General features: G+C 71.9%; 109 protein-coding genes and 3 pseudogenes (1 of these 112 only partly in view). 85 read left to right on the plus strand and 27 right to left on the minus strand.

Translation table 11 applies throughout. From position 1 onward, the window contains the following. Positions 1-127: 127 nt before the first annotated feature. Positions 128-673, minus strand: coding sequence for a helix-turn-helix domain-containing protein (locus tag ACIP67_RS13370; protein WP_401691386.1), 546 nt, complete (start codon positions 671-673; stop codon positions 128-130). A 384-nt stretch (positions 674-1,057) separates the two neighbouring features. On the opposite strand from ACIP67_RS13370, the gene ACIP67_RS13375 reads away from it, so the two are divergent. The 4 genes from ACIP67_RS13375 (at position 1,058) to ACIP67_RS13390 (ending at position 3,397) form a co-directional block, all read left to right on the plus strand. Continuing rightward, positions 1,058-1,465: a hypothetical protein gene (locus ACIP67_RS13375; RefSeq protein WP_401691388.1), complete on the plus strand. Its 408-nt coding sequence runs from the start codon at positions 1,058-1,060 to the stop codon at positions 1,463-1,465. Next, positions 1,458-2,477 carry a hypothetical protein gene (locus tag ACIP67_RS13380; protein WP_401691390.1) on the plus strand — a complete coding sequence of 340 codons (1,020 nt, stop codon included), beginning with the start codon at positions 1,458-1,460 and terminating at the stop codon, positions 2,475-2,477. The genes ACIP67_RS13375 and ACIP67_RS13380 overlap by 8 nt, the downstream gene beginning before the upstream one ends. Continuing rightward, the gene (locus tag ACIP67_RS13385; RefSeq protein ID WP_401691392.1) at positions 2,474-2,701 is read left to right on the plus strand and encodes a hypothetical protein; all 228 of its coding nucleotides are present in this window, start codon (positions 2,474-2,476) and stop codon (positions 2,699-2,701) included. Before ACIP67_RS13380 ends, ACIP67_RS13385 begins: the two co-directional genes overlap by 4 nt. A gap of 141 nt (positions 2,702-2,842) precedes the next feature. Then, positions 2,843-3,397, plus strand: coding sequence for a DUF1707 and DUF4190 domain-containing protein (locus tag ACIP67_RS13390; protein ID WP_401691394.1), 555 nt, complete (start codon positions 2,843-2,845; stop codon positions 3,395-3,397). Between the two features lie 71 nt (positions 3,398-3,468). On the opposite strand, the gene ACIP67_RS13395 is transcribed toward ACIP67_RS13390, so the two are convergent. Continuing rightward, on the minus strand, positions 3,469-4,746 hold the full coding sequence (locus ACIP67_RS13395) for a hypothetical protein (RefSeq protein WP_401691396.1): 1,278 nt from the start codon (positions 4,744-4,746) through the stop codon (positions 3,469-3,471). A gap of 128 nt (positions 4,747-4,874) precedes the next feature. On the opposite strand from ACIP67_RS13395, the gene ACIP67_RS13400 reads away from it, so the two are divergent. The 5 genes from ACIP67_RS13400 (at position 4,875) to tuf (ending at position 10,777) form a co-directional block, all read left to right on the plus strand. Next, positions 4,875-6,008: a glycosyltransferase family 2 protein gene (locus tag ACIP67_RS13400; RefSeq protein WP_401691398.1), complete on the plus strand. Its 1,134-nt coding sequence runs from the start codon at positions 4,875-4,877 to the stop codon at positions 6,006-6,008. A gap of 408 nt (positions 6,009-6,416) precedes the next feature. Further along, on the plus strand, positions 6,417-6,788 hold the full coding sequence (gene rpsL, locus ACIP67_RS13405; RefSeq protein ID WP_003948652.1) for a 30S ribosomal protein S12: 372 nt from the start codon (positions 6,417-6,419) through the stop codon (positions 6,786-6,788). A 2-nt stretch (positions 6,789-6,790) separates the two neighbouring features. After that, positions 6,791-7,261, plus strand: coding sequence for a 30S ribosomal protein S7 (gene rpsG, locus ACIP67_RS13410; protein ID WP_030788318.1), 471 nt, complete (start codon positions 6,791-6,793; stop codon positions 7,259-7,261). Positions 7,262-7,300: 39 nt separating this feature from the next. Beyond that, positions 7,301-9,427, plus strand: a complete 2,127-nt coding sequence (gene fusA, locus ACIP67_RS13415; RefSeq protein ID WP_385066672.1) for an elongation factor G — start codon at positions 7,301-7,303, stop codon at positions 9,425-9,427. 156 nt (positions 9,428-9,583) lie between these two features. Next, positions 9,584-10,777, plus strand: a complete 1,194-nt coding sequence (gene tuf, locus ACIP67_RS13420; protein ID WP_389513285.1) for an elongation factor Tu — start codon at positions 9,584-9,586, stop codon at positions 10,775-10,777. Positions 10,778-10,953: 176 nt separating this feature from the next. On the opposite strand, the gene ACIP67_RS13425 is transcribed toward tuf, so the two are convergent. Next, the gene (locus ACIP67_RS13425; protein ID WP_401691401.1) at positions 10,954-11,349 is read right to left on the minus strand and encodes a hypothetical protein; all 396 of its coding nucleotides are present in this window, start codon (positions 11,347-11,349) and stop codon (positions 10,954-10,956) included. A 155-nt stretch (positions 11,350-11,504) separates the two neighbouring features. Here ACIP67_RS13425 and ACIP67_RS13430 point away from each other — a divergent pair, with 155 nt between their 5' ends. From ACIP67_RS13430 to ACIP67_RS13440, 3 genes are all read left to right on the plus strand, one after another. Further along, positions 11,505-12,638 (plus strand): acyltransferase family protein, encoded by a 1,134-nt coding sequence (locus tag ACIP67_RS13430; RefSeq protein ID WP_401691403.1) that lies wholly within the window; start codon positions 11,505-11,507, stop codon positions 12,636-12,638. Positions 12,639-12,712: 74 nt separating this feature from the next. Further along, on the plus strand, positions 12,713-12,901 hold the full coding sequence (locus ACIP67_RS13435) for a hypothetical protein (protein WP_401691405.1): 189 nt from the start codon (positions 12,713-12,715) through the stop codon (positions 12,899-12,901). A 350-nt stretch (positions 12,902-13,251) separates the two neighbouring features. Continuing rightward, positions 13,252-13,992 carry a hypothetical protein gene (locus tag ACIP67_RS13440; RefSeq protein WP_401691407.1) on the plus strand — a complete coding sequence of 247 codons (741 nt, stop codon included), beginning with the start codon at positions 13,252-13,254 and terminating at the stop codon, positions 13,990-13,992. Here the strand turns inward: ACIP67_RS13440 and ACIP67_RS13445 are convergent. The 5 genes and pseudogenes from ACIP67_RS13445 to ACIP67_RS13465 form a co-directional block, all read right to left on the minus strand. Beyond that, positions 13,952-14,197 carry a hypothetical protein gene (locus ACIP67_RS13445; RefSeq protein WP_401691409.1) on the minus strand — a complete coding sequence of 82 codons (246 nt, stop codon included), beginning with the start codon at positions 14,195-14,197 and terminating at the stop codon, positions 13,952-13,954. The two genes, ACIP67_RS13440 and ACIP67_RS13445, sit on opposite strands and share 41 nt — an antisense overlap. A 110-nt stretch (positions 14,198-14,307) precedes the next feature. Continuing rightward, complete coding sequence (locus tag ACIP67_RS13450; protein WP_401691411.1) at positions 14,308-15,180, minus strand: hypothetical protein; 873 nt, start codon at positions 15,178-15,180, stop codon at positions 14,308-14,310. Between the two features lie 235 nt (positions 15,181-15,415). Further along, complete coding sequence (locus ACIP67_RS13455) at positions 15,416-18,298, minus strand: poly(A) polymerase (RefSeq protein WP_401691413.1); 2,883 nt, start codon at positions 18,296-18,298, stop codon at positions 15,416-15,418. Positions 18,299-18,407: 109 nt separating this feature from the next. Beyond that, positions 18,408-20,069, minus strand: coding sequence for an RNA ligase family protein (locus tag ACIP67_RS13460; protein ID WP_401691415.1), 1,662 nt, complete (start codon positions 20,067-20,069; stop codon positions 18,408-18,410). 148 nt (positions 20,070-20,217) lie between these two features. Then, a pseudogene (locus ACIP67_RS13465) lies at positions 20,218-20,889 on the minus strand (hypothetical protein). Positions 20,890-21,585: 696 nt separating this feature from the next. Here ACIP67_RS13465 and rpsJ point away from each other — a divergent pair. The 31 genes from rpsJ (at position 21,586) to truA (ending at position 39,224) form a co-directional block, all read left to right on the plus strand. After that, a complete protein-coding gene (rpsJ, locus tag ACIP67_RS13470) occupies positions 21,586-21,894 on the plus strand; it encodes a 30S ribosomal protein S10 (RefSeq protein ID WP_003948644.1) in 309 nt (102 codons plus the stop codon). A 17-nt stretch (positions 21,895-21,911) separates the two neighbouring features. Continuing rightward, positions 21,912-22,556, plus strand: coding sequence for a 50S ribosomal protein L3 (rplC, locus tag ACIP67_RS13475; RefSeq protein WP_356249902.1), 645 nt, complete (start codon positions 21,912-21,914; stop codon positions 22,554-22,556). Positions 22,557-22,564: 8 nt separating this feature from the next. After that, a complete protein-coding gene (rplD, locus tag ACIP67_RS13480; protein ID WP_079660415.1) occupies positions 22,565-23,221 on the plus strand; it encodes a 50S ribosomal protein L4 in 657 nt (218 codons plus the stop codon). Next, the gene (rplW, locus tag ACIP67_RS13485) at positions 23,221-23,640 is read left to right on the plus strand and encodes a 50S ribosomal protein L23 (RefSeq protein ID WP_401691418.1); all 420 of its coding nucleotides are present in this window, start codon (positions 23,221-23,223) and stop codon (positions 23,638-23,640) included. The genes rplD and rplW overlap by 1 nt, the downstream gene beginning before the upstream one ends. Positions 23,641-23,680: 40 nt before the next feature. Then, complete coding sequence (rplB, locus tag ACIP67_RS13490; protein WP_030788280.1) at positions 23,681-24,517, plus strand: 50S ribosomal protein L2; 837 nt, start codon at positions 23,681-23,683, stop codon at positions 24,515-24,517. A 12-nt stretch (positions 24,518-24,529) separates the two neighbouring features. Further along, positions 24,530-24,811 carry a 30S ribosomal protein S19 gene (gene rpsS, locus ACIP67_RS13495; protein ID WP_384829932.1) on the plus strand — a complete coding sequence of 94 codons (282 nt, stop codon included), beginning with the start codon at positions 24,530-24,532 and terminating at the stop codon, positions 24,809-24,811. A 42-nt stretch (positions 24,812-24,853) separates the two neighbouring features. Continuing rightward, positions 24,854-25,201 carry a 50S ribosomal protein L22 gene (gene rplV, locus ACIP67_RS13500; RefSeq protein ID WP_019329637.1) on the plus strand — a complete coding sequence of 116 codons (348 nt, stop codon included), beginning with the start codon at positions 24,854-24,856 and terminating at the stop codon, positions 25,199-25,201. Continuing rightward, positions 25,201-26,025, plus strand: coding sequence for a 30S ribosomal protein S3 (gene rpsC, locus ACIP67_RS13505; RefSeq protein ID WP_389513308.1), 825 nt, complete (start codon positions 25,201-25,203; stop codon positions 26,023-26,025). The genes rplV and rpsC overlap by 1 nt, the downstream gene beginning before the upstream one ends. A gap of 5 nt (positions 26,026-26,030) precedes the next feature. Beyond that, on the plus strand, positions 26,031-26,450 hold the full coding sequence (gene rplP / locus ACIP67_RS13510) for a 50S ribosomal protein L16 (protein ID WP_004927269.1): 420 nt from the start codon (positions 26,031-26,033) through the stop codon (positions 26,448-26,450). Then, entirely contained in the window at positions 26,450-26,674 is a 225-nt protein-coding gene (gene rpmC / locus ACIP67_RS13515; RefSeq protein ID WP_003998824.1) for a 50S ribosomal protein L29, read from the plus strand. Before rplP ends, rpmC begins: the two co-directional genes overlap by 1 nt. Beyond that, the gene (rpsQ, locus tag ACIP67_RS13520) at positions 26,674-26,961 is read left to right on the plus strand and encodes a 30S ribosomal protein S17 (protein ID WP_007384073.1); all 288 of its coding nucleotides are present in this window, start codon (positions 26,674-26,676) and stop codon (positions 26,959-26,961) included. Before rpmC ends, rpsQ begins: the two co-directional genes overlap by 1 nt. A 104-nt stretch (positions 26,962-27,065) precedes the next feature. Then, entirely contained in the window at positions 27,066-27,434 is a 369-nt protein-coding gene (gene rplN / locus ACIP67_RS13525) for a 50S ribosomal protein L14 (protein ID WP_003998823.1), read from the plus strand. A 2-nt stretch (positions 27,435-27,436) separates the two neighbouring features. Continuing rightward, a complete protein-coding gene (gene rplX / locus ACIP67_RS13530; protein WP_030039760.1) occupies positions 27,437-27,760 on the plus strand; it encodes a 50S ribosomal protein L24 in 324 nt (107 codons plus the stop codon). Then, a complete protein-coding gene (gene rplE, locus ACIP67_RS13535) occupies positions 27,760-28,317 on the plus strand; it encodes a 50S ribosomal protein L5 (RefSeq protein ID WP_016434630.1) in 558 nt (185 codons plus the stop codon). Before rplX ends, rplE begins: the two co-directional genes overlap by 1 nt. A gap of 5 nt (positions 28,318-28,322) precedes the next feature. Then, positions 28,323-28,508, plus strand: a complete 186-nt coding sequence (locus ACIP67_RS13540) for a type Z 30S ribosomal protein S14 (RefSeq protein ID WP_003948630.1) — start codon at positions 28,323-28,325, stop codon at positions 28,506-28,508. Between the two features lie 209 nt (positions 28,509-28,717). Next, on the plus strand, positions 28,718-29,116 hold the full coding sequence (rpsH, locus tag ACIP67_RS13545; protein WP_007384075.1) for a 30S ribosomal protein S8: 399 nt from the start codon (positions 28,718-28,720) through the stop codon (positions 29,114-29,116). 24 nt (positions 29,117-29,140) lie between these two features. Further along, positions 29,141-29,680 (plus strand): 50S ribosomal protein L6, encoded by a 540-nt coding sequence (gene rplF, locus ACIP67_RS13550; RefSeq protein ID WP_099969705.1) that lies wholly within the window; start codon positions 29,141-29,143, stop codon positions 29,678-29,680. Positions 29,681-29,683: 3 nt separating this feature from the next. Continuing rightward, positions 29,684-30,067 carry a 50S ribosomal protein L18 gene (rplR, locus tag ACIP67_RS13555; protein ID WP_389513310.1) on the plus strand — a complete coding sequence of 128 codons (384 nt, stop codon included), beginning with the start codon at positions 29,684-29,686 and terminating at the stop codon, positions 30,065-30,067. 43 nt (positions 30,068-30,110) lie between these two features. Then, complete coding sequence (gene rpsE / locus ACIP67_RS13560; RefSeq protein ID WP_009190144.1) at positions 30,111-30,716, plus strand: 30S ribosomal protein S5; 606 nt, start codon at positions 30,111-30,113, stop codon at positions 30,714-30,716. A gap of 2 nt (positions 30,717-30,718) precedes the next feature. Continuing rightward, on the plus strand, positions 30,719-30,901 hold the full coding sequence (rpmD, locus tag ACIP67_RS13565; protein WP_361381371.1) for a 50S ribosomal protein L30: 183 nt from the start codon (positions 30,719-30,721) through the stop codon (positions 30,899-30,901). A gap of 2 nt (positions 30,902-30,903) precedes the next feature. Next, the gene (gene rplO, locus ACIP67_RS13570; RefSeq protein ID WP_003974249.1) at positions 30,904-31,359 is read left to right on the plus strand and encodes a 50S ribosomal protein L15; all 456 of its coding nucleotides are present in this window, start codon (positions 30,904-30,906) and stop codon (positions 31,357-31,359) included. A gap of 241 nt (positions 31,360-31,600) precedes the next feature. Further along, positions 31,601-32,914, plus strand: a complete 1,314-nt coding sequence (secY, locus tag ACIP67_RS13575; protein ID WP_401691423.1) for a preprotein translocase subunit SecY — start codon at positions 31,601-31,603, stop codon at positions 32,912-32,914. Next, the gene (locus ACIP67_RS13580; RefSeq protein ID WP_401691425.1) at positions 32,914-33,576 is read left to right on the plus strand and encodes an adenylate kinase; all 663 of its coding nucleotides are present in this window, start codon (positions 32,914-32,916) and stop codon (positions 33,574-33,576) included. The genes secY and ACIP67_RS13580 overlap by 1 nt, the downstream gene beginning before the upstream one ends. Positions 33,577-33,706: 130 nt before the next feature. Further along, entirely contained in the window at positions 33,707-34,543 is an 837-nt protein-coding gene (map, locus tag ACIP67_RS13585; protein WP_389513315.1) for a type I methionyl aminopeptidase, read from the plus strand. A 317-nt stretch (positions 34,544-34,860) separates the two neighbouring features. Beyond that, complete coding sequence (infA, locus tag ACIP67_RS13590) at positions 34,861-35,082, plus strand: translation initiation factor IF-1 (protein WP_004927214.1); 222 nt, start codon at positions 34,861-34,863, stop codon at positions 35,080-35,082. Between the two features lie 66 nt (positions 35,083-35,148). Continuing rightward, the gene (gene rpmJ / locus ACIP67_RS13595; RefSeq protein WP_003948619.1) at positions 35,149-35,262 is read left to right on the plus strand and encodes a 50S ribosomal protein L36; all 114 of its coding nucleotides are present in this window, start codon (positions 35,149-35,151) and stop codon (positions 35,260-35,262) included. Between the two features lie 198 nt (positions 35,263-35,460). Continuing rightward, complete coding sequence (gene rpsM / locus ACIP67_RS13600) at positions 35,461-35,841, plus strand: 30S ribosomal protein S13 (RefSeq protein ID WP_401691428.1); 381 nt, start codon at positions 35,461-35,463, stop codon at positions 35,839-35,841. Between the two features lie 66 nt (positions 35,842-35,907). Next, positions 35,908-36,312, plus strand: coding sequence for a 30S ribosomal protein S11 (gene rpsK, locus ACIP67_RS13605; protein ID WP_010354218.1), 405 nt, complete (start codon positions 35,908-35,910; stop codon positions 36,310-36,312). 247 nt (positions 36,313-36,559) lie between these two features. Then, a complete protein-coding gene (locus ACIP67_RS13610) occupies positions 36,560-37,582 on the plus strand; it encodes a DNA-directed RNA polymerase subunit alpha (protein WP_003966937.1) in 1,023 nt (340 codons plus the stop codon). 188 nt (positions 37,583-37,770) lie between these two features. Continuing rightward, positions 37,771-38,286 (plus strand): 50S ribosomal protein L17, encoded by a 516-nt coding sequence (gene rplQ / locus ACIP67_RS13615; protein WP_401691430.1) that lies wholly within the window; start codon positions 37,771-37,773, stop codon positions 38,284-38,286. Between the two features lie 77 nt (positions 38,287-38,363). Then, complete coding sequence (truA, locus tag ACIP67_RS13620; RefSeq protein ID WP_401691432.1) at positions 38,364-39,224, plus strand: tRNA pseudouridine(38-40) synthase TruA; 861 nt, start codon at positions 38,364-38,366, stop codon at positions 39,222-39,224. A 25-nt stretch (positions 39,225-39,249) separates the two neighbouring features. Here truA and ACIP67_RS13625 read toward each other — a convergent pair whose 3' ends face one another. Then, the gene (locus tag ACIP67_RS13625; protein ID WP_401691434.1) at positions 39,250-40,125 is read right to left on the minus strand and encodes a hypothetical protein; all 876 of its coding nucleotides are present in this window, start codon (positions 40,123-40,125) and stop codon (positions 39,250-39,252) included. 74 nt (positions 40,126-40,199) lie between these two features. On the opposite strand from ACIP67_RS13625, the gene ACIP67_RS13630 reads away from it, so the two are divergent. The 4 genes from ACIP67_RS13630 to glmM all read left to right on the plus strand — a co-directional run bounded on the left by ACIP67_RS13630 (position 40,200) and on the right by glmM (position 44,221). Next, a complete protein-coding gene (locus ACIP67_RS13630) occupies positions 40,200-41,408 on the plus strand; it encodes a glycosyltransferase 87 family protein (RefSeq protein ID WP_401691436.1) in 1,209 nt (402 codons plus the stop codon). Positions 41,409-41,610: 202 nt separating this feature from the next. Further along, on the plus strand, positions 41,611-42,054 hold the full coding sequence (rplM, locus tag ACIP67_RS13635; protein WP_033308956.1) for a 50S ribosomal protein L13: 444 nt from the start codon (positions 41,611-41,613) through the stop codon (positions 42,052-42,054). 45 nt (positions 42,055-42,099) lie between these two features. Beyond that, positions 42,100-42,612 carry a 30S ribosomal protein S9 gene (rpsI, locus tag ACIP67_RS13640; protein ID WP_019754544.1) on the plus strand — a complete coding sequence of 171 codons (513 nt, stop codon included), beginning with the start codon at positions 42,100-42,102 and terminating at the stop codon, positions 42,610-42,612. A gap of 250 nt (positions 42,613-42,862) precedes the next feature. Beyond that, positions 42,863-44,221, plus strand: a complete 1,359-nt coding sequence (gene glmM, locus ACIP67_RS13645) for a phosphoglucosamine mutase (protein WP_401691439.1) — start codon at positions 42,863-42,865, stop codon at positions 44,219-44,221. A gap of 139 nt (positions 44,222-44,360) precedes the next feature. Here glmM and ACIP67_RS13650 read toward each other — a convergent pair whose 3' ends face one another. Continuing rightward, positions 44,361-45,296, minus strand: a complete 936-nt coding sequence (locus tag ACIP67_RS13650) for a DUF389 domain-containing protein (RefSeq protein ID WP_401691441.1) — start codon at positions 45,294-45,296, stop codon at positions 44,361-44,363. 94 nt (positions 45,297-45,390) lie between these two features. Then, the gene (coaA, locus tag ACIP67_RS13655; RefSeq protein WP_401691443.1) at positions 45,391-46,359 is read right to left on the minus strand and encodes a type I pantothenate kinase; all 969 of its coding nucleotides are present in this window, start codon (positions 46,357-46,359) and stop codon (positions 45,391-45,393) included. Positions 46,360-46,558: 199 nt separating this feature from the next. Between coaA and glmS the strand changes: the two genes are divergently transcribed. The 7 genes from glmS (at position 46,559) to ACIP67_RS13690 (ending at position 54,807) form a co-directional block, all read left to right on the plus strand. Beyond that, positions 46,559-48,406: a glutamine--fructose-6-phosphate transaminase (isomerizing) gene (glmS, locus tag ACIP67_RS13660; RefSeq protein ID WP_401691445.1), complete on the plus strand. Its 1,848-nt coding sequence runs from the start codon at positions 46,559-46,561 to the stop codon at positions 48,404-48,406. A gap of 312 nt (positions 48,407-48,718) precedes the next feature. Further along, complete coding sequence (locus tag ACIP67_RS13665) at positions 48,719-49,090, plus strand: holo-ACP synthase (protein ID WP_401691447.1); 372 nt, start codon at positions 48,719-48,721, stop codon at positions 49,088-49,090. A 106-nt stretch (positions 49,091-49,196) separates the two neighbouring features. Then, the gene (locus ACIP67_RS13670) at positions 49,197-50,630 is read left to right on the plus strand and encodes an NAD(P)H-hydrate dehydratase (protein WP_401691449.1); all 1,434 of its coding nucleotides are present in this window, start codon (positions 49,197-49,199) and stop codon (positions 50,628-50,630) included. 472 nt (positions 50,631-51,102) lie between these two features. Next, positions 51,103-52,278 (plus strand): alanine racemase, encoded by a 1,176-nt coding sequence (gene alr / locus ACIP67_RS13675; RefSeq protein ID WP_401691451.1) that lies wholly within the window; start codon positions 51,103-51,105, stop codon positions 52,276-52,278. A 226-nt stretch (positions 52,279-52,504) separates the two neighbouring features. After that, entirely contained in the window at positions 52,505-53,758 is a 1,254-nt protein-coding gene (locus tag ACIP67_RS13680) for an alpha/beta fold hydrolase (RefSeq protein ID WP_401691585.1), read from the plus strand. Next, positions 53,724-54,236 carry a tRNA (adenosine(37)-N6)-threonylcarbamoyltransferase complex ATPase subunit type 1 TsaE gene (gene tsaE / locus ACIP67_RS13685; RefSeq protein ID WP_389513344.1) on the plus strand — a complete coding sequence of 171 codons (513 nt, stop codon included), beginning with the start codon at positions 53,724-53,726 and terminating at the stop codon, positions 54,234-54,236. Before ACIP67_RS13680 ends, tsaE begins: the two co-directional genes overlap by 35 nt. Before the next feature lie 328 nt (positions 54,237-54,564). Next, the gene (locus ACIP67_RS13690) at positions 54,565-54,807 is read left to right on the plus strand and encodes a hypothetical protein (protein ID WP_401691453.1); all 243 of its coding nucleotides are present in this window, start codon (positions 54,565-54,567) and stop codon (positions 54,805-54,807) included. Positions 54,808-54,879: 72 nt separating this feature from the next. Here ACIP67_RS13690 and ACIP67_RS13695 read toward each other — a convergent pair whose 3' ends face one another. Next, on the minus strand, positions 54,880-55,428 hold the full coding sequence (locus tag ACIP67_RS13695; protein WP_401691455.1) for a hypothetical protein: 549 nt from the start codon (positions 55,426-55,428) through the stop codon (positions 54,880-54,882). Between the two features lie 116 nt (positions 55,429-55,544). Here ACIP67_RS13695 and tsaB point away from each other — a divergent pair, with 116 nt between their 5' ends. From tsaB to ACIP67_RS13715, 4 genes are all read left to right on the plus strand, one after another. Then, positions 55,545-56,198: a tRNA (adenosine(37)-N6)-threonylcarbamoyltransferase complex dimerization subunit type 1 TsaB gene (tsaB, locus tag ACIP67_RS13700; RefSeq protein ID WP_401691457.1), complete on the plus strand. Its 654-nt coding sequence runs from the start codon at positions 55,545-55,547 to the stop codon at positions 56,196-56,198. Positions 56,199-56,683: 485 nt separating this feature from the next. Further along, complete coding sequence (locus ACIP67_RS13705; RefSeq protein WP_401691587.1) at positions 56,684-57,307, plus strand: GNAT family N-acetyltransferase; 624 nt, start codon at positions 56,684-56,686, stop codon at positions 57,305-57,307. Continuing rightward, entirely contained in the window at positions 57,300-58,421 is a 1,122-nt protein-coding gene (gene tsaD, locus ACIP67_RS13710) for a tRNA (adenosine(37)-N6)-threonylcarbamoyltransferase complex transferase subunit TsaD (RefSeq protein WP_401691459.1), read from the plus strand. The genes ACIP67_RS13705 and tsaD overlap by 8 nt, the downstream gene beginning before the upstream one ends. Before the next feature lie 10 nt (positions 58,422-58,431). Continuing rightward, a complete protein-coding gene (locus ACIP67_RS13715; RefSeq protein ID WP_401691461.1) occupies positions 58,432-58,686 on the plus strand; it encodes a hypothetical protein in 255 nt (84 codons plus the stop codon). 126 nt (positions 58,687-58,812) lie between these two features. Here the strand turns inward: ACIP67_RS13715 and ACIP67_RS13720 are convergent, their stop codons facing one another. Then, positions 58,813-61,155: a glycoside hydrolase family 3 N-terminal domain-containing protein gene (locus ACIP67_RS13720; RefSeq protein ID WP_401691463.1), complete on the minus strand. Its 2,343-nt coding sequence runs from the start codon at positions 61,153-61,155 to the stop codon at positions 58,813-58,815. 139 nt (positions 61,156-61,294) lie between these two features. On the opposite strand from ACIP67_RS13720, the gene ACIP67_RS13725 reads away from it, so the two are divergent. The 3 genes from ACIP67_RS13725 to ACIP67_RS13735 all read left to right on the plus strand — a co-directional run bounded on the left by ACIP67_RS13725 (position 61,295) and on the right by ACIP67_RS13735 (position 64,975). Then, positions 61,295-62,362 carry a LacI family DNA-binding transcriptional regulator gene (locus tag ACIP67_RS13725; RefSeq protein WP_401691465.1) on the plus strand — a complete coding sequence of 356 codons (1,068 nt, stop codon included), beginning with the start codon at positions 61,295-61,297 and terminating at the stop codon, positions 62,360-62,362. A gap of 86 nt (positions 62,363-62,448) precedes the next feature. After that, on the plus strand, positions 62,449-63,813 hold the full coding sequence (locus tag ACIP67_RS13730) for an endo-1,4-beta-xylanase (protein WP_401691467.1): 1,365 nt from the start codon (positions 62,449-62,451) through the stop codon (positions 63,811-63,813). A 100-nt stretch (positions 63,814-63,913) separates the two neighbouring features. Beyond that, positions 63,914-64,975, plus strand: a complete 1,062-nt coding sequence (locus ACIP67_RS13735) for an LCP family protein (protein WP_401691469.1) — start codon at positions 63,914-63,916, stop codon at positions 64,973-64,975. Positions 64,976-65,224: 249 nt separating this feature from the next. Here the strand turns inward: ACIP67_RS13735 and ACIP67_RS13740 are convergent, their stop codons facing one another. Further along, positions 65,225-66,421, minus strand: coding sequence for a methyltransferase domain-containing protein (locus ACIP67_RS13740; RefSeq protein ID WP_401691471.1), 1,197 nt, complete (start codon positions 66,419-66,421; stop codon positions 65,225-65,227). Between the two features lie 156 nt (positions 66,422-66,577). Between ACIP67_RS13740 and ACIP67_RS13745 the strand changes: the two genes are divergently transcribed. Next, entirely contained in the window at positions 66,578-67,468 is an 891-nt protein-coding gene (locus tag ACIP67_RS13745; protein ID WP_401691473.1) for a polysaccharide deacetylase family protein, read from the plus strand. Then, the gene (locus tag ACIP67_RS13750) at positions 67,465-68,283 is read left to right on the plus strand and encodes a polysaccharide deacetylase family protein (protein WP_401691475.1); all 819 of its coding nucleotides are present in this window, start codon (positions 67,465-67,467) and stop codon (positions 68,281-68,283) included. Before ACIP67_RS13745 ends, ACIP67_RS13750 begins: the two co-directional genes overlap by 4 nt. A gap of 40 nt (positions 68,284-68,323) precedes the next feature. Here ACIP67_RS13750 and ACIP67_RS13755 read toward each other — a convergent pair whose 3' ends face one another. Continuing rightward, the gene (locus tag ACIP67_RS13755) at positions 68,324-68,590 is read right to left on the minus strand and encodes a hypothetical protein (protein ID WP_401691477.1); all 267 of its coding nucleotides are present in this window, start codon (positions 68,588-68,590) and stop codon (positions 68,324-68,326) included. 404 nt (positions 68,591-68,994) lie between these two features. Between ACIP67_RS13755 and groES the strand changes: the two genes are divergently transcribed. Together groES and groL are read left to right on the plus strand one after the other, a co-directional pair. Then, on the plus strand, positions 68,995-69,303 hold the full coding sequence (gene groES / locus ACIP67_RS13760; protein ID WP_385066786.1) for a co-chaperone GroES: 309 nt from the start codon (positions 68,995-68,997) through the stop codon (positions 69,301-69,303). A gap of 122 nt (positions 69,304-69,425) precedes the next feature. Then, positions 69,426-71,051, plus strand: coding sequence for a chaperonin GroEL (groL, locus tag ACIP67_RS13765; RefSeq protein ID WP_389513373.1), 1,626 nt, complete (start codon positions 69,426-69,428; stop codon positions 71,049-71,051). A 208-nt stretch (positions 71,052-71,259) separates the two neighbouring features. On the opposite strand, the gene ACIP67_RS13770 is transcribed toward groL, so the two are convergent. The 3 genes from ACIP67_RS13770 to ACIP67_RS13780 all read right to left on the minus strand — a co-directional run bounded on the left by ACIP67_RS13770 (position 71,260) and on the right by ACIP67_RS13780 (position 74,097). Next, positions 71,260-71,949, minus strand: a complete 690-nt coding sequence (locus tag ACIP67_RS13770) for an ester cyclase (protein WP_401691479.1) — start codon at positions 71,947-71,949, stop codon at positions 71,260-71,262. A 99-nt stretch (positions 71,950-72,048) separates the two neighbouring features. Beyond that, the gene (locus tag ACIP67_RS13775; RefSeq protein ID WP_389513377.1) at positions 72,049-72,822 is read right to left on the minus strand and encodes an SDR family NAD(P)-dependent oxidoreductase; all 774 of its coding nucleotides are present in this window, start codon (positions 72,820-72,822) and stop codon (positions 72,049-72,051) included. A 606-nt stretch (positions 72,823-73,428) separates the two neighbouring features. Then, positions 73,429-74,097: an MOSC domain-containing protein gene (locus tag ACIP67_RS13780; RefSeq protein WP_401691482.1), complete on the minus strand. Its 669-nt coding sequence runs from the start codon at positions 74,095-74,097 to the stop codon at positions 73,429-73,431. 92 nt (positions 74,098-74,189) lie between these two features. On the opposite strand from ACIP67_RS13780, the gene ACIP67_RS13785 reads away from it, so the two are divergent. Next, positions 74,190-75,098 (plus strand): LysR family transcriptional regulator, encoded by a 909-nt coding sequence (locus ACIP67_RS13785; RefSeq protein WP_401691484.1) that lies wholly within the window; start codon positions 74,190-74,192, stop codon positions 75,096-75,098. Positions 75,099-75,337: 239 nt separating this feature from the next. Here the strand turns inward: ACIP67_RS13785 and ACIP67_RS13790 are convergent, their stop codons facing one another. After that, positions 75,338-75,664: a WhiB family transcriptional regulator gene (locus ACIP67_RS13790; protein WP_385079366.1), complete on the minus strand. Its 327-nt coding sequence runs from the start codon at positions 75,662-75,664 to the stop codon at positions 75,338-75,340. Between the two features lie 379 nt (positions 75,665-76,043). On the opposite strand from ACIP67_RS13790, the gene ACIP67_RS13795 reads away from it, so the two are divergent. The 4 genes and pseudogenes from ACIP67_RS13795 to ACIP67_RS13810 form a co-directional block, all read left to right on the plus strand. Next, positions 76,044-76,655 carry a response regulator transcription factor gene (locus tag ACIP67_RS13795; protein ID WP_003948568.1) on the plus strand — a complete coding sequence of 204 codons (612 nt, stop codon included), beginning with the start codon at positions 76,044-76,046 and terminating at the stop codon, positions 76,653-76,655. Between the two features lie 947 nt (positions 76,656-77,602). Further along, the gene (locus ACIP67_RS13800) at positions 77,603-78,190 is read left to right on the plus strand and encodes a sigma-70 family RNA polymerase sigma factor (protein WP_385079369.1); all 588 of its coding nucleotides are present in this window, start codon (positions 77,603-77,605) and stop codon (positions 78,188-78,190) included. 188 nt (positions 78,191-78,378) lie between these two features. Next, complete coding sequence (guaB, locus tag ACIP67_RS13805) at positions 78,379-79,887, plus strand: IMP dehydrogenase (RefSeq protein WP_389513388.1); 1,509 nt, start codon at positions 78,379-78,381, stop codon at positions 79,885-79,887. Positions 79,888-80,012: 125 nt separating this feature from the next. After that, a pseudogene (locus ACIP67_RS13810) lies at positions 80,013-81,044 on the plus strand (GuaB3 family IMP dehydrogenase-related protein); the annotation flags it as partial. Positions 81,045-81,606: 562 nt separating this feature from the next. On the opposite strand, the gene ACIP67_RS13815 reads toward ACIP67_RS13810, so the two are convergent. Beyond that, positions 81,607-82,818, minus strand: coding sequence for a nucleotide sugar dehydrogenase (locus ACIP67_RS13815; RefSeq protein WP_401691487.1), 1,212 nt, complete (start codon positions 82,816-82,818; stop codon positions 81,607-81,609). A gap of 294 nt (positions 82,819-83,112) precedes the next feature. Here ACIP67_RS13815 and ACIP67_RS13820 point away from each other — a divergent pair, with 294 nt between their 5' ends. Continuing rightward, the gene (locus ACIP67_RS13820) at positions 83,113-84,819 is read left to right on the plus strand and encodes a glycerol-3-phosphate dehydrogenase/oxidase (RefSeq protein WP_401691489.1); all 1,707 of its coding nucleotides are present in this window, start codon (positions 83,113-83,115) and stop codon (positions 84,817-84,819) included. A 253-nt stretch (positions 84,820-85,072) separates the two neighbouring features. On the opposite strand, the gene ACIP67_RS13825 is transcribed toward ACIP67_RS13820, so the two are convergent. Then, entirely contained in the window at positions 85,073-86,083 is a 1,011-nt protein-coding gene (locus ACIP67_RS13825; protein WP_401691589.1) for a serine hydrolase domain-containing protein, read from the minus strand. A gap of 356 nt (positions 86,084-86,439) precedes the next feature. Here ACIP67_RS13825 and ACIP67_RS13830 point away from each other — a divergent pair, with 356 nt between their 5' ends. From ACIP67_RS13830 to ACIP67_RS13870, 9 genes and pseudogenes are all read left to right on the plus strand, one after another. Continuing rightward, positions 86,440-88,509, plus strand: coding sequence for a serine/threonine-protein kinase (locus ACIP67_RS13830; RefSeq protein ID WP_401691591.1), 2,070 nt, complete (start codon positions 86,440-86,442; stop codon positions 88,507-88,509). A 220-nt stretch (positions 88,510-88,729) separates the two neighbouring features. Beyond that, positions 88,730-91,447, plus strand: coding sequence for a protein kinase (locus ACIP67_RS13835; protein WP_401691491.1), 2,718 nt, complete (start codon positions 88,730-88,732; stop codon positions 91,445-91,447). 258 nt (positions 91,448-91,705) lie between these two features. Further along, complete coding sequence (locus ACIP67_RS13840; RefSeq protein ID WP_401691593.1) at positions 91,706-93,463, plus strand: serine/threonine-protein kinase; 1,758 nt, start codon at positions 91,706-91,708, stop codon at positions 93,461-93,463. 89 nt (positions 93,464-93,552) lie between these two features. Beyond that, positions 93,553-95,175: a serine/threonine-protein kinase gene (locus tag ACIP67_RS13845; RefSeq protein WP_401691493.1), complete on the plus strand. Its 1,623-nt coding sequence runs from the start codon at positions 93,553-93,555 to the stop codon at positions 95,173-95,175. Between the two features lie 92 nt (positions 95,176-95,267). Continuing rightward, a complete protein-coding gene (locus ACIP67_RS13850) occupies positions 95,268-97,139 on the plus strand; it encodes a serine/threonine-protein kinase (RefSeq protein WP_401691495.1) in 1,872 nt (623 codons plus the stop codon). A 113-nt stretch (positions 97,140-97,252) separates the two neighbouring features. Beyond that, positions 97,253-97,420 (plus strand): annotated as a pseudogene (locus ACIP67_RS13855) (serine/threonine protein kinase); the annotation flags it as partial. Next, the gene (locus ACIP67_RS13860) at positions 97,406-98,362 is read left to right on the plus strand and encodes a serine/threonine-protein kinase (protein WP_401691595.1); all 957 of its coding nucleotides are present in this window, start codon (positions 97,406-97,408) and stop codon (positions 98,360-98,362) included. The pseudogene ACIP67_RS13855 and the gene ACIP67_RS13860, both read left to right, overlap by 15 nt. A 192-nt stretch (positions 98,363-98,554) precedes the next feature. Continuing rightward, the gene (locus ACIP67_RS13865; protein ID WP_401691497.1) at positions 98,555-100,186 is read left to right on the plus strand and encodes a succinic semialdehyde dehydrogenase; all 1,632 of its coding nucleotides are present in this window, start codon (positions 98,555-98,557) and stop codon (positions 100,184-100,186) included. Positions 100,187-100,325: 139 nt separating this feature from the next. Continuing rightward, positions 100,326-102,131, plus strand: coding sequence for a GMC oxidoreductase (locus ACIP67_RS13870; RefSeq protein ID WP_401691499.1), 1,806 nt, complete (start codon positions 100,326-100,328; stop codon positions 102,129-102,131). Between the two features lie 122 nt (positions 102,132-102,253). On the opposite strand, the gene ACIP67_RS13875 is transcribed toward ACIP67_RS13870, so the two are convergent. Next, on the minus strand, positions 102,254-103,237 hold the full coding sequence (locus tag ACIP67_RS13875) for an LAETG motif-containing sortase-dependent surface protein (RefSeq protein ID WP_401691501.1): 984 nt from the start codon (positions 103,235-103,237) through the stop codon (positions 102,254-102,256). A gap of 756 nt (positions 103,238-103,993) precedes the next feature. After that, positions 103,994-104,275, minus strand: coding sequence for a chorismate mutase (locus ACIP67_RS13880; RefSeq protein WP_401691503.1), 282 nt, complete (start codon positions 104,273-104,275; stop codon positions 103,994-103,996). 437 nt (positions 104,276-104,712) lie between these two features. Between ACIP67_RS13880 and guaA the strand changes: the two genes are divergently transcribed. Next, positions 104,713-106,293 carry a glutamine-hydrolyzing GMP synthase gene (gene guaA / locus ACIP67_RS13885; protein ID WP_401691505.1) on the plus strand — a complete coding sequence of 527 codons (1,581 nt, stop codon included), beginning with the start codon at positions 104,713-104,715 and terminating at the stop codon, positions 106,291-106,293. Between the two features lie 25 nt (positions 106,294-106,318). Here the strand turns inward: guaA and ACIP67_RS13890 are convergent, their stop codons facing one another. Beyond that, complete coding sequence (locus tag ACIP67_RS13890) at positions 106,319-106,846, minus strand: pyridoxamine 5'-phosphate oxidase family protein (RefSeq protein ID WP_401691506.1); 528 nt, start codon at positions 106,844-106,846, stop codon at positions 106,319-106,321. Continuing rightward, complete coding sequence (locus ACIP67_RS13895) at positions 106,843-106,974, minus strand: hypothetical protein (protein ID WP_401691508.1); 132 nt, start codon at positions 106,972-106,974, stop codon at positions 106,843-106,845. The genes ACIP67_RS13890 and ACIP67_RS13895 overlap by 4 nt, the downstream gene beginning before the upstream one ends. A gap of 98 nt (positions 106,975-107,072) precedes the next feature. Here ACIP67_RS13895 and ACIP67_RS13900 point away from each other — a divergent pair, with 98 nt between their 5' ends. The 3 genes from ACIP67_RS13900 (at position 107,073) to ACIP67_RS13910 (ending at position 110,056) form a co-directional block, all read left to right on the plus strand. Continuing rightward, positions 107,073-107,867: a class II aldolase/adducin family protein gene (locus ACIP67_RS13900; protein ID WP_401691510.1), complete on the plus strand. Its 795-nt coding sequence runs from the start codon at positions 107,073-107,075 to the stop codon at positions 107,865-107,867. Between the two features lie 198 nt (positions 107,868-108,065). Next, entirely contained in the window at positions 108,066-109,343 is a 1,278-nt protein-coding gene (locus ACIP67_RS13905) for a hypothetical protein (RefSeq protein WP_401691512.1), read from the plus strand. A gap of 185 nt (positions 109,344-109,528) precedes the next feature. Further along, on the plus strand, positions 109,529-110,056 hold the full coding sequence (locus tag ACIP67_RS13910; protein ID WP_401691514.1) for a DoxX family membrane protein: 528 nt from the start codon (positions 109,529-109,531) through the stop codon (positions 110,054-110,056). Between the two features lie 153 nt (positions 110,057-110,209). On the opposite strand, the gene ACIP67_RS13915 is transcribed toward ACIP67_RS13910, so the two are convergent. Both ACIP67_RS13915 and ACIP67_RS13920 read right to left on the minus strand, forming a co-directional pair. Next, positions 110,210-110,452: a hypothetical protein gene (locus ACIP67_RS13915; RefSeq protein ID WP_401691516.1), complete on the minus strand. Its 243-nt coding sequence runs from the start codon at positions 110,450-110,452 to the stop codon at positions 110,210-110,212. Next, a complete protein-coding gene (locus tag ACIP67_RS13920; RefSeq protein ID WP_401691517.1) occupies positions 110,439-111,968 on the minus strand; it encodes a PspC domain-containing protein in 1,530 nt (509 codons plus the stop codon). Before ACIP67_RS13920 ends, ACIP67_RS13915 begins: the two co-directional genes overlap by 14 nt. 180 nt (positions 111,969-112,148) lie before the next feature. Here ACIP67_RS13920 and ACIP67_RS13925 point away from each other — a divergent pair, with 180 nt between their 5' ends. Further along, on the plus strand, positions 112,149-112,815 hold the 5' portion of the coding sequence (locus ACIP67_RS13925) for a PspC domain-containing protein (protein WP_401691519.1). The gene runs 626 nt beyond the window's last position; 667 of the gene's 1,293 nt are visible here — the first part of the coding sequence; it begins with the start codon at positions 112,149-112,151; its stop codon lies beyond the right edge, outside the window.

Consider the following 112,815-nt stretch of genomic DNA (forward strand, 5'->3'; position numbering starts at 1 on the left):
GTGGTGCCGTGCTGCCGGCGTCGGGCTTGTGGCCGCTGTTCCGGCTGTCGCGTGGTCTGTCGTGGCCGTCGAACGGGCCCCCGTCGGCCCACGGGTGCTCGTCGATCGGGCCGTCCGCCGGGTCGGGTCAGTCGGTGGCGGGGGAGGTGCCCGTTGCCGCCGCCTCCATCAGCACCCGCCCGTCATGCGCGCCGGCCGCGGCCGCAGCTGCGGCCGCGGCCGGCGTCACGGCTTCGGTTGCCGTCCCCGCCTCCGCCTCCGCCTCGCTCGGGAGGAACTGCTCCACGACTCTGACGAACATCTCCCGCCGGTCGGCGGGGACGCCCAGCAGGTCGGCGACCTCCTCCAGGGTCGGCCGTCGGCCGAACTCCGCGCTCGGGGTGGGAGACGCCAAGTAGTCGTGGGGATCGGCGAGTTCCTCGGCGGTCAGCCGGCCGGAGCGGATGAGCATGTCGCGGACCGGCACGCCCAGCACGCGGGCGAGCCGGCGGGTGGTCTCGAGGTCCGGCATGCTCTGGCGCTGCAACAGGCGGGTGACGGCGGCGCGGTGGACGCCCGCCTCGTCCGCGATCCGGGACTTCCCGCCGCCGCGCGGGCTGTCGATGTCGTAGCCGCGGTCGCGCATCAGGTCTTCGACCCAAGCCGCGAACGCGTCCAGATCCTGGCTGGTCATCTGTGTGCTCGCTTCCTTCGGAGGCGACAAAGTTTAGCTTGCTTGCGCGCACGGAATTACGTGCTCTCGTGCAAGCACTTAGGAAAAGTAGTGCGATTTGCGGAGGTCTGGTGGGGGCGGGTGCGCGGTTGGCGCGAAGGGTGCGGCTCGGACGCGGTAGGTGATCCAAAGTTATTGCGAGCGCGCACGCAATCTGTACTCTGGGGGGCGTTGTCCGCAGCACGGCTCGTTCTTCGACCCCGTCAGGGAGGCTCCATGTCCGTTCCCGACTCCTCGTGCCCACCGGCTCGCCCACGTCCTTCCCAGCCCCGTACACCGGGAGCGCGCGTCTCCGACACCGTGGCCTGGCGGTCCGCGGCCGCCTGCGCCGGACTGCCCCCGCGCGTGATTTTTTCCAAGAAGGCCAAGGAGGCCGCCCCCGCGCTGCGCGCCTGCGCCGGCTGCACGGTGCGCCGCGCCTGTGAGGAGGCGGTGGCACCGGCGGAGAACTGGTTCGACGGCGTCTGCGGAGGCCGCCTGTGGCGCTCCGGCCGCCCGGTCGCCGTACCGTCCCAGCCCGTGCCCGTGCCCGTGCCCGTGCCCGTGCCCGTGCCCTCGTCCCGCCCCGCGCCCCCGCTCCTGCCGACGTCCGCGACCTCCTCCGCCCTGCCGTCCGCGACTTCTTCTGTCCGGCCGTTGTCGACGTCCTCCGCCCGGCCGTTGTCGGTGTCCGTGACGCCGGCCGTCCCGGCGTTTCCGACGCCCGCGGCCCCGGCCGCCGCGCCCGCACTCAGGGGAGGCCTCCTTGGCTGACAACCGCCCGGCCGCCGGTGGAACGCCCCCGAGGCACCCCGCCGACGCCGACCACGCCAAGGACCACCCGCACGATCCACGCCTCACGGACTCCCGTCCCGGCCTCCCGGATGCCTTTTCCGGCCTCCCGGATTCCTCTCCCGGTCTCCCGGATTCCTCTCCCGGTCTCGCGGACTCCCGTCCTGGCTTTCCGGCCCCCCGATCCCGCCACCCGGAACGGCACCCCGCCGATGCCCGCCCCCACCCGGACCCGCGCCCGGCCGACGCCCGCGGTACTCGTCCGAGCCCCGTCGACGCCCGCGGTACTCGTCCGAGCCCCGCCGAGGCCCGCGCCGCCCATCCGCGCCCCGCCGATCCCCACCCCGCCGCCACCACCCAGACCGCCCTCTGGATCACCCAGCTCCTCCAGCAACTCCCCGAACTCGCCGCCGAGCTCGTCCCCGGCCGTACCGCTCCCGCCCACCGCCCGGCGACGGCGCCGGCCCCCGCCGACCTCGCCGACCGTCTCCGCGCGGAGCGCGAGGAGGCGCTGCTCCTCCAGCAGCAGCACGGACTCGTCGCCCCCGGCCACAGCGCGGCGCCCCTCCGGCTGCACATCTCGGACGCCCTCCGTGACATCTCCGACGGCGTGGTGGAACTGGAGGAAGCCGTACGGGACCGCCTCGGCCTGCCTCGCGCACGCCGCGCACCCGTGCCGGAGCGGCTGCGACGGATCGCCGCCCTCCTCGACGGCATCGGCGCCGACCCCGTCCTGGCCGCGCACGTGCGCGACGAGACCCGGCGGATGGCGCGCCGCTGCGCCCGTGCGCTGGGGGACACCGAGACCGTCGTCCGGGTGTCCGGGCGGTGCCCCTGGTGCGACTCGGTGTCGCTGCGGGCCTTCCCCGACCGCGGCGCCGTCCTGTGCATCAACCCGGCCTGCCGCTGCCCCGAGCCGGACTGCGGTTGTCACGACGATCCCGCCTACCGGCACACCTGGGACGAGAACGAGTGGGAGGCGGCGGCCCGGTGAGCGGCACGCGGAACAAAAACCCTGAACGGTCCGGACAGCCCACCCTGATCCCCGGCCCCCTGGCCGCCCAGGAGGTCGGCGTCGCCCCCGCCACCATCCGCAAGTGGGTGCAACTGGGCCACCTGAGACCGGCCGGCAAGGTGGGCCGGGCGCAGCTCTTCCGGCTGGAGGACGTCTTCGCCGCCGAACGCGCGGCCCGGGGCACGGCGAGACGCGTGCGGTGAGACGCGTGCGGTGAGAACGCCCGAGTGCCCGAACGCCCGTTCGTGCCGGAGCGGAATCGGTGGTTCGCGCGGGGGAACCATCGCGAGGCCCGGAGCGTAGGGGAATGATGGAGGCATTCAAGCCGTCCGGGGGAGGTGCCCGTGTCGTACCCGTCGCCATGGCAGCCGTGGCAGCCGTGGCAGCAGGCGCAGAGCAGTCCGGTCATGCTCGCGTCCCACGCGGATCGCGAGCGCGCCGTCGACGTGCTCAGAGCGGGGTTCGCCGAGGGGCGCCTCCAGCAGGCCGAGTTCGACCGGCGGGTGGCGCGGGCGTACGAGGCACGCACGGTCGGCGAGCTGTCCCTGCTGGTCGCCGACCTGCCGCAGGGTCCGGTGGCGATACAGCCCGCCGCCCCGCCGGTCCAGGCGTACCAGGCGTACCCCCCGGTGCCGCGGACGTTCCTGCCCGCACCGCCCCCGCCCACCAACGGCAAGGCGGTCGGCGCCATGGTCTGCGGTGTCCTCACCACGATGACGATGGGCGTCACCGGCATCCCCGCGGTGATCCTCGGGCACTCCGCCCGCGCCGAGATCCGCCGGACCGGCGAGGGCGGTGACGGCTTCGCCCTGGCCGGCCTCGTCCTGGGCTGGCTGTCGATCGCGGGCTGGGCGGTGTTCCTGGTGATCCTGTTCCTGGCGGCGGTCACCTCCCCCTGACCGCCGCACGCACCCCACGGCCCCGCCGGCCCGTACCTCACCGCCCGGCGCCGGCCCGCGGGCCGCCCGCCCTACGGAATCCCCAACTCGAACATCACGTAGTGCGCGTACCACCCCGACGCCACCGCCGCCGTCGAGAAGAACACGGCCAGGCTCGGCCACTTCAGCCGGCCCATCGCCGCCGCCGGGGCCAGCAGCAACGGGAAGCAGGGCAGCAGGTAGCGCGGGGTGTTGCCGAACATCTGCTGGGTGCCCAGCACGGTGACGATGCTCGCCAGCGTGTACGCGACCAGCACCAGCGGCGGCTTCCTGCGCAGCATCAGCGCGACCAGGAAGGGCAGCGCCAGCACCACCTGTACGGCGATGAGGTCGGGGACGGAGAAGGCGAACAGGTAGTCGTGCCGGCCGACGGCCGTGTCGCCCAGGACGTCGAGCGTGTAGGCGCCGAAGTCGAAGTAGTGCGCCCACCCCTCGCGCTGGAGCGTGAAGTACGCGGTCAGGTCCCCCATGCTCAGGCCGACCCAGGCGACGTAGGTGAGCAGGCCGAGCGGCGCGACGACCATGGCGTACACCGGCCCCACCACCCCGTGCTCGCGTCTGCCCTCCCGCCGGGCCAGCGTCACCAGCGCGGCGAGCCCGACCGCGCCGATGAGCGCGGCGGAGGTGGGCCGGTTCAGGCCGGCGACCAAGGCGAGCAGGCCGGCCGTCTCCCAGCGGTGCCGCATCACGCAGTAGCAGCACCAGGCCGCTATCGCCACGAACAGGGACTCCGAGTACACCGCCCACTCGACGCCCGCACCGGGCGCCACGGCCCACAGCCCGGCGGCGATCGTCCCCGCGCGGGCGCCCGCGAGGAGCGAGACGACGGCGTAGATCCCGGCGGCCGCGACGAACGAGGCGATGACGGAGACCAGGATCCCGGACCCGAACAGGCCGAGCCCCGTCACCTCCGACACCCCCCGTATCAGGCCCGGGTAGAGCGGGAAGAACGCGACGGAGTTCTGCTTGACGGTGAACAGGCCGCCGGGGTCGAGCGGCTCCAGCGGGCGCGGGTCGTAGCCCTTCTCGGCGACCTGGAGGTACCACCAGCCGTCCCAGGTGGAGAGGACGTCCCACCAGTGGGCGCCGCCGCCGAACCGCGGCTCCTTCTTCCGGTAGTCCCCGGCGGCCTCCAGCAGGACCGCGAAGACGGTCAGCCCGACGAGCTTGGTGACGCCGTAGAGGACCAGCGGGGCGAGGTACGGTCGTACACCGGCCGGCAGGGTGGGGCGGCGTACGTTCCGCGGCCGCGTCTTCCGCTCGTCGGGCACGGCGGGGTCCGCCGCGGCGCCGCTGGAAGCCGTGCTCATGAGTGTGGACCCCCCTCGGCCCCGGTCACCGGACCCCCGAGGAGGGGCGTTGTCCGGATGATCGCGACGTGTCAGTCATAAGATCGCAACAGACTCGCACATGCGCGCCACAGGTTGGGGGAGGGGCGGTGGCTGAAGCAGTGGATTCCCCGGACAGGACGGCCGGACCGACCGTCTTGTCGGTCGTCATACCCGTGTACAACGAGGAAGAGGTCCTTCCCGCGCTGGTCAGCCGGTTGCGCCCGGTCCTCGCCGACCTCGGTGTCGACTACGAGGTGGTCGCCGTCGACGACGGCAGCACCGACCGCACCGCCGAACTGCTCGCGGCCTTCCGGCTCGGCTGGCCGCAACTGCGCGTGATCGGCCTGCGCCGCAACTCCGGCCACCAGGCCGCCCTCACCGCCGGTCTGGACCGCGCGCTCGGCGCGTACGTGGTCAGTCTCGACGCCGATCTCCAGGACCCGCCCGAGAAGATCCCCGACATGCTCGCCCTGGCCCGCGGCGAGGGCCTCGACATCGTCTACGGCATCCGGACCGACCGCACCAGCGACACCGGGTTCAAGCGGTGGACGGCCGGCCTGTACTACCGCCTCGTCCGCCGCCTCGCCGGGCCCTCGGTCCCCGCCCAGGCGGGCGACTTCCGGCTGCTCAGCCGGGCCGCCGTCGACGCGCTGAAGTCCCTGCCGGACCAGCAGCGCGTCTACCGCCTGCTGGTGCCGTGGCTCGGCTTCCCCAGCGGCCGCGTCACCTACGAACGCGCCCCGCGCCCGGCGGGCCGCAGCAAGTACCCCCTGGGCCGGATGATCCGGCTCGCGCTCGACAGCGTCACCGGCTTCTCGGCGGCCCCCCTGCGCCTCGCCACCTGGCTGGGCGGCTTCGCCTTCCTGGTCTGCCTGGGGCTGATGGTCTACACCCTCGGCGCCCACGCCTTCGACCACACCGTCCCCGGCTGGACCTCCCTCTTCACCGGGGTCCTGTTCATCGGCGCCGTCCAGCTGATCTGCGTGGGCCTGCTCGGCGAGTACGTCGGCCGCATCTACACCGCCGTACAGAACCGACCGACGTACTTCGTGGGCCACGACACGGCGATGCCCTCCGCCGGCGAAAGGGAGACACTGCCGACGCCGACGCTGCCGACGCCAGCGGCACAGGCGGCACAGGCGGCATCGGCGGCACGGGCGGCATCGGCGTCATCGGCGTCATCTGTGCCATCCGTGGCACAGGCGGCATCGGCGGCGCATGAAAGCACACTCGGCGGCTGACGTCCCTCCCGACACGCGCCCGACCCGCCGTGAAACGGCGCTCGGCCGGTCGGCGGACCTTCCGTCCGCCGTCCGTCCGCCGTCCGTCCGCCGGTCCGCCGTGCTCGGGGCGGTCACCGGCGCCTCCGAGAACCCGCAGCTCACGCGGCCCGCCGCGCACGGTCCGCCGGGGGCGTCGCTTTTGTTTTGACCGGAGAGATTGCGCTGGGTACGCTCAGACCTTGTGCCTGGGGTGTGCCCTGGCCCTCGTGCGTGCCTTCGACCGCACCGGGGCCGCGAGTGGCCACTGTGATCCGCGCCTCTTTCTGCCTCGCGGCGGAAGTCCGCGGGATTCGACACACCCGACCGCGTGGGTCGGCGAAGTTCCAGGTTAGCTGTACAAATCGGCACACAGAAACCGGAGAAGTAGTGCCTACGATCCAGCAGCTGGTCCGTAAGGGCCGGCAGGACAAGGTCGAGAAGAACAAGACGCCCGCACTCGAGGGCTCCCCTCAGCGCCGCGGCGTCTGCACGCGTGTGTTCACGACCACCCCGAAGAAGCCGAACTCGGCCCTGCGTAAGGTCGCGCGTGTGCGTCTGACCAGCGGGATCGAGGTCACCGCTTACATTCCGGGTGAGGGACACAACCTGCAGGAGCACTCCATCGTGCTCGTGCGTGGTGGCCGTGTGAAGGACCTGCCGGGTGTTCGCTACAAGATCATCCGCGGTTCGCTTGACACCCAGGGTGTGAAGAACCGCAAGCAGGCCCGCAGCCGCTACGGCGCCAAGAAGGAGAAGTAAGAATGCCTCGTAAGGGCCCCGCCCCGAAGCGCCCGGTCATCATCGACCCGGTCTACGGTTCTCCTCTTGTCACGTCGCTCATCAACAAGGTGCTGCTGAACGGCAAGCGCTCCACCGCCGAGCGCATCGTCTACGGCGCCATGGAGGGCCTGCGCGAGAAGACCGGCAACGACCCGGTCATCACGCTGAAGCGCGCTCTCGAGAACATCAAGCCGACCATCGAGGTCAAGTCCCGCCGTGTCGGTGGCGCGACCTACCAGGTCCCGGTCGAGGTCAAGCCCGGCCGCGCGAGCACCCTGGCGCTGCGCTGGCTCGTCGGCTACTCCCGCGCCCGTCGCGAGAAGACCATGACCGAGCGCCTGCTCAACGAGCTTCTCGACGCGTCCAACGGCCTCGGTGCCGCTGTGAAGAAGCGCGAGGACACGCACAAGATGGCCGAGTCCAACAAGGCCTTCGCGCACTACCGCTGGTAGTCGCTACCCACATCGAGACCGAGAGAAGACTGAAGCCTTATGGCTACCACTTCACTTGACCTGGCCAAGGTCCGCAACATCGGGATCATGGCCCACATCGACGCGGGCAAGACGACCACCACCGAGCGGATCCTGTTCTACACCGGTGTGTCTTACAAGATCGGTGAGGTCCACGACGGCGCTGCCACCATGGACTGGATGGAGCAGGAGCAGGAGCGTGGCATCACGATCACCTCTGCTGCCACCACCTGTCACTGGCCGCTGGCCGACGTCGATCACACGATCAACATCATCGACACCCCGGGTCACGTCGACTTCACCGTCGAGGTGGAGCGTTCCCTGCGGGTGCTCGACGGTGCCGTGACGGTGTTCGACGGCGTAGCCGGCGTCGAGCCCCAGTCCGAGACGGTGTGGCGTCAGGCGGACCGCTACGGCGTCCCGCGTATCTGCTTCGTGAACAAGCTCGACCGCACCGGCGCCGAGTTCCACCGCTGCGTCGACATGATCAGCGACCGCCTGGGCGCGCAGCCGCTCGTCATGCAGCTGCCGATCGGTGCCGAGGCCGACTTCAAGGGCGTCGTCGACCTCGTCACGATGAAGGCGTTCGTCTGGTCCGCCGAGGCGACCAAGGGCGAGATGTACGACATCGTCGACATCCCGGACACCCACACCGAGGCTGCCGAGGAGTACCGCGGCAAGCTGATCGAGGCCGTGGCCGAGAACGACGAAGAGATCATGGAGCTGTACCTGGAGGGCGAGGAGCCCTCCGTGGAGCAGCTGTACGCCGCGATCCGTCGCATCACCATCGCGTCCGGCAAGTCCACGGACACCACGGTCACCCCGGTGTTCTGCGGCACCGCGTTCAAGAACAAGGGCGTCCAGCCCCTGCTCGACGCGGTCGTGCGCTACCTGCCCTCCCCGCTCGACGTCGAGGCCATCGAGGGCCACGACGTCAAGGACCCGGAGACGGTCGTCAAGCGCAAGCCGTCCGACGACGAGCCGCTGTCGGCGCTGGCGTTCAAGATCATGAGCGACCCGCACCTCGGCAAGCTCACCTTCGTCCGCGTGTACTCCGGCCGCCTGGAGTCCGGCACCGCCGTGCTGAACTCCGTCAAGGGCAAGAAGGAGCGCATCGGCAAGATCTACCGCATGCACGCGAACAAGCGTGAGGAGATCGACGCGGTGGGCGCCGGCGACATCGTCGCCGTCATGGGTCTGAAGCAGACCACGACCGGTGAGACGCTGTGCGACGACAAGCAGCCGGTGATCCTGGAGTCCATGGACTTCCCGGCGCCGGTCATCCAGGTCGCCATCGAGCCCAAGTCCAAGGGCGACCAGGAGAAGCTGGGCATCGCGATCCAGCGCCTGGCCGAGGAGGACCCGTCGTTCCAGGTCCACTCGGACGAGGAGACCGGCCAGACCATCATCGGTGGTATGGGCGAGCTGCACCTCGAGGTGCTGGTCGACCGTATGCGCCGTGAGTTCAAGGTCGAGGCCAACGTCGGCAAGCCGCAGGTCGCCTACCGCGAGACCATCCGCAAGGCGGTCGACCGGGTCGACTACACGCACAAGAAGCAGACTGGTGGTACCGGCCAGTTCGCCAAGGTGCAGATCGCGATCGAGCCGATCGAGGGCGGCGACGCCTCGTACGAGTTCGTGAACAAGGTGACCGGTGGCCGTATCCCGAAGGAGTACATCCCTTCGGTGGACGCCGGTGCGCAGGAGGCCATGCAGTTCGGCATCCTCGCCGGTTACGAGATGACCGGTGTGCGCGTCACCCTGCTCGACGGCGCCTACCACGAGGTCGACTCCTCCGAGCTCGCGTTCAAGATCGCCGGTTCGCAGGCCTTCAAGGAGGCCGCGCGCAAGGCCAGCCCCGTGCTGCTCGAGCCGATGATGGCCGTCGAGGTCACCACGCCCGAGGACTACATGGGCGAGGTCATCGGCGACATCAACTCCCGCCGTGGCCAGATCCAGGCCATGGAGGAGCGGGCGGGTGCCCGCGTCGTGAAGGGCCTCGTGCCCCTGTCGGAGATGTTCGGCTACGTCGGCGACCTCCGTAGCAAGACCTCGGGTCGCGCAAGCTACTCGATGCAGTTCGACTCCTACGCCGAGGTTCCGCGGAACGTCGCCGAGGAGATCATCGCGAAGGCCAAGGGCGAGTAACGCACTCCGTGCGCACGCCGTAGGCTTGACACCGGAGCCTCCCGGGCCATTCCTCCGCATTCGTGGCGGCATGGCCCGAGGCCCGGGACCCAACAGCAAAGATCACCTGGCGCCGATGAACCAAGGCGTACAGAACCACTCCACAGGAGGACCCCAGTGGCGAAGGCGAAGTTCGAGCGGACTAAGCCGCACGTCAACATCGGCACCATCGGTCACATCGACCACGGTAAGACGACCCTCACGGCCGCCATTACCAAGGTGCTGCACGACAAGTACCCGGACCTGAACGAGGCCTCGGCCTTCGACCAGATCGACAAGGCTCCTGAGGAGCGTCAGCGCGGTATCACCATCTCCATCGCGCACGTCGAGTACCAGACGGAGGCGCGTCACTACGCCCACGTCGACTGCCCGGGTCACGCGGACTACATCAAGAACATGATCACCGGTGCCGCGCAGATGGACGGCGCGATCCTCGTGGTCGCCGCCACCGACGGCCCGATGCCGCAGACCAAGGAGCACGTGCTCCTGGCCCGCCAGGTCGGCGTTCCGTACATCGTCGTCGCCCTGAACAAGGCCGACATGGTGGACGACGAGGAGATCCTGGAGCTCGTCGAGCTCGAGGTCCGTGAGCTCCTCTCCGAGTACGAGTTCCCGGGCGACGACGTCCCGGTCGTCAAGGTCTCGGCGCTCAAGGCGCTCGAGGGCGACGCCGAGTGGGGCAAGTCCGTCCTGGACCTGATGGACGCCGTCGACTCCGCCATCCCGGAGCCGGAGCGCGACGTCGACAAGCCGTTCCTCATGCCGATCGAGGACGTCTTCACGATCACCGGTCGCGGTACGGTCGTCACCGGCCGTATCGAGCGTGGTGTCCTGAAGGTCAACGAGACCGTCGACATCATCGGCATCAAGACCGAGAAGACCACCACCACGGTCACCGGTATCGAGATGTTCCGCAAGCTGCTCGACGAGGGCCAGGCCGGTGAGAACGTCGGTCTGCTGCTCCGCGGCATCAAGCGCGAGGACGTCGAGCGCGGCCAGGTCATCATCAAGCCGGGCTCGGTCACCCCGCACACCGAGTTCGAGGCGCAGGCCTACATCCTGTCCAAGGACGAGGGTGGCCGCCACACGCCGTTCTTCAACAACTACCGCCCGCAGTTCTACTTCCGTACGACGGACGTGACCGGCGTCGTGACCCTCCCCGAGGGCACCGAGATGGTCATGCCGGGTGACAACACCGAGATGAAGGTGGAGCTCATCCAGCCCATCGCCATGGAAGAGGGCCTGAAGTTCGCCATCCGTGAGGGTGGTCGCACCGTGGGCGCCGGCCAGGTCACCAAGATCAACAAGTAAGTCTGTCGATCTGACCTGGTAGCTCCAGCAGCGAGCTCCTGAGAGGGCCCGTACGACTCCGGTCGTACGGGCCCTTTCGTGTGTCCGCGCCGGACCCGGCCGGCCGGTCGCCCGGTGCTCCCGGGCGAAGGCGTCCCGTCCCCCCTCCTGTCACCGCTCCTGTGTCACCTCCTGTGTCACCGCTCCTGCTCGGCCACCGTCGGCTGCGGGCCGATCGCCATGCACCCGAGGACCACGGCCCGCACGACGAGGCCTCCGAGCAGGGCACTGAGGAAGCCGTCGACATGGACACCGCTGCCGAGTTCGGAGCTGATCCAGGAGACGAGCAGCCAGACCAGGGTGTCCTGGAGGAAGCCGATCACGGCGAGGATCCCCACCATCGCGAGGGAGGCGCCGGGGCCCCGGACGGCGTTGGGGTAGCTGTAGATCAGCTGGTTCACGACGAGGAACACGGCGCCGGGCAGGAGCAGTTCCCAGGGAAGGTCGTCGAGGACGGGCGTGAGGCCGGGGAGGGCGACGGTGGCGACGCCCACGCCGAGGAAGGTGCCGAGAACGCGTCTTCGCTTGTACATGAGCCCGATCATCAGCCCGCGCCGCCGTCAAGTGAAGCCCCGAGAAACGGACTTGGACGCTCCGGCGAGCGTTGCGGCAACTTCGCCGGGCGCCCGAGGGGAATGTCCCTCTGCGTTCCCTGTGCGGTGGTTGTGACCGTCGTAGTCTCCCCGGGATGACTGGCCCGACCCTCCCCCCTCTCGCCGCACGGCCGGAGCGCCGCCCCGCCCCCGCCCGGCGCCGGGAGCGGGCGTCCCGCCTCCACGCCCTCGACGGCATACGCCTGCTCGCCGCGCTGATGGTCGCGCTCCACCACTACGCCGGCACCCGGCGCGCCGACCGGCCGGGCAATCCGATCTGGGGCCGCCCGGTCTCCGAGATCATGCCGACGGTGTTCCACGTCGCCTCCTACGGCTGGATCGGCGTGGAGGTCTTCTTCGTCGTCAGCGGCTTCGTCATCTGCATGTCCTGCTGGGGCCGCACGCCGAGGCAGTTCTTCGTCTCCCGCGTGATCCGCCTCTACCCCGCCTACTGGTTCGCGGTGCTGTTCACGACGGGTGTGCTGGCGGCGTGGCCGGGTGTGTGGGAGCGCGTGCGCTGGCGTGACGTCCTGCTCAACCTGACGATGCTCCAGTCGGGCTCGGGCGTGCGGAACGTGGACGGCGTGTACTGGACCCTCTGGTCCGAGCTCCGCTTCTACCTGCTCTTCCTGGCCGTGGTCGCCACCGGGCTGACGTACCGCAAGGTCGTGCTGTTCTGCTGTGTGTGGGGCGCGGCGGCGATGCTCGCGCCGGCGGCGGACCTGCCGCTGCTGGAACTGGCCGCCGACCCCGACGGCGCCTGGTACTTCATCGCCGGCCTGGCCCTCTACCTGATGCACCGCTTCGGCCCGGACCTGCTGCTGTGGGGCATCCTCGGCATGTCGTGGCTGATGGCCCAGCGGGAACTGGGCCTGCGGATCGACGAGGTCGAGCGGGTGTCCGGGTGGCGGGGCGCGGTGCTGATCTACACCGTGTTCCTGGGGATCATGGTCGCGGTGGCCCTGGGCCGGACGGACCGGATCCGCGGGCGGTGGCTGGTGACGGCGGGTAGCCTGACGTATCCCCTGTACCTGACGCACTACGCGGCCGGTACGACGGTGATCAACCGGCTGCGGGACGAGCTGGACGCACGGCTGCTGGTGGCGCTGGTGCTGGCCGGCTTCCTGGTACTGAGCCTGCTGGTGCACCGGTGCGTGGAGCGCCCGCTGGCGCGGGTGGTGAAGCGGGGGCTGGAGACGTCGTTCGCGCGGACGCGGGGCGCGGAGTAGGGCGTGCGGGAGCGGCGGTTGTCAGCCTGTTCCCTTCGCGAACCGGCGCCGAGAGGGTGGGGGGAGAGGCAGTCATGGCACGACCGGCCGTGCGGCGGCGCCTGTGGGACCGGGTCACCGGCACCGCGCGTCCCGACGGCGGTGTCGTGCGGCTGCCCGCCCGGGAGGTCAAGGCCGCACTGCTCGCGCTCAACGGCCCGGACGCGCCGTTCCGCGTCCGCAACGCCCTCCCCGCCGAGAAGGCGGACCTGGTGGCGGAGTAGCGGGTCCCCGAACTGGACCTGACCCTCAGGACCCGCATGCGCTTCGTCCCCGGTAAGTGTGAGGTCCTCACCCTCGACGAGCGGTGGGACAGGTCGCCCGAGCACGGAGGCGGGCGGTACGGCCGCGGGCCGTCGACCGCGGTGTCCCGCCGGTGGACCTACGAGCGACGGCCGCCGCCGCAGGGTCGAGACGTTCCGCTTCGACTCGCGGGACATGAGGAGGCCCTTGCTGGGGGCGGTGCTCGGCGCGGGGTGGACGTGGCGGGGGGTGCTGGTCAGGTGGTGACTGGGCAGGGCGTAGCCGTGGCAGACGGGCCGGTCCGCGCCTTCTGCGGTCCGCGGGACCGGGCGTGAGCGAGAGTGGGCCGCCGGGCCGGCCCTTCGCGGTCCCGGAGGAGCAGGTGGCGCGCCCGGTGTTCGCGGCGCTCGGCGGGATCGTGGAGATCGGGGCCGTGGTGGCGACCGGCACGTGGAGCGTGACCGCTGCGTCGGTGGGCGATCTGGTCCACGGACGCGGTGATGAGGTGCGGCGGCTGCTGGACCTCGTGCGGGACATCGGCGGGTTCACCCCGGCGGCGATGGGCCTCGCCGACGCGCTGGGGTACCTGCGGGACCACCCGGTGACGGTGGAGTGGCTGCTGCTCTGGTCCCGGGGAATCGAGGGCGTACCGGACCCGGTCGAGGAGCTGGAGCGGCCGGACGTGGTACGGCGGATGTGCCGCGCCGGAGCCGATCTCCAGCTCGCCGAGCTGGTACAGGCGCTGGTCACCGCCGCCCTCGTCAAGGCGGGGGGCGAGGCGGACGTACGACAGGACGCGGAGCGCGTCGCCGAGGTGCTGGCGATCGCCGTGCGGCTCGTGGGGCAGAGCACGCCGGCTGCCGCCTTCCGTACCTGGCGGGTGATGTTCCTGCCGGACATCGTGCGGCCCGGCTCGAACGCGCCCGAGGCCGGGAAGGCGGGCTTCCGGGCGTTCGCCCGCGTGCTCGACGGGGTCCTGGAGCCGGATCAGGCCGCCGGGCCGGTGCCGCTCGGAGCGGAAACCGGTGCGGTCACTCCTCTCCGAAGATCGCTTCGGTCGTCGGAGAGGTGATGGCCCGGGACAGCCACGTGCGGAGGGTATCCGTGTCGTGGCATTCGGTGATGCGGCGGCGGGCGTCGTCGGGGATGTGGAGGCCGCGCTGTTCGAGGATGAGGAGGAGCGCGTCCGCCCGGCCCTCCGCCCGGCCCTCCGCCCGGCCCTCGTCTCGGATTTCTTCGGAGAGGTAGGACTTGTAGAAGGAGAGGTCCACGGCCACCGGATTCTCCAGGGGTGTTCGGCCGGGCGGTCGCCCGGCCCATGCGCGGTGAGTCGACGATGGGGCCGGGCGGCCGGTGGTCTGCGGGTGGGCCGAAGCGGCGATGGGGCCTATTCGTTGCCGAAGACGTCGTCGATGGTCGGGGCGGTGATGGCCCGGGACAGCCACGTGTGGAGGGTATCCGTGTCGTGGCATTCGGTGATGCGGCGGCGGGCGTCGTCGGGGATGTGGAGGCCGCGCTGTTCGAGGATGAGGAGGAGAGCGTCTGCCCGGCCCTCCGTCCGGCCTTCGTCTCGGATTTCTTCGCTGAGGTAGGACTTGTAGAAGGAGAGGTCCACGGCCACCAGATTCCTCCAGAGGTTCTTGGCCGGGCGGTTGCCCAGCCCCTGTGCGGTGAGTTCGACGATGGGGTCCGCGATGTCTTCGGGCATGTCCCTCAGCGCTGTGGACAGGGCTTTCAGTATGGCACCGATGTCCGGGTCACCGGCGTGTGTGATGGCCGAGAGGGTGGCGAGGGCGAGGTCGGCGCGGGCCTCGTCCGGATCGGTGATCACCGGCATGTTGTGGGGACCGGCGACCACGGGGCGCAGTGTGAGGGTGGGCAACTGAGCCGGGCCGCTGCTGAACGGCTGCTCGGCCCAGAGCGCTGTGGCCCGGTCCTGGCACACGACCATGAGGGCGGTGGGCAGCCGGTACTTGGTCCAGAGGTAGGAGGTGTAGTACGCCCAGCTCGCGGGCTTGACGGGGTCCTTCTTCCCCTGGGCCTCGATGGCGAGGAGGAAGGCGTCCCGCTCCGCGGACTCCAGCCGCAGCAGCGTGTCCACGCGGCGCTCGACGGGGCTGGTCTCGGTGAGATCGGTGGGCATGACCGTCACCTTGAGGGGGGCTGGGACGGGGAACCCCAGGACCTGCGAGACCCGGCTGAAGAGCCCGGGGTCGTGCCGGAAGATGTGGTGCATCGCCTCGTGGGACGCGCTGACCATAGGATTCCTCGCTGTTCCAGACGGTGAAGGCTTCCGCTCGGCAGGCGCGGCAGAGGCCAGGCGCCGGGTTCGGGCGAGTGGATCCGGCCGCTGGAGAGGTCTCGCCTTCGGGGAAGCGCGGGGCGAGCATATGGCGGTGAACCGGGGCAAGATCCAGCCGAGTGGGTGATGATCACTCTTCCGGGTGACGGGCCGCGCCGGGGAGGAAGGCAAGGCCGGATCGGTGCTCGCCCCTTCAGCGCAGGGTCGGGACCTCGCCGCCCTCGGCCCTCGTCAGGGTGACCCCGGTCAGGCCGCGCAGGCGGCGTTCGGCGATGGCCGCGAGGTGGTCGGCGGGTGGTGGGGTGGGGCCCAGGCCGATGGCGTAGCGGGTCGGGGCCGTGGTGAAGGGGCGGGGCCAGGCGTGGCAGGTGGGGGCCGTCTCCGCGAGGTCGGTGACCAGGGCCCGCATCCTGCCCCGTACCCGGCCCTCGTCCGCGTCCGGTCCCACCGTCAGGACCGCCCAGGCCGCGTGGCGGCGGTGGAGCGGGGGAGGGGCCAGCAGCTCGGACCAGAGCTCGGGCCAGGGAGGGCACGGGGATCGGCCCGTGGACGTGTCCAGCACCTCCCAGGCGCGGAACAGCTCCTCGGTGACGAGGTCGCGCATGCCCGGCGTGACCTGGTCCGTGCAGGGGCGCACCGGCGCTGACGGCGTCGTGATGGTGACGGGGAGCGCCGTCCGGGCCGTGCCGCCCACGGGAGTGTGCCAGTCCCAGGCCGCCCATGTCGCGAAGAAGTGCCGCAGCAGTTCGTCCGGGGGCAGGTCACCGGACTCGCTCGCCGTGCGGGCGGCCAGCACCGACCAGGCCAGGCCCGGCACGCCCCCGAACGGCGCCGAGTCCAGGCCCCGTGCCTTCGCCCATGCCTTGACCTGTCTGGCCAGTCGGACGAAGGCCGGTCCGTGGGCGCCCGCCGAGGCGAGCACCGCGTCGGCGTCGCTCACCGCGCTCAGCGCGACCGCCGCCGACTCGCCCAGCTCGGCCCGGCGGCCCACCGCCTCGGCCGGGTCCATCGGGCCGGTGGCGACGACGACGAGGTCCACGTCCAGCCCGTCCAGCCGCAACCGCAGGCCGGGGACACGGGCCCCGACCACCTCCCGCACGTCCCTCACGTCGGGGAGCGCCTTCATCAACCCCGCTCGTACGGAGGAGAGTTCGACGACGCCGGGCAGTGCGGACACCAGGTCCAGGTCCGCACCGGGCAGCGCGCAGCCCATGCGCCGGGAGCCGACGACGTGGACGACACCGCGGGGGAGCGCCTCCGCGATCCGGCCGGCGATCCGGCCGGCGGCCGGGTCGGCGATCTGGTCGGTGATCCGGTCGGCCATCGGGGCGGCCGGCAGGTCGGCCGCAAAGGTGTCGGCGGCGCCCGACCCGTACCCCGGCTCCTCCTCCCTCCAGCTCACCTCCCCCGTCCCCAGCCGCACCGTCCCCCGCACCCGCATCGGCTCGTCCCCGCGCCGGGACAGCAGCGCCAGCTCTCCGACCCTGACCGGCATCGGGGTGAGCCGGGCCGCGCAGGCGGCGGCCAGGGTGTTCGGGTCGGTGGTGCGGCCCAGGCTGAGGTGGGGGGTGAAGCCCCCGTGGCGGCCACGGCAGCTGGGGAAGTGGCGCCGGAGGGTGCGGTGGAGCTCCGTCCACGGCTCCTCGCCGGCGGCCGCCGGGTCGAGCCAGACCGTGGCGTCGTCCCGATGGCCGAACCAGTGCACGCCCTCCAGCCGGGCGTCGAAGAAGGGGACCGGGGCGGCCGTGACCGCCGTCGCGAGAACGGAGGCCGCCTGCTCGAAGGCATGCTCCGGGACGAAGCCGAAGAGCAGGTTCACATGCGGGGGCCAGCGGTGGATCTGCGGGTCGTGGTCCCGGCGGATGTCCTGGAGCGGCGGCCACAGCTCCTCGGGCGGGATCCACGCCAGTGCCGTACGGGGCGTCGGCCGGGCGTCGAGACGGTCGAGGGCCTCGGCCGCCGGGGACTTTGGTGCCCGCGTCGTCACCTCGGCCCGCACCCCGTAGTGGTCCGAGAGGTACAGCCCCTCCGCCGTCGGCGCGGCCCCGCACAGTTCCGCCCGCCGCACCCGCAGGCCCTCGCCCCGCAGCAGCACCCGGTCCAGCCGTGACGCCCGGCCGGTCAGGGACGAGACCGCGGCCAGCGGGTTGGTACCCGGGTCGAAGGTCGGGGTCGCGTCGTCGGCGCCGTGCGCCTCGCTCCACGCGTCCCGCATGCCCAGCGTCAGCTGCGGTGTGTGACCGCCGTCGTTGAAGTCGCCCAGCAGGAGCAGATCGGCGTCCGGAGCGGCCAGCCCCTCGGCGAGGGCGGTCAGTTCGGCGGCGCGCCGGCCGGCGCCGTCGTCGGAGTGGTCGCTGCTCAGATGCGTCGCCGCGACGACGAGGGGACGCGGGCCCGCCTCCACGACCAGGGCCGTCACCGCCTTGTGCGGGCCCAGCACGTGGAACGCCGCCTCGCGGACGGGCAGCCGGCTCAGGAGCAGCAGGCCGTACGCGTCCACGTCCCGCCCCCGCGGGTCCGTCGCCAGCGTCCACCCCGCCCGCACCCACGGCTCGCGCAGCAGCGGGCCGAGGAGCTCCGCCTCGACCTCCTGCAACGCGATCACGTCCACGTCGGCGTCGCGCAGCGCCCGCAGCAGCAGCGGCCTGCGCCGGGCGCTGTCGATACGCTCGGCGTCGTACCGGTCCCAGAGGGTGTTCCAGGTCAGCACCCGCACCTCGCCGGAGCCGGGCGCGGCGGTCCCGCGCGGGCGCGGTACGGGCGTCCAGTCCTCGCCGTCCCACGCGTGGGGCGAGCGGGCCGTGAAGAACGGGGCACGCAACAGCCGGGCCTCGCGCACCCGGCCGGCCTCGGTCGCGTCGATCCGGTCCACCCCCGTGGCCCGGTCCCACACCAGCTCGCCGTCCGCCTCGAAGAAGAGCACCCGGTGCCACGGGATCTCACCGCCCGGGACGAACGCGGGCAGCGGCACGCGCTCGGGGGCTGCTCCGCGCTGGAGCACGCCCAGCACGAAGCGGGCCGGGTCGAAACGCGCGTCCCAGCGCACCCGGTGATAGATCTCCTCGCTCGTCCGCACCGTTCCTCGCCCTCTCGCCCGTACCTCTTGTTCAAGCCTCCACCGGAGACCTCCACCGGAGACCTCCGCCCGAGACCTCTTCCTGCGGCCTCTTCCTCAGACCGCTTCCTCAGACCTCTTCCTCCACGGACCCGCTCGCCCCGATGTACCAGGTGCGGTGCGCGTCTCCCGGATACGGCGGGCCGAAGCGGCGCAGCTGGGCGGCGAGCACGTCCGGCGGCACCGGGTGCGCGCGGCGGGCGTTGCGCCGTACCAGCTCGTGCTCGTCGACCAGGACCACGGCGTGGGTGGTCAGGGCGTCACGGCGGCGGGCGACCGCGTGCACGAGCGAGCGCTGCTGCCTGTTCAGGGAGGTGGCGTCCCACACGACGGTCCCGCCGGAGGCCAGCGCGCCGTCCAGCCGGTCGAGCCCCTCGCGCAGCACGTCCGCGTTGGCCCGCTGGTCGGCGCGCGCCCCGCGTGCCTCGCGCAGGTCGTCCAGACAGACGTACGCGTCCACGCCCGGCAGCCGCCGGGCGAAGGTGCTCTTGCCGCTGCCGGCCGGGCCGGCCAGGTGGACCAGCTTCGGGAAGGCGCCGGACCGCAGGCGCCAGGTCGCGGCGACGGCCTCGGCGGGACCGCCGATCCGCCCGTCGGCGTACGCCTCCCGTGCCTCGGCCCGGCACCGGACGGCGACGTCGGCGGGCAGTTCCCGGAACGCCTCCCGCAGCGCGTCCTCGTCCAGGGTGACGACGTCCTCGGCGTGCAGCGCCGACCACTCCGTCTGTTCGCGCGCCTCGTCCGTGTCCGCGGTGGCCCGGGCGACGGCGTGCAGCAGACCGAGGTCGGCGGCGTACGACAGCCGCACCAGACCGGACCGCCGGTCCTCGTCCGGGTACGGCCGGTGCAGCGCCGGGTGCAGCCCCACGAGGTCGGCGACCCGGCGCGCGAGCGGCATGCCCACCACCCCGGCGAGCCGCGCCGCGATCCGTGCCCGCCGGCCACCGTGCAGCAGGGCGGCCAGGACGCCGGCGAGCCGGTCGTCCCCCGACCGCTGGGCCGGGTCGAAGCGGGCGACGGCGTCCGGATCCCCCTCGCCGGGCAGCCCGACGGCCTCCGCCAGCGCCGCCGGCTCGACGGTCGCGCCCGAGCGCACGGCCCACAGCGCGGACCGCTGGCCGAGCCCGTTGGCGACGACGGCCGTGTGCATCCAGTGGGTGTCCGTCCGCACGTGCCCGGCCCGCACCCACTTGGCCACCCGCGCCCCGAACTCCCGCGCGTCGAACCCGTCCGCGACCCGGACGACGTACCCCTCCTGCCGTTCGAGGTCCAGCCGCAGGGCGCGCAGGGCCCGCTCGTCGAACACGCCCCGCCACAGCACCCGCGGCACGGGCACCCCGAGCCCGCCCAGGAAGGCCACCGTCCGGTCCCAGTCCAGGCAGCGGCCGCGGTCGTCCCACACCGAGAAGCCGTAGAAGTAGCCGTCCAGGGCGTCGTACGCGATCGAGTGGCGGGCGTACAGGTTCTCGCCGCACACCCGCCAGCCCTCGGGGACGGCGGGGCCGATGCGGGCCTGGAGCGCCTTGACCCAGGTGCGCGAGGGGTGGTGGGCCGAGTCGAGGGAGCGGGCGTGCAGGCCGTCGGCGTACAGGGTGGTGTTCTCGCCGTCGAGCTTCTCGGTGACGACGACCTCACGGCCGCGCAGACCGGACAGGTCGGTGACCCGCAGGTCGTCGGCGCTCGCACCGGGCGACCAGGGCAGATGCCGGGTCCGCGGATAGTGCGTACGCATGGTGAAACGCTCCCCGTGCCGGCCGACGTACCTGGTCAGCGTAGGAGCGCGAGGCGGGGCCGGGCGAGTGGATTACGCGCGGTCCGGGCGGCCGGGCCGTGCAGCGAGGCCCGACCGGGACGCTCCACGGGTCCGGCTGCCCGGCCGCCTACTCGTCCGCGAAGATCTGGTCGGCGGAGGGGGCGGTCACGGCGCGCCGGAGCCAGCGGCGCAGGATCTCGTGATCGTCGCAGGCGGTGACGCGCTCATGGGCCTCTTCCGGGACGTCGATGCCGCGTACGGCCAGGACGTCCAGGATGTCCTCGGCTGCGCGCCACATCTCGCCTTCGGCTCGGCCCTCGTCCCGGATCTCTTCCGCGATGAACGACTTGTAGAAGGAGAGGTCCACGGCCACCAGGTTCCTCCAGAGTTCCGCGGCCGGGCCCTTGCCCAGGCCTTGTGGGCGCACCGTGAGCAGGGGCCATTGGCGAGGGCCGAAGGAGACCGGGCGCGCGGCCCGTTCCGCGGTGGCGCGGTCCTGGCAGACGACCAGCAGCATCGGTTGCAGCCGGTACTTGGTGAGCAGGTACGAGAGGCGTAGTACGCCCAGCCGGCGGGCTTGTCCGGGTCCTTCCTGTCCTGGGCCTCGACCGCGAGGAGCAACGGCTCGTCGTCCTCCGTCTCCAGCCGGAGCAAGGTGTCGACACGGCGTTCCAGCGGCCGGGCCTCGGTGAGGTCGGTCGGCAGGACGGTGACCGATGTTGGGCGGGGCGAAGTCGACGCCCAGTACCTCGGACACCCGGGAGAACAGTCCCGGGTGGTCCTGGAAGACGCGGTGCATCGCCTCGTGGGACGAGCTGACCGTGGGGTGTTTCCGGGCCTCTCGTCGGTGTGGCGGGAGCGTGGTCCGCGCTCAGGCGGCCTGCGCGGGGACCGCTGTTCAGCAGTCGCGGCAGATGGGCGGTGAGCCTGCGCCGGCCAAGAACGGCTACAGCAGCGTCAACGACGGCAACTCCTGAACGGCAACTCGTGCGTCGAGACCGTGGTCTCCCCAGGCACCGGAAGGCCGGAAGGCTGAATCGGGTGCTGTCCCGGACGCCGGAGCCGGGGCGCCGGGCCCTTGTTTGACCTACATCACCTTCGGGGTATTCTCTCCGGCTCGATTGGCCAGGTCCCTGCCCCGTATGGCAGACTAGCGGGGTTGCTCGGTCGAGTGTTGATGCTGCGCGCCTCCCGCCGGGAGGACCGGAAGCGAGTCCCACAGTACTCGTCGTCCTAACTGCCACACGGCAGCGCTGGGGCGGACGTACGGGAATCTTTCGGGAAGTGTCAGTGCGGCGCCGACCAGGCGCCCGGTGGGCCTTTCGTCCCCGGCTTGCGGTTCCGGAAGGGCCGTGCTTTCCCCGCAGGGATGTTCGAACAAGGGGCATCTGTGTCGGTGAGAGCGCGACACACCCGACCGCGTGGGTCGGCGGAACGAGTCAGAGCGGGACACCGGGTTCCAGAGCGTTAGAAGAGACAGGACTACTGAGTAGCCATGGCGGGACAGAAGATCCGCATCCGGCTCAAGGCCTACGACCACGAGGTCATCGACTCCTCGGCGAAGAAGATCGTCGAGACGGTGACCCGCACTGGTGCGTCGGTCGCGGGCCCGGTGCCGCTGCCCACTGAGAAGAACGTGTACTGCGTCATCAAGTCGCCGCACAAGTACAAGGACTCGCGCGAGCACTTCGAGATGCGCACGCACAAGCGCCTGATCGACATCCTCGACCCGACCCCCAAGACCGTTGACTCTCTGATGCGACTCGACCTCCCGGCCGGTGTCGACATCGAGATCAAGCTCTGAGGCCGGTGATCTGAGAGATGGCAAAGCAGATCAAGGGCATCCTGGGCGAGAAGCTCGGCATGACGCAGGTGTGGGACGAGAACAACCGTGTTGTTCCGGTCACCGTCGTCAAGGCCGGCCCGAACGTCGTGACCCAGGTCCGTACGAACGACAGTGACGGCTACGAGTCGGTCCAGATCGCCTTCGGCGAGATCGACCCGCGCAAGGTGAACAAGCCCCTCAAGGGCCACTTCGCCAAGGCCGACGTCACCCCCCGTCGCCACCTCGTCGAGATCCGCACCGCGGACGCCTCCGAGTACACGCTGGGCCAGGAGATCACCGCTGAGGTGTTCGAGGCCGGCGTGAAGGTCGACGTGACCGGCAAGAGCAAGGGCAAGGGCTTCGCCGGTGTCATGAAGCGTCACAACTTCAAGGGCCTCGGCGCCGGTCACGGCACCCAGCGCAAGCACCGCTCGCCCGGTTCCATCGGTGGCTGCGCCACCCCGGGCCGCGTGTTCAAGGGCCTCCGCATGGCGGGTCGCATGGGCAACGAGCGGGTCACCACCCAGAACCTGACCGTCCACGCCGTTGACGCGGAGAAGGGTCTGCTGCTCATCAAGGGCGCGGTTCCTGGTCCGAACGGCGGCCTCGTCCTGGTCCGCACCGCGGCCAAGGGGGCCTGAGGTAACCGATGAGCACTGTTGACATCCTTTCGCCTGCCGGCGAGAAGACCGGTAGCGTCGAACTCCCCGCGGAGATCTTCGGCGTGGAGAAGGTCAGCATCCCGCTGATCCACCAGGTCGTCGTCGCGCAGAACGCGGCTGCCCGCCAGGGCACGCACAAGACCAAGACCCGCGGTGAAGTCCGTGGTGGCGGCAAGAAGCCGTACCGCCAGAAGGGCACCGGCCGCGCCCGTCAGGGCTCGACCCGCGCGCCGCAGTTCGCCGGTGGTGGCGTCGTGCACGGTCCCGTGCCGCGCGACTACTCGCAGCGGACCCCGAAGAAGATGAAGGCCGCCGCCCTGCGCCACGCCCTCACCGACCGGGCCCGCCACAACCGCATCCACGTCGTCACCGGCGTGATCGAGGGCGAGACCCCCTCCACGAAGGCCGCTCGCACGCTGTTCGGCAAGATCTCGGAGCGCAAGAACCTGCTCCTGGTCGTCGACCGCGCCGACGAGGCCGCGTGGCTGTCCGCCCGCAACCTGCCCCAGGTCCACATCCTGGAGCCGGGCCAGCTGAACACGTACGACGTGATCGTCTCGGACGACGTGGTCTTCACCCAGGCCGCTCTCGAGTCCTTCGTCGCCGGCCCGAAGGCCAACGACACCGAAGGGAGTGACGCCTGATGGCTACGCGTCACCCGAGCATCGCCTCCAAGGCCGCCAAGGTCGCCAAGGCCGCCCGCGTCGCCAAGGCGCGCCGCCACGAGGCCGAGGGTAAGAACACCGTCGTCACCGCGCCCAGCAAGGCGTACACGGACCCCCGTGACGTGCTGCTGAAGCCGGTCGTGTCGGAGAAGAGCTACGCGCTCCTCGACGAGAACAAGTACACGTTCATCGTCGACCCGAACGCCAACAAGACCCAGATCAAGCAGGCCGTCCAGGCGGTCTTCTCGGTCAAGGTCACCGGGGTCAACACGATCAACCGCCAGGGCAAGCGCAAGCGCACCAAGACCGGTTTCGGTCAGCGTGCCGCCACCAAGCGCGCGATCGTGACCCTTGCCGAGGGCGACCGTATCGACATCTTCGGCGGTCCGACCGCCTGAGGGCGGTCCGGATCGTCCGATATCGGACGAGGACTGAGAAATGGGAATCCGCAAGTACAAGCCGACTACGCCGGGCCGTCGTGGCTCCAGCGTCGCCGACTTCGTCGAGGTCACGCGGTCCACGCCGGAGAAGTCGCTGGTCCGTCCCCTGCACAGCAAGGGCGGCCGTAACAATTCCGGTCGTGTGACCGTTCGCCACCAGGGTGGCGGACACAAGCGCGCCTACCGCGTGATCGACTTCCGTCGTCACGACAAGGACGGCGTGCCGGCGAAGGTCGCGCACATCGAGTACGACCCCAACCGCACCGCGCGCATCGCGCTGCTGCACTACGCCGACGGCGAGAAGCGCTACATCCTCGCCCCGCGCAACCTGCAGCAGGGTGACCGCGTCGAGAACGGTCCCGGGGCCGACATCAAGCCGGGCAACAACCTGGCCCTCCGTAACATCCCGGTCGGTACCACGATCCACGCGATCGAGCTCCGTCCCGGTGGCGGTGCCAAGTTCGCCCGCTCCGCCGGTGCCTCCGTGCAGCTGCTCGCGAAGGAGGGCTCGATGGCCCACCTCCGCATGCCGTCCGGTGAGATCCGCCTGGTCGACCAGCGCTGCCGCGCCACGGTCGGCGAGGTCGGCAACGCCGAGCAGAGCAACATCAACTGGGGCAAGGCCGGCCGCAAGCGCTGGCTGGGCGTCCGCCCGACCGTTCGCGGTGTGGCGATGAACCCGGTCGACCACCCGCACGGTGGTGGTGAGGGCAAGACCTCCGGTGGTCGCCACCCGGTCTCCCCGTGGGGTCAGAAGGAGGGTCGTACTCGTTCGCCGAAGAAGGCTTCGAACAAGTACATCGTCCGCCGCCGCAAGACGAACAAGAAGCGCTAGGAGCGGGTTTAGATGCCGCGCAGTCTCAAGAAGGGGCCCTTCGTCGACGACCACCTGATCAAGAAGGTGGACGCACAGAACGAAGCCGGTTCCAAGAACGTCATCAAGACCTGGTCCCGTCGCTCGATGATCATCCCCAGCATGCTGGGCCACACGATCGCGGTGCACAACGGCAAGACCCACATCCCGGTGTTTGTCACCGAGTCGATGGTCGGCCACAAGCTCGGCGAGTTCTCGCCGACGCGCACCTTCCGGGGTCACGTCAAGGACGACCGGAAGTCGAAGCGCCGCTAACAGCGGGGTGGAATGACCATGACAGACACTGGAAGGACAACCATGGAAGCCAGGGCCCAGGCGCGGTACATCCGCGTCACGCCCATGAAGGCCCGCCGCGTGGTGGACCTTATCCGTGGCATGGACGCCACGGAGGCTCAGGCGGTCCTGCGTTTCGCCCCGCAGGCCGCGAGCGTGCCGGTCGGCAAGGTGCTGGACAGCGCCATCGCCAACGCCGCGCACAACTACGACCACACTGACGCCGACAGCCTCTACATCTCCGAGGCGTACGTCGACGAGGGTCCGACCCTGAAGCGGTTCCGGCCGCGCGCCCAGGGCCGTGCCTACCGGATCCGCAAGCGGACCAGCCACATCACCGTGGTCGTCAGCAGCAAGGAAGGAACCCGGTAATGGGCCAGAAGGTTAACCCGCATGGGTTCCGGCTCGGTGTCACGACCGACTTCAAGTCGCGTTGGTACGCCGACAAGCTGTACAAGGACTACGTCAAGGAAGACGTCGCCATCCGTCGGATGATGACGTCCGGCATGGAGCGCGCCGGCATCTCGAAGGTGGAGATCGAGCGCACCCGTGACCGCGTGCGGGTGGACATCCACACCGCCCGTCCGGGCATCGTCATCGGCCGCCGCGGCGCCGAGGCCGACCGCATCCGCGGCGACCTCGAGAAGCTCACGGGCAAGCAGGTCCAGCTGAACATCCTCGAGGTCAAGAACCCCGAGGTCGACGCCCAGCTGGTGGCCCAGGCCGTCGCCGAGCAGCTCTCCTCCCGCGTGTCCTTCCGCCGCGCCATGCGGAAGAGCATGCAGTCGGCCATGAAGGCCGGCGCCAAGGGCATCAAGATCCAGTGCGGTGGCCGCCTCGGCGGCGCCGAGATGTCCCGCTCGGAGTTCTACCGCGAGGGCCGCGTGCCCCTGCACACGCTCCGCGCGAACGTGGACTACGGCTTCTTCGAGGCCAAGACGACCTTCGGCCGCATCGGTGTGAAGGTCTGGATCTACAAGGGCGACGTCAAGAACATCGCCGAGGTCCGCGCCGAGAACGCTGCCGCCCGTGCGGGTAACCGCCCGGCCCGCGGTGGCGCCGACCGCCCGGCCCGTGGTGGCCGTGGTGGCGAGCGGCGCGGTCGTAAGCCGCAGCAGCAGGCTCCCGCCGCCGAGGCCCCCCAGGCCGAGGCTGCCGCCGCCGCTCCGGCTGAGAGCACCGGAACGGAGGCCTGACCGACATGCTGATCCCCCGTAGGGTCAAGCACCGCAAGCAGCACCACCCGAAGCGCCGTGGTCAGGCCAAGGGCGGTACGACGGTCGCGTTCGGCGAGTACGGCATTCAGGCCCTCACGCCGGCGTACGTGACCAACCGCCAGATCGAGGCGGCCCGTATCGCGATGACCCGCCACATCAAGCGTGGTGGCAAGGTCTGGATCAACATCTACCCGGACCGCCCGCTGACGAAGAAGCCTGCCGAGACCCGCATGGGTTCCGGTAAGGGTTCTCCGGAGTGGTGGATCGCGAACGTGCACCCGGGCCGGGTCATGTTCGAGCTGTCCTACCCCAACGAGAAGATCGCCCGTGAGGCCCTGACTCGCGCCGCCCACAAGCTGCCGATGAAGTGCCGGATCGTCAAGCGCGAGGCAGGTGAAGCGTGATGTCGGCCGGTACCAAGGCGTCCGAGCTGCGCGAACTGGGTGACGAGGAGCTTCTGGCGAAGCTCCGCGAAGCCAAGGAAGAGCTGTTCAACCTCCGCTTCCAGGCGGCGACGGGTCAGCTCGAGAACCACGGTCGGCTGAAGGCCGTCCGTAAGGACATCGCGCGGATCTACACCCTGATGCGTGAGCGCGAGCTGGGCATCGAGACGGTGGAGAGCGCCTGATGAGTGAGAGCAACGTGACTGAGCAGACTGCAGAGGCCCGCGGCTTCCGCAAGACCCGCGAGGGTCTCGTCGTCAGCGACAAGATGGACAAGACCGTCGTCGTCGCCGTCGAGGACCGTGTCAAGCACGCGCTGTACGGCAAGGTCATCCGCCGTACGAACAAGCTCAAGGCGCACGACGAGCAGAACGCCGCGGGTGTCGGCGACCGTGTCCTCCTCGCGGAGACCCGGCCGCTGTCCGCGACGAAGCGCTGGCGCGTCGTCGAGATCCTCGAGAAGGCCAAGTAAGCAATTCTCCTGCGGGGCATTCCTCGCAGGACAGTTCCGCCAGGCTCCGGGAGCCGCTCCGCTGAGCGGCTCCCGGGGAACCGGCAGACAAACAGGAGATAGACGTGATCCAGCAGGAGTCGCGACTGCGTGTCGCCGACAACACTGGTGCGAAGGAGATCCTTTGCATCCGTGTGCTCGGTGGCTCCGGTCGCCGCTACGCGGGCATCGGTGACGTCATCGTCGCCACCGTCAAGGACGCGATCCCCGGTGGCAACGTGAAGAAGGGTGACGTCGTCAAGGCGGTCATCGTTCGCACCGTCAAGGAGCGCCGCCGTCCGGACGGCTCGTACATCCGCTTCGACGAGAACGCCGCCGTCATTCTGAAGAACGACGGCGACCCTCGCGGCACCCGCATCTTCGGCCCGGTCGGCCGTGAGCTGCGCGAGAAGAAGTTCATGAAGATCATCTCGCTCGCGCCGGAGGTGCTGTAAGCATGAAGATCAAGAAGGGCGACCTGGTCCAGGTCATCACCGGTAAGGACAAGGGCAAGCAGGGCAAGGTCATCGCGGCCTTCCCCCGCGAGGACCGCGTCCTGGTCGAGGGTGTCAACCGGGTCAAGAAGCACACCAAGGCCGGCCCCACCGCCAAGGGTTCGCAGGCCGGCGGCATCGTCACGACCGAAGCCCCGATTCACGTGAGCAACGTTCAGCTCGTCGTGGAGAAGGACGGCAACAAGGTCGTCACGCGTGTCGGTTACCGCTTCGACGACGAAGGCAACAAGATCCGCGTTGCCAAGCGGACGGGTGAGGACATCTGATGGCTACCACCACGACCCCGCGTCTGAAGCAGAAGTACCGCGAGGAGATCGCGGGCAAGCTGCGTGACGAGTTCAAGTACGAGAACGTCATGCAGATCCCCGGCCTCGTCAAGATCGTGGTCAACATGGGTGTGGGCGACGCCGCCCGCGACTCCAAGCTGATCGAGGGCGCCATCCGCGACCTCACCACGATCACCGGTCAGAAGCCGGCCGTCACCAAGGCCCGCAAGTCCATCGCGCAGTTCAAGCTGCGTGAGGGTCAGCCGATCGGTGCCCACGTCACGCTCCGTGGCGACCGCATGTGGGAGTTCCTGGACCGCACCCTGTCGCTCGCGCTGCCGCGCATCCGCGACTTCCGCGGTCTGTCCCCCAAGCAGTTCGACGGCCGTGGCAACTACACCTTCGGTCTCACGGAGCAGGTCATGTTCCACGAGATCGACCAGGACAAGATCGACCGCGTCCGGGGTATGGACATCACCGTGGTCACCACGGCGACCAACGACGCTGAGGGCCGCGCGCTCCTTCGTCACCTCGGCTTCCCCTTCAAGGAGGCGTGAGCGAGATGGCGAAGAAGGCTCTGATCGCGAAGGCTGCTCGCAAGCCCAAGTTCGGCGTGCGTGGCTACACGCGCTGCCAGCGCTGCGGCCGTCCCCACTCCGTGTACCGCAAGTTCGGCCTCTGCCGTGTGTGCCTTCGTGAGATGGCTCACCGCGGCGAGCTGCCGGGCGTGACCAAGAGCTCCTGGTAATCCCCCTTTTAGGGATTCCTCAGGCTCTCGGTAAGCATCTGGGTCGGCAGAGGCCCACCTCCGCATGCCTTAGGCTTGTGGGGTTGGGCGTCTGCCGCCCGTACGACTTACTACGCCGTAGGTCCACCGCGCCGCACCCGTCCCGTCTCGGATCGGGGAGAGGGATGGCGCACCAGGAAACCCCGGCGAGAGAGGCCACAGGCCAATTCATGACCATGACTGATCCGATCGCAGACATGCTTACGCGTCTGCGGAACGCGAACTCGGCGTACCACGACTCCGTGACGATGCCGGCGTCGAAGATCAAGTCTCACATCGCGGAGATCCTCCAGCAGGAGGGCTTCATCACGGGCTGGAAGGTCGAGGACGCCGAGGTCGGCAAGAACCTCGTCCTCGAGCTGAAGTTCGGCCCGAACCGTGAGCGCTCCATCGCGGGCATCAAGCGGATTTCGAAGCCCGGTCTCCGGGTGTACGCGAAGTCCACCAACCTGCCGAAGGTGCTCGGCGGCCTGGGCGTGGCGATCATCTCCACGTCGCACGGGCTCCTCACCGACAAGCAGGCCGGCAAGAAGGGCGTGGGTGGGGAAGTCCTCGCCTACGTCTGGTAGCGGAAGGGAACGGAGGAAACAGCTATGTCGCGTATTGGCAAGCTCCCCATCACGGTTCCCGCCGGCGTGGACGTCACCATCGACGGCCAGACGGTCTCGGTCAAGGGCCCCAAGGGCTCGCTGACCCACACCGTCGTTGCGCCGATCGAGATCGCCAAGGGTGAGGACGGCGTTCTGAACGTCACCCGCCCCAACGACGAGCGTCAGAGCAAGGCCCTGCACGGCCTGTCCCGCACGCTGGTGGCGAACATGATCACCGGCGTGACCCAGGGTTACGTGAAGAAGCTCGAGATCAGTGGTGTCGGTTACCGCGTGACCGCCAAGGGTTCGAACCTGGAGTTCGCTCTGGGCTACAGCCACCCGATCACCGTCGAAGCGCCCGAGGGCATCACCTTCAAGGTGGAGACCCCGACCCGTTTCCAGGTCGAGGGCATCGACAAGCAGAAGGTCGGCGAGGTTGCGGCCAACATCCGCAAGCTGCGCAAGCCCGACCCGTACAAGGCCAAGGGCGTCAAGTACGAGGGCGAAGTCATCCGCCGCAAGGTCGGAAAGGCGGGTAAGTAAGCCATGGCATACGGGCAGAAGATCCTGAAGGGCGACGCCTACAAGCGCGCCGCGATCAAGCGCCGTCACATCCGGATCCGCAAGCGGATCAACGGTACGGCGGAGCGTCCCCGTCTCGTCGTGACCCGCTCGAACCGCCACATCGTGGCGCAGGTGATCGACGACCTGAAGGGCCACACCGTGGCGTCGGCGTCCACCCTGGACGTGTCGATCCGTGGTGGCGAGGGCGACAAGTCCGCGCAGGCCAAGCAGGTCGGCGCCCTGGTCGCCGAGCGTGCCAAGGCCGCCGGTGTCGAGGCCGTCGTGTTCGACCGTGGTGGTAACCAGTACGCCGGGCGCATCGCCGCCCTGGCGGACGCCGCCCGCGAGGCCGGACTCAAGTTCTGAGTCCTGGTTCCGTAGCTAGCGGAGACAGAGAGAGGTAATTCCAATGGCTGGACCCCAGCGCCGCGGTGGCGGTGCCGGTGGCGGCGAGCGGCGGGACCGGAAGGGCCGTGACGGCGGCGCAGCTGCCGCCGAGAAGACCGCGTACGTTGAGCGCGTCGTCGCGATCAACCGCGTCGCCAAGGTTGTGAAGGGTGGTCGTCGCTTCAGCTTCACCGCGCTGGTCGTGGTGGGCGACGGTGACGGCACCGTGGGTGTCGGTTACGGCAAGGCCAAGGAGGTGCCGGCCGCCATCGCCAAGGGCGTTGAGGAGGCCAAGAAGCACTTCTTCAAGGTCCCCCGTATCCAGGGCACCATCCCGCACCCCATCCAGGGTGAGAAGGCTGCCGGCGTCGTGCTGCTCAAGCCCGCGTCCCCCGGTACCGGTGTGATCGCCGGTGGCCCGGTGCGTGCCGTGCTCGAGTGCGCCGGTATCCACGACGTGCTGTCGAAGTCGCTCGGCTCCGACAACGCGATCAACATCGTGCACGCGACCGTGGAGGCCCTGAAGGGTCTGCAGCGTCCCGAGGAGATCGCGGCCCGCCGTGGTCTGCCGCTCGAGGACGTCGCCCCCGCGGCTCTGCTTCGTGCGCGTGCCGGGGCGGGTGCGTAATCATGGCGCAGCTCAAGATCACGCAGAAGAAGTCCTACATCGGCAGCAAGCAGAACCACCGCGACACCCTGCGTTCCCTGGGCCTCAAGCGCCTGGGTGACGTGGTCGTCAAGGAGGACCGCCCCGAGTTCCGCGGCATGGTGCACACCGTCCGCCACCTCGTGACGGTCGAGGAGGTCGACTGATCATGGCGGAGAACAACCCGCTCAAGATCCACAACCTCCGTCCCGCCCCGGGCGCCAAGACCGCCAAGACCCGTGTCGGTCGTGGTGAGGCGTCGAAGGGTAAGACGGCCGGTCGTGGTACCAAGGGCACGAAGGCCCGCTACCAGGTTCCGGAGCGCTTCGAGGGTGGGCAGATGCCCCTCCACATGCGCCTCCCGAAGCTGAAGGGCTTCAAGAACCCGTTCAAGACCGAGTTCCAGGTCGTGAACCTCGACAAGCTGGCGGCGCTGTACCCGGAGGGTGGCGAGGTCACCGTCGAGGGGCTCGTCGCCAAGGGTGCCGTTCGCAAGAACAGCCTCGTCAAGGTTCTCGGCCAGGGCGAGATCTCCGTGGCGCTGCAGGTGACGGTCGACGCCGTCTCCGGCTCCGCCAAGGAGAAGATCACCGCCGCCGGCGGTACCGTCACCGAGCTCGTCTGAGTGCATCAGGCGTCTCGATGACTTGAGCGATCCCGACCGGGGATACCCCACATATGGGGTATCCCCGGTTGGTCGTTCCTAGGGCGGGTGTGTCGCCGGTAAGGTGACCTGCACTGCCCACTTTCACAAGATGCTTCCCATGGGGCACCTTGAGCGGCAGTGGACCGTTACACATGTCGTTGTTCTTATTCCTCAAGACCGTCACCCTTGACGCAGATGCGCGGGGGTCGCAGGAGGCACCGTGCTCACCGCGTTCGCCCGGGCGTTCAGGACGCCCGACCTGCGCAAGAAGCTGCTCTTCACGCTCGGCATCATCGTGGTCTACCGGGTCGGCACCCACATCCCGATCCCGGGTGTCGACTACAAGAGTGTCCAGACCTGTGTGGACGAGGCCTCCGGCAACCAGGGCCTCTTCGGTCTGGTCAACATGTTCAGCGGCGGCGCGCTGCTGCAGATCACGGTCTTCGCGCTGGGCATCATGCCGTACATCACGGCGAGCATCATCCTTCAGCTGCTGACCGTGGTCATCCCGCGCCTGGAGGCCCTGAAGAAGGAGGGCCAGGCCGGCACGACGAAGATCACGCAGTACACCCGTTACCTGACGGTGGCGCTCGCCATCCTCCAGGGCACCGGCCTGGTGGCCACCGCCCGCAGCGGCGCGCTCTTCTCCGGCTGCACCGTCGCGTCGAGCATCGTCCCGGACCGCGCGATCTTCACCACCATCACCATGGTCATCTGCATGACCGCCGGTACGGCCGTCGTGATGTGGCTCGGCGAGCTCATCACCGACCGCGGCATCGGCAACGGCATGTCGATCCTGATGTTCATCTCGATCGCCGCCACCTTCCCCTCCGCGCTGTGGGCCATCAAGAAGCAGGGCACGCTGGCGGACGGCTGGATCGAGTTCGGCACGGTCATCCTGGTCGGCCTGGTCATGGTCGCCCTGGTGGTCTTCGTCGAGCAGGCCCAGCGCCGCATCCCGGTGCAGTACGCCAAGCGGATGATCGGCCGCCGCTCTTACGGCGGCACCTCGACGTACATCCCTCTCAAGGTGAACCAGGCGGGTGTGATCCCGGTCATCTTCGCCTCGTCGCTGCTGTACATTCCGGCGCTGATCGCCCAGTTCTCCAGCGGGGACTCCGGGTGGAAGACGTGGATCGAGGCGCACCTGGTCAGGGGCGACCACCCGATTTACATCAGCTTGTACTTCTTGCTCATCGTTTTCTTCGCGTTCTTCTACGTGGCGATCTCCTTCAACCCCGAGGAAGTCGCCGACAACATGAAGAAGTATGGTGGCTTCATCCCGGGCATCCGGGCTGGCCGACCGACCGCTGAGTACCTGTCCTACGTGCTCAACCGGATCACCTGGCCGGGTTCGCTGTACTTGGGTCTGATCGCTCTCGTCCCGACGATGGCGTTGGTTGGCTTCGGGGCAAGCCAGAACTTCCCGTTCGGTGGCACCAGCATCCTGATCATCGTGGGTGTGGGCCTCGAGACGGTGAAGCAGATCGAGAGCCAGCTCCAGCAGCGCAATTACGAAGGGTTCCTCCGCTGATGCGAATCGTCCTCGTCGGGCCGCCGGGCGCCGGAAAGGGAACGCAGGCCACTCGCCTGGCCGAGAAGCTGCGTGTCCCGCACATCTCCACGGGTGACCTGTTCCGCGCCAACATCAGCCAGCAGACGGAGCTCGGGAAACTCGCGAAGTCCTACATGGACAAGGGCGAACTGGTACCTGACGAGGTCACCATCGCCATGGCCAAGGACCGCATGCACCAGGAGGACGCCGTGAACGGCTTCCTGCTGGACGGCTTCCCCCGCAACGTCTCGCAGGCCGAGGCGCTGGACGAGCTCCTCCAGGGCGAGGGCATCAAGCTGGACGCGGTACTGGACCTGGAGGCCCCCGAGGAGGAGGTCGTCAAGCGGATCGCCGGCCGGCGCATCTGCCGCAACGACTCCGCTCACGTCTTCCACGTGACGTACAGCCAGCCGAAGCAGGAGGGCGTCTGTGACGTCTGCGGCGGTGAGCTGTACCAGCGGGACGACGACTCCGAGGACACGGTCCGCACGCGGCTGGAGGTCTACCACACGCAGACCGAGCCGATCATCGACTACTACAAGGCCCAGGGCCTGGTGGTGACCATCGAGGCCATGGGCCCGGTGGACAAGGTCACGCAGCGCGCCCTGGCGGCGCTGAAGCGCGAGGGCGACGACCAGTAGTCGTGCACGTCCGCGCAGCCGCGGTTCCCTTCGGGGGGCCGCGGCTGCTGTGTGGGGGTGGTGCGTTCCCCCGTATCGTTGAAGCGTTCGTTTCCGTCGTGTCGCCGGTCCAAGAAAGGCCGTAGTCCCCATGGTGCAGATCAAGAGCCCCGAGCAGATCGCCAAGATGCGTGCGGCGGGGCTGGTCGTCGCCGCCATTCACGCCGCGACCCGGGAGGCGGCCGTGCCGGGGGCGACGACGAAGGACCTGGACGCGGTCGCCCGCAAGGTGCTCGCCGAGCACGGGGCGAAGTCGAACTTCCTCGGCTACGGCGGTTTCCCCGCGACGATCTGCACCTCCGTCAACGAGGTCGTCGTCCACGGCATCCCCTCCGACGAGGTCGTCCTCAAGGACGGGGACATCATCTCCATCGACTGCGGCGCCATCGTCGACGGCTGGCACGGCGACGCCGCGTACACGGCCTTCGTGGGCTCCGGTCACTCCCCGGAGCTGATCGAGCTCTCCCGGGTCACCGAGGAGTCCATGTGGGCGGGCATCGCGGCGATGAAGCAGGGCAACCGGCTCGTCGACGTCTCCCGCGCCATCGAGACGTACATCCGCCGCCAGCCGAAGCCCGGCGGCGGCCGCTACGGCATCGTCGAGGACTACGGCGGCCACGGCATCGGCACCGAGATGCACATGGACCCGCACCTGCTGAACTACGTCGACCGCCGCAGGGGCAAGGGGCCGAAGCTCGTTCCCGGGTTCTGCCTCGCGATCGAGCCGATGGTGTCGCTCGGCACCCCGAAGACCCAGGTGCTCTCCGACGACTGGACGGTCGTCAGCACGGACGGCACCTGGTCGTCGCACTGGGAGCACTCCGTCGCACTGACGGAGGAGGGTCCGCTGGTGCTGACGGCTCCCGACGGGGGGCGGGCGAAGCTGGCGGAGCACGGGGTCGAGGCCGCGCCGGATCCGTTGGCGTGACGTTCCCCGGCGCGGGCGGGCCGAGCACGGCCGGTGTCGCCCCCGCCGCCCCTTCCCGTCCCGTCCCCGGGGGCTGCCGCCCCCGGACCCCCGCTCCGGCCCTGGACGGGCCTCGTCCTCCATCGCCGGACGGGCTATTTCTGCCGCCCCGAATTCGCCGCATAAGGATCTCCCGCATGGGGCAGGCTTTCCCGATTCGTCTTTCCGGGTGCGCTGACGTAGACTGACTCGTCGGCTCTAGTGCACCCGCATGTCTGCATGCGCCCGCAAGGGACAGCACGAGAGTCGATCAAGGTAGTCGATTCGAAGGGCGAAGCGTGGCCAAGAAGCAAGGTGCCATCGAGATCGAGGGCACTGTCGTCGAGTCTCTGCCGAACGCCATGTTCAGGGTCGAGCTCCAGAACGGCCACCAGGTCCTGGCACACATCAGCGGCAAGATGCGTATGCACTACATCCGCATCCTCCCTGACGACCGGGTCGTGGTGGAGCTGTCTCCGTACGACCTGACCCGTGGCCGGATCGTCTACCGGTACAAGTAGATCTTGCCCATGCCTCGTGCGTGAGCGCGGGGTGGCCGGCAACTGACCCGGAGAACCTCACATCCCATGAAGGTCAAGCCGAGCGTCAAGAAGATCTGCGACAAGTGCAGGGTGATCCGCCGTCACGGCCGGGTCATGATCATCTGCGACAACCCGCGCCACAAGCAGCGCCAGGGCTGATCGCAACCGATCTCACCCCTCTGCATCACGCAGAATCTTCGCGCGACGCGAGCTGAATATGTTCATACGCAGGGCCCAGGCGGGGGTTTCTCTTGCCTGACACCCCCGGCTCGGAGGCCGGGGACCCAGTTCGTACCTCGTACGGCGGCTGGGAGCCGGTCCTGCGGAAGACCTCCGACAATCACCAGGAGCCATTGAATGGCACGCGTTTCCGGTGTTGACATCCCGCGCGACAAGCGCGTGGAGGTCGCCCTCACCTACGTGTTCGGCATCGGCCGGACCCTTTCGCAGGAGACGCTGGCTGCGACCGGCGTCGACCCGAACACCCGAGTTCGCGACCTCACCGAGGAGCAGCTCGTCGCGATCCGCGAGTACGTGGACGCCAACATCCGGACCGAGGGTGACCTCCGTCGCGAGATCCAGGCCGACATCCGCCGCAAGGTCGAGATCGGCTGCTACCAGGGTCTGCGTCACCGTCGCGGTCTGCCCGTCCGCGGTCAGCGCACCAGCACCAACGCCCGCACCCGCAAGGGCCCGCGTCGCGCCATCGCCGGCAAGAAGAAGCCGGGCAAGAAGTAGTCCGCAGCGGACTCGCCGTCCAGCGGTCTTCGCTGTAGGACCGACCACCTCCCGTAGGAGTAATAGATGCCCCCCAAGGGTCGTCAGGGCGCTGCCAAGAAGGTGCGCCGCAAGGAAAAGAAGAACGTCGCGCACGGCCAGGCGCACATCAAGAGCACGTTCAACAACACGATCGTGTCCATCACGGACCCGGCCGGCAACGTGATCTCCTGGGCCTCCGCCGGCCACGTCGGCTTCAAGGGCTCCCGCAAGTCCACGCCGTTCGCTGCGCAGATGGCCGCCGAGTCGGCTGCCCGCCGCGCCCAGGAGCACGGCATGCGCAAGGTCGACGTGTTCGTCAAGGGCCCGGGCGCCGGTCGTGAGACCGCCATCCGCTCCCTGCAGGCCACGGGCCTCGAGGTCGGCTCCATCCAGGACGTCACCCCGACCCCGCACAACGGCTGCCGTCCGCCGAAGCGCCGCCGCGTCTGAGGCACGGGCTCGCGGCGGATCGGTGTCCGGCTGGGGGTGTGGGGGTCGTCCCCCACATGTCGCGGTACGGCTGCCGTCCGCCGAAGCGCCGCCGCGTCTGAGGCACCCCCGCTTCGAGGATCCGGGCGGTACGGCACCCTGAAAGGGCCGTGCCGCCCGTACCCTTGCAGTACCCGCATCCCACAGGGTGCGGTCTCCGTCGGACGTCAAATAGCGGGCGTCCACGAATGAAGGATCTGATCCACACATGCTGATCGCTCAGCGTCCCTCGTTGACCGAAGAGGTCGTCGACGAATTCCGCTCCCGGTTCGTGATCGAGCCGCTGGAGCCGGGCTTCGGCTACACCCTCGGCAACTCCCTGCGCCGGACCCTCCTCTCCTCGATCCCGGGTGCGGCGGTCACGTCCATCCGCATCGACGGCGTGCTGCACGAGTTCACCACCGTGCCGGGCGTCAAGGAGGACGTCACCGACCTGATCCTCAACATCAAGCAGCTGGTCGTCTCCTCGGAGCACGACGAGCCGGTCGTGATGTACCTGCGCAAGCAGGGCCCGGGTCTGGTCACCGCCGCCGACATCGCGCCCCCGGCCGGTGTCGAGGTCCACAACCCCGACCTCGTCCTCGCCACGCTCAACGGCAAGGGCAAGCTGGAGATGGAGCTGACCGTCGAGCGCGGTCGCGGCTACGTCTCCGCCGTGCAGAACAAGCAGGTCGGTCAGGAGATCGGGCGCATCCCGGTCGACTCGATCTACTCGCCGGTTCTCAAGGTCACGTACAAGGTCGAGGCCACCCGTGTCGAGCAGCGCACCGACTTCGACAAGCTGATCGTCGACGTCGAGACCAAGCAGGCGATGCGTCCGCGTGACGCCATGGCGTCGGCCGGCAAGACGCTGGTCGAGCTGTTCGGTCTCGCCCGTGAGCTCAACATCGACGCCGAGGGCATCGACATGGGCCCGTCCCCCACGGACGCCGCCCTTGCCGCCGACCTGGCGCTGCCGATCGAGGAGCTGGAGCTCACCGTTCGGTCGTACAACTGCCTCAAGCGCGAGGGCATCCACTCCGTGGGTGAGCTCGTGGCCCGCTCCGAGGCCGACCTGCTCGACATCCGCAACTTCGGTGCGAAGTCGATCGACGAGGTCAAGGCGAAGCTGGCCGGCATGGGCCTGGCCCTGAAGGACAGCCCGCCCGGATTCGACCCGACCGCCGCGGCCGACGCCTTCGGCGCGGACGACGACGCGGACGCGGGCTTCGTGGAGACCGAGCAGTACTGAGCGCTCCGCGGGGAGGCTGTACTGCGTCTGCGGGCCGGTTGTGGCTGGTCGCGCAGTTCCCCGCGCCCCTTGGGGCGCGGGGTTTCCGGGCGCCTGGAAAGGCGGCCGGATCTCCGACAGGCGACCGCCTGCTCGGATACTGACCCCGGTACCTGATACGGCCGGGGCAGACACACAGGAGAAGAACCATGCCGAAGCCCACCAAGGGTGCCCGTCTGGGCGGCAGCGCCGCGCACGAGAAGCTGCTCCTCGCGAACCTCGCGAAGGCGCTGTTCGAGCACGGCCGCATCACCACCACCGAGGCGAAGGCGCGCAAGCTGCGCCCCTACGCCGAGCGTCTGGTCACCAAGGCGAAGAAGGGCGACCTTCACAACCGCCGTCAGGTGCTCCAGGTCATCACGGACAAGAGCATCGTGCACACGCTCTTCACCGAGATCGGCCCGCGCTACGAGAACCGTCCGGGTGGCTACACCCGCATCACCAAGATCGGTAACCGCCGTGGCGACAACGCGCCCATGGCCGTCATCGAGCTGGTCGAGGCGCTGACGGTGGCGCAGCAGGCGACCGGTGAGGCCGAGGCCGCCACCAAGCGCGCCGTCAAGGAGGCCGACGAGGCCAAGGTCGAGGAGACCAAGGCCGAGGAGACCCCGGCCGAGGACGCCAAGGCCGACGAGGCTCCCGCCGAGGAGTCGAAGGACGCCTGAGGCTTCGCGCCCGGTGTCTGAGCGGGTCCGCCCTTTCCGGGGCGGGCCCGCTCTCGCGTTGCTGAGAGGATCTAGGGGTGAGTGACGAAGTACAGCCCGGGTGCGTACGGGTGCGGCTGGACCTTTCCTACGACGGCACCGAGTTCTCCGGGTGGGCCAAGCAGGCCGGAGGACGGCGGACCGTGCAGGGGGAGATCGAGGACGCCCTGCGGACCGTCACCCGGTCCCGGGAGACGTACGAGCTGACCGTGGCCGGGCGGACCGACGCCGGGGTGCACGCCCGTGGGCAGGTCGCCCACGTGGATCTGCCCCGCGAGGTGTGGGGGGAGCACCACGAGAAGCTGCTGAAGCGGCTCGCCGGGCGGCTGCCGAAGGACGTGCGGGTGTGGGCGCTGCGCGAGGCGCCCAGTGGCTTCAACGCCCGCTTCTCGGCGGTCTGGCGGCGCTACGCCTACCGGGTCACCGACAACCCCGGGGGAGTGGACCCGCTGCTGCGGGGCCACGTCCTGTGGCACGACTGGCCGCTGGACGTCGACGCCATGAACGAGGCCGCGCGGCGGCTGCTCGGCGAGCACGACTTCGCCGCCTACTGCAAGAAGCGGGAGGGGGCGACCACGATCCGCACCCTCCAGGAGCTGAGCCTGGAGAAGGGCGCCGACGGGATCATCACGGCCACCGTCCGGGCCGACGCCTTCTGCCACAACATGGTGCGCTCGCTCATCGGGGCGCTGCTGTTCGTGGGGGACGGGCACCGGGGAGCGGAGTGGCCGGGCAAGGTCCTCGCCGCCGGCGTCCGGGACTCCGCGGTGCACGTCGTACGGCCGCACGGGCTGACGCTGGAGGAGGTCGGCTACCCGGCCGACGAGCTGCTCGCCGCCCGCACCAGGGAGGCGCGGAACCGGCGGACGCTGCCCGGTCCGGCCGCCGGCTGCTGCTGACGGCAGGACCTGGCCGGCCCGGGGGTCACTCGTTCGCCGCGGCCGTGGCCTGGGTCTCGCCGCGGCGGTGGATCTGCTGGAACGTGAACTCGGCGAGGTCGTCACCGGTGGTGAAGACCTGTGTGTCCTTCGTCGTCACGTCCTCGCCGTCGGTGAAGCCGGCGATGGTGAAGTAGGCGTAGCGGCCGTAGGAGTTGGTCGTCGAGCGGCAGACGGCGCCGTTGCAGAACGACTTCACGTCGCCGCCGGTGAGGGCCTTGACGAAGCTCTTGTTGTCGGCCTGCTCCTTGGCCGCGAGGGCCTGGGCCTCGGTGTCGAAGACGGCCACGCCGACCGTCACCGCGACGCCGTCCTTGACGTAGGTGACGCGCAGCAGGCGGGTGCAGTCGTTGGCGGTCAGGACCTTGGGCAGGGTGCCCTGGACACCGGTGGCGCAGTCCGTGGTGTCCGCCTTGGTCGCCTTCTGGTAGACGTTCGAGCCCATCGTCAGCTGCCTGCCCGGGAAGAGCAGGTCGGGGCCGAGGGGCGCGGTGTCCTTGGCCTTGCTGGAGATGAAGTCCTTCGGGTCCAGCGGTGGGGGCGCGCTGGTCGGGGCGAAGGACACGGTGGAGGACGCGCTCGGCAGATCGGCGGTCGCGGGCAGGGAGGAAGTGGGCCGGTTCGCCTCGTCCTCCCCGTTGGCCGACACCACGGCCATGGCCACGGCGGTGCCGATCGCGAGCGTCGCGAGCGCGCCCCCGCCTATGAAGAGCAGCCGGCGGCGCTTGTTGCGGGACTCGGACGCCTCGGCGAGCGCGGCCCAGTCAGGGCTCGCGTCGGCGGCGCCGCTGCTCCACGGCTGCTGGGAGTTCGGTTTCCACGGATCCCACTGGGACTGAGGTCCCCCCTGCCCATAGCTCATGCGCCGCATCTTAGACGCGGCCGGAGGGGTGCTGTTCCGCCCCAACGGAGGCCGGAGCGCCTAGCGTTCCGGGAATGAGTACGGGCAAACACGACATCTCCGGGTGGTTGGTGCGGCGTTCTCCCTGGCCGCTGTGGTGGGGGCTCGCGACGGTCCTGGGCGCGACGGTGGCACATGTGGCGCGGACCACCCTCGACGGCGGCATGGACAACGCGATCGTCGTCCGGGCGGCACGGGCCTGGCTGGCGGGCCGGTCCCCGTACGACGACCCGCACTTCCTCTATCTGCCGGGCGCGGTGCTCGCCGCCGTCCCGCAGGCGCTGCTGCCGCAGGCCGTGCTGCGGGTGCTGGTGCCGCTGGCGGTGGCCGTGTGTCTGACGGCCGGCTGGGCGTGTGCGCTGCGGCTGCACCGGGTGCCGTGGGACAGCCGGCTCGCGGTCCTGGGCCTGACCGGGCTGTCGGCCGGGTTCGCGCCGTTCGGGCACCTGGTCCGGCTGGGCAACTGGACGGTCACCGCGGTCCTGGCGCTGCCGGTGGCGTTGCTGCTGGTGAGCCGGGGGAGGTGGGTGGCGGCGGGCGCGGTGCTCGGCGCGGCCCTCGCGCTGAAGCCGCTGCTGGCCCCGCTGGCGCTGCTGTTCGTCTTCGCCCGCCGCTGGCGGGCCCTGGCCCTCCTGGCCGGGGTGCCGGCGCTGGTGTCCGCCGCGTCCGCCCTGTTCCTGCCCGACCCGGCGGGCTTCCTCACCCGCACCCTGCCCTTCCTGCTGCACGGCCAGGACGCCTTCGTACGGCTCTACGAGGCCTCCCCGGCCGCGGTGCTGCCCCGGCTGGGCGTGCCGCAGCCCGTGGCCCGGACGCTGGCGCTGGCGGCCTGCGCCGCCGGAGTGGCCTGCGCCCACCGGCGCTGGCGCCGCGCGGACCCCGGCCCGCTGCGGCTCGCCGAGACGGCCGCCGGGCTGATGCTGTCGGCGTTCCTGGTCTCCCGGCCGTCGTACGACCACTACCTGCTGGTCGTGGTGCCGCTGCTGCTGGCCGGGCTGCCCCATCCGGGCTCGGTGGCCCGGGGCCCGTGGTTCTGGCTGGCCCTGGTCCCGCAGATCCCCGGCCTGACCTGGCCGTATCTGGAGTCGGTACGGCGGCGTGCGTTCAAGGACGCGGTGACGTTGTGCACGTTGGTGTTCGCCGTGAGTTGTCAGCCTGTCCGGGGGCGGCGGTCCCCAGCGGCGGTCACACCTACACTGGGTGAGAAGGGCAGCGGACCTCGGCGACGGGCGAGCTCGTTTTGACCCGGCCACCGCGCCGCAGGTATCCTGCATCTTCGTTGTGTATTGGCTTGCTCATTCTCACGGGACGGGCCCTTACACCGGTCCACCGGGCCGATGACCAGCGACCTGCACGCGGTATGCGTCACCGCAGTGTGGTCAGGGCTGTCGTGATCGCTTCGGTGACCTTGTCAGGACCACTCACTCGAAGCGAAGGCTACGAACCGTGCGTACGTACAGCCCCAAGCCCGGCGATGTGACGCGCCAGTGGCACGTCATCGACGCTCAGGACGTTGTCCTGGGCCGTCTCGCCACCACCGCCGCCACCCTGCTGCGCGGCAAGCACAAGCCGATCTACGCGCCGCACGTCGACGCTGGTGACTTCGTCATCATCATCAACGCCGACAAGGTGCACCTGTCCGGCAACAAGCGGACCCAGAAGATGGCCTACCGCCACTCCGGCTACCCGGGTGGTCTGCGCTCCGTCCGCTACGACGAGCTGCTGGACAAGAACCCGGAGAAGGCCATCGAGAAGGCCGTCAAGGGCATGCTCCCGAAGAACACGCTGGGCCGTCAGATGCTCTCGAAGCTGAAGGTCTACAAGGGTGACCAGCACCCGCACGGCGCGCAGCAGCCGCAGCCGTTCGAGATCACCCAGGTCGCGCAGTAAGTCCGGCCACACCACCCCAAGCTGAAGAGAATCTGAGGTATCACCGTGGCTGAGACCACTGCCGAGCAGCCGCTCGAAGAGCTTGACATCGACAGCTACACCACCGAGTCCGAGGTGCCCGTCGAGGGCGAGTACACCTCGGAGTCCCTGGCCTCCCGCTTCGGCGAGCCGCAGCCGGCCGCCGGCCTGGGCCGTCGCAAGAACGCCATCGCCCGCGTCCGGATCGTCCCGGGCACCGGCAAGTGGAAGATCAACGGCCGCACCCTCGAGGACTACTTCCCGAACAAGGTGCACCAGCAGGAAGTCAACGAGCCGTTCAAGGTCCTCGAGCTCGAGGGCCGTTACGACGTCGTCGCCCGCATCGCCGGTGGCGGTGTCTCCGGTCAGGCCGGTGCGCTCCGTCTCGGTGTCGCCCGCGCGCTGAACGAGGCGGACGTCGACAACAACCGCGGCCCGCTGAAGAAGGCCGGCTTCCTCAAGCGCGACGACCGTGCGGTCGAGCGCAAGAAGGCCGGTCTCAAGAAGGCCCGCAAGGCTCCGCAGTACAGCAAGCGTTAAGCTTCGCTGCCTGCTCGTACGTATCACGGGCCGGTTCGGCCCGCTCCTACGTACCCCGAACGCCCCGGCGGCACGCCACAGTGCCGTCGGGGCGTTCGTTTTCTCGCAGCTGTGGGCGTATAACGGCACAAGGTGCTCAAAGGCTTGTGTGATCGGATGTTCAGGGCATGCAATGCCTGGGTGCGGGGGCCGCGCCGATCAGCCGGACACCCGCACGGCTACCGAAAATGACGCTTCCTCAGGAGGACAAGTGGGACGACTCTTCGGCACGGACGGCGTGCGCGGTGTGGCCAACGCGGATCTCACGGCCGAGATGGCGCTCGGTCTGTCCGTCGCTGCGGCGCACGTGCTGGCCGAGGCGGGCTCCTTCGAGGGCCACCGCCCGGTAGCGGTGGTCGGACGGGACCCGCGTGCGTCCGGGGAGTTCCTGGAGGCGGCCGTGGTGGCCGGCCTGGCCAGTGCCGGTGTGGACGTGCTGCGGGTCGGGGTGCTGCCCACCCCGGCCGTCGCCTACCTGACGGGCGTGCTCGGCGCCGACCTCGGCGTGATGCTCTCCGCGAGCCACAACGCCATGCCCGACAACGGCATCAAGTTCTTCGCCCGCGGTGGCCACAAACTCGCCGACGAACTCGAGGGCCGGATCGAGTCCGTCTACGAGGAGCACCGGCGCGGCGAGCCGTGGGAGCGGCCGACGGGCTCGGGTGTCGGCCGCGTCCGGGACTACGACGAAGGGTTCGACCGGTACGTCGCCCACCTCATCGCCGTCCTGCCGCACCGGCTCGACGGGCTGAAGGTCGTCCTCGACGAGGCGCACGGTGCCGCCGCCCGGGTCTCGCCCGAGGCGTTCACCCGGGCCGGGGCGGAGATCGTCACCATCGGCGCGTCGCCGGACGGGCTCAACATCAACGACGGGTGCGGCTCCACGCACCTGGACAAGCTCAAGGCCGCCGTCGTCGAACACGGGGCCCACCTCGGCATCGCCCACGACGGGGACGCCGACCGGTGCCTCGCCGTGGACCACACCGGCGAGGAGGTGGACGGGGACCAGATCCTCTCCGTGCTCGCGCTCGCCATGCGGGAGCACGGGACGCTGCGCGAGGACACCGTCGTCGCGACAGTGATGTCCAACCTCGGCTTCAAGCTGGCCATGGAGCGCGAGGGCATCCGGCTCGTCCAGGCCGCCGTCGGCGACCGGTACGTGCTGGAGGAGATGAAGCAGCACGGGTACGCGCTCGGCGGCGAGCAGTCCGGACATGTGATCATCCTCGACCACGCGACGACCGGCGACGGCACGCTGACCGGGCTCATGCTCGCGGCGCGGGTCGCCGAGAGCGGCAGAACGCTGCGGGACCTGGCGTCCGTGATGGAGCGGCTGCCGCAGGTGCTGGTCAACGTTCCCGACGTGGACAAGTCCCGGGTGTCCTCCTCCGCCGAGCTCGCCACCGCCGTCGGGGAGGCCGAGCGGGAGCTGGGCTCCACCGGGCGGGTGCTGCTCCGGCCGTCCGGGACCGAGCCGCTGGTGCGGGTGATGGTCGAGGCGGCCGACATCGACCAGGCGCGGTCCGTGGCCGGGCGGCTGGCCGACGCGGTGAAGTCGGCGCTGGGCTGAGCGGCACGGGCGGGGATCTGCGCGATGCGCGATGCGGGCGCGATGCATGCGCGATGCGCGATGCGGGCGCGATGCGCGATGTGTGTGTGATGCGGGCGCGTCGTGGCCGGTCGCGCAGTTCCCCGCGCCCCGACGGACCCTAGGTCGGCTGTCGTGACCTGCGTTGTGACCAGAACCACTTCTGGGCCAGCAACGTCAAGGTGCCCGCCAGGATGATGCCCAGCAGATTCAGCAGGAGCTGTTCCGAGGAGCGCAGGGTCTGGGTGGTGTCGCCGTAGACCAGGGCCACGGCCGCGTTCGCGGCGGCCGGGACCGTGGTCACCGAGATGGCGACACCCACCAGGGCGCCGGACTTCGCGGACGTGAGCGAGAGGGTGCCGGCGGCGCCGGCCAGGAGCGCCACGACGAAGGAGAACCAGTCCGGGGCGTAGATGAAGCCGGTGTTCGGACGGTCGGCCTCCAGCTGGTCCTCGGTGAACAGGCCCACGGCGTCCATGAACAGGCTGAAGCCCGCCGTCACCGCCATCGCCACCGCGAACCCCACCAGCAGGGCGGTCAGTGAGCGCAGTGCCAGGCGCGGGGCACGCTGCACCGTCGCCGTGCAGATGCCGGCCAGCGGGCCGAACTCCGGTCCCACCGCCATCGCGCCCACGATGAGGATCGCGTTGTCGAGCACCACACCGCAGGCCGCGATCATCGTGGCGAGCGTGATGAAGGCGAGGTAGGTGACGGAGAGCGTCGACTCCTCGTGGGTCGCGTCGCTCAGGTGCTCCCACAGGACCGCGTCCGCGCCCTCGCCCGGAGCTTCCTCCTCGGCCTCGTCGGCCCGCCGGGACAGCGACAGGTCGATGTTCTCCACGGCGATCGAGCCGCTCCCCTCGAGGCCCAACTCCTGCAGGCCTGTGAGGAGTTCGTCGCCCGCCTCGCGCGCCACGTCGCACAGGACGACGTCGCCCGGCGGGGTGCGGGCGGCACCGGGCAGCACCACCAGATGGGTGGTGCCCACCGTGCTCTCGACCAGGCGGACCACGTCCTCGGTCCGTTCGGCCGGTGTGATCAGGCGCAGATGCAGCATGCCGCCCTTTATCCCACAGCCCCTACGGCTTGCTGTCCCACGGCCCCTGCAGCTTGTTGGCCCACAGCCCCTACAGCGTGCTGTCCCACGGCCTCTACAGCTTGCGGAGACCGAGCCGCTGCACCTTGTGGTCCGGGCCCTTGCGGACGACGAGGGTGGCGCGGCCGCGGGTGGGGGCGATGTTCTCCACCAGGTTGGGCTTGTTGATGGTGCGCCACATCGTGCGGGCGTAGTCGAGGGCCTCCTCCTCGGAGACCTGGGTGTACTTGCGGAAGTAGGAGGACGGGTTCTGGAAGGCCGTCTCGCGCAGCTTGCGGAAGCGGCTGAGGTACCAGCGCTCGATGTCCTCGGTGCGGGCGTCGACGTACACGCTGAAGTCGAAGTAGTCGGCGAGGCCGACGCGGGTGCGGCCGTCCTGGCCCGGGAGGGCGGGCTGGAGGACGTTCAGGCCCTCCACGATCAGGATGTCCGGGCGGCGGACGGTGAGCTTCTGGTCCGGGACGATGTCGTAGATCAGGTGGGAGTAGACGGGGGCCGTGACCTCGTCCTTGCCGGCCTTGATGTCGGCCACGAAGCGGGTCAGGGCGCGGCGGTCGTAGGACTCGGGGAAACCTTTCCTCGACATCAGGCCGCGGGCCTCCAGCTCCTTGGTGGGCAGCAGGAAGCCGTCGGTGGTGACCAGCTCCACCCGGGGGTGCTCCGGCCAGCGGGAGAGGAGGGCCTGGAGGAGGCGGGCGACCGTCGACTTGCCCACCGCGACCGAGCCGGCGACCCCTATGACGAACGGCGTGCCCGCCTGGGAGCCCTGTTCCCCCAGGAAGGTGTTGAGGGCGCCGCGCAGACCGTCGGTGGCGCCGACGTAGAGGTTGAGGAGACGGGACAGCGGGAGGTAGATGTCCCGTACCTCCTCCAGGTCGATGACGTCGCCGAGGCCGCGCAGTCGCTCGACCTCGTCGGCGGTCAGCGGCAACGGCGTCTTGTCGCGCAGCGCGCTCCACTCGCAGCGGGTGAGGTCGACGTAGGGAGTCGCCTCCGGCCTGTGCCGGTGGGCGCTCCGGGGCATCGGGGAGACCGGAGAGATCACAGTCCATTGTTAACGGAGTCTGAACGGGATGGCGGGTGGGGTCCGTCACGCCGCCGGGCGGCCACGGCGCGCTCAGGGCCGATCGCAGCGGTTCGGGGTGTCGTACGGGCGCGGGAATTTCCGGAATCGGGCACGCGAAGGGCTTTTCCGGGCGGGGATCGGTCGTAGGCTGCCGCGCATGTGCGGAATCGTGGGATACGTGGGGTCGCAGTCGGCGCTCGATGTCGTGACCGCCGGACTGAAACGGCTGGAGTACCGGGGGTACGACTCGGCGGGGGTCGCCGTGCCGGCCGACGGGGGGCTCGCCGCCGCCAAGCGGGCGGGCAAGCTCGTCAACCTGGAGAAGGAGCTCAAGGAGCGGCCGCTGCCGGCCGGGTCGACGGGGATCGGGCACACCCGGTGGGCGACGCACGGCGCGCCGACCGACGCCAACGCCCACCCCCATCTCGACAACGCCGGGCGCGTCGCCGTCGTGCACAACGGGATCATCGAGAACTTCGCGGTGCTGCGGGCCGAACTGGCCGAGCGCGGGCACGAGCTGGTCTCCGAGACCGACACCGAGGTCGTGGCCCATCTGCTCGCCGAGGAGTTCTCCGCCACGGCCGACCTCGCGGAGGCCATGCGGCTGGTGTGCCGGCGGCTCGAAGGGGCGTTCACGCTGGTCGCGGTGCACGCCGACGAGCCGGACGTGGTCGTGGGGGCGCGGCGGAACTCGCCGCTCGTGGTGGGCGTCGGCGAAGGCGAGGCCTTCCTCGCCTCGGACGTCGCCGCGTTCATCGACCACACCCGGTCGGCGATCGAGCTGGGCCAGGACCAGGTGGTGGAACTGCGCCGGGACGGGGTGACGGTGACCGGCTTCGACGGCCGGCCGGCCGATGTGCGCTCGTACCACATCGACTGGGACGCGTCGGCCGCGGAGAAGGGCGGCTACGACTACTTCATGCTCAAGGAGATCGCCGAGCAGCCCAAGGCGGTCGCCGACACGCTGCTGGGGCGCATCGACGCCTCCGGCGCGCTGACCCTCGACGAGCTGCGCATCCCCGCGGCCGAGCTGCGCCAGACGGACAAGGTCGTCATCGTCGCGTGCGGTACGGCCTTCCACGCGGGGATGATCGCCAAGTACGCCATCGAGCACTGGACGCGGATCCCGTGCGAGGTGGAGCTGGCCAGCGAGTTCCGCTACCGGGATCCCATCCTGGGCCCCCGGTCGCTGGTCGTCGCCATCTCGCAGTCCGGCGAGACCATGGACACGCTGATGGCGCTGCGGCACGCCCGCGAGCAGGGCTCCAAGGTGCTGGCGATCTGCAACTCCAACGGGTCGACGATCCCGCGCGAGTCGGACGCGGTGCTGTACACGCACGCCGGTCCGGAGGTGGCGGTCGCCTCGACGAAGGCCTTCCTGACGCAGCTGGTGGCCTGCTACCTGGTGGCGCTGTACCTGGGCCAGGTGCGGGGCACCCAGTGGGCGGACGAGATCCGGGCCGTCGTCCGCGACCTCGCGCGGATCCCCGGTGACGTCGAGCGGGTGCTGGAGACCATGGAGCCGGTGCGGGAGCTGGCGCGGTCGCTCGCCGCGAAGAACACCGTGCTCTTCCTCGGACGGCACGTGGGGTATCCGGTGGCGCTGGAGGGCGCGCTCAAGCTGAAGGAGCTGGCGTACATGCACGCCGAGGGCTTCGCGGCGGGCGAGCTGAAGCACGGGCCGATCGCGCTGATCGAGGAGGACCTGCCGGTCGTCGTGGTCGTGCCGTCGCCGCGGGGGCGGTCCGTGCTGCACGACAAGATCGTGTCCAACATCCAGGAGATCCGGGCCCGGGGCGCGCGCACGATCGTGATCGCGGAGGAGGGGGACGAGGCGGTCGTCCCTTACGCCGACCACCTCGTACGCGTCCCGGTGACGCCGACGCTGTTGCAGCCGCTGGTGGCGACGGTTCCGTTGCAGGTGTTCGCGTGCGAGCTGGCGACGGCCCGGGGGAACGAGGTGGATCAGCCGCGGAACCTGGCGAAGTCGGTCACCGTGGAGTAGGGGTGCCTTGGGAGCGGGGCTGGTGCTGGCCTGGTGCTGGCCTGGTGCTGGTGCTGGTGCTGGTGCTGGTGCTGGTGCTGGTGCTGGTGCCGGGGGCTGATGGTGGGGGCTGATGGTGGGGGTCGCGGGCGGTGTGGCGGGTGCGGGTGGGGTGTGGCTGGTCGCGCAGTTCCCCGCGCCCCTGATCGCCTGCGGCGATCCCGGGGCGGTGCTGGTCGGTTGTGGCATTGCCGGGGCGGTGCTGGGCGGTTGTGGTGGTGCCGGGGTGGTGCTGGGCGGTGGTGTTGTGGGGGCGGCCGTAGGGTGCTCGGCATGAGCATCATCGGGGTCGGCATCGACGTGGCGGAGATCGAGCGGTTCGCGGCGTCCCTGGAGCGGACGCCCGCGCTGGCGCAACGACTGTTCATCGACAGCGAGTTGCTGCTGCCGAGCGGGGAGCGCAGGGGAGTCGCCTCGCTGGCGGCGCGGTTCGCGGCGAAGGAGGCGGTGGCCAAGGCGCTGGGGGCACCGGCGGGACTGCTGTGGACCGACGCGGAGGTGTACGTGGAGGACAGCGGGCAGCCGCGGCTGCGGGTGCGGGGGAGCGTCGCGGCGCGCGCCGCGGAACTGGGCGTACGGTCCTGGCACGTGTCGCTCAGCCATGACGCGGGGATCGCCTCGGCGGTGGTGGTGGCGGAGGGGTAGGGGTGTGCGGCGTGGCAAGTGTGCGGGGAGTGGCAAGTGTGCGGGAGCGGCTCTGCTCGGCGAGTGGCAGGTGTGCGGCGAGTGGTAGGGCGGTAGAGGTAGGGCCATGCGTACTGCCTACTGCGTGGACACGGTCAGGACCGCCGAACGGGAGCTGATGGCCCGTCTGCCGGAGGGCGCGCTGATGCAGCGGGCCGCCGCCGGACTCGCCGCCGCCTGTGCGGAGTTGCTGGGGCGGGTGTACGGCAGCCGGGTCGTGCTGCTCGTCGGCAGCGGGGACAACGGCGGCGACGCCCTGTACGCGGGTGCCCGGCTGGCCCGGCGCGGCGCCGGGGTGAGCGCCGTGCTGCTCGCGCCGGAGCGGACCCACCCCGGAGGGCTGGCGGCCCTGCTGCGGGCGGGCGGCCGGACGGTCCCGGCGAGCGCCGCCGCGGGCCTGCTGCGCCGCGCCGACCTGGTGGTCGACGGCATCGTCGGGATCGGCGGGCGGGGCGGCCTGCGGGAGGACGCGGCTCCGCTCGCCGCGCTGGCCGCCGGGTCGGGGGCCGCCGTCGTCGCCGTCGACCTGCCGAGCGGGGTGGAGGCGGACACCGGGGAGGTGCGGGGCGCCGCCGTCCGGGCCGACCTCACCGTCACCTTCGGCACGCACAAGCCGGGCCTGCTGATCGATCCGGCGCGGGAGTACGCCGGGTCCGTGCGGCTCGTCGGCATCGGACTGGAACTGCCCGCCGAGCCCGAGCTGGAGGCGTTGCAGCACGCGGACGTGGCGGCGCTGCTGCCGGTGCCGGGTGCCGAGAGCGACAAGTACCGGCGGGGTGTGGTCGGTGTCGCCGCCGGGTCGGCCCGCTACCCGGGGGCCGCCGTGCTGGCCGTGGCCGGCGCGCTGCGCGGCGGGGCGGGGGCCGTGCGGTACGTCGGGCCGGCCGCGGAGGCCGTCATCGCCCGCTTCCCGGAGACGCTCGTCTCCGACCAGGGGCCCGCGCACGCCGGGCGGGTGCAGGCGTGGGTCGTCGGGCCGGGCGTCGGCGACGACGCCGCGACGGTGGCCGAGGTGCTGGCCGCCGACGTGCCGGTGCTGATCGACGCGGACGCGCTGCGGCTGGCGGAGCCGGGGGCGGTCCGGGGCCGTAGGGCGCCGACCCTGATGACCCCGCACGCGGGGGAGGCGGCCGCACTGCTCGGGGTGGCGCGGGAGGGCGTCGAGGCGGGGCGGCTGGCCGCCGTGCGTGAACTGGCGGGGCGCTACCGGGCGACGGTGCTGCTGAAGGGCTCGACGACGCTGGTCGCGGACCCGGGGCGGAGACCCGTACGGGTGAACCCGACCGGGACGTCCTGGCTGGCCACGGCCGGCAGCGGCGACGTGCTGTCGGGGCTGGCGGGGTCGCTGCTGGCGGCGGGGCTGTCGGCGTCGGACGCGGGGAGCGCGGGCGCGTATCTGCACGGGCTGGCGGGGCGGTTGGCGGCCCGCGGGGCACCGGTGGGCGCACACGACGTGGCCGAGGCCGTGGCACGGGCCTGGAGGGAGGTGACGCGGGGGTGAGGGCCCGTACCGGAGGGCGTCGGTGTCGGGGTGGGGGTTTTCCCGGGTGTGCTCGGTCGGGGGCGCGGAGGGTGAGGGGCTGCGGGATGGGTTCGGAGGGACGAGGGACGTGACATGGGGAGAGGGGCCTGGCGGGTGGGTGTCGGTGATGTGGGCTGGGGTGGTGCCTGCTCTGGTGTGCACGCGGCTGACGGTTCGCTGGAGAGGGTTGCGCGGGCGCGCCGGAGAGGGGGCGTAGGGGGCACGTGCCGGGAGGCGGGGCGTGCTTTGCGGCGGGCGGCGACGGGCGGAGGGGCGTGCCGAGAGGGCACTGTGGGCTCCAAGACGGGCGGTGCGGGCCTGAGGGGCGTGCACGGAGGCGGGCGGCCTGGGTGGGCGCCCCTGGAGGGGCGTCGTATCGCCAGGGCGCGTACGTGTGGGCCGTGGGCCCGGCTCTTAGGGGCTTTCCGGGCGCTCTGAGACACTGGGCGCGATGAGTGAGACTGCACAGCCGACCCCCGCCCCGCCGCGCGCCCGCGCCGAGATCGACTTGGCCGCGCTGCGGGCCAACGTGCGGACCCTGCGCGCCAAGGCGCCGGGGGCGGCGTTCATGGCCGTGGTGAAGGCCGACGGGTACGGCCACGGCGCGGTGCCGTGCGCCCGGGCCGCCGTGGAGGCGGGGGCCACCTGGATCGGCACCGCCACGCCCGAGGAGGCGCTCGCGCTGCGCGCGGAGGCCGGGCTGCCGGCCGGTGTGCGGGTCATGTGCTGGCTGTGGACGCCGGGCGGGCCCTGGCGGGAGGCGATCGAGGCCGGCCTCGACGTGTCCGTGAGCGGCCTGTGGGCGCTGCGCGAGGCCGTCGAGGCGGCCCGGCTCGCCGGGCGGACCGCCCGGGTGCAGCTCAAGGCCGACACCGGGCTGGGGCGCAACGGATGCCAGCCCGCCGACTGGCCCGACCTGGTCGCCGAGGCATTGCGCGCGGAGGGCGACGGACTCGTCCGGGTCACCGGCCTGTGGTCCCACTTCGCCTGTGCCGACGAACCCGGCCACCCCTCCAACGCGGCCCAGCTCTCCCGCTTCCGCGAGATGGTGGCGTACGCCGAGGGGCAGGGCGTACGGCCCGAGGTGCGGCACATCGCCAACTCCCCGGCCACGCTCACCCTCCCCGCGGCCCACTTCGACCTCGTCCGCCCGGGCGTCGCCATGTACGGCCTCTCGCCCAGCCCCGAGGTCGGCTCGGCCGCCGATCTCGGCCTGCGGCCGGTGATGACCCTCACGGCCTCCCTGGCCCTGGTGAAGCACGTCCCCGGCGGGCACGGCGTCAGCTACGGCCACCACTACACGACCCCGGGCGAGACCACCCTCGGTCTGGTTCCCCTCGGATACGCCGACGGCGTCCCCCGGCACGCGTCCGGCACCGGCCCGGTGCTCGTCGGCGGCAAGTGGCGTACGGCCGCGGGGCGGATCGCGATGGACCAGTTCGTCGTCGACCTCGGCGGGGACGACCCCGGGCCGGGCGCCGAGGCGGTGCTGTTCGGACCCGGTGACCGCGGCGAGCCCACCGCGGAGGACTGGGCGCAGGCCGCGGGGACCATCGGGTACGAGATCGTCACGCGCATCGGAACGAGGGTTCCCCGCGTCTACGTGAACGGGGACCGGGACGGGTAGTCGCCCCAGCGGGGGGACCTTCGGGGCGGCGACGTCCGCGGCTGGTTCACTCATGTCCCGCACGCATGCCGCACGCATGCCGCACGCATGTCGCGGGCATGCCGAGCGCATCGTGGGCGACCGCAGTCACAACAGCAACAGCAACAGCAGCAACACCGCAACAGCAGCAACAACAGCAACACCGCAACAGCAGCAACACCTGGCGTCGGCCGAGGAGGAGCGGTACGTGAGCGAGAGCAGTGCGGAGGCGGTGGCGAGCGCCGCCTCGGCGGCCGTCGCCGCCTCCGCCTCGGGGGCGGCCGGGAGCTGGCGCCGGGCGACCGGCGTCGCCGGCGCCGCGATAGGCGTGATCGCCGCGGGCGCCGCGGCCGGCGTCGCCCTGGAGCGGATGACCGTGGGCCGGGGCATGCGGGCCAAGGCACGGCTCGCCCTCGACGCGGCGGGGCCGTACGGCGCCCTGCGCGGCACCCCCGGCAAGGCCTTCGCCGACGACGGCACCGAGCTGTACTACGAGGTCGACGACGTCGAGCCGCAGGGCGGACCGGCGAACCGGCGGCGCCGGCTCTTCGGCCGCAAGGCCCCCCTCCCCGTCACCGTCGTCTTCAGCCACGGCTACTGCCTCACCCAGGACTCCTGGCACTTCCAGCGCGCCGCCCTGCGGGGCGTCGTCCGGACCGTGCACTGGGACCAGCGCAGCCACGGACGCTCCGCGCGCGGGGCGGCCCAGCTCCACGACGGGGTGCCGGTCACCATCGACCAGCTGGGACGCGACCTGAAGGCCGTCGTCGACGCGGCCGCGCCGGAGGGCCCGATCGTGCTCGTCGGGCACTCCATGGGCGGCATGACGGTGATGGCGCTGGCCGCGCAGTACCCCGAGCTAATCCGTGAACGGGTCGTCGCCACCGCCTTCGTCGGTACGTCCTCCGGGCGGCTCGGCGAGGTCAACTTCGGACTGCCGGTCGCGGGCGTCAACGCCGTACGGCGGGTCCTGCCCGGTGTGCTGAAGCTGCTGGGGCAGCGGGCCGAGCTGGTGGAGAAGGGGCGGCGGGCCACCGCCGACCTGTTCGCCGGGGTCATCAAGCGGTACTCGTTCGCGTCCCGGGACGTCGACCCGGCCGTCGCCCGGTTCGCCGAGCGGATGATCGAGGGCACGCCGATCGACGTGGTCGCCGAGTTCTACCCGGCCTTCACCGACCACGACAAGACCGAGGCGCTCGCCTGCTTCACGGACATGCCGGTGCTGGTGCTGGCCGGCATCGGCGACCTCGTCACGCCCAGCGAGCACAGCGAGGCCATCGCCGACCTGCTGCCGGACGCCGAGCTGGTGCTCGTCCCGGATGCCGGGCACCTGGTGATGCTGGAACACCCGGAAGCGGTCACCGACCGCCTCGCCGACCTGCTCACCCGCGCGGGCGCCGTGCCCGCAGGGGCTACCGTGGGTGGCTATGGAAGCACCAGCAGCACCGCACAACCCGGCTGAGACCGAGCTGATCGTCAACTCTCCCGAGCAGATGCGCGAGTTGGGCCGCCGCCTGGCCAAGCTGCTGCGCGCCGGCGACCTCGTGATGCTCAGCGGGGAGCTCGGCGCGGGCAAGACGACCCTGACGCGCGGTCTCGGCGAGGGGCTCGGCGTGCGCGGGGCGGTCACCTCCCCGACGTTCGTGATCGCCCGTGTCCACCCGTCCCTCGGGGACGGCCCGCCGCTCGTCCACGTCGACGCGTACCGCCTGGGCGGCGGGCTCGACGAGATGGAGGACCTCGACCTCGACGTGTCCCTGCCCGAGTCGGTGGTGGTCGTGGAGTGGGGCGAGGGCAAGGTCGAGGAACTGACCGACGAGCGGCTCCAGGTACGGATCCACCGGGCCGTCGGCGACACGACGGACGAGGTGCGGCAGGTGACGGTCACCGGGCTGGGGGAGCGGTGGGCCTCGGCGGACCTGAGCGTGCTGGCGGCCTGAGCGCGGCCCGGACGGATGTTCCGGGCGGATGAGGAGCGGTGTCCACGGCGGTCGAGGAGCGGTGTCCACGGCGGTCGTGGACCGCCGTTCGGCAGGGCAGGGGTGGGCCCGTCCCCGACGGGCTCGCCCCTGCCCCGTCTTTCTGGAACGCCCTGTCTTTCTGGAACGCCCTGACCTTTGGAACGTCGTGTCCATCTGGCGTTCGTATGAAGATTCCGACAAGACGTCGGCATGATGTTGCGTCCGGCGTCCCGCCCGTGGTCACATGGTATCCAGTACCTAGTTAGGTCAACCTAACCAGGCCCGCCCCGGCCCCGAGGAGGCGCCCATGCCGGCCATCGAGCCCCAGAGGTCCGACGTCCCGTCGCGCCCCTCCGCCCGCGCCGGGGTCTCCATGCGGGATCTGCTGGCGTCCTGCGCGGCGGCAGAGGCGGTGTCCCGGCCGCCGCGCGCACCCGAGTCCGAGCCCGGGACCGAGCCCGGGACCGGGCCCGGGACCGGGCCCGGGACCGGTCCCGTGCGGTCCGCCGTCGCCGAGGCGCGGGTGCGGCACCACCGGGAAGCGGCGTAACGCGTCACCCGGCCCCTCGGGCCGGGGCCCTCGCGGCCGCGGACGGGGGCGACTGCCGCCCGCCACCCGCCGTCACCGGATCACGACGATCCGCTCCCCGATCGTCGCGAACGCCCACATCGCCTCGCCGTCCGCGCGCGCCTCGCGGATCCCGCCCGTGCGCATCGCCGGGTCGGGCGCCCGCGTCGAGCCGTCCACGGCCGCGCTGAAGCCGATGACCACCCCGTCCACGGTGCTGAAGCGCACCACGTGCTCGACGGGCGTGCCGTCGGTGCCGGTGATGCCCTTCGAGCGGGAGGTGACCGGGTAGGTCCCCGGGAGCGGGTCCACCGTGCCGGGGGTGACCGGGAACGTCCGCTGGACCGTGCCGTCCTCGCCGACCAGCCACACACGGTCGTCGTCCACCGAGTACACGACCCGCTCACCCGCACCGGAGCCGGAGGGGAGCGCGGTGGGGTTGTTCTTGTCCCGGGGGGCCTTCGGCGCGGCGGCGGCCGTGTCCAGGGAGGCTCTGCCGAGGGTGCCGGGCACGTTCGCCGACGCCTGGAGGGCGAGGAACCCGACGGTGCAGACGGCCGCCGCGGTGAGCCCGGCCACGAACGTCGCGCTGCTGCCTGCCACCGGCGACCACCTCTTTTGTCGTACTTCGTCCCCAGCGGCGACGTTAGCAGCCGGGACGTCCCGCACCGGGGCGACTGGACGTCCGACACGGGCCCGAGGAGCCGTAGGCTGTTTGCGTGCTCTTGCTCGCTCTGGATACAGCCACCCCCGCCGTGACCGTCGCCCTGCACGACGGCACGGCCGTCATCGCCTCGTCGAGCCAGGTGGACGCGCGCCGGCACGGCGAGCTGCTGCTGCCGGCCGTCGACCGTCTGCTCGCCGACGCGGGACGCGCGCTCGACGCCGTCACCGGGATCGTCGTCGGGATCGGACCCGGCCCGTACACCGGGCTGCGCGTCGGTCTGATGACCGCCGACACCTTCGGCCTCGCGCTCGGCGTCCCCGTGCACGGTGTGTGCACCCTCGACGGCCTCGCCTACGCCGCCGACCTGGACGGCCCCTTCGTCGTGGCCACCGACGCCCGCCGCAAGGAGGTCTACTGGGCGCGCTACGCCGACTCCCGCACGCGGGTCACGGAGCCGGCCGTCGGCCGTCCGGCCGACATCGCCGACCGGGTGGCCGGGCTGCCCGCCGTCGGCGCGGGCGCGCTGCTCTACCCCGACACCTTCCCCCAGGCGCACGAGCCGGAGCACGTCTCCGCCGCGGCCCTCGCCGCGCTGGCCGCCGAGCGGCTCGCCGCCGGTGAGGAACTCCCGGCGCCGCGCCCGCTGTACCTGCGCCGCCCGGACGCGCAGGTCCCCAAGAACTACAAGGTGGTCACCCCCAAGTGACCGAGTCCGACGTTCCCGAGCCCGACGCCCCCCGGCCCGGCCCGGCCGGTGAACCGGGCGGCGAGTCCGGCGCCCCCCAGTCCGGCGCCCCCCAGTCCGGCGCCCGTCAGCCCGGCGCCGCCGAGTCGGGCACGTCCCAGCCCGGCGCCGCCGAGTCGGGCGCCCCCCGGTCCGGCCCGGCCGGTGAACCGGGCGGTACTGAGTCCGGCGCCCCGCGGTCCGGTGCCGCCGAGTCCGGCACGTCCCAGCCCGGCACCGCCGAGTCGGGCGCCCCCCGGTCCGGCCCGGCCGGTGAACCGGGCGGCACCGAGTCCGACGCCCCGCGGTCCGGCGCCGCCGATTCCGGCATGCCGCAGCCCGGTGCCGCCGAGTCGGGCACGTCCCAGCCCGGCGCCGCCGAGTCGGGCGCCCCCCGGTCCGGCCCGGCCGGTGAACCGGGCGGTACCGAGTCCGGCGCCCCGCGGTCCGGCACCGCCGAGTCCGGCATGCCGCAGCCCGGTGCCGCCGAGTCCGGCACGTCCCAGCCCGGCGTCCCCGCCCTGCGCGAGATGCGCTGGTGGGACATCGACGCCGTGCTGGAACTGGAGAAGGACCTCTTCCCCGAGGACGCCTGGTCGCGCGGCATGTTCTGGTCCGAGCTGGCGCACTCCCGAGGCCCCGAGGCGACCCGCCGCTACGTCGTGGCCGAGGCCGAGGGCCGGATCGTCGGCTACGCGGGCCTGGCCTGCTCCGGCGCCGCCTCCGACGGCGGTTCCGACGGCGGTTCCGGCGGTGACGACGGCGGTTCCGGCGCCGGCGCCGGCGCCGACGTGCAGACGATCGCCGTCGCCCGCGACCGCCAGGGCACCGGCCTCGGCGCCCGGCTCCTCACCGAACTGCTGCGCGCCGCGACCGCCTTCGAGGTCGCCGAGGTCCTGCTGGAGTGCAGGGTCGACAACGTCCGCGCCCAGCGGCTCTACGAGCGCTTCGGCTTCGAACCCATCGGCTTCCGGCGCGGCTACTACCAGCCCGGGAACGTGGACGCCCTGGTCATGCGCCTGGTCACAGCATCCGACAGCGGCTCGGCCGACGAACCGACATCAGTACAAGGAACCGAGATCAATGGCTGACGAACCCCTCGTCCTCGGCATCGAGACGTCCTGCGACGAGACCGGCGTCGGCGTCGTCCGCGGCACCACCCTGCTGGCGGACGCCATCGCCTCCAGCGTCGACGAGCACGCCCGCTTCGGCGGGGTCGTGCCGGAGGTGGCCAGCAGGGCCCACCTGGAGGCGATGGTCCCGACCATCGACCGGGCGCTGAAGGAGGCGGGCGTCTCGGCGAAGGACCTGGACGGCATCGCGGTGACGGCGGGTCCGGGGCTCGCCGGAGCCCTGCTGGTCGGCGTGTCGGCGGCGAAGGCGTACGCCTACGCGCTCGGCAAGCCGCTGTACGGCGTCAACCACCTCGCCTCCCACATCTGCGTGGACCAGCTGGAGCACGGCCCGCTGCCGGAGCCGACGATGGCGCTGCTGGTCTCCGGCGGCCACTCCTCCCTGCTGCTCTCCTCGGACATCACCTCCGACGTCCGCCCGATGGGCGCGACCATCGACGACGCGGCGGGCGAGGCCTTCGACAAGATCGCCCGCGTGTTGAACCTGGGCTTCCCGGGCGGCCCGGTCATCGACCGGTACGCGCGCGAGGGGGACCCGGCGGCGATCGCGTTCCCGCGCGGCCTGACCGGCCCGCGCGACCCGGTGTACGACTTCTCCTTCTCCGGCCTGAAGACGGCGGTCGCCCGCTGGATCGAGGCCCGGCGCGCGGCGGGGGAGGAGGTCCCGGTGCGTGACGTGGCGGCGTCCTTCCAGGAGGCGGTCGTGGACGTCCTGACCCGCAAGGCCGTACGGGCCTGCCGTGACGAGGGCGTCGACCACCTGATGATCGGCGGCGGTGTGGCCGCCAACTCCCGGCTGCGCGCCCTGGCCCAGGAGCGCTGCGAGGCGGCCGGCATCCGGCTGCGCGTGCCGCGCCCCAAGCTGTGCACGGACAACGGCGCGATGGTCGCCGCCCTCGGCGCGGAGATGGTCGCCCGCGGCCGGGCCGCGTCCGCCTGGGACCTGTCGGCGGACTCGTCCCTCCCGGTGACCGACCCGCACGTGCCCGGCCGGGACCACGGCCACGACCACGGCACCGGCCACGGTCACGACCACGTCCACGAGGTCGGCGAGACCAACCTCTACTCGTGAGGATCACGTGATGACGGTCGCGTTGATGTGGGAGGCCCGGGCGGCACAGGGCCGCGGGGCGGAGCTGCTGGCGTGGGTGCGCGGGCAGCGGCTCTCGCCCGCACCCCTGCGCCGCGAGGTCCTCCGCGCCCCGCAGGACCGGGTGCTGGTCATCACGTGGTGGGACGCGGAGTACGACGCCGACGTGCCCGAACTGCCCGAGCCGGCCGGGGAGCTGGTGAGCCGGTCGGTGCACCGCTGGCGGTTCGAGGCGGTGGAGGGGTAGGACCTCCGGCTTGGAGCGCCCCCGAAGCCCCCGGGGGCCCGGAGCATCCCCCGGCCCCCGGGGGGCCCGGAGCGCCCCCGGAGCGCCCCCGAAGCGCCTCAGGCGTGCTCCGCCTCCGCCTCCGCCTCAGGCGTGCTCCGCCTCCGCCTCCGATGTTGTCTCCACCCCCACCTCGCACCGCAGCCTCCGCCCCGCTCCGGCCTCCCGTACCGGACCGGTCAGGGTCAGACGGGCCGTGTGGCGTACGTCCGCGCTGGACGCCCCCAACCGCAGTTCCAGCGCCCCGGGTTCGACCACCCGCCGGCCCGTCCGGTCGGTGAAGGCCGACAGGTCGGTGTGGAAGCGGAAGGTCACGCGGGCCGACCCGCCGGGTTCCAGCGCGACCCGCTGGTAGCCGACGAGCCGTACGTCGGGCCGGGTCACGCTCGCCACCGGGTCGTGCAGATAGAGCTGGACGACCTCGGTGCCCGGCCGGTCGCCGGTGTTGCGGACGGTCAGGGACAGGTCGTACGAGCCGTCGGTGCCGATCTCCGCGTCCGGGGTCTCGGCGCCCTCCCACGCGAACGTCGTGTACGACCTCCCGTGCCCGAACGGGTACAGCGGCGTCGGGTCCAGGCTGCTGACCTCGTCGGCCAGACCCAGCGGCGGCTGGAGGTACGTCCACGGCTGGCCGCCCACCACGCGGGGCACGCTCACGGGCAGCCGGCCCGAGGGGTTGACGCGGCCCGACAGCACCTCCGCGACCGCCGGACCCCCCTCCTCGCCGGGGAAGAAGGCCTGGACGACGGCGCCCAGCCGGCCGTGCCAGCGGCCGAGGGCGTAGGGGCGGCCGGTGAGGAGCACCAGCACCACCGGGACGCCCGTCGCCACGAGGGCGTCCAGCAGCTCACCCTGGACGCCCGGCAGGCGCAGGTCGGCCACGTCGCAGCCCTCGCCCGAGGTGCCCCGGCCGAACAGACCCGCCCGGTCGCCCAGGACGGCCACGCACACGTCCGCCTCGGAGGCCCTCGCCACCGCCTCCCCGAAGCCCGACCGGTCCGGGTCGGAGACCGGGCAGCCCTCGGCGAACGTCACCTTGGCGTCGGGCAGCTCGGTGCGCAGGGACTCCAGCAGCGTGGGGATGTCGATGCCCAGGTCCACCTCGGGGTGGTGGGTGAGGACGTGGGAGGGGAAGGAGTAGCAGCCGAGCATCGCGAGCGCGTCCGCCGCCCGGGGGCCGACGACGGCGACACGGCTGTCCGGGGACAGCGGCAGCAGGCCGTCCGGGTTGTCCAGCAGCACCACCGACTCCTCCGCCAGCCGGCGGGCCACCGCCCGGTTGGCCGCCGAGTCGAGCCGGGCCGGCACCGGCTCGGCCGGCTCCGGCCGCCAGTCCGCGTCCAGCAGGCCCAGCTCGCACTTCTGGAGCAGGACGCGGCGGGCGGCCCGGTCGACCAGGTCCTGCGGGACCTGCCCGTCCCGTACGGCCGCCACGAGGGCCTCGCCGTAGTACTTCACCGTCGGCAGCTCCACGTCGACGCCGGCCTCCAGGGCCAGCCGGGCCGCCTCCGCGGGGGTGCCCGCCACGCGGTGCAGGGTCTGGAGGAAACCGATGCCGAAGTAGTCGGCGACCACCGTGCCGGTGAACCCCCACTCCTCGCGCAGGAGAGCGGTCAGCAGCTCCGGGTCGGCGGCGGCCGGGACGCCGTCGCGTTCCGTGTAGGCGGCCATCACCGAGCGGGCTCCGCCCTCGCGCAGCGCCATCTCGAACGGCGGCAGCGTCACGTCCGCGAACTCGCGGGTGCCCGCCCGGACGGGCGCCAGGTTGCGGGCGCCCGCCGAGGAGGCGTACCCGGCGAAGTGCTTGAGCGTGGCGACGACACCGGCCGACTCCAGGCCGCGCACATAGGCCGCACCGACCGTGCCCACCAGGTACGGGTCCTCGCCGATCGTCTCCTCGACCCGCCCCCAGCGCAGGTCCCGTACGACGTCCAGGACGGGCGCGAGGCCCTGGTGGACGCCGACGGCGCGCAGGTCGCGGCCGATCTGCCGGGCCATCTCCTCCACCAGCGGCGGGTCGAAGGCGGCGCCCCAGGCGAGCGGGACCGGGTAGGCGGTGGCCCGCCAGGCGGTGAACCCGGCCAGGCACTCCTCGTGCGCGACGGCGGGGATGCCGAAGCGGCCCGCCTCGGTGATCCTGCGCTGGGCCAGGGCCAGGGCGCGGGCGCCGACCGCCGGGTCCACGGGGGCCGTGCCGAAGGAGCGGGTGAGCTGGCCGAGCCCGCGGGTGATCAGTTCGTCCCAGTCGTCGTCGGAGGAGCCGGCGGTCATGTCGTGCTGGTGCGGGGCGACTCCGTCGCCGTCCGTCGCGGCGCCGACCCACACGCCGTACAGCTGGGCGGTCTTCTCCTCGAGGGTCATCCGGGAGAGGAGGTCGTCGACACGGGCGGCGGCGGGCAGGGCGGGGTCACGCCAGGGGGCGGTGGTCATGAAACTCCTGTCAGAGGTCGGTGAGCCACCGGTCGGGGACCGATCGTGCGAATGTTTCGATATACACTTCGAATGTTCCGGGAACCTAAGGCCCGGCGAGGGGTTCGTCAAGAGGTCGTGCGGGGATACGATCGCCGCCATGACACCCTCGGAGCCCGCGCAGACGCGGACGGAAGACCGGCCGACACGGCGTGCGGCGGGGCAGACCGCGACCCTCGCGGAGATCGCCCGGGAGGCCGGTGTCTCGGCACCGACTGTTTCGAAGGTCCTCAACGGCCGTGCCGATGTCGCGCCCGCGACCCGCGCCCGCGTCGAGGAGCTGCTGCGCGCCCACGGCTACCGGCGCCGGCGCGCCGAGGCGACCCGCTCGCCGTTGATCGACCTGGTCTTCCACGAGCTGGAGAGCGCCTGGGCGATGGAGGTCATCCGGGGGGTCGAGAACGTCGCGCGGGACGCCGGGCTGAGCGTCGTGCTGAGCGAGAGCGCGGGGCGGCTCACACCGGGGCGGACCTGGGCCGACCAGGTCGCCGCCCGCCGCCCGCACGGCGTGGTGCTCGTGCTGTCCGGGCTCGACGAGTCCCAGCGCGCGCTGCTGACCAGCCGCTCCATCCCGTTCGTGGTGATGGACCCGGCGGGCGACCCGGGGGCGGACGTGCCCTCGATCGGCGCCACCAACTGGCAGGGCGGGCTCGCCGCCACCCGGCACCTGGTCGAGCTGGGGCACCGGCGGATCGGGGCGATCAGCGGACCCGCGCAGATGATGTGCAGCCGGGCCCGGATCGACGGCTACCGCGCGGCCCTGGAGACGGCGGGGCTGCCGGTCGAGCCGGGGCTGATCATGACCGGCGACTTCCACCACGAGACCGGTTACCGGCTCGGGCGTGAGCTGCTCGCCCGCCCCGACCGGCCCACCGCCGTCTTCGCCGGCAACGACCTCCAGGCCCTCGGCTGCTACGAGGCCGCCCGTGAGCTGGGCCTGCGCATCCCCGAGGACGTCAGCGTGGTCGGCTTCGACGACCTGCCGGTGGCCCGCTGGGTGGGCCCGCCCCTGACGACCGTGCGGCAGCCGCTGACCGAGATGGCCGAGGCGGCCGCCCGGCTGGTGCTGGAGCTGGGGCGCTCGGAGGAGGCACCGGCGGCGACCCGGGTGGAGCTGGCGACCAGTCTGGTGGTGCGGACGAGCACGGCGGCGCCGCCGGTGGCCTGAAGGTGACGTATTGACGGGTGGGGAGGACGCCTCCACACTCCTCCGAAGTCAATCGGTTGCACGACCGAAACTTTCGGAGGCCTGTCATGAGATCCTCCGCACCATCCTTCCGGCGCCGTCTGGCGGCCCTGTGCGCCGGCGCCGCGGCCGTCGGTGCCCTGCTCACCGCCGGTTCCACGACCGCGCACGCGGCCGACGAACCGCTGCGCGACCTCGCCGCCGCCCAGGGCAAGGCCATGGGCACGGCCGTCACCGGCTCCAAGCTCACCGGCACCTACGGTGACATCGCGGGAGGGCAGTTCAACTGGCTCACCCCCGGCAACGCCATGAAGTGGGGCTCGGTCGAGCCGACCCAGGGGACCTTCAACTGGGCCGAGGCCGACCAGATCGTGGACTTCGCCGAGGCCCACGACCAGGAGGTGCGCGGCCACACCCTCGTCTGGCACAGCCAGAACCCGAGCTGGCTGACCAACGGCAGCTGGACGTCCGCCCAGCTCGCCACCCTGCTCCAGAACCACATCACCACCGAGGTCGACCGCTACGAGGGCCGCGTCGCCGCCTGGGACGTCGTCAACGAGCCTTTCAACGAGGACGGCACCTACCGCTCCACCCTCTGGTACAACGGCCTCGGCGCCGGCTACATCGCCGACGCCCTGACCTGGGCGCGGGCCGCCGACCCGGCCGCGAAGCTCTACATCAACGACTACAACGTCGAGGGCGTCAACGCGAAGTCCACCGCCCTGTACGACCTGGTCAAGTCGCTGAAGGAGCAGGGCGTCCCGATCGACGGCGTCGGCCTCCAGGCCCATCTGATCCTCGGCCAGGTGCCGTCCACCCTCCAGCAGAACATCCAGCGCTTCGCCGACCTCGGCGTCGACGTCGCGATCACCGAGCTGGACATCCGGATGACGTTGCCCTCCGACAGCGCCAAGCTCACCCAGCAGGCCGCCGACTACAAGGCTGTCATGAACGCCTGCCTGGCGGTGACCCGGTGCACCGGCGTCACGGTGTGGGGCTTCACCGACTCCGACTCCTGGATCCCGAGCACCTTCCCGGGGCAGGGCGCGGCGACGCCGTACGACGAGAACTTCGCGCCGAAACCGGCGTACTACGCGATCGTCGAGGCGCTCGGAGGCACCGTGACCGAGCCGCCGACGGGCGCGTGCACGGCGGCGTACAGCGTGACCAGCCAGTGGAACACCGGCTTCACGGGGCAGGTGCGGATCGCCTGCTCGGGGGCGGCGCTGTCGTCGTGGAAGGTGGACTGGACGTACGGGGCCGGGCAGCAGATCACGCAGGCGTGGAACGCGAACTGCACCCAGTCGGGGGCGGCGGTCACCTGTTCCAACGCCTCGTACAACGCGACGGTTCCCGACGGCGGTTCGGTGACGTTCGGCTTCAACGCGTCGTGGAGCGGGAGCAATCCGGTGCCCACGGTGACGCTGGGGTGAGCGGGCGCCGGGGGCTCGGGCCGCCCGGGTTCCGGGAAGTCTGAGAGTCTCCGAAGCAATCCCTCACAGTCCGCTCATAATCCAAACTTATGTTCCTCCCGTGACGGGACATGACGCGGACGCACACGGGCACGGACAGCGGGGCCGGCGGTCCAGAACGCTCAGGGCCGTCGGCCTCACCCTCGCGGTCACCCTCGTCCTGGGCGCCGCCGTGGCGGGCTGGGCGTACTGGCACCTCAACGACAACATCACGGGCGTCGACCTCGACACCGCGCTCGGCGACGACCGTCCCGCGCGCGCGGTGACCACCCCGTCCCCGTCCGGCACGGCCTCCGCCGCCCCGCTGCCCACCGGGGCCCTCAACATCCTGGTCCTCGGCTCCGACTCGCGCAGCGGAGCGGAGAACCAGGAGCTCGGCGGCGGCGACAGCACGGGCGCGCGCTCCGACACGGCGATGGTCGTCCACCTCGACGCCGGCCGCACCGGCGCCACCGTCGTCAGCATCCCGCGCGACACCCTCGTCACCCGCCCGTCCTGCCCGCTGGCGTCCGGCGGTTCGACGGCGGAGGCGTACGGCGTGATGTTCAACACCGCCTACGCGGTGGGCGGTCCGGTCTGCGCGGTCAAGACCGTGGAGTCGATGACGAACGTCCGCATGGACCACTTCGTCGAGGTCGGCTTCTCGGGGTTCGCGAAGCTCGTGGACGCGCTCGGCGGTGTGACCGTGACCACCGAGGAGGACATCGACGACGAGGACAGCCACCTGCACCTCGCGGCCGGGACCCACCGTCTCGACGGCACCCGGGCCCTCGCCCTGGCCCGCACCCGGCACGGCGTCGGCGACGGCAGCGACCTCGGCCGCATAGGCCTCCAGCAGACCCTGGTGAAGGCCCTGCTGGAACAGATCTCCGCCACCGACCTGCTCACCAGCCCCACCCGGCTCTACTCCGTCGCCGACGCGGCCACCGACGGACTCACCACCGACACCGGCCTGGACTCCCTCGCCGAGCTGATGGAACTCGCCCAGAGTCTGAAGGGCCTGTCGTCGGCACACGTCACGACCGTCACCCTGCCCGTGGCGACCGCGCCGACGGACCCCAACCGCGTGGTGCCACAGGAACCGGCGGCGACCGCCCTGTGGACATCACTCGACCAGACCTGAAAGCCCGCCCCCCATCCACCCCCGCCCGCGCCGCGATCCCCGCTGCGCTGACCGGCGTGAAGGGACGCGGGGAACTGCGCGACCAGCCACCCCGCCGCCGCGGCCCGCAGCGCACGGAATCACGCACCTCGTGCCCGGTTCCGGCGTCCGCGGCACCGCAGCGCACGGAACCACGCACCCCGTGCCCGGTTCCGGCGTCCCCGGCCCGGGGGCACGTCACCGCCTTCGGCGACCGACCGGCCGGCGCGGTCAGGAGCCGGAACCGCCCCCGGCGGCACCCGCGCCCCCGACCGGCCGCCCGATCAGCATCGTCGGCGCCCCCGCGACCCGCGTCAGGAACACCGTCGCCGCGTTCGGCCCCTGCGGCTTCACCTTCTTCCGCAGTTCCTCCGGCTCCACCGCCGACCCGCGCTTCTTCACCGTCAGGATCCCCACCCCCCGCTCCCGCAGCAGCGCCTTCAGCTTCTTGACGTTGAAGGGCAGCCGGTCGGTGATCTCGTAGGCGGTGGCGTACGGAGTGGGCCGCGCCTCGTCGGCGGTGACGTAGGCGATGGTCGCGTCGATCAGGCCGCCGTCCACCTCCCGGGCCACCTCGGCCACCAGGTGCGCCCGGATGACGGCGCCGTCGGGCTCGTAGAGGAAACGGCCGACGGGGCGGACGCCGGGGTCGGGCAGCCCGGTGCCGAGGAGCGTGCGCGGGCCGGGCAGCAGGGTGGCGCGGACGGCGCCCGGCGTGGTCCCGAACCACAGCACCGCCTCCTTCACGTCCCCGCCGTCCGAGATCCACTCGGCCTCCGCCCCGTCGGGTACCGCCTCGTGCGGGATGCCGGGGGCGACCTTCAGCGCGGCGTGCGGTGCCCGCAGGGCGGCCGAGACGGCCCAGGACAGGGGCGGTGAGTACGCCTCGGGGTCGAAGACGCGCCCACGCCCCCCGCGCCGCGCGGGGTCCACGAACACGGCGTCGTACCCGGCCGTGTCGACGTCCGTGACGTCGGCCTCCCGCACCTCGATCAGATCGCTCAGCCCCAGGGCCGCGGCGTTCTCCCGGGCGACCGCCGCGGTCAGCGGGTCGCGGTCCACGGCGAGGACCCGGATCCCGGCGCGGGCGAGCGCGACGGCGTCGCCGCCGATCCCGCAGCACAGGTCGGCGACGGAGGTGACGCCCAGTTCGCGCAGGCGCCCCGCGCGGTGGGCGGCGACCGGGGCGCGTGTGGACTGCTCGACCCCGTTGGGCGTGAAGAACATCCGCTCGGCGTCCCGCGCCCCGAACTTCGCCACCGCCCGCTGCCGCAGCCGCGCCTGCCCGAGGGCGGCCGAGACGAGTGCGGCGGGGTGGTCGCGGCGCAGCCGGGTGGCGACGGCGAGTTCGTCCGCGGGGGCGGTGTCGCGTACGGCGTCGAGGAGGGCGCGGCCCTCGGGGGTGAGGAGGGGGGCGAGGTCGTTCACCGGCTCATTGTGGGCCAGTCGGTGGACGGTGCGCGTCCGCCCGCGGGGTCGGACGGGGTGTCGGGCGGGGGCGGCGGGCCGGGGCTGCGAGGATCCGGCGCCATGGGATCAGTCGTACAAAACGATAAACAAGACGATAAAGGGGCGGTGCGGCGCATGAGGATCCGGGGCGGCATCGCCGTCCTCGCCCTGACCGCCATCGCCTCGGGCTGCGCTCAGGGCGGCTCGGGCACCGCCGGAAGCCGTCCCGCCGCCGGCCAGGAGGCCGGACAGGCACCGCCGGAGGGCGCCCTGCACGCCTACGCCGACAAGCTGCGCGCCGACCACGCGGCCCGGACCGCCGCGGCGGAGCGCTGGGGCCTGCGCAAGGTCCCCCTGACCGCGCCCGCGCCCCCCGCCCGGAAGCCGCACATCACCACCCGCGACGGCTTCGAGGTCAAGGGCCACGAGGACCTCGGGCTGCCGCCGGTCTTCACCCGCGTCCCCACCAAGGACAAGGTCGTCTTCCTCACCCTCGACGACGGCGCCGAGAAGGACCCGGCGTTCCTGCGCATGATGGCCGAGCTCCGGATCCCGTACACCGCCTTCCTCAGCGACTACCTGGTCAAGGAGGACTACGCCTACTTCGAAAGGATGAAGGCCGCGGGGGTCGGCCTGAACAACCACACCCTCCACCACCTCTACCTGCCGAGCCTGTCGTACAAGCGCCAGAAGCAGGAGATCTGCGGCATGCAGGACGTGATCGAGGAGCACTACGGCGAGCGCCCCGCCCTCTTCCGGCCGCCGTTCGGGAACTACAACCGGGCCACCCTGCGTGCCGCGAAGACCTGCGGCGTGCGGTACGTACCACTCTGGAGCGAGGAGGTCTTCGTCGACCGCTGGGAGTACCGCGAGTGGGACCGCGACCTCCACCCCGGCGACATCGTCCTGAGCCACTTCCGCGGCCGGGACGACTGGAAGGGCACCATGCCCGACATGATCCGCCGGTTCCTGAACAAGGTCACGGAGAAGGGATACGCGGTGGCACGCCTGGAGGACTACCTGTGAGAACGCGGGGGCTGCTGGCCGTACTGCTGATCCTGGCGACCCTGACCGGCTGCGCCCAGTCCGTCGACCCGATCGAACGGCTGGGCAAGAAGGCGGCGGAACGGGTCCGCCCGCACGGCCCGGACGCCGGACCGCCCCACCGCCGCTGGGGCCTGACGGCCCCCCTGGCCCCCGCCCCCACCCGCCCGTCCCGCCCTTCCGGGCCCCTGTCCGGCAGCCCCGGCGGTACGGCCCTCCCGCCGGTCGTCGACCACGTCCCGACCCGCGACAGGGTCGTCTTCCTCACCTACGACGACGGTGCCGAACGCGACCCCCGCTTCGTCGACATGGTCCGCGACCTGCGCCTCCCGGTCACCATGTTCCTCACGGACAGCGTGGTCGGCCCCGGCTACGGGCACTTCGCCCGCCTCCGCGCCGTCGGCGCGGGCCTGCAGAACCACACCCTCGACCACGCCGCCCTGCGCGGCCTGCCGTACACCGGCCAGCGCGCCGAGATCTGCGGCCAGCAGGAGAAGCTCCACGCCCGCTTCGGCGTCCGCCCCCGCCTGTTCCGCCCGCCCTACGGCACGTACGACACCACGACCCTGCGCGCCGCGGCGGACTGCGGCATCACGGCGGTCGTCCTCTGGCGCGCCGCCATGGGCCCCGCCGACCTCACCTACACCCGCGGCACCCACCGCCTCCGTCCCGGCGACATCATCGCCGTGGACCCGGACGAGTCCCTGGGCCCGACCCTGCGCGAGCGCACGACCCGCCTGCTGCGCCGGATCCAGGAACAGGGTCTGACGGTGGCGCGGCTGGAGGACTACGGGTGACGGACTATGTGTGACGGACTACCGGTGACGCCGGGGGAGTTCAGCGGGTCCACACCTGCGCGGCGAGCACCAGCAACACCCCTCCCACCACCGCCTGCGCCGCCCCGGTGACGGGATACCCCTTCCGGTACAGCACGACGGCGCTGCCGAGCGCGGCCACCCCGGCCACGCCGAGGTGGACCAGCAGGGCCGTCGGACGCCCGCTCATCACCAGGATCACGGCGATCAGATACCCGCAGGCGACCTCCACCGGCACCAGAAGCGCCGCCAGGCAGCAGCCGGCGGAGACGGAGGAACGGGGACTCATGGCGGAACGGTACGAGATGCGGCCCGTCCGGCGATCGGCAATCGAGAACGAGGCCCGGTGATCGGCAATCGAGAACGAGGCCCGTTCAGGCCGGCAGCGGGGTCCGGTACCCGTCGGCAGCGGGGTCCGGCACCGGAAGGCCAAGGGGTCCGGCACCGGCCGGCAGCGGCGGTCCGGCACCGGCCGCCGGGGACGCTCACGCCACCGAAAGTCGCGCCGCGCCCCGCCGGATTGGCACTCCGCTTGACCGAGTGCTAATCGCGGTCATAGTCTCAGCTCTGGCACTCCCCCCAGGAGAGTGCCAACAAAGCGACGGGCAGGTCCGGCACCCGCGACGACGGATCGACCTGGTCGCCACCTCAGACAGTTAACCCCGTGAGATCTCCGAAGGGGGAGGTCGGATCGTGACGACCGCCAGCTCCAAGGTTGCCATCAAGCCGCTCGAGGACCGCATCGTGGTCCAGCCGCTCGACGCCGAGCAGACCACGGCCTCTGGCCTGGTCATCCCGGACACCGCGAAGGAGAAGCCCCAGGAGGGCGCCGTCCTCGCCGTGGGCCCGGGCCGCTTCGAGAACGGCGAGCGCCTGCCGCTCGACGTCCAGGTCGGCGACGTCGTCCTGTACAGCAAGTACGGCGGCACCGAGGTGAAGTACAACGGCGAGGAGTACCTCGTCCTCTCGGCTCGCGACGTCCTCGCGATCATCGAGAAGTAGTTCACCCGAGCACATTTGATGCTTGAAGCTGCGCCCCTGGCCCCCGCGACCACTTGAGAAGCCGGGCGCCCGGGGCGCAGTGTCTTTCTCACCCACAGATTTCCGAGAGGGCTCCCGCTGTCATGGCGAAGATCCTGAAGTTCGACGAGGACGCCCGTCGCGCCCTCGAGCGCGGCGTCAACAAGCTGGCCGACACGGTCAAGGTGACGATCGGCCCCAAGGGCCGCAACGTCGTCATCGACAAGAAGTTCGGTGCCCCCACCATCACCAACGACGGTGTCACGATCGCCCGCGAGGTCGAGATCGAGGACCCGTACGAGAACCTCGGCGCGCAGCTGGTGAAGGAGGTGGCGACCAAGACCAACGACATCGCGGGTGACGGTACGACCACCGCCACCGTGCTCGCCCAGGCGCTGGTGCGCGAGGGCCTGAAGAACGTCGCCGCCGGCGCCTCCCCCGCGCTGCTGAAGAAGGGCATCGACGCCGCGGTCAAGGCCGTCTCCGACGACCTGCTCGCCTCGGCCCGCCCGATCGACGAGAAGTCCGACATCGCCGCCGTGGCCGCGCTGTCCGCCCAGGACCAGCAGGTCGGCGAGCTCATCGCCGAGGCCATGGACAAGGTCGGCAAGGACGGTGTCATCACCGTCGAGGAGTCCAACACCTTCGGTCTGGAGCTGGACTTCACCGAGGGCATGGCCTTCGACAAGGGCTACCTGTCGCCGTACTTCGTGACGGACCAGGAGCGCATGGAGGCCGTCCTGGAGGACCCGTACATCCTCATCAACCAGGGCAAGATCTCCTCCATCGCCGACCTGCTGCCGCTGCTGGAGAAGGTCATCCAGACCAACTCCTCCCGGCCGCTGCTGATCATCGCGGAGGACGTCGAGGGCGAGGCCCTGTCGACCCTGGTCGTGAACAAGATCCGCGGCACCTTCAACGCGGTCGCGGTCAAGGCCCCGGGCTTCGGTGACCGCCGCAAGGCGATGCTGCAGGACCTGGCGGTCCTCACCGGCGCCACCGTCATCTCCGAGGAGGTCGGCCTCAAGCTCGACCAGGTCGGCGTCGACGTGCTCGGCTCCGCCCGCCGCGTCACCGTCACCAAGGACGACACCACGGTCGTCGACGGTGCCGGCAACGCCGAGGACGTCACGGGCCGCGTCGCCCAGATCAAGGCCGAGATCGAGAACACGGACTCCGACTGGGACCGCGAGAAGCTCCAGGAGCGCCTCGCGAAGCTGGCCGGCGGCGTGTGCGTGATCAAGGTCGGCGCCGCCACCGAGGTGGAGCTGAAGGAGAAGAAGCACCGTCTGGAGGACGCCATCTCCGCGACCCGTGCCGCGGTCGAGGAGGGCATCGTCTCCGGTGGTGGCTCCGCGCTGGTCCACGCCGTCAAGGTCCTCGAGGGCAACCTCGACAAGACCGGCGACGAGGCCACCGGCGTCTCCGTCGTCCGCCGCGCCGCCGTCGAGCCGCTGCGCTGGATCGCCGAGAACGCCGGCCTCGAGGGCTACGTCATCGTCTCCAAGGTCGCCGAGCTGGAGAAGGGCAACGGCTACAACGCCGCCACCGGCGAGTACGGCGACCTGGTCAAGGCCGGCGTCATCGACCCGGTCAAGGTCACCCGCTCCGCCCTGGAGAACGCCGCCTCCATCGCCTCCCTCCTCCTCACGACCGAGACCCTGGTCGTCGAGAAGAAGGAAGAGGAAGAGCCGGCCGCCGCGGGCCACGGCCACGGCCACTCCCACTGACACACGTCAGCACTGACACACGTCAGCACTGACACACGTCAGCACCGAGGCCCGGCGTCCCTTTCGAGGGCGCCGGGCCTTCGCGTCGCCGCCACGCACTCGGCTCCGGGCGCAACCGGCCGAGCACCTTGCTCAGCCGGCCGGGCGACGCGGACGAGGGCCCCGTACCCGGTCAGTCGGGTACGGAGCCCCGGTGGAACCTCGCGGGCTACCGCCCGAGTACCCCCAACTGCTCCAGCAGACCCGCCCGGTCGTACTGCCACCACGCCTCGCAGATCATCCCGCCCCGGAAGCGGTGCCAGGTCATGCCGGTCATGGCGACCTCCTGCCCGGTGGCCGGGATGCCCAGGAAGTCGCCCTTGTGGCGGCCGGTGAACGTCCAGCGCGTGCACACCGTGTCGTCCTCGGCCGTCTGGCCGTCGACCCGCATCGAGAAGTCGAAGGCCCGCCGCCAGCCGAGGACCTCCTCGCGCGCCGCCCGCAGCCCGGTGTCCTGCGGATTGGCGGGGTCGTGATCGACGTAGTCGTCCGTGAGCCGCTCCAGCAGGCGGTCGACGGGGGTCCGGCCGAGGTCCTCGAAGTACTCCCGCGCGACCTTCCGGTTGAGCTGCTCGTCCCGCACCACCTCGAGATCGGTGAAGGTGGGCATCTCGTCGCACAGGGCCACCATGTCCTGGAAGATCCGGTCGGTCTCCGGGAGGTTCGAGTTCCGCATCGCCTCCTCGTACGACGGGAACTCCACGATCTCGATGAGGTGCGACGCGTCCGAGCGGTCCTTGGCGACCAGCGCGTGCGTCGCGGTCCGCTTCCCCTTGGTCTGCTCGACCCATGTGTCCAGCAGCCGGTTCATCTCGTCGAACCGGCTCGTCCTGCAGTCGATGAGCTGTACGAACGTCATGACGCCGCCTCCGGCCCCCCTGGGTCCGGTTGTGTCACGCCCATTTTCCCACCGGAGCGCCGACGTCACCCGGCCGCCACCGGCGGCCGGCCCCGCTCCCTACTGGGGGCCGTACTTGCGCCCGGTCCGCGAGCTGACCCCGCCGAGCAGGCCCCTCGGGACCACCTTCACCAAGCCCATCAGCGCCTTGTACCGCGGGTCCGGGATCGACACCGACTTGCCGCGCGCCAGGTCGTGCAGCGCCGCCGTCACCAGCTTGTCCGCGTCCAGCCACATCCAGTTCGGGATGTTGTCCGTCCCCATCCCGGCGCGCTCGTGGAACTCGGTCCGTACGAAGCCCGGGCACAGCGCCATGAGCCGCACCCCGCTGCCGGCCAGGTCCTTGGCGGCACCCTGCGTGAACTGCACGACCCACGCCTTGGACGCGCCGTACGTGCCGCGGGGGAGGAAGGCGGCCACCGAGGCGACGTTGACGACGCCCCCGCGCCCGCGCTCCCGCATCGCCGTGGTCGCCGCCGAGGTCAGCCGCAGCACCGCCTCGCAGTGCACCTTGAGCATCCTCAGCTCGTCGGCCATCGGTACGTCGAGATAGCGGCCCTTGTTGCCGAAGCCCGCGTTGTTGACGAGCAGGTCGACGGGGTTCCTGCGGTCGCCGAGCCGGTCGGCCACCACCTCGATGCCCTTGTCCTCGGCCAGGTCGGCGGTGAGTACCTCCGCCTCGATGCCGTGCCGGTCGTGCAACTCGGTCGCCTGCTCGCGCAGCCGCCCGGTGTCCCGGGCGACGAGCACGAGGTCGTGCCCGTCCGCCGCCAGCCGTCGCGCGAACGCGGCGCCGATGCCCGCGGTCGAACCTGTGATCAGAGCCGTTGTCATGGCAGAAGGGTAGTGACCCGGACCGGCACACTCCGCTCTCTGCACGGCGCCTCCCGAAGGTGAAGGCCCCGTGCGCACGCCCCCTGCCGGCGCCCCGTGCGCGCGCCCCGGCGGCGGGCCCGTGCGCGCCGGTGACACCCGCGCCCCATCCCCGACGACATCCGCGCCCCGTCCCCGACGACACTCGCGCCCCTTCCCCGGTGAAGCCCGTGCGTCCACCGGGTGACGCCCGCGCGCAGGCCGGGTGACGCCCACGGGTACGCCCGGTGGCGACGGCACGTACGCCGGGCCGCGGCGGCATGTACTCCGCGTGGCGGCGGCATGTGCTCCGGGTGGCGCCCGCACCCGGACCCGGTGACGTCCGCGCGCAGACCGGGTGACGTTACGGGTACGCCCGGTGACTACGGCGCGTCCGTCGGGCCGCGGCGACATGTACTCCGGGTGGCGCTCGCACCCGGACCCGGTGGCGACGGCACGCAGGCCGGGTGACGCCCACGGGTACGCCCGGTGGCGACGGCACGCAGGGCAGGTGGCGCCCGCGGGTACGCCCGGTGGCGACGGCACGCAGGGCAGGTGGCGCCCCCGCGCACGTCCGGTGGCGACGGCTCAGGCGCCGTGTTCGGCGACGTACTTCCGGGCCGCCGTCAGCGTCTCGGAGTGCAGGGCCTCGCCCGCGGCCAGCAGGCGCGGCAGCAGTTCCCGGTGCGTGGTGACGGCCTGGAACTGCATGCGGGCCGTCACCGCGTGCTCCGGCAGGTGGACGATCTCGACGGCGTCCCCCGCGCGGATCTCGCCCGGCACGATCACCCGCAGGTACGCCCCCGTCGCGGCCTTCTGCGTGAACCGCTTCACCCAGCCCCGCTCACCCATGTGCCGCTGGAAGGTGAGGCAGGGAATGCGCCCGGAGGTCACCTCCAGCACCACCTCGGAGCCGACGCGCCAGCGCTCGCCGATCCTCGCGCCGGAGACGTCCAGACCGGTGAGGGTGAGGTTCTCGCCGAACGCGCCGTTTGCCAGGGTGCGCCCCAGCTCGCGCTCCCAGTCGTCGAGGTCCTCGCGGGCGACGGCGTACACCGCCTGGTCGTCCCCGCCGTGATGTTGCCAGTTGCACACCGCGTCCCCCGCGAGCCCGCTGCCCGCCGCACCGTTCGGCCCGGGCGCCGCCACCCGCACCGGCCCCTCCACCGGCCGCTTGTCGATGCCGGTGACGCCCCCCGCGTGATCCGTGGACGTCACGCGCGCCGGCGGGCACAGATTCACGGACAGAAGCCTCATGGCCGCACGGTAAGCGAGCCACCGTCAAAGTGTCGACGCGTTATCCACCGCGATACCCAAGGCACCCTTATGCGTGCGGGTATCCTGAAAGGGTGATCGAGGCCCGTCACCTCCGTGTGCTGCGCGCCGTGGCCGCCACCGGCTCCTTCTCCGCGGCGGGACGCGAGCTGGGCTGCACACAGCCCGCCGTCAGCCAGCAGATGAAGGCCCTGGAGGCGTCCGTCGGCACGCCCCTGCTGGTGCGCAGGGGCCGCGAAATGCGTCTGACCCAGGCCGGTCAGGCTCTCGTACGGCACGCCGCCGGCATCCTCGCGGGGCTCACCGCCGCCGAGGAGGAGGTCGCCGCCATCGCCGGACTGCGGGCCGGCCGGGTCCGTCTCGTCTCCTTCCCCAGCGGCAGCTCCACCCTCGTCCCGACCGCCCTCGCCGCCCTGCGCGCCGCGCACCCCGGCACCCGCGTCTCCCTGGAGGAAGCCGAGCCGCCCGAGTCCGTCGACAAGCTGCGCGCCGGCGACTGCGACGTCGCCCTCGCCTTCCGCTACGAGGACGCGCCGGGCGCCGAGGAGTGGGCGGACCTGGTCGTCCGCCCGCTGCTGACGGACCGGCTCGTCGCCCTCCTCCCGGAACGCCACCGGCTCGCCGACGCCGGGTCCCTCGACATCGGCGAACTCGCCGGGGAGCCGTGGATCGCCGGCTGCCCGCGCTGCCGGGGCCAGCTGGTGGAGGTCTGCGAGGGGGCCGGCTTCACTCCCCGTATCGACTTCGCCACGGACGACTACCCGGCGGTGGCCGGTCTGGTGGGCGCGGGCCTCGGCGTCGCCGTCCTGCCACAGCTCGCGATCGAGTCCGTACGGCCCCGTGGGGCGCGCGCGGTGACGCTGGAACCGGTGGTACGGCGGGAGATCGTCGCCCTCACGCTCCCCGATCTGGCGCAGGTGCCGGCGGTGGCGGCGACGCTGGAGCAGTTGGGCCGGGCGGCCGCGCGGGGACAGGGGCGGTAGCGGTCTCGGAGCGATAGCGGTCTCGGGGCGGTAGCGGTCTCGGGGCGGTAGCGGTCACAGGGACGGGCGGCGGTCACAGGGCGGGGCGGTGGTCAGGAAGACGCGAGAGGCCCCCCATGGCCCCCAGGCGCGGAGGCGAACTTAGGCGCGGGAGCGGTCTCGGGTGCCGCCGGCGGCGGTGGGACAACGGATGCAGGCACGCGTGGACCCAGCCCCCCGACGCGTGCAGAAACGTTCCTTCAGCTGTTCTGGGCGGTGTCACCACCCGTCGACGCCGACACCAGGCGGTGGCGCGCCCGGCCCATGAGCTCCTCGCGTTCGTCCTCGGTCAGCCCGCCCCACACGCCGTACGGCTCTCTCACCGCCAGGGCGTGTGCCGCGCACTGGGCGCGGACCGGGCACCTCATGCAGACCTCCTTGGCCGAGTTCTCGCGAGCGCTCCGCGCCGCCCCGCGTTCGCCCTCCGGATGGAAGAAGAGCGAACTGTCCACCCCGCGGCAGGCAGCCAGGAGCTGCCAGTCCCACAGGTCCGCGTTCGGTCCGGGAAGGCGGGAGAAATCTGCCATTGTGTGACCCCTTGTAGCCGTTTCGAGCGGATACGGTGCCCACGACCGTACAACTACGATCTAAGGAGATGAAAATATGACTCATTGCGAATCTAGCCTCAGACACCAGTAAATGGGAAGAAATAGGGCTAAACGGGGCATCGGTTGTGATGAAAGCTTGAGGGTCCGCGCGGCTGCCTCCGCCGTGTCCGCCCCCTCACGTAGAGTGCCGAAGAATGCACGCAGCCCCGTAACTCTTTCGAGTGACCGTCGTTGAGAGTGCGGAGGCGGTTGAAAACCCCAACGCTCGGGCAGGCGTCCGAGACGGTCGACCGCACAGGTGACGATTCGTACCAGCCTGGAGGCACAAGGTGACGCGCATCAGCTGCGGAGGGCGGCCATGACTTCCGTCCTCGTCTGCGACGACTCCCCGCTTGCCCGAGAGGCGCTCCGCCGCGCGGTCGCGACCGTGCCCGGCGTCGAGCGCGTGACGACGGCGGCCAACGGCGAGGAAGTCCTCCGCCGCTGGGGCGCCGACCGCTCGGACCTGATTCTGATGGACGTGCGCATGCCCGGACTGGGAGGCGTGGAGACCGTACGTCGGCTGCTGTCCGCCGACCCCGGCGCGCGCATCATCATGCTGACCGTCGCCGAGGACCTCGACGGCGTCGCGCTCGCGGTCGCCGCCGGTGCCCGCGGCTACCTGCACAAGGACGCCTCGCGCGCCGAACTGCGCGCGACCGTCACCCAAGCCCTCGCCGACCCGACCTGGCGGCTCGCCCCGCGCCGGCTGCGCTCCGCCGAGATGGGTGCCGCGCCCACGCTCACGGCGCGTGAGATCCAGGTCCTGGAGGGCATGAGCCACGGCCGCTCCAACGCCGAGATCGGCCGCGAGCTGTTCCTCTCCGAGGACACCGTCAAGACCCACGCCCGCCGGCTGTTCAAGAAGCTCGGTGCCTCCGACCGCGCGCACGCCGTGGCGCTCGGCTTCCGCTGGGGACTGGTCCGCTGACCCGGCCGGCCCCCTCCGGAGCCGGCCGGTGCCGCCGCCGACGACGGGCGTGGGGCACCGTCGATGCCTCCGCGCGACCCTGTTCGACGCGAACCTGTTCGAGCGGAGGGGGCGCGCAGAGACGGACGGGTCCGGGGCGACCGTAGTGACCGGGACGACTTCCGTGGCCAGGGCGGCCGGAGCGGGCTGGGCGGCCAGGGCGACTGAAGCGACGGCACGACGGGCGCGCTCCACCTCCCCGGCACCCCCCACCGCACCGGCCCGGGCGCTGCCCCCATGGCCATGCGCCGCCGACGCGGGCGGCGGGACCCAGGACGCGTCCCGCCGACCGTGTGCCCGCGCCGTCGACACCGCCCGTGGCGCTTCCGTTCACCGCGCTCCCGCAGACCGCGCTCCCGCAGGCCGCACTTCCGTACGCCGCACTTCCGTACGCCGCGCTTTCGGCCGCCGCGCTTTCGGCCGCGGCGCTTCCGGTCGCCGGACTTCCGTACGCGGCGCCTCCGGTCGCGGCGCGCGGGACACCCTCGCCCGTCGGACGGCGGCCGATCCGTCACACGGACCGGCGGCGGAGGGTCGGGCGCGGGGGCCGGCGGCGGAGGGTCGGGCGCGGGGGCCGGTGGTGGAGGGTCGGGCGCGGGGGCCGGTGGTGGAGCTTCGGGCGCGCGGACCGGCGGCGGAGGATCAGGCGCCCGGACCGGCGGGAGAACCGGTACGCGGAGCGGCGGACAGGCTGGTGGACGGGCGTCGCACAGCGCTTCGCCGGGTGCCCGCTGCTCGTTTCGCCGCGGATGCCGCATCCTTGAGGTGTGGAGTTCCTCGGGGACGAGTCGGTCGAGCGGAAGGGGAGGGCGCAAGGGATGAGTTCCGGCGCACCTGCTCATAACGCTTCGGTGCACAACGACGGACGTGGTGCCGCGGACCGTAAGGCCGCAGGGCACCATGGACCGATGCGCGATGACGAGGCGGTCCGTGCCCAAGGGGCGATCGGCGCTCTCGTGCATCGCGCCGTCGACGGAGACGAGCAGGCAACCCACGACCTGCTCGCCCACGTCCACCCCCTGGCGCTGCGCTACTGCCGCACCCGGCTGTCCCGGCTGCCCGGCGACGCGCGCCACTTCGTGGAGGACCTCGCCCAGGAGGTCTGCGTGGCCGTCCTGCTGGCCCTGCCGCGCTACAAGGACACCGGCCGTCCCTTCGAGGCCTTCGTCTTCGCCATCGCCGCCCACAAGGTCGCCGACCTCCAGCGCGCGGCGATGCGCCACCCCGGCTCGACGGCGGTCCCGTCCGACGAGATGCCCGAGCGGCCGGACGACTCCCTGGGGCCGGAAGAGCGGGCCCTGCTCAGCAGCGACGCCGAATGGGCCAAGAAACTGCTGGCCAACCTGCCGGAGAACCAGCGGGAGCTGCTCCTGCTGCGCATCGCGGTGGGCCTCACGGCCGAGGAGACCGGTCAGATGTTGGGAATGTCACCCGGGGCCGTCCGGGTGGCCCAGCACCGCGCGCTGAGCAGACTGCGGGCGCTCGCGGAGCAGTAGTCCCCCGGCCGAGGGCACAGCAGAACTCCCCTGGCCAGGGGCGCCTCGGAACACCAGGCGCCACGAGGGCGTCGTACGAACATACGAAGCTCGGGGTCGTCGTAGGCCGTGGAATCGTGGAATGCGGGAGGTGCGCTTCCCGTTAGCATGGACATCCGCACCGAGCAAGGCCATTTGGGGAAGGTGTCATGACTGCCAACGTCGACGGAGTGCCCGACAAATTCGCGACCCTCGGGCTGACCTACGACGACGTGCTGCTGCTGCCGGGCCCGTCGGACATGGCTCCCGACGAGATCGACACCGCCTCGTACGTCTCCAAGAACGTGCGGGTCAACATCCCGCTCCTGTCCGCCGCCATGGACAAGGTCACCGAGTCGCGCATGGCGATCGCGATGGCCCGCCAGGGTGGCGTCGGTGTTCTGCACCGCAACCTCTCCATCGAGGACCAGGCCAACCAGGTCGACCTCGTCAAGCGCTCCGAGTCCGGCATGGTGGCCAACCCGATCACCATCCACCCGGACGCCACGCTCGCCGAGGCCGACGCGCTGTGCGCCAAGTTCCGCATCAGCGGCGTCCCCGTCACCGACGGCGCCGGCAAGCTCCTCGGCATCGTCACCAACCGCGACATGGCCTTCGAGAACGACCGCACGCGCCGGGTGCGCGAGGTCATGACGCCGATGCCGCTGGTCACCGGCAAGGTCGGCATCTCCGGCACGGACGCCATGGAGCTGCTGCGCAAGCACAAGATCGAGAAGCTTCCGCTGGTCGACGACGAGGGCGTCCTCAAGGGTCTGATCACGGTCAAGGACTTCGTCAAGGCCGAGAAGTACCCGCGCGCCGCCAAGGACGCCGAGGGCCGCCTCCTGGTCGGTGCCGCGGTCGGCGTGGCCGGTGACGCCTTCGAACGCGCCCAGGCGCTGATCGAGGCGGGCGTCGACTTCATCGTCGTCGACACCGCGCACGGCCACTCCCGCCTGGTCGGCGACATGATCGCCAAGATCAAGTCGAACTCCTCCGGCGTCGACGTCATCGGCGGCAACATCGCCACCCGTGACGGCGCCAAGGCCCTCGTCGACGCGGGCGCCGACGGCATCAAGGTCGGCGTCGGCCCCGGCTCCATCTGTACGACCCGGGTGGTCGCCGGCATCGGCGTCCCCCAGGTCACCGCCATCTACGAGGCCTCGCTCGCCGCCAAGGAGGCCGGCATCCCGGTCATCGGCGACGGCGGCCTCCAGTACTCCGGTGACATCGCCAAGGCCCTCGTCGCGGGCGCCGACACCGTGATGCTGGGCTCGCTCCTCGCGGGCTGCGAGGAGTCCCCCGGCGAGCTGCTCTTCATCAACGGCAAGCAGTTCAAGTCGTACCGCGGCATGGGCTCCCTCGGCGCCATGCAGACCCGCGGCGACCGCCGCTCGTTCTCCAAGGACCGCTACTTCCAGGAGGGCGTCGCCTCCGACGAGCAGCTGATCCCCGAGGGCATCGAGGGTCAGGTGCCCTACCGTGGCCCGCTGTCCTCCGTCGTCCACCAGCTGGTCGGCGGCCTGCGCCAGTCGATGTTCTACGTCGGCGGCCGGACCGTGCCGGACCTCCAGGCGAACGGCCGGTTCGTCCGGATCACCTCGGCGGGTCTGAAGGAGAGCCACCCGCACGACATCCAGATGACGGTCGAGGCGCCGAACTACAGCGCCAAGAGGTGACCGAAGTGGCCCCCACGCGCGCGTGAGGACCGCACAGGGGCGGCTCCGGAACTCCGGGGCCGCCCTTGTCGTACCCGTCGGCGATACTGGACAACGCTGAAACGCATCAGGGAAAGGCCACAGACGTGACTGAGATCGAGATCGGGCGCGGCAAGCGCGGCCGCCGGGCGTACGCCTTCGACGACATCGCCGTCGTCCCCAGCCGCCGTACGCGGGACCCGAAGGAGGTCTCGATCGCCTGGCAGATCGACGCCTACCGCTTCGAGCTGCCGTTCCTGGCCGCTCCCATGGACTCGGTCGTCTCCCCGGCCACCGCGATCCGCATCGGTGAGCTCGGCGGCCTCGGCGTGCTGAACCTCGAAGGCCTGTGGACGCGGTACGAGGACCCGCAGCCGCTGCTGGACGAGATCGTCGGACTGGACGCGGAGACCGCGACGCGCCGGCTCCAGGAGATCTACGCCGCTCCCATCCAGGAGGAGCTGATCGGCCGGCGTATCAAGGAGGTGCGCGACTCGGGCGTGGTCACCGCGGCCGCGCTGTCCCCGCAGCGCACGGCGCAGTTCTCCAAGGCGGTCGTGGACGCCGGCGTGGACATCTTCGTCATCCGCGGCACGACCGTGTCGGCGGAGCACGTGTCGGGGGCGCACGAGCCGCTGAACCTGAAGCAGTTCATCTACGAGCTCGACGTCCCGGTGATCGTCGGCGGCTGCGCCACCTACACGGCGGCCCTGCACCTCATGCGCACCGGCGCGGCCGGTGTCCTCGTCGGGTTCGGCGGCGGCGCCGCGCACACCACGCGCAACGTCCTCGGCATCCAGGTGCCCATGGCCACGGCCGTGGCGGACGTGGCGGCCGCCCGCCGCGACTACATGGACGAGTCCGGCGGCCGGTACGTGCACGTGATCGCGGACGGTGGCGTCGGCTGGTCCGGCGACCTGCCCAAGGCGATCGCCTGTGGCGCGGACGCGGTGATGATGGGCTCCCCGCTCGCCCGCGCGACCGACGCGCCGGGCCGCGGCCACCACTGGGGCATGGAGGCCGTCAACGAGGAACTGCCGCGCGGCAAGAAGGTCGACCTCGGCACGGTCGGCACCGTCGAGGAGGTCCTCACCGGCCCCTCGTCGTGTGTACGGGGGCGGGACGGGGCCGGGGGCGCGTGGTGTGGCGTGGGGGCGCGCGGTTGCCTTCGGCGGTGGAATCGGCTGGTCAGGGGGTCGCGGACGGTAGCGTCCTGGTCGGCGCCCCAGTTGTGTGGGGTGCCCCCTTCCAAGGACATGGTCCGGACCCCGCCCTCGGGGCCCGGCCCGATTCCGTACGTGTCGTCCACCGGGCCACTGGGCGGCGTCGTGGAAGGGGGCGCCCATGGGACGCCACCGCAAGCCCACCCGCTGGGACCGACTCCGTCTGTGGACGGTGAAGTGCCGGAGGAGGTGGATCTTGCGCATCTTCGGATGGTGAGCGGCCGCCCCCACACCAACTAGGGGCGGACACTCCGTGATCCATCCAGGAGCCTGCCGCAGTGGCCCCTGCGGTGGGCTCCACCTGTTTTCGGATGGTGAGCGGCCGCCCCCAAACACAGTAGGGGCGGACGCTCCGTGATCCATCCAGGAGCCTGCCGCAGTGGCCGCTGCGGTGGGCTCCACCCGCTTCGTACGGTACCGGCGTGCCCCGGCCCACGCCACCGACCCCGGAGTCAGCCGACGTCCCGCGCGCCCCGCTTCACAACCGGTGCGCCGCCCCCGTGGGCGTCGCCCCCCGCGTGTCCAGCAGCAGCTGGGCCTTCACCGACAGGCCCTGGAGGTCGTAGGTGCGGTGCTGCTGGAGCAGGATCGTGAGGTCGGCGTCGGCGGCGGCCTCGTAGAGGGATTCGGCGCGGGGGACCGGGCGGTCCAGGACGCTCCAGGACGGTACGTGGGGGTCGTGGTAGCTGACCGCGGCGCCGAGCTCCGTGAGGCGGAGCGCGATCTCGCGCGCGGGGGTGCCCTGGAGGTCGGCGAGGTCGGGCTTGTAGGTGACGCCGAGGAGGAGGATCCGGGCGCCGCGGGCGGACTTGCCGTGCTCGTTGAGGAGGGCGGCGGCGCGCTGGACGACGTAGCGGGGCATGCGGTTGTTGACCTGCTGGGCGAGTTCGACCATGCGCAGGGTGCGGCCGTCGGGGTGGCCGGTGCGGTCGAGGGGGACGGAGTGGCCGCCGACGCCCGGGCCGGGGCGGAAGGCCTGGAAGCCGAAGGGCTTGGTCTCGGCGCAGCGGATGACGTCCCACAGGTCGACGCCCAGGTCGTGACAGAGGACGGCCATCTCGTTGACGAGGGCCATGTTGACGTGGCGGAAGTTGGTCTCCAGCAGGTGCACGGTCTCGGCCTCCCGCAGGCCGCGCGCGCGGACCACCTTGTCCGTGAGGCGGCCGTAGAAGGCGGCGGCGGACTCGGTGCAGGCGGGGGTGAGGCCGCCGATGACCTTCGGTGTGGTGGCGGGGGTGAAGTCGCGGCTGCCGGGGGCGACCCGGCTGGGGGAGTACGCCAGGTGGAAGTCACGTCCGGCGCGCAGGCCGGACGTGACTTCCAGGAGCGGGCGCAGGAATTCCTCCGTGGTCCCGGGGTACACGGCCGACTCCAGGATCACGGTGGTGTGCGGACGCAGGTGCCCGGCGAGGGTGCGGGCGGCCGCCTCCACCTGGCTCAGGTCGAGTCCGCCGTCCGCGTCGCGGGGGGTGGGCGCGCAGATGACGGCGGTGCGCACCCGGCCCAGCTCGGCGGGGTTGCTGGCGGGCCGGAAACCCCCCGAGAGCATCCGGCGCAGTTCGGCGGGGCTGAGCGAGCCCGCCTCGGGGCCGGTGCGGTAGCCGAGCGTGGGGATGCCGGCGGCCACGGCGGCCTGGGCCAGGGGCAGGCCGAGCGGTCCGAGTCCGATGACGGCGAGATCTGCGGGCATGGCGTGGGCGTCCTTCCCAATAACCGAAGCGGGACAGGCGCGCAAGCCCTGTGGACAGGACAGGCGAGCTCAATGTCACACTAGGAGTAAATATGACCGTTATGCGGGATTGACCGGCTGTGTTGATCCATCGAGTTGTCCCGCGCGCCCGCACGGGTTCCCCGAGTGTTGTCCACAGGCTGGGGGCGAGTGGTGGCTGGAGTGGCGCAACACGGTCAGAATTTGGGCAGGGGGGTACGGACCGGGCCTCGCCCTGAGCGGTGCGGCCGACGTGACCGACAGTGGGAGGCAGCGGTGAGGACAGCGGCACTGGGGCCGGTACAGCGAGCCGAGTCACTGGCGGCCATGGCCGAGCGTGAACTGGACGTCCTGGTCGTCGGAGGCGGCGTGGTCGGTGCGGGCACCGCGCTGGACGCCGTCACGCGCGGCCTGTCCACGGGCCTCGTCGAAGCCCGCGACTGGGCATCGGGCACGTCGAGCCGGTCCAGCAAACTGATACACGGCGGCCTGCGCTACCTGGAGATGCTCGATTTCGCCCTCGTCCGCGAGGCGCTGAAGGAGCGCGGCCTGCTGCTGGAGCGGCTGGCCCCGCACCTGGTCAAGCCGGTTCCCTTCCTGTACCCGCTCCAGCACAAGGGCTGGGAGCGCCTGTACGCCGGGTCGGGCGTCGCGCTCTACGACGCGATGTCCCTGGCCCGAGGCCACGGCCGAGGCCTGCCCGCGCACCGTCACCTGACCCGGGGTCACGCCCTGCGCGTCGCCCCGGCCCTGAAGAGGGACGCGCTGGTCGGCGCGTTGCAGTACTACGACGCCCAGATGGACGACGCCCGCTTCGTCGCCGTGCTGGTGCGCACGGCGGCGGCGTACGGCGCGAAGGCGGCCAACCGCGCGCGGGTGACGGGTTTCCTGCGCGAGGGCGAACGGGTCGTGGGGGCCCGGGTGCGGGACGTCGAAGGCGGCGGGGAGTACGAGATCCGCGCCCGGCAGGTCGTCAACGCCACGGGCGTGTGGACCGACGACACCCAGGCGATGGTGGGGGAGCGGGGGCAGTTCCACGTCCGCGCCTCCAAGGGCATCCACCTCGTCGTGCCCAAGGACCGCATCCACTCCTCGACCGGGCTGATCCTGCGCACCGAGAAGTCCGTGCTGTTCGTCATCCCCTGGGGGCGGCACTGGATCATCGGCACCACCGACACCGACTGGGACCTCGACAAGGCCCACCCGGCCGCCTCCAGCGCGGACATCGACTACCTGCTGGAGCACGTGAACTCCGTCCTCGCGGTGCCGCTCACCCGTGATGACGTCGAGGGCGTCTACGCCGGTCTGCGGCCGCTGCTCGCGGGCGAGTCGGACGCCACCAGCAAGCTGTCCCGCGAGCACACCGTCGCCCACCCGGTGCCGGGGCTCGTCGTCGTGGCCGGCGGCAAGTACACGACGTACCGGGTGATGGCCAAGGACGCCGTCGACGAGGCCGTGCACGGACTCGACCTGCGCGTCGCCGAATGCGTCACCGAGGACGTGCCGCTGCTGGGCGCGGAGGGCTACCGGGCGCTGTGGAACGCGCGGGCGCGCATCGCCGAGCGGACCGGCCTGCACGTGGTGCGGGTCGAGCATCTGCTGAACCGGTACGGCACGCTGGCGGAGGAACTCCTCGACCTCATCGCCGGGGACCCCTCCCTGGGGGATCCGCTCCAGGCCGCCGACGACTACCTGCGCGCCGAGATCGTCTACGCCGCCTCGCACGAAGGGGCGCGGCACCTGGACGACGTGCTCACCCGGCGCACCCGGATCTCCATCGAGACCTTCGACCGGGGCACGCTCAGCGCCCGTGAGACGGCCGGACTGATGGCGCCGGTCCTCGGCTGGGACAAGGACCAGATCGAGCGCGAGGTCCGGCACTACGAGAAGCGGGTGGAGGCCGAACGGGAGTCGCAGCGGCAGCCCGACGACCTGACGGCGGACGCGGCGCGGCTGGGGGCGCCGGACATCGTGCCGTTGTAGGCATCGGGCCGGTCAGGGGGCGCCCGGTCCGACCGGACCTGACCAGGCCTCCCTGGCCTGGTCAGGGGTGATCACGCCTGGTCGGGCGAGGTCCGGCCTGACCAGGCCTCCCTGACCAGGCCTCGCTGACCAGGTCTCCCTGACCAGGCCTCCCTGGCCGGATCCCCTGCCGGGCCCCTGGGTGCGGACCCGTCCGGCCGTTTCACCCGAACGGGTGTCGCGGGTCGGGATCCTTGTTCGGAACCGGCTCGTTCTATGAGGTGCGAGGGCAGAACTCGGCGGCGAGCAGGGCCGGTTCGAGGTCGGGGTCCGCCAGCGCCGTCGTGTTCACGCGGAAGGTGAGGACATGCCGGCCGTCGACGGTGGCCGCGGTGCGCACGTAGCTGCCGGATATGCGGCCGTTGTGCCCCCACACGGTCACGCCGCACGGAAGCGTCGCGGGGAACAGGCCCATGCCGTACGAGCCGTGTGCGGTGCGGGTGTCGAGCATCTCGCGCAGCCAGCGCGGAGTGAGCAGGTCGCCGCCCAGCAGGGCCGCGTAGAAGCGGTCCAGGTCGGTGAGGGTCGTCACCAGCTCGCCCGCGGCTCCGGCCGTCCGCGGGTCGAGTTCGGTGACGTCGGCCCCGTCCGTGTCGTAGGCGCGGCCGTGCGGGGAGGGCAGTGAGGTGCGGGAACCGGGGAAGGAGGTGCCGTCGAGATCCAGCGGGCCGATGATGCGCCGCTCGGCCTCCGCGGCGTACGAACGGCCGGTGACCTGTTCGACGACCAGGCCGAGCAGGACGTAGTTGGTGTTGGAGTAGGCGAAGCGGCCGCGGTCGGCCGGAGGGTGGGTGAGCGCGATACGGACGGCTTGGACAGCGGTGACGGGGACGGCGGCCTCGGTGTCCCGGATGTAGTCGTACAGGCCGCTGGTGTGGGTGAGCAGGGAACGCAGGGTCAGCGCGCGCCCGTCGTTGCCGGCTCCCCGCACCAGGCCGGGCAGGTACCGCTCCACCGGGTCGGACAGCGACAGCCGGCTCTCGGAGGCCAGTTGGAGGACGACGGTGGCGATGAACGTCTTGGTGATGCTGCCGGCCCGGAAGTGGTCGGAGCGGGCGATGCCGGGGCCGGCCTCGGCGTAGCGGGTGTCGGCGCCCTCGAGGGCCAGCAGGGCCGCGGCCGGAACCTTGCCCCGGGTCAGCAGCTGAGGGAGGAGGGGATCCGTGGGCGGAGGAGCGGAGGCGAGGGAACCGGCCGTGGTCAGGGCGAAGAGCACCAGGGCCATGGGCACGGCCGGCAGACGCCGCAGCGGAGGTGTCACGGGGGCCTCGTCCTCCTTCGGCGCGCTTCACAGCCCTTGCTCGCGCCCATCATCCAGGGCTCCCGGGCGGACACCTCACCGGGTCCCCGTCATCCGGAGCGGGCGCTTCCGGCCTCCCGTCCGGCCGGGCCGGGCCCGCCCCGGCCGGTGTTCGGCGCGGGCCGGCGGCAGGCGTGTTCGGGGGCCTGGCCGGAGTATGTCGCACCTTCTGGCCGGAATGCGCCGGTCTCTCGGCGCGGTGAGGGGCACCCTGGGCGTCGGGCACTTGTCGGGTGAGGGACAATGGAGGCTCTGTCAGGGCGGGTTGCATGAGGGGACGCATGTCGGAGGCGGAGCGGGCGGGGACATCCCGTCAGGACAAGAGCGCACGTCTCCTCGCCGGGCGGTACCGGCTGGGAGACGTACTCGGCCGCGGCGGCATGGGTACGGTGTGGCGCGCAGAGGACGAGACCCTCGGACGCACGGTCGCCGTCAAGGAGCTGCGGTTCCCGTCGAACATCGACGAGGAGGAGAAGCGCCGGCTGATCACGCGGACGCTGCGCGAGGCCAAGGCCATCGCGCGGATCCGCAACAACAGCGCGGTGACGGTCTTCGACGTGGTCGACGAGGACGACCGGCCGTGGATCGTGATGGAGCTCGTCGAGGGCAAGTCGCTCGCCGAGGTCATCCGCGAGGACGGCGTGCTCGAACCGAAGCGGGCGGCGGAGGTCGGGCTCGCGATCCTCGACGTGCTGCGGTCGGCCCACCGCGAGGGGATCCTGCACCGCGACGTGAAACCGTCGAACGTGCTGATCGCCGAGGACGGCCGGGTCGTGCTCACGGACTTCGGCATCGCCCAGGTCGAGGGCGACCCGTCCATCACCTCCACCGGCATGCTCGTCGGCGCGCCCTCCTACATCTCCCCGGAGCGGGCCCGCGGTCATAAGCCGGGCCCGGCGGCCGACCTGTGGTCGCTCGGCGGTCTGCTGTACGCGGCGGTCGAGGGAACGCCCCCGTACGACAAGGGTTCCGCGATCGCGACGCTCACCGCGGTGATGACCGAGTCGCTGGAGGAGCCGAAGAACGCGGGTCCGCTGAAGGACGTCATCTACGGCCTGCTCACCAAGGATCCCGAGCGGCGGCTCGACGACGCCGGCGCGCGCCGGATGCTCAACGCGGTGATCCGCGCGCCCGAGCCCGGGGAGGCCGAGCCCGCGGACGCGACGAAGCTCGTCCCGCTGCCGGTCCCGCCGGACGGTGCCGGGGCCGGGGAAGCGGCCGACAAGCTGCGCGGGGCCCTGCGGTCCGTGCGCAGGGCCGCCGTCGCGGCGGGCGCCGCCACTTCGGCCGCCGCCCGTGCCAAGTCGGCCAACGGCACGGCCGCTTCGCAATCCGTGGGTACGGGGGAGGCGGTGAGGGGCGGTGTGGGCGCCGGTGCCCCCGCGGCCGCCTCGTCCGCGGCCCCGGCGACGGCGAGGAGCACCACGGCGGCGTCCGCGTCCGTCCCGGTGTCCGGCTCCACGGCCGGGGTGAACGGCAGCCGGGCAGCGAGCGCTCAGGGCGCTCGCGGCGCGGACGCCGGACCGGGCGGCCGGAGTTCGGGATGGCCGGTGATGACCCCGCCGGATCTGCCGCCGCGGCCGGTGCCCAGGGCGCCGCTCACCGACGTGGTGCCGAAGCGGACGCTGGTGATCATCGCCGTCGTGGTGGTGCTCGCGGTGCTCGGCACGGTGCTGGCGCTCACGCTCGGCGGGGACGACGACAAGGCCGACGGCGCACAGGGCGGCGGTACGACGACCGTCGCCAGTGAGAGCGCGAGCGCGGACACCAAGGACGACGAGTCCGGCGGAACCCGTACGGACGGGGACGCGTCGCAGTCCGCGCCGTCCGGCTCCGCGTCCGGCAGCGGCACCACGCCGGGTACCGCCGCATCCACCGCCGGCGGTTCCGGGGCCGACGTCTCGGCCACCGAGAGCAGCACGGCGGTGACGACGTACTCGGGGAAGCAGGGGTACTCCATCGGGCTGCCCACCGGCTGGAAGTACCGGACTTCGGACTCCGCCGGGGACCGGTTCAACGGGCCCGACGGCCAGAAGCTCCTCGTCGCCTGGACGACCACGCCCAAGGACGACCCCGTCGCGGACTGGGAGAACCAGGAGAAGTCCATGACGCGCTCCCAGTACAAGAAGATCCGCATACAGAAAGTGAGCTACCGCGGCTGGAACACGGCCGACTGGGAGTTCACCTCCGTGGACAGCGGGACCACTTACCGCACCATCGACCGCGGATTCGTCGTGAACGACAGCCAGGGGTATGCCCTGATGTACACGGCGAAGGCCGCCGCGTGGGACAGCGACCTGCGGGAGAGCACGTGGAAGACGCTGACGGAGACGTTCGAGCCGAAGAAGTAGGTACGGCGGTCCTCCGGGCGGGCCGTACGGGCGGCGTCCCCGGACCCGCGCGTTCGGGCCGTGAGATCTCGCATCCTCTCTCTGCCGGTCGTCTCCGGCACGTATCGTGAATGCTTGCGAACCGTACGCATCCAGCTGTCCGGCCGGAAACGACCGGCACTGCGCGTAACGGACCGCTGAGCGTACGGAATCGACCGACCGGGTGGCCGGGGGAGGCAACGTGGACGACTATGCGGGGCGAGTGCTCGCCGACCGCTACCGCCTGCCGCTGCCCCCCTCCGACGAGTACGAACTCACCGAGACCCGGGCCTTCGACAGCTACAGCGGGCAGGAAGTCCTGGTCCGGCAGGTGCCGTTGCCGGAGGTCGTCGAGGCGGAGGTGCTCGACGCGGAGGGGCTGCCCGAGGGCTTCACGGCACGCGAGCGCGGCCCCCGGCGTCCCGCGGGCCGCGTGGGCGGCGGCCCCCGGCGGCCCGCCGATCCGGTCGTACGGCGGGCGGTGGAGGCGGCGCAGGCCGCGGCGAGCATTCCCGACCACCCCCGGCTGGACCAGGTCTTCGACGTGTTCGCCGAGGGTGGTTCGCTCTGGGTCGTCAGCGAGCTGGTCCCCGCCCGGCCACTGGCGGCACTGCTCGCCGAGCAGCCGCTCAGCCCGTACCGGGCGGCGGAGGTCGCCTCCGACGTGCTCACGGCGCTGCGGGTGCTGCACGCGCACGGCTGGGTGCACCGGAACATCACTGCGCGCACGGTCCTCGTCTGCGACGACGGCCGGGTCATGCTGACCGGGCTGGCCGTCGGGGCGGCGGAAGAGGCGCTGTGCGGGTACGACCCGGTGCCGGCCGAGGAGGACGAGGAACCGCACGGCGGTCCGCAGGGCCGCCCCGGCCGGCAGAGCGCGGGGCCGGGCGGACCGGCGGCGGGCCAGGGCGCCATCGGGTTCGGCGGTGGCCCGTTCGGTGGCGTCCCCGGTCCCGGGGGCGGTGGTCCGGCCGGCCGGCCGGGGCCCGGAGGGATCGAGGCCGCAGGCGGATCCGAGGCGGATCCTGAGGCGGCACGACGGGCGGCGATCGAGGCGCGGGCGGCCGGAGGGCTGCCGACGGCGGCCGCCGAGCCGGCGAACGGGGCCCCCGGCGCGGTGGCCCGCAGAACCGTGGAGACCGGCGGGGACATCCGCGCCGCGCGCGCCGGGGCGATCGCCGCGTACCGGGCGGGGGCACGGGCGGCTGCCCGCGTGCAGGAGGCCCAGAACGGCCGCGCGGCACTGCCGGGTGCCCGTACCCCGGCCGGCGGTGACACCGCCGCCGGCGGCACGCCCGGCATCGGGGGCGCGGCGACACCGCCGTACGCCCTGGGTACCGGACGGGAACACGGGCCGGGGGACACGCGGGGCACGCCCCCGGGGCAGATCGCCGACCCCTACGGCGTACGGGGGGCACCGGGGCCGAGGAGCGGGCCGGCGGGCCCGGCGGGGCATGTCTCCGTGCCGCCGCAGGGCCTGCAGCCGGGCGTGACGCCGCCCGCCCAGGGCGCGGCGGGTGACTTCCTGCCCGCGCAGAGCACACCGGCCGGCGCTCCCGTGCCCGGACAGGGTGCCGGGGCCGCGGGTGACGCACGGGCGGGTGCCCGATGGGACGAGGCGGCGGCCGGGGCCGGGGCGCGGCGCGGCCCCGCCACCGCGCTGGCCGCCGAGCGGGCGCGGCAGGCCCGCATGGCCGTCGTCGGGCCCGTCACCGAACGGTGGGCGCCGGAGCAGGCCGGACCCGTGCACGAGAACTGGCAGCTGGCCGCGCCCATCGGGCCCGCCACCGACCTGTGGGCGCTCGGCGCGCTGCTCTTCCGGGCCGTCCAGGGCCACGCGCCGTATCCGGAGGAGTCGACCGCGGAGCTCGTGCAGATGGTCTGCGCCGAGCCGCCGGCCTTCGCCGAGGAGTGCGGACCGCTGCGGCCGGTCGTGGAGTCGCTGCTGCGTCAGGACCCCACCGACCGCCTCGACTTCGAGGAACTGCGCGGCTGGCTGCGCTCCCTGGTGCGGTCGGCACCGGAGCCGGAGGCGGGCACGCATGTCGTCGCCGCGCCGCCGGCCGATCCGCGCCGGCTGCCGATCGTGCGCCGCAAGGGCGAGCTGGTGCGCAGACGGCGCGCCGGGCTGCCCGCGACCAGCGGACGGCACAAGCGGGCCCGGCAGGAGACGAAGCGTTCGCCGCGCAGCCTGGGCCGCACCCTGCTCGTGCTGGTCCTGCTCGCGCTGGCCGCGGCGGTCGCGTACGCCGTGCTGTTCCTGCCCAAGGCCGGCGAGGAAGGCACCGGCGACACCCCGGGCGCCGAGCGGACCGGGGCCGCAGGTCAGACCGGGCAGGCACCCACGGCCAGCAGTGAGCCCCGGCCCGACGACCAGGGCTCGACGGCATCCGACGGCAGCGCCTCCGCGTCCTCGGCCCCCTCCGGATCGTCCGGTTCCACCGGGACGCAGTCCGGGGCCGACGTCCCCGACGGCTTCACCGTGCGCAAGGACGCCGAAGGCTTCAGCATCGCCGTCGCCAACGGCTGGGACCGCACCCCGAAGAACGGCAGCGGACAAGTGGTCTACTCGCACGGCGACTTCGAGCTGATCGTCGTACCCGGCCGGGACTCCGCGTCCACGTACGGCAGCGACCCGATGGCCTACCAGCGGGAGAAGGAGAGCGAGTTGCAGCCGTACCGCGACTCCACCTGGGCCACGGCCTCCGGGCTGCGGACGATCCAGGTGGGCGGACGGACCATGGCCGAGGGCCAGTTCACCTGGACGGCCGCCGACGGCCGGGAGCTGTTCGTGCGCAACCTCGCCGTCCTCCTCGACGGCCGCTACCACGTCGTCCAGTTGCGTGGCCCGGAGGCCGAACGGGACGAGGTGACACGGCTGTTCGAGCAGGCGTCGGCCACGTACACGTACACGGGCTGAGCTGCTCGCCGGTGACTCCGGCCGGTCGCACGGGATCGCCGGCCGGTCGCACGGGACCTCCGGCCGGATGCACCGGACCTCCGGCAGACGGCTCGGGGCGCGCCCGGCCGACGCCGCAGGGGACACGTCCGGTTCCCGGTCCGGCCCGGAAGCGACAACCGTCACAGTGCGGTCTCCGTGGGCGCGTGCCGGTTCCCCGGACGGTGGCCGATCCCTAGGGTTGATCTGTCAAGACCATTGCGGGGCAACGTGAATCAGATGCAGGGCCTGCTCGTCGCGGGCCGCTACCGGCTCGCCGACACGATCGGCAGCGGCGGCATGGGGCGCGTGTGGCGCGCGCACGACGAACTGCTGCACCGGGCCGTCGCCGTCAAGGAACTGACCGCCGCCCACTACGTCTCCGAGAGCGACCGGGAACGCCTCCTCGCCCGCACCCGGGCGGAGGCCCGCGCGGCCGCGCGGATCAACCACTCCGCCGTGGTCACCGTGCACGACGTGCTCGAACACGACGGCCGTCCCTGGATCGTGATGGAGCTCGTCGAGGGCCGTTCGCTCGCCGACGCGATCAAGGAGGACGGGCGCGTCGAGCCGACCGAGGCCGCCCGGATCGGTCTGTGGGTGCTGCGCGCCCTGCGCGCCGCGCACGCGGCCGGCGTGCTGCACCGCGACGTCAAGCCCGGCAACGTGCTCGTGGCCCACGACGGACGCGTCCTGCTCACCGACTTCGGCATCGCCCAGATCGAGGGCGACACCACCATCACCCGCACCGGCGAGGTCGTCGGCTCCGTCGACTACCTCGCCCCCGAGCGCGTCCGCGGCCAGGACCCCGGCCCGTTCTGCGACCTGTGGGCGCTCGGCGCCACGCTGTACACCGCGGTGGAGGGCCGTTCGGCGTTCCGCCGCACCTCGCCGCTGAGCACCATGCAGGCGGTCGTCGAGGAGGAGGCCCCCGAGCCGCGGTACGCCGGCCCGCTCGAGCCGGTGATCACCGCCCTGCTCCGCAAGGACCCGGCGGCACGCCCCACCACGGCCGACGCCGAGCATCTGCTCGCGGAGGCGGCGGAGGGCCGACGTCCGGCCGGCGCACAGGCGTACGTGCCGACGCAGTACGCCGGGCCGGGCCGGGCGGGGGAGGGCGCGCCCCTGCCCCCGTACTCCGTGACCGGGCCCACGCCCCTCGACACCGCCACCCCTACGGCCCCCACCACCCCCACGGCCCCCACCACCCCCACGTCCCCCACCACCGTCACGCCCACCACCTTCGGCCCTCCCACGCCCATGCCCACCCCCGCACCGGCCCCGCCCCGGCCGCCGTCCCGGCACCGTCGGCTGCGCCTGCTGGCGCTCGTGGTCGTCGTCGCCGCGCTGGTCGGGGGCGGTACGGCGGTGGCGTTGCTGAAGTGGGACACGGACCGGCGGCCGATCGCCGGATCGGCCTCCTCGCCGAGCGCCACGGCACCCGAGACGTCCACGACCGCCACGAATCCCACCTCCCCCACCGCGACCGGCACCGGCCAGGCGGCGGAGCAGAGCGCCGTCCCCGGCACCTGGCAACAGGTCACCGACCCGTTCGGCTTCGGTCTCTCCCTGCCCGAGGGCTGGGAACGGCAGGTCTACCAGGACGACGGCGACCTGAGGCAGGTCGACTACACGCCCGACGCCGGCGAGCACTTCGTCCGCATCGCCATCGACACCTCTCCGGACTTCGACGACCCCTACGCCCACCAGACGGACCTCGAACAGCAGTTGCAGCGGCTCGTCGACTACGAGCGGGTCACCCTGGAGCGGAACGTCTACCGCGACCGCGAGGGCGCCGAGTGGGAGTACACCTGGACCGCGCTGGCCAAGGACACCGACTTCCCCGGCCCGCGGCGCGCGATCGAGGAGGCGTACATCGCCCGCGACGGCACCGAGTACGTGATCTACATGTCGTCGCCCGCCGGGGACTGGGCGACGGCCGTCGAACAGTTCCGGGCCGTGCTGCAGAGCTGGCGGGAGCCGCAGAGCACCTCGTGACGCCCGGCCGCCGGACACCCGTTCGGCCTGGCCGACTTGGCCGGTCGGCGCCCCGGAAGCGGGCGGTCCGGTGCGGCATGATGGGGCGCATGGGGACCGAGGGGGAGGGTGGCGGCCGGGTCGTCGCGGACCGCTACCGGCTCGAGGCGCGGCTCGGACGCGGTGGCATGGGCGTCGTGTGGCGGGCCGCCGACCTGCTGCTGGGGCGGCAGGTGGCCGTCAAGGAACTGGTTCCCGACGACACCCTCACCGCCGAGGAGGCGCGCGGCCGCCGCGACCGGACGCTGCGGGAGGCCCGTGCGGTCGCCCAGTTGAGCCACCCGCACATCGTCGTCGTGCACGACGTCGTCGAGGAGGACGAACGCCCCTACATCGTCATGGAGCTGATCGAAGGGGGCTCGCTGGCCGACCGGATCGCCGAGCACGGTCCCGTCGAGGCCCGCGAGGCGGCCCGGATCGGCGCCGACCTGCTGGGCGCCCTGCGGGCCGCGCACGCGGCCGGGGTCCTGCACCGGGACATCAAGCCCGCGAACGTCCTCGTCGACTCCGCCACCGGGCGCGCCGTCCTCACCGACTTCGGCATCGCCCAGGTCGCGGGCGCGACCACGCTCACCGAGACCGGCGCGTTCGTCGGCTCGCCCGAGTACACCGCGCCGGAGCGCATGTCCGGGGAGCGGACCGGCCCCGCCTCCGACCTGTGGTCGCTGGGTGCGCTGCTGTGCACCGCCCTGAGCGGCGAGTCCCCCTTCCGCCGCGACTCGCTGGGCGGCATCCTGCACGCCGTCGTCTCCGCGGAGATCCGCACGCCCCCGCAGGCCGTGCCGCTGCTGCCCGTCGTGCAGGGGCTGCTGGAGCGGGATCCGCGACGGCGGCTGGACGCGGCGGAGGCGGAGCGGATGCTGCGTGCCTTCCTGGAGACCGGGCACACACCGGCGGTGGTGCCGAAGGGCTCCACGACCGCCCGTACCGATCCGGTGACGGCCGGCCCGGCGCCCCGCACCGGCCGGTTCCGGATCCGGCCCGCCCCGCCGGCGGACGTGCCGGGACAGGCCGGGCGGGAGCGGCCCACGCGGGGTGTGCTGGTGGCGGCGCTGCTGGTCGCCGCCATGGCGGGCGCGGGTGTGTCCGCGGCGGCGCTGTTGGTGGACCGCGGCGGTGACGGAGGAGGTCCGCTGACGCGGCCCGGTCCCACGGCGAGCGGCACCGCGTCCGGCTCGGCCTCCGGCGGGATCTCCGGCACGGCGTCCGGCACCGCCCCCGAACGCCCCAGCGCGCCCTCGGGATACCGCGTCGTCGACGACCCGGCCGGGTTCGCGCTCGCCGTGCCGGAGGGGTTCACCCGTGTCCTGGAGGACGAGCGGATCTTCTACATGTCGCCCGGCCGGACGTTCCGCCTCGGCGTCAAGATCAGCACCGCCGCGCCGGGCGGCCCCCTGGGGGTGCTGCGGCGGGCGGCCGCAGAAGGGCCGGAGACGTACTCCGGCTACCGCGACGGCAGGGTCACCGAGACCACCCGCGGGGGAGGACCCGCCGCCCTCTGGGAGTTCACCTGGAACGGCTTCACCGCGGCGGAGGGCCCCCGGCACACCTACGACCTGTGCTGGGAGGACGGCGCATGGCTGTACGACGTGTGGGTGTCGGCGCCGCTCGGGAAGGCGCGGGAGGCGCGGGAGTACTTCGACGTGGCCGTCGACACGTTCGTACCGGGATGAGGGGGAGATAAGGCGTGGTGCGGGTCACGGGTCTGTGACCGGTGGCGGCCGCCGGTGGAACACGGTCCGGCCGACGCGATATGGATGGACGCATGAGTCACGACGGGGGAACCGGCCACGGGGCCGACGACACGACGAGTTTTGTTCTGCAACCGCCGCAACCGCCGCAACCGCCGCAACCGCGGCAAGTGCAGCAACCGCAGCAAGTGCAGCAACCGTCGCCGTCGCCGACACCGCAGCCGTCCGCACCGCAGCCGCAGCCGCTGTCGTCGCCGCCCCGGTCCCCGTCGCCGTCCCCGTCGTCGTCCTCGTCGCCCCACGCGCCGTCCCGGCAATCGGCGCAGTCGGCGCAACCGCCCCAGCCACCACGACCGCACGAGTCGGCCGCCGTGCCGCCGCAGTCGGCGCCCGGGTCTCCGCAGGCGGCGCCCGTTTCCGCGCAGGCGGCGCCCGGGCCGCGGGAGTCGGGCGCCGGGCGGCTCATAGCGGGTCGCTACCGGCTCGTCGCCAAGCTCGGGCACGGCGGCATGGGCACGGTGTGGCGGGCGAAGGACGAGACGGTGGACCGCGAGGTCGCCGTCAAGGAACCCCGGGTCCCGGACCACCTTCCCGAGCGCGAACGCGCCAACGCCTTCGAGCGGATGCGGCGCGAGGCGCGGGCCGCGGCCCGGCTGGACCACCCGGCGGTGGTGAACGTCCACGACGTCGCCGTCGTCGACGGCAAGCCGTGGATCGTCATGGAACTGGTCCACGGGCGCTCCCTCGGCAGCGCCCTCGGTGAGGGCACGCTCAGCGTGCGCGAGGCGGCCCGGATCGGTCTGGAGGTCCTCGGCGCGCTGGAGGCCGCGCACGCGGCCGGCATCCTGCACCGGGACGTGAAGCCCGACAACGTGCTGCTCGGCCGGCACGACCGGGTCGTCCTCACCGACTTCGGCATCGCCCAGATCGAGGGCGAGACGAACCTGACCGACACCGGTGGTTTCGTCGGCTCCCCCGAGTACATCGCCCCCGAGCGGGTGCTCGGCCAGCGCCCGGGACCGGCCTCCGACCTGTGGTCACTCGGCGTCGTGCTGTACGCGGCGACGGAGGGCGTCTCGCCGTTCCGCCGCAGCAACACCCCGGCCACCCTCCAGTCCGTGCTCAACGCCGTACCCGCGCCGCCCGCCGCCGCGCGGGGCCCGCTCGCCGAGGCCATCAACGGCCTGCTGGAGAAGGACCCGGCGCGCCGCCCCGGCCCCGCCCGGGTGCGCGCCCTGCTGGAGGCCGCCGCGAACCCTCCCGCGCCCCGGACCGCACAGGCCACCCAGGCCGCGCACCACGCCGACGTGCCCGCACGGCGGCGCCGGTGGGGACGCACGACGTGGATCGGGCTCGGCGCCGCGGTCGTCGTGGCGGCGGTGACGGCGTATCTGGTGCTCGCCGACCCGTTCGCGGGACCGCTGCCGGACGGCTGGAAGAAGCGCCACGAGAAGGACGTCACCGCGACGCTCGCGGTGCCCGCCGGCTATGTGCGCAGCGTGCCCGAGGACGACGACAGGGAGGAGGACCACTGGGTCAGCTACACCGACCCGAGTGGCGCGATCTCGGTGGTCCTGCTGGTGATCCGCAAGGCGGAGGACACCGGCGGCGAGATCAAGGCCTCCGCGAACGCCGAGATGTACGCCGACGACGGGGACTTCAGGGAGTCCGGCAGCTACGAGCTCGACATGCCGAAGGGGCCGCGGACCAGACCGGACAACGACGCGAAGTACCAGGGCAGGGACGCCGCGGAGAACACGGTCGTCTACACCACCGACGACAGCCAGGACCCCAGCCCGCGCGAGCTGCGGATCCTGTACTACAGGTCCTCCGCCGGCGACATGTACAAGCTCATGATCGGCTACCCGGGCAAGGGCGACTTCACCGAGCGCGGCCGCGAGGTCGCCCGCACGGCGATCGCGAACCTCGCCCTCGACAAACTCTAGGTGCGCCGTCCCGGGACGGGACGGTGAGGGAACGGTTCGCCCCAGGGCGCCGGGACGGACCGACGGCCGTGCCGTTCGGCGGCGGCGCGGTCCGCTCGTGGTAGGCATGGGGCATGAGGGATGCCGGGGAACCCTGGGGCGACAACGACCGTACGGTCGGCGGCCGTTACCGGTTGCTCGAACGCATCGGATCGGGCGGCAGGGGCACCGTCTGGCGGGCCCGCGACGAGATCACGGAGCGCGAAGTCGCCGTCAGGCGGCCCCGGTTGCCCGGCGACCCCGCTGTCCCCGGCGCCTTCGCCGACACCACTGTCTCAGCTGACACCGCTGACACCGCCGACCTCGACGACTCCCGTGTCTCCGACGACTCCCGTGTCTCCGGCGTCTCCGACGACCCCGGTGTCTCCGACGACCCCGGCGTCTCCGTTGCCTCCGATGGCGCCGAGGACGAGTCCCGCCGCCGGGCCGCCCACCGCCTCCAGCACGAGGCCCGGGCCGCCGCCCGCGTCGACCACCCCTGCGCGGTCCGCATCCATGACGTGGTCGTGGAGCAGGAGGAGGGGACCGGTCCGGACGGCGTCCCCTGGATCGTCATGGAGCTGGTCCGCGGCGAGTCCCTGCACGAGGTGCTGCGGCGCGGGCCCCTGACACCCGCCGAGGCCGCCCGCATCGGCCTCGGTGTCCTCGGCGCGCTGCGCGCCGCCCACGCGGTCGGCATCGTCCACCGGGACGTCGGACCCGCCAACGTGCTGCTCGGCCCGCACGGCCGCGTCGTTCTCACCGACTTCGGCATCGCGCCCGCCCCGGACGAGGAGTCCGCCACCGGCACCGGAGCGCCGGCCGACTCCCTGGACTTCCTCGCCCCCGAACGCACGTCCGGCCGCGGCGCCGGCCCCGCCTCCGACCTGTGGTCCCTCGGCGTCCTGCTGTACGCCGCCGTCGAGGGCCGGTCCCCGTTCCGCCGTACGACCCCGGAGGCGACGCTCGACGCGATCCTCGGCGCGGACCTGCCCGGATGCGACCGCGCCGGTCCCCTGGGCCCGCTCCTCTCACGGCTCCTGCTCCGGGACCCCGACCGGCGCCCGGGAGCGGCGGAGATCGCCGAGGCGCTGGAGGCGGTGACGGAGGGCCGGCCGATCCGCCCGCCCACGGCGGCGGACGAGCCGACGGAGGGAACGGATCAAGCCCCCGGCCCTGACCGAGCCTCCCGTCCCCACCCCTGACCGAGGCGCCGAGCCGGCGCGCGACCGTCTGCCGGCCGGAACGCCGTACCACGCGCGGCACCGCCGGATGTCACCGAACAACGCCCTGATCAGGACGTTTGTTGCCAGTGGCCACTGGCGTCGTGTGAGCGGTCGGTGAATGCCGTTACCGACGGGTACCAAAAGGCTTCGTCACGTCATACCCTGCGCGTCATGACGGACTCGCAGGCCCCGGAAAAGACCGGTACCACGACGGCTGCCGGCACCAACCCCCTCGCCCCCGCCCCCGCCGGCGTGCGCACCGCCGCCGACGTGGTCACCCCCCAGCTCGTCGCCCAGCTGACCAAGGGCGTCGTGGGCTCCGGGCGCACGGCCAACCACACCCCGTTCACCGGCGAGAAGCTCGCCGACCTGCCCGAGTCCACCCCCGCGGACGTGGAGAAGGCGTTCGTGGCGGCCCGGGCCGCCCAGCGGGTGTGGGCGCAGGTGCCGGTGCGTGAGCGTGCGGCGGTCCTGCTCCGCTTCCACGACCTGGTGCTGGAGCGCCAGGGCGAGGTCCTCGACCTGATCCAGCTGGAGACCGGCAAGGCCCGCCTCCACGCGCACGAGGAGGTGCAGGCGGTCGCGGTCGCCGCCCGCCACTACGGCCGCCGGGCCGGGGCCTATCTGCGGCCCAGACGGCACGCGGGCGCCATGCCGACCCTCACCCGGGTCACCGAGCTGCGCCACCCGCGCGGTGTCGTCGGTCAGATCGCCCCCTGGAACTACCCGCTGGAACTCTCCGTCGGCGACGCGCTCCCCGCGTTCGTCGCGGGCAACGCGGTCGTGATGAAGCCCGACACGGAGACCTGCCTCACCGCCCTGTGGGCCCGAGACCTGCTCGTCGAGGCCGGACTGCCCGCCGAGGTCTTCCAGGTCGTCCTCGGCGACGGCCCGGTCGTCGGCCCGGAGGTCGTCCGGCACGCCGACTACGTCTCCTTCACCGGCTCCACCCGCACCGGCCGCGAGGTCGCACAGGGTGCCGCCGCCCGGCTGGTCGGCGTCTCCCTCGAACTCGGCGGCAAGAACGCCATGCTGGTCCTGGAGGACGCCGACATCGACAAGGCCGCGGCCGGCGCCGTCCGCGCCTGCTTCTCCTCCGCCGGCCAGCTCTGCATCTCCATCGAGCGGCTGTACGTCCACGAGTCCGTGGCGGACGCCTTCCTGGAGCGCTTCGCCGCCCGCACCCGGGCCATGCGGCTCGGCACCTCCCTCGCTTACGGCGCCGACATGGGCTCCCTCGTCGGCGAACGCCAGCTGGAGACGGTGAGACGGCACGTGGAGGAGGCCGTGGCGAAGGGCGCGAAGGTGGTGACCGGCGGTGTCGCCCGCCCCGACATCGGCCCGTACTTCTACGAGCCGACGATCCTCGACGGCGTGACCGAGCCGATGTCCGTCTGCACGGAGGAGACCTTCGGCCCGGTCGTCTCCCTCTACCGCTTCACGACCGACGACGAGGCGGTCGACCTCACCAACGCCACCCCGTACGGCCTGAACGCGGCGGTGTGGACGCGGGACGGGCGCCGTGGCCGTGCGGTCGCCGCCCGCCTGCGCACCGGCACGGTGAACGTCAACGAGGGCTACGCCTCCGCCTACGGCAGCGTCCAGTCCCCCATGGGCGGCATGAAGGACTCCGGCCTGGGCCGCCGCCACGGCTCCGAGGGCATCCTCAAGTACACCGAGGCCCAGACGGTGGCCCAGCAGCGGCTGCTGCCGATGGCGCCCTCGCTGGGCATGGACGACGAGACGTACGCACGCTTCATGAGCAGGAGCCTGCGGCTGATGAAGGCGTTCCGCTTCCGCTAGCCGGCACCCGCATCCACCCGGCACCCGCACCCGCACCGCACCGCACCCGAACGCACCCGAACGCACCCCATCGCACCCGAACCCGCACGTGTACCCGAACCCGCACCGCACCCGCACCCGTTCTCGACGAGGAGAGCACGTGTCACAGGACAACTTTGCCCAGACCCGGGACGAGGACGGGTACGACTACGACGTCCTCGTGGTGGGCTCCGGCTTCGGCGGTTCCGTCACGGCCCTGCGCCTGACGGAGAAGGGCTACCGGGTCGGTGTCCTCGAAGCCGGCCGCCGCTTCACCCGCGCCACCCTCCCCAGGAACTCCTGGGACCTGAAGAACTACCTCTGGGCCCCCAGGCTCGGCCTGTACGGCATCCAGCGCATCCATCTGCTGGGCAACGTGATGGTCCTGGCCGGCGCGGGCGTCGGCGGCGGCTCCCTCAACTACGCCAACACCCTCTACGTACCGCCGAAGGCGTTCTTCGAGGACCCGCAGTGGCGGGACATCACCGACTGGCAGGAGGAGCTGCGGCCGTACTACGACCAGGCGCGCCGCATGCTCGGGGTCCGGCTCAACCCGACGATGACCCCCTCCGACGTGCACCTGAAGGCGGCGGCGGAACGGATGGGTGTCGGGGACACCTTCCACCTGGCGCCGGTCGGCGTCTTCTTCGGCGACGGACAGGACGCCGACGGGTCGGCGCGGGCCAGGCCGGGGGAGGAGGTGCCGGACCCCTACTTCGGCGGCGCGGGACCGTCCCGCCGGGCCTGCGCCGAATGCGGCGAGTGCATGACCGGCTGCCGCCACGGCGCGAAGAACACCCTCAACGAGAACTACCTCTACCTCGCCGAGAAGGCCGGCGCGGTCGTCCACCCGCTGACGACGGCGGTGTCGGTCACGGACGACTCGCGGGGCGGCTTCGCCGTGGCCACCCTGCCCACCGACCGGCGTACCAAGGGCGAGGGACGCACCTTCACGGCACGCCGCGTCGTCCTCGCCGCCGGCACCTACGGCACCCAGACCCTGCTGCACCGGATGAAGGCGAACGGTCAGCTGCCGCACCTCTCGGACCGGCTGGGCGAACTGACCCGCACCAACTCCGAGGCGCTGGTCGGCGCCCAGACCGACGACCGCCGCTACCGCAGGGCGACCGGCCGGCCGAAGGCCGACTTCACGCGGGGCGTCGCCATCACCTCCTCCGTCCACCCGGACGCCCACACCCACATCGAGCCGGTCCGCTACGGCAAGGGCTCCAACTCCATGGGCAGCCTGTCGATCCTCCAGGTGCCGTACACGGAGGGCTCGTCGCGGGTGGCCGCCTGGCTGGCGAACGTCGCCCGCCACCCGTGGCTCGTCCTGCGGTCCCTGTCCAACCGCCGCTGGTCGGAGCGGACCATCATCGGCCTGGTCATGCAGTCGCTGGACAACTCCCTGACGACGTACCTGAAGCGGACGGGCGTGGGCAAGGGCCTGCTCACCGCCCGTCAGGGCCACGGCAGCCCCAACCCCAAGCAGATCAGGGCCGCGTCCGAGGCCGCCTCCGCGATCGCCGACGACATCAACGGCTTCCCCGGCTCCAACGTCGGCGAGCTGATGGGCACCCCGCTCACCGCCCACTTCCTGGGCGGCTGCCCGATCGGCTCCTCCCGCGAGACCGGCGTCATCGACCCCTACCACCGCCTGTACGGCCACCCCGGCATCTCGGTCGTGGACGGCGCCGCCGTCTCGGCGAACCTGGGCGTGAACCCGTCCCTGACGATCACCGCCCAGGCCGAGCGCGCGATGTCGTACTGGCCGAACAAGGGCGAGGCGGACCCACGCCCGGCGCAGGGCACGGCCTACGAGCGGCTGAAGCCGGTGGAGCCGAAGGCGCCGACGGTCCCGGCGAAGGCCTTCGCCGCACTACGACTGCCGTTCCTGGGGATACCGACGGTGCCGCCGAAGAAGTAGAAGCTGGGCGGCCTGCGTCGCCGTGGGCCGGAAGGCAGGCGGCCGGACATGTGAAAGGGACCCGCGCCCCCCTCCGAGCGCGGGTCCCTTCCCGTCGACGGTCCGTCAGGACCGGTTTGCGCTTACGCCTCCGCCTTGCGGCGGCGCACCGCGAACACCGCGCCCGCACCGGCCACGACGGCGACACCGCCGACCAGGCCGATCATCGGGAGGGCGGAGCTGGAGCCGGTCTCGGCGAGGTTGCCGGTGACCTCCGGGGTGTCGCTGCTCGGCTTGCTGTCCGAGACGGGGGCCTTGCCGCCTTCCTGCGGCTCGGTGCCGTCGGTGTCGGTACCGGCGGCGACGATCTGGAACTTGTACGAGACGTCGCCGAAGCCGAAGCAGTTCCCGTCGTTGTCGCCGTAGATCGTCGCGCCCAGCGAGAAGCCGGCGCCGACCGGGGCGGACGCCTTCACGTTGAGGCGGAGGGGGATGTTCACCTCGTAGTCGGGCTTGAGCTCGTCGGTGTAGCCGACGTAACCGACCGCGTAGCCCTCCTCGTCGAGGTCCTCCCAGACCTTGTCCTCGGGGTTCCAGGCCTGGAGCTGGACCTGCTTGCTCTTGAAGAGGTCCTCGCCGTACTCGTCGGACGACGCCCCGGCCAGGAAGTCCAGGTCCTGGAGGGTGGAGTCGGAGTTGTTGGCGACGTTCAGCGAGAACTTGTGCCAGCCGCTGCCTGCCGCGATCTTGCCCGGCAGACCGGTGATGCTGACGTCGACCTTGGTGTCGTCGCAGACCGACGGCTCGGGCTCCGGCGTCTCCGACTCCGAGGCGGACGCGCTCGGCGAGCTGGAGGTGCCGGTCGTCTCCGACTCGGACGCGCTGGGCGAGCTGGAGGTACCGGTCGTCTCCGAGGCGGACGCGCTGGGCGAGCTGGAGGTACCGGTGGTCTCCGACTCGGACGCAGAGGCACTCGGCGAGCTGCTGTCGGAGGCCGACGCCGACGCGGAGGCGCTGGCGGAGGGGGACGCGGAGTCGGAGGCGAACGCGGCCGGGGCAGACAGGAGCGCCAGAGGCGCTATCGCGGCTGTCGCGGCGGCGACTGCCATGGCACGGCGAAGCTTCATGTAGTCCTCAAGGAGTCCAGTGGGAGGGCTCCGCGTGTGGGGCGCGGGTGTGGCCCTTGGTACGAGAGGTTTGATCAGCGAAACCTGTGAAAGGTTGCACAACCCTCACAGAATTTTTATGTGGCCTGGATCACGCCTCGCTGGGCGCCCTGGAGCGGGGGGTGGCCGGGCGTACGAGAAGGGCCCCGCGGGACGGAACCGCGGGGCCCTTCCTTATCGTCAGCACCGGCGTCAGGGCGGCGCCGGTGCCTGGGAGCGGCGCCGGGGGGTCGCGCCGCTGGTCTGTCGAGCGCCTTGGTCCGCGCCGGGTCGCCGCTGGAGCGCGCGGGGGGCGCGCGACCGGACTGGACCTCTGACGGTGGGCCGGGACAGAGCGGGCAGCACGGTTCATTCGTTGCAGTGGGGTGCAATGCGGCTGTCCGCGACGGGACTTGGGCCTTTTACGCATCGTGCTGGATGAACGCGGCGCCCGCAACCGTTTGACCCAGCCCTTGTGCATTTTTGCAATTCCCGCCGGCCGACCCCGGGCGTCCCCGGGGCCGACCGTTCTCTTGGGTGACCGGGCTGCTGTCCCCTGCCGTCCGGTCACGACCCTGGAGCGAGGTCCCACGACGCACAGCACGATCCGTACGCCTCATCGCTCCAGCGAGCCACGCGTGGTTCTTCCGGGCCCGCACCTGGCTGGAACGGACACCGGGACCAACGAACCCGTCCGCGAGCCGGTCACGCGCCGTACGGGTGAGGCGGAGTCCGAACTCAGATGCGACCGCGGCACAGCTCGAGCAGCGTCATCGCGAGGGCCGTGCCCGGCTTGCCGAGCGCGTCGCTGTAGTGGCCGAGTACCTCCATCTCGCGGGAGAGGTTCACCCGGCGGCCGCCGGAGGTGATCCGGGCCTCCTGGATGACGGCCGAGACGGCCATCCGTTCCTGGATCAGACCGATGATCCGGTCGTCGAGCGCGTCGATGCGCTCGCGGGCTCCGGTGATCACGTCGGCGGCCTCGGAGGTACGGGCGCCGGTCACGTCGAGGGCGGTCATGGGGGCTCCTGTGCGGTAGGGGTGCCCCGGAACGGCAGGACCCGGAGAACGACAGGCGCCCCGGGCCTTGTCGGCCCGGGGCGCCTGGGAAGTCGCTTGGCGGTCAGCTCAAGCAGCACGACCATGGCAGCCGGCGGGCCGGGTGCCATAGGTAAAGAGGAAGGTCGTGTGCGCGAGCATGCGGCCAGTATGCCACGGACTCCCCGCGCCCCGGGCTCCCCGGCAGTCGTTCCGGTGCCGGCCCGGGCGTCCGCTCCCTCCGCCCCGTCCGTCTCATCGGTCCCGTCGGCCCCGTCTTCGGGAAGTGAGGGCGCGAGGGCTCCGGGCCGCCACGGGGGGCCGGGGACGGCGGCCCCGGCGGGCGGGACGTCAACCGAGCCCCTCTCGGTAGAATCGGTCGTACACAGTGACCCTGCCCCACCGCCGGAAGGCACCCCGTGTCATCAGCGACTCCCGCTGCCGCCGCCCCCGACACCGTCCTGGTCGTCGACTTCGGCGCGCAGTACGCCCAGCTCATCGCCCGTCGAGTCCGCGAGGCCCGGGTCTACAGCGAGATCGTGCCGAGCACCATGCCGGTCGCGGAGATGCTCGCCAAGAACCCGGCGGCGATCATCCTCTCGGGCGGCCCCTCGTCCGTGTACGAGGAGGGCGCCCCCCGCCTCGACCGCGAGATCTTCGAGGCCGGCGTTCCCGTCTTCGGCATGTGCTACGGCTTCCAGCTGATGGCGCAGACCCTCGGCGGCACCGTCGACAACACCGGTGCCCGTGAGTACGGCCGCACCGGCCTGCACGTCTCCCGTTCCTCCTCCACCCTCTTCGAGGGCACCCCGGCCGAGCAGGCCGTGTGGATGTCGCACGGCGACGCCTGCTCCGCCGCCCCCGAGGGCTTCTCCGTCACCGGGTCCACGGACGTCGTCCCGGTCGCCGCCTTCGAGAACGACGAGAAGAAGCTCTACGGCGTCCAGTACCACCCGGAGGTCATGCACTCCACGTACGGCCAGCAGGTCCTGGAGCACTTCCTCTACCGCGGCGCGGGCCTGGAGCCGAACTGGACCACGGGCAACGTCATCGAGGAGCAGGTCGCCGCCATCCGCGAGGTGGTCGGTGACCGGCGCGCCATCTGCGGGCTGTCCGGCGGAGTCGACTCCGCGGTGGCCGCCGCGCTCGTCCAGAAGGCCATCGGTTCCCAGCTGACCTGCGTGTACGTCGATCACGGCCTGATGCGCCAGGGCGAGACCGAGCAGGTCGAGAAGGACTTCGTGGCGGCGACCGGCGTGCAGCTGAAGGTCGTGGACGCGGAGGAGCGGTTCCTCACGGCGCTCGCCGGGGTCTCCGACCCCGAGGAGAAGCGCAAGATCATCGGCCGGGAGTTCATCCGGGTCTTCGAGCAGGCGCAGGCGGAGATCATCGCGGACGAGGGCCCCGCGGTCGAGTTCCTCGTGCAGGGCACCCTCTACCCGGACGTCGTGGAGTCCGGCGGCGGCACCGGCACCGCGAACATCAAGTCCCACCACAACGTCGGCGGTCTGCCGGAGGACCTCGAGTTCCAGCTCATCGAGCCCCTCCGCAAGCTGTTCAAGGACGAGGTCCGCATGGTCGGCCAGGAGCTCGGCCTGCCGGACGAGATCGTCCACCGCCAGCCGTTCCCGGGCCCGGGCCTGGGTATCCGGATCGTCGGAGAGGTCACCAAGGACCGCCTGGACCTGCTGCGCGAGGCCGACGCCATCGCCCGCGAGGAGCTGACGGCGGCCGGCCTGGACCGGGACATCTGGCAGTGCCCCGTGGTCCTGCTCGCCGACGTCCGCAGCGTCGGCGTCCAGGGCGACGGCCGTACCTACGGCCACCCGATCGTCCTGCGCCCGGTCTCCTCCGAGGACGCCATGACGGCCGACTGGTCGCGCCTGCCGTACGACGTCCTCGCGAAGATCTCGACGCGGATCACCAACGAGGTGCGGGACGTCAACCGGGTGGTGCTCGACGTGACCTCGAAGCCGCCGGGCACGATCGAGTGGGAGTAGGTCCCCGTCCGGGGGACCTCGCAGGTCAGGTCCGTCTGAGGGTCCGCACCGGCTCTCCGGGCTTCCACACCTGGGCGACCAGGTAGGTGTCGTCCTCGACGTAGGTCCTGACGACCTCCGTCAGCTCGGTGCGGAAGAGGTGGAACGGCTCCGGCGGTTCCACCTCTTTCACGTATCCGGCCCTGCTCTCCCCGTCTTCGACCTCGACGGCGCGCCCGCCGATCCGGACGTCGCCACCGCCCATGCCGGTGCCCTCCCCCGGGTTGGCCTGGAGGCAGAAACGGGGGTCGCGGCGCAGATCGAGGGCCTTGAACGAACCCGGCATCATGCCGAGCCACAGCTCACCGTCCAGGAAACGCACCTCCAGTCCGCTGGTACGGGGGGAGCCGTCCCGGCGCAGGGTCGCGAGAACGTGGTGGGTGAAGGCACCGAAGCGGTCCTCGACGATGCGCGCGAGGCCGGGTTCGGCCGCCACGAAGGCCGCCCAGCGCTCCGCCGCCGCAGGGCGGACGGACGCGGGGCGGGCGCTGGTGCTACTGCCATGAGTGCTCATACGGCGAGTGTGACGCCGATACCCGACAGCCACCGTCCGGTATTCCTGCCGGTCGCCAGGACGGCCGGCAGCAGGAACAGTGCCGCCGAGTCGAGGTGGCGGTCGGCGAGGGTCACGTCGTGCTCCATGTGTGACGGGAATCATCTTTTTTGCATAATGGCTCTGCCCTTTTTCGCCCAGCGGCGGTAGCTTCCGCCCCGTGAAACAACCCAGTGCTGGAGGACCGATGCCCGGGCCGACGCCGCCCGCCCCGCTGCCCACCGACCGGCTGCGGTTCGCCATGCCGCCCCTGCACGAGTCGGCCGAGGACGAGCGTCGGCACCGCAAGGAACGGCTGGCGGGCGCCGTGCGGATCTTCGGCCGGTTCGGCTTCGAGGACGGTGTCTCCGGGCACATCACGGCACGCGACCCCGAGTACAGCGACTGCTTCTGGGTCAATCCGTTCGGAATGCCGTTCAAGTACGTCACCGTCAGCGACCTCGTGCTGGTCAACCGGGACGGGCAGGTCGTCGAGGGCCGCTCCCACGTCAACCAGGCCGCCTTCACCGTGCACTCCCAGGTCCACGCCGCGCGGCCCGACGTCGTCGCCGTCGCCCACTGCCACTCGGTGCACGGCCGCGCCCTCGCCGCCCTCGGTGAACTGCTGGACCCGATCACTCAGGAGAGCTGCGCCTTCTACGAGGACCACGGTCTGTACGACACGTATTCCGGCGTCACCGTCGATGCCGGGGAAGGCCGACGCATCGCGGCCGCCCTCGGCACCCACAAGGCGCTCGTGCTGCGCAACCACGGCCTGCTGACCGTCGGCGACTCGGTGGACGCGGCGGCCTGGTGGTTCCTGTCGATGGAGCGCTCCTGCCAGGTCCAGCTCACCGCCCGTGCCGCCGGCCGCCCGGTATTGATCGACCATCGGGCGGCGGTCGCGACCCGTGAGCAGCTCGGCGGCGACCTGGTGGCGTGGATCAACTACCAGCCGCTGTGGCAGGACGTCAGCCGCAGCGAACCGGACCTGCTGAGCTGAGCAGGAAAGCCGCGCAGTCACGCAGCCAGGTCAACACGGCGGACCCCGCGTCACCCGCGCTGACCACACCTGCCGATGACGGAGGGTGTGCCGTAGGGCACAATTCGCTGTCATCACAGGGGAGTTGTTCGCGGGGCGGCGGCCCGGTTCTCCGAGGGCCGCCGACCGTGAAGGCCGCGGGGAAGGCGGGCGTCGGACGTGGCGGTGCAGGAAGCGAGACAGGGACCGGAAACGGGCACGCACGAGGGCGGCTGCGCCTGCGGGGACTGCCCGCACGGGGCCCGCGAGGGGCACCGGCGGGCGGTCGCCGCGTTCCTGCTGAAACGCGACGAGTTCGCCGCTGGGCACGGGCTGCCGGCCGCCGTCGCCCATTCGGTGTCGGCGTCCCGCCAGTGGGTCTCGGAGGAACTGACCCAGTCCGCCGAAGCGGTCGCCGAACGCGGCCGCGCCGAGGGCGAGGCCTGGCTCGCGCGCCTGTGGGTCCGTACGGCGGGCACGGTGTGGGCCCTGGTGGTGCTCCTGCTGCTCGTACAGTCCCTCACCGCGATCGGCGCGGGCTGGAGCACGGCCCGCACCGCCGGCCTGCTCGCCGCGCTCGTCGCCGCCGGCGCGCTGACCACCGCCTCCTGGTTCCACCGGTCCCGCGGCGGCGTGCTGGCTCCCGTCATCGGTGAGGACAACCGGTTGTCCACCTCCCGAGCGGTCGCCGCCGCCTGGGTCCTGTTCGTCGCGTACGCCGTACTGGTCCTGGTGGGCCGACTGGCCGCCGCCTCCGGCCCCGCCGAACGCGACGCGCTGATCTCCGGGCTCGACCTCGCCCGCGGCGCCGGTGCGGTGACCGTCCTCGCCGTGGTCTGCGCGATCGCCGTGCTGGTGCGCAGGGTCGTCGGGCTCCGTGTCCTGGCCCAGCGGCTGCAGAAGGTCCGCGCGCACCGGCCCCGGGCCGCCGACCTGCTGACCGACGATGCGGGCCGCGGCACCTTCGCCGACATCCAGTACGTCGTGATCAGCGCCGTCGCCCTGGCCTTCGCCGCCGTACGCCTCGCCCGCCGCCCCGACCAACTGCCCGACCTGCCCTGGGGGCTGGCCGTGGTGGTGCTGGTCTCGTCCGCGACCTACCTCGCCGGCAAGTACGCGGAGGGCGGCCGTCCGGTCATCCTCTCCGTCGTCCGCTCCCGCGAGGCCGGAGACCTGGACGCCCCGATCCGCACCGGCGACGACATCGAGATCCGAGGCGCCGGTTTCGTCCCGCCCGGCGCACAGGCCGCCGACCGCCTCTCCCGCATGGTCGTCCGCATCGGCACGGTCCACGTCCACGTGCCCCTCGTTCCCGTCACGGGCGGGTTCAGCAACCCCACCGACGCGGTCCTGACCGTCCCCGTACCGGCGGAGGTGGAACCCGGCCGGGTGGAGGTACAGGTGGTGACGGCGGCGGGCGTCGAGACCAACCGCTACGCGATAGACGTGACGGAGTAGAGGACGTAGAAGGAGCAGCGGAATCAGCAGGGGCAGAAGGAACAGACCCGTCAGGGGGACAGCGTGCGGCACGCCGGGGGACTTTCCCGGGCGGGTCCGGTCGACCATTGAGCACACCTCCCATTTCGTACGTATGGTCTGTTGAGGGGTTCCACCACGTCGGGCGAGAGAGGCGACCACGGGCGATGACTCACAGCTTGAGAACGGACACCCACTCCTCCTACCTCAACAGCGGCGGCGACCGGCGGGACACCGCCGCCCGGTACGCCCTCCTTCCACTCCGCGTCTTCCTCGGTGTCACCTTCATCTACGCCGGCCTCGACAAACTCACCGACGGCGCCTTCCTCAAGGACAGCGGCGCCGGATCGATCGGCGACACCATGCGCGCCGTCCGTGACTCCTCGGCCATCCCCGCCCTCGTCGACCTCGCCCTGAGGAGCCCCACCGGCTTCGGTTACGCCATGGCCTTCGGCGAACTCGCCGTCGGTATCGGCACGCTCCTGGGCCTCCTGGCCCGCCTCGCGGCACTCGGCGGTGCCCTGATCTCGCTCAGCCTGTGGCTGACGGTGAGTTGGGCCTCGGACCCCTACTACTACGGCAACGACCTCCCCTACCTCATGGCCTGGCTTCCCCTGGTCCTCGCCGGCGCACCCTTCCTCTCCCTCGACGCGGCATGGCGGAAGAGCAGGCGACAGCGGGCGGGTGGCTTCTAGTCAGGTCCGCCGACCGCGGTCTGGGAGCCGGGGCGCGCTGGGCGCCGGCATACCGTGCGCCGGCGCGCCCTGCGCTGTGCGCCGGCTCGTCCTGGTGGCCCTCGGTCTCGGCGCGGGGTGACACCCCGGCCGAGGCCGAGGTCCACCGGCCGGTCAGGCCGCCGTGCCCCTGCCCGCCCCGGCGGGAGTCCCCCGACGCGGGCCCCGCCGTCTGCGTATGGCCCGGGTCAGCACTCCTGTCACTCCCGCCAGGCAGAGGCCGCCCACCACCATCGGGATCACGGCGAACCACGGTGTCTCCCAGAGACCGCCCGCGTCGCCCGCGTAGGTGACGCCCGCAAGGGTGAAGGCTGCTCCGGCCACCAGCCGGCCCGGACGGAACTCATGACGCAGCACGGGTCACCTCCGCCTGTCCCGCCCCGACCTGAAGATCGAGGTCGATCGTCCCGGCGCCCTTGTCGCCCGACACCGGCGACAGGGTCACCTCTTTGTGCTTGCCCGGCTGCACGTCCACGTCCTCCTGGCCTTCGCCCGGCAACTGAATGTCGCCCAGGCCCACATCGATGGTCACGTTCACCGTCACGTCCGCGGGCACGATCACCCGCAGCCGCCCGAGCCCCACCTCGGCGTCGGCGTTCACGGTCTGCCCCTCGGCCGGCTCCAGCAGGGAGAGGTCCAGCGTGGCGTCGCCGGTGCCGAGGTCATAGCCCTCGCGGACGTCCGCGACGGTCGCGGGCCGCCAGGTCCTGTCCACCCAACTCGTGCTGATGTCCTGGGGCAGGAGGGCCGACCCGGTCAGCAGGCCCGCGGTGAGGACCGCCAGGAACACCGATCCCGCGCCCGTACGCCCCAGGAACGAGCTGACCGCGATCCCCAGGCCCAGGACGGCGAGCGCGGTGGCCAGTCCGGCCTGGAGGCTGGTGCCCAGCGGGTGCTCGTCCCAGGCGGCGCGGGTGGCGAGCCCGCCTGCGAGGACCGCGAGCAGGAACAGCCAGCCGCCGATCCAGCGGGGGCCGCGCGGCCTCGGGGACCGGCCGGGCGCCGTCCGTATGCCGGCGCGGGCGCTCGTGTGGCCCGTGAGACGTACGTCGACGATCGAGCTGAGGTCCGGTCTACGGGCGTCCCGGGGCCCCCACAGATAGCCCGTGCCGCCGTAGTGGGTGCCGTCCTTGACGATGGGGTCGCGCCACCAGGAGGGGTAGGTGGCCGGGACCGGCGGTGCCTGGGCCTCGGGCGGGGCGTCGGCGACGGCCTGGGCGGCGAGCGGGTCGGCGTCGGGGGCGTCCCGGTGTCTCGACCAGTATCCGGCGCCGGCCAGGAGCAGGGAGAGGACGACGGCGAAGGTGAGTACCTCGCCGTTGTTCAGCATCGTCAGGAACACCCCGCAGCCGACCAGCGCGAACAACAGGGCCACGAGGGCCTGTCCGTCGACGCGGCCGGTCAGCAGCTTGCGCACCTCGTTCTCGTCGTCGGTGTAGGGGGCGAAGAGCCAGGCGAAGCCGTAGAAGATGAGGCCGATACCGCCGGTCGCGGAGAGCACGGCGAGAGTGATCCGGAAGATCACCGGGTCCATGTCGCACTGCCGCCCGAGGCCCGCGCAGACGCCGGCGAGCACCTTGTGCTCACGATCGCGGCGGAACCGGTGCGGGGAGTCGGCGGTGGCTCCGGTGCTTTCGCCGGTGCCTGTGCCGGCCGTCGCTGTCTCCTCGTTCACATCTGCCCTTCCGGCCTCGCCCGCCCCTTCGGGCGCACCCTGTTCTCCGCGTGCGCCCGCCCGCTCGTGCACGCCCGCCCGCTCGTGCGCGCGCGGTTTCTCACCTGCGGTGCCGGGGGCGCCGGTGGACGGGGTGGCCGCGTCGGGTGCGGTGCCCCCGTCGGGCACGGCGTCCGCGGCGTGCTGGTGATCTGCCATGAGTCCATGGTGGCGGGCGAGGCGGCCCGACGGCAGTCGGTATGACCCTGGCCGGACCCTGATATCGGCCCTGATCCGGCGCCCGGGAGGCGTTCGGCCCGCGAGCGCGTCGGAGATCAGGGGCGTCTCGGGGGCGAACCCTGATGTCCGGGACCGGCGGGCCGTGTGACCATCAGTGGCATGCCGGAAGCCGCAGCAGCGCCACTCGTCGAACCGCGGCCGCCGCGCAAGCTCTACCGCAGCAGTGACGGACGCTGGCTGGGTGGCGTGGCGCGGGGGCTCGCCGGACATCTCGGGCTGCCCGTCATCTGGGTACGGCTCGTCTTCGTCGGCCTGTTCCTGGCCAACGGCCTCGGTGCCCTGCTCTACGCGGCCTTCTGGTTCTTCGTGCCGCTCGGTGTCGGCGGAGTCGGAGACCAGAAGCCCCCGTCCCTCGTCGCCACCGAGACCGCGCCCGACGGCCGGCGCCGACTCGTCGCCCGTAAACCGGACCGGGGCCAGATCGTCGCCCTGCTCCTCATGGTCGTCGTCGCCATGGTCTTCGTGGGCAGCGTCGACCTCGGCAGCGGCGCCAAGGCGTACCTGCTGCCCGCGGTTCTCGTCGGTGCGGGTGTCGCCCTCGTATGGCGCCAGGCGGACAACGCCCGCAGGGCCCGCTGGGTCGAGGTCGGCCGCAGACGCCGTACGCTCACACTGCTGCGCGCGGGCGCCGGAGTCCTGCTGGTCACCGCCGGTGTCTCCGGCACGTTCGTTCTCCAGGGTTCCGCCGCCCACCTGGACTCGGTCCTCCAGGCCGCCCTCGCCGTCCTCGTCGGCATCACGCTGCTCGCCGGACCGTATCTCGTCC

Source organism: Streptomyces sp. NPDC088812 (assembly GCF_044750285.1).
Taxonomy (GTDB): domain Bacteria; phylum Actinomycetota; class Actinomycetes; order Streptomycetales; family Streptomycetaceae; genus Streptomyces.

Bases quoted from the DNA above. Each gene is read 5' to 3' on its own strand.
- ACIP67_RS13370 (WP_401691386.1), bottom strand. From the start codon at position 673: ATGACCAGCCAGGATCTGGACGCGTTCGCGGCTTGGGTCGAAGACCTG.
- ACIP67_RS13395 (WP_401691396.1), bottom strand. From the start codon at position 4,746: ATGAGCACGGCTTCCAGCGGCGCCGCGGCGGACCCCGCCGTGCCCGAC.
- ACIP67_RS13720 (WP_401691463.1), bottom strand. From the start codon at position 61,155: ATGACCACCGCCCCCTGGCGTGACCCCGCCCTGCCCGCCGCCGCCCGT.
- ACIP67_RS13800 (WP_385079369.1), top strand. From the start codon at position 77,603: ATGCGCGATGACGAGGCGGTCCGTGCCCAAGGGGCGATCGGCGCTCTC.
- ACIP67_RS13715 (WP_401691461.1), top strand. From the start codon at position 58,432: ATGACGGTCGCGTTGATGTGGGAGGCCCGGGCGGCACAGGGCCGCGGG.
- ACIP67_RS13625 (WP_401691434.1), bottom strand. From the start codon at position 40,125: ATGAGCTATGGGCAGGGGGGACCTCAGTCCCAGTGGGATCCGTGGAAA.
- ACIP67_RS13665 (WP_401691447.1), top strand. From the start codon at position 48,719: ATGAGCATCATCGGGGTCGGCATCGACGTGGCGGAGATCGAGCGGTTC.
- rpsE (WP_009190144.1), top strand. From the start codon at position 30,111: ATGGCTGGACCCCAGCGCCGCGGTGGCGGTGCCGGTGGCGGCGAGCGG.
- ACIP67_RS13650 (WP_401691441.1), bottom strand. From the start codon at position 45,296: ATGCTGCATCTGCGCCTGATCACACCGGCCGAACGGACCGAGGACGTG.
- rpsK (WP_010354218.1), top strand. From the start codon at position 35,908: ATGCCCCCCAAGGGTCGTCAGGGCGCTGCCAAGAAGGTGCGCCGCAAG.
- rpsG (WP_030788318.1), top strand. From the start codon at position 6,791: ATGCCTCGTAAGGGCCCCGCCCCGAAGCGCCCGGTCATCATCGACCCG.
- rplD (WP_079660415.1), top strand. From the start codon at position 22,565: ATGAGCACTGTTGACATCCTTTCGCCTGCCGGCGAGAAGACCGGTAGC.
- ACIP67_RS13890 (WP_401691506.1), bottom strand. From the start codon at position 106,846: ATGAGCACTCATGGCAGTAGCACCAGCGCCCGCCCCGCGTCCGTCCGC.
- ACIP67_RS13830 (WP_401691591.1), top strand. From the start codon at position 86,440: ATGTCGGAGGCGGAGCGGGCGGGGACATCCCGTCAGGACAAGAGCGCA.
- ACIP67_RS13880 (WP_401691503.1), bottom strand. From the start codon at position 104,275: ATGACCGCCCTCGACGTGACCGGCGCCCGTACCTCCGAGGCCGCCGAC.
- rplC (WP_356249902.1), top strand. From the start codon at position 21,912: ATGGCAAAGCAGATCAAGGGCATCCTGGGCGAGAAGCTCGGCATGACG.
- ACIP67_RS13730 (WP_401691467.1), top strand. From the start codon at position 62,449: ATGAGATCCTCCGCACCATCCTTCCGGCGCCGTCTGGCGGCCCTGTGC.
- rplF (WP_099969705.1), top strand. From the start codon at position 29,141: ATGTCGCGTATTGGCAAGCTCCCCATCACGGTTCCCGCCGGCGTGGAC.
- ACIP67_RS13690 (WP_401691453.1), top strand. From the start codon at position 54,565: ATGCCGGCCATCGAGCCCCAGAGGTCCGACGTCCCGTCGCGCCCCTCC.
- guaB (WP_389513388.1), top strand. From the start codon at position 78,379: ATGACTGCCAACGTCGACGGAGTGCCCGACAAATTCGCGACCCTCGGG.
- rpsJ (WP_003948644.1), top strand. From the start codon at position 21,586: ATGGCGGGACAGAAGATCCGCATCCGGCTCAAGGCCTACGACCACGAG.
- rpmD (WP_361381371.1), top strand. From the start codon at position 30,719: ATGGCGCAGCTCAAGATCACGCAGAAGAAGTCCTACATCGGCAGCAAG.
- ACIP67_RS13425 (WP_401691401.1), bottom strand. From the start codon at position 11,349: ATGTACAAGCGAAGACGCGTTCTCGGCACCTTCCTCGGCGTGGGCGTC.
- rpsM (WP_401691428.1), top strand. From the start codon at position 35,461: ATGGCACGCGTTTCCGGTGTTGACATCCCGCGCGACAAGCGCGTGGAG.
- rplP (WP_004927269.1), top strand. From the start codon at position 26,031: ATGCTGATCCCCCGTAGGGTCAAGCACCGCAAGCAGCACCACCCGAAG.
- ACIP67_RS13770 (WP_401691479.1), bottom strand. From the start codon at position 71,949: ATGACGTTCGTACAGCTCATCGACTGCAGGACGAGCCGGTTCGACGAG.
- ACIP67_RS13850 (WP_401691495.1), top strand. From the start codon at position 95,268: ATGAGTCACGACGGGGGAACCGGCCACGGGGCCGACGACACGACGAGT.
- ACIP67_RS13900 (WP_401691510.1), top strand. From the start codon at position 107,073: ATGCCCGGGCCGACGCCGCCCGCCCCGCTGCCCACCGACCGGCTGCGG.
- rplO (WP_003974249.1), top strand. From the start codon at position 30,904: ATGGCGGAGAACAACCCGCTCAAGATCCACAACCTCCGTCCCGCCCCG.
- ACIP67_RS13435 (WP_401691405.1), top strand. From the start codon at position 12,713: ATGGCACGACCGGCCGTGCGGCGGCGCCTGTGGGACCGGGTCACCGGC.
- map (WP_389513315.1), top strand. From the start codon at position 33,707: ATGGTGCAGATCAAGAGCCCCGAGCAGATCGCCAAGATGCGTGCGGCG.
- ACIP67_RS13815 (WP_401691487.1), bottom strand. From the start codon at position 82,818: ATGCCCGCAGATCTCGCCGTCATCGGACTCGGACCGCTCGGCCTGCCC.
- ACIP67_RS13840 (WP_401691593.1), top strand. From the start codon at position 91,706: ATGCAGGGCCTGCTCGTCGCGGGCCGCTACCGGCTCGCCGACACGATC.
- rpsS (WP_384829932.1), top strand. From the start codon at position 24,530: ATGCCGCGCAGTCTCAAGAAGGGGCCCTTCGTCGACGACCACCTGATC.
- ACIP67_RS13460 (WP_401691415.1), bottom strand. From the start codon at position 20,069: ATGCGTACGCACTATCCGCGGACCCGGCATCTGCCCTGGTCGCCCGGT.
- alr (WP_401691451.1), top strand. From the start codon at position 51,103: ATGAGTGAGACTGCACAGCCGACCCCCGCCCCGCCGCGCGCCCGCGCC.
- ACIP67_RS13865 (WP_401691497.1), top strand. From the start codon at position 98,555: ATGACGGACTCGCAGGCCCCGGAAAAGACCGGTACCACGACGGCTGCC.
- rplB (WP_030788280.1), top strand. From the start codon at position 23,681: ATGGGAATCCGCAAGTACAAGCCGACTACGCCGGGCCGTCGTGGCTCC.
- ACIP67_RS13580 (WP_401691425.1), top strand. From the start codon at position 32,914: ATGCGAATCGTCCTCGTCGGGCCGCCGGGCGCCGGAAAGGGAACGCAG.
- rpmJ (WP_003948619.1), top strand. From the start codon at position 35,149: ATGAAGGTCAAGCCGAGCGTCAAGAAGATCTGCGACAAGTGCAGGGTG.
- rpsH (WP_007384075.1), top strand. From the start codon at position 28,718: ATGACCATGACTGATCCGATCGCAGACATGCTTACGCGTCTGCGGAAC.
- ACIP67_RS13450 (WP_401691411.1), bottom strand. From the start codon at position 15,180: ATGGTCAGCGCGTCCCACGAGGCGATGCACCACATCTTCCGGCACGAC.
- ACIP67_RS13745 (WP_401691473.1), top strand. From the start codon at position 66,578: ATGAGGATCCGGGGCGGCATCGCCGTCCTCGCCCTGACCGCCATCGCC.
- ACIP67_RS13910 (WP_401691514.1), top strand. From the start codon at position 109,529: ATGACTCACAGCTTGAGAACGGACACCCACTCCTCCTACCTCAACAGC.
- ACIP67_RS13875 (WP_401691501.1), bottom strand. From the start codon at position 103,237: ATGAAGCTTCGCCGTGCCATGGCAGTCGCCGCCGCGACAGCCGCGATA.
- ACIP67_RS13540 (WP_003948630.1), top strand. From the start codon at position 28,323: ATGGCGAAGAAGGCTCTGATCGCGAAGGCTGCTCGCAAGCCCAAGTTC.
- rplQ (WP_401691430.1), top strand. From the start codon at position 37,771: ATGCCGAAGCCCACCAAGGGTGCCCGTCTGGGCGGCAGCGCCGCGCAC.
- ACIP67_RS13920 (WP_401691517.1), bottom strand. From the start codon at position 111,968: ATGGCAGATCACCAGCACGCCGCGGACGCCGTGCCCGACGGGGGCACC.
- ACIP67_RS13670 (WP_401691449.1), top strand. From the start codon at position 49,197: ATGCGTACTGCCTACTGCGTGGACACGGTCAGGACCGCCGAACGGGAG.
- ACIP67_RS13610 (WP_003966937.1), top strand. From the start codon at position 36,560: ATGCTGATCGCTCAGCGTCCCTCGTTGACCGAAGAGGTCGTCGACGAA.
- rpsQ (WP_007384073.1), top strand. From the start codon at position 26,674: ATGAGTGAGAGCAACGTGACTGAGCAGACTGCAGAGGCCCGCGGCTTC.
- rplE (WP_016434630.1), top strand. From the start codon at position 27,760: ATGGCTACCACCACGACCCCGCGTCTGAAGCAGAAGTACCGCGAGGAG.
- ACIP67_RS13795 (WP_003948568.1), top strand. From the start codon at position 76,044: ATGACTTCCGTCCTCGTCTGCGACGACTCCCCGCTTGCCCGAGAGGCG.
- tsaD (WP_401691459.1), top strand. From the start codon at position 57,300: ATGGCTGACGAACCCCTCGTCCTCGGCATCGAGACGTCCTGCGACGAG.
- ACIP67_RS13845 (WP_401691493.1), top strand. From the start codon at position 93,553: ATGGGGACCGAGGGGGAGGGTGGCGGCCGGGTCGTCGCGGACCGCTAC.
- ACIP67_RS13430 (WP_401691403.1), top strand. From the start codon at position 11,505: ATGACTGGCCCGACCCTCCCCCCTCTCGCCGCACGGCCGGAGCGCCGC.
- ACIP67_RS13895 (WP_401691508.1), bottom strand. From the start codon at position 106,974: ATGGAGCACGACGTGACCCTCGCCGACCGCCACCTCGACTCGGCGGCA.
- rpsC (WP_389513308.1), top strand. From the start codon at position 25,201: ATGGGCCAGAAGGTTAACCCGCATGGGTTCCGGCTCGGTGTCACGACC.
- ACIP67_RS13705 (WP_401691587.1), top strand. From the start codon at position 56,684: ATGCCGCAGCCCGGTGCCGCCGAGTCCGGCACGTCCCAGCCCGGCGTC.
- ACIP67_RS13825 (WP_401691589.1), bottom strand. From the start codon at position 86,083: ATGGCCCTGGTGCTCTTCGCCCTGACCACGGCCGGTTCCCTCGCCTCC.
- tsaE (WP_389513344.1), top strand. From the start codon at position 53,724: ATGGAAGCACCAGCAGCACCGCACAACCCGGCTGAGACCGAGCTGATC.
- ACIP67_RS13630 (WP_401691436.1), top strand. From the start codon at position 40,200: ATGAGTACGGGCAAACACGACATCTCCGGGTGGTTGGTGCGGCGTTCT.
- rpmC (WP_003998824.1), top strand. From the start codon at position 26,450: ATGTCGGCCGGTACCAAGGCGTCCGAGCTGCGCGAACTGGGTGACGAG.
- ACIP67_RS13725 (WP_401691465.1), top strand. From the start codon at position 61,295: ATGACACCCTCGGAGCCCGCGCAGACGCGGACGGAAGACCGGCCGACA.
- rplR (WP_389513310.1), top strand. From the start codon at position 29,684: ATGGCATACGGGCAGAAGATCCTGAAGGGCGACGCCTACAAGCGCGCC.
- rplX (WP_030039760.1), top strand. From the start codon at position 27,437: ATGAAGATCAAGAAGGGCGACCTGGTCCAGGTCATCACCGGTAAGGAC.
- ACIP67_RS13780 (WP_401691482.1), bottom strand. From the start codon at position 74,097: ATGAGGCTTCTGTCCGTGAATCTGTGCCCGCCGGCGCGCGTGACGTCC.
- ACIP67_RS13755 (WP_401691477.1), bottom strand. From the start codon at position 68,590: ATGAGTCCCCGTTCCTCCGTCTCCGCCGGCTGCTGCCTGGCGGCGCTT.
- ACIP67_RS13790 (WP_385079366.1), bottom strand. From the start codon at position 75,664: ATGGCAGATTTCTCCCGCCTTCCCGGACCGAACGCGGACCTGTGGGAC.
- ACIP67_RS13775 (WP_389513377.1), bottom strand. From the start codon at position 72,822: ATGACAACGGCTCTGATCACAGGTTCGACCGCGGGCATCGGCGCCGCG.
- coaA (WP_401691443.1), bottom strand. From the start codon at position 46,359: ATGCCCCGGAGCGCCCACCGGCACAGGCCGGAGGCGACTCCCTACGTC.
- fusA (WP_385066672.1), top strand. From the start codon at position 7,301: ATGGCTACCACTTCACTTGACCTGGCCAAGGTCCGCAACATCGGGATC.
- rplW (WP_401691418.1), top strand. From the start codon at position 23,221: ATGGCTACGCGTCACCCGAGCATCGCCTCCAAGGCCGCCAAGGTCGCC.
- glmS (WP_401691445.1), top strand. From the start codon at position 46,559: ATGTGCGGAATCGTGGGATACGTGGGGTCGCAGTCGGCGCTCGATGTC.
- groL (WP_389513373.1), top strand. From the start codon at position 69,426: ATGGCGAAGATCCTGAAGTTCGACGAGGACGCCCGTCGCGCCCTCGAG.
- rplV (WP_019329637.1), top strand. From the start codon at position 24,854: ATGGAAGCCAGGGCCCAGGCGCGGTACATCCGCGTCACGCCCATGAAG.